Source organism: Chitinophaga pinensis DSM 2588, assembly GCF_000024005.1.
Lineage (GTDB): Bacteria > Bacteroidota > Bacteroidia > Chitinophagales > Chitinophagaceae > Chitinophaga > Chitinophaga pinensis.
Genome location: NC_013132.1, coordinates 6,573,462 through 6,688,804, shown reverse-complemented (window position 1 = coordinate 6,688,804; position 115,343 = coordinate 6,573,462). Strand labels below are relative to the sequence as shown.

General features: G+C 47.2%; 77 protein-coding genes (2 of these 77 cut by a window edge). 56 read left to right on the top strand and 21 right to left on the bottom strand.

All coding sequences use genetic code 11. The features are described 5' to 3' along the window. The 7 genes from CPIN_RS26140 to CPIN_RS26110 form a co-directional block, all read left to right on the top strand. A protein-coding gene (locus CPIN_RS26140; RefSeq protein WP_012792875.1) for a DUF5689 domain-containing protein crosses the window boundary here: on the top strand, positions 1 to 366 show its 3' end. 1,149 nt of this gene lie to the left of the window's left edge; the window shows 366 of its 1,515 coding nt (coding positions 1,150-1,515); its start codon lies off the left edge, out of view; its stop codon occupies positions 364 to 366. 15 nt (positions 367 to 381) lie between these two features. Then, the gene (locus CPIN_RS26135; protein WP_012792874.1) at positions 382 to 1,872 is read left to right on the top strand and encodes a calcineurin-like phosphoesterase C-terminal domain-containing protein; all 1,491 of its coding nucleotides are present in this window, start codon (positions 382 to 384) and stop codon (positions 1,870 to 1,872) included. A 250-nt stretch (positions 1,873 to 2,122) separates the two neighbouring features. Next, complete coding sequence (locus CPIN_RS37065) at positions 2,123 to 9,256, top strand: Ig-like domain-containing protein (protein WP_012792873.1); 7,134 nt, start codon at positions 2,123 to 2,125, stop codon at positions 9,254 to 9,256. Positions 9,257 to 9,280: 24 nt separating this feature from the next. Continuing rightward, positions 9,281 to 10,249 (top strand): PorP/SprF family type IX secretion system membrane protein, encoded by a 969-nt coding sequence (locus CPIN_RS26125; RefSeq protein WP_012792872.1) that lies wholly within the window; start codon positions 9,281 to 9,283, stop codon positions 10,247 to 10,249. 19 nt (positions 10,250 to 10,268) lie between these two features. Then, positions 10,269 to 12,110, top strand: coding sequence for an OmpA family protein (locus tag CPIN_RS26120; RefSeq protein ID WP_012792871.1), 1,842 nt, complete (start codon positions 10,269 to 10,271; stop codon positions 12,108 to 12,110). A 169-nt stretch (positions 12,111 to 12,279) separates the two neighbouring features. Further along, the gene (locus CPIN_RS26115) at positions 12,280 to 13,134 is read left to right on the top strand and encodes a helix-turn-helix domain-containing protein (RefSeq protein WP_012792870.1); all 855 of its coding nucleotides are present in this window, start codon (positions 12,280 to 12,282) and stop codon (positions 13,132 to 13,134) included. Positions 13,135 to 13,274: 140 nt separating this feature from the next. Continuing rightward, on the top strand, positions 13,275 to 13,847 hold the full coding sequence (locus CPIN_RS26110; RefSeq protein ID WP_012792869.1) for a DUF417 family protein: 573 nt from the start codon (positions 13,275 to 13,277) through the stop codon (positions 13,845 to 13,847). 68 nt (positions 13,848 to 13,915) lie between these two features. Here CPIN_RS26110 and CPIN_RS26105 read toward each other — a convergent pair whose 3' ends face one another. Both CPIN_RS26105 and CPIN_RS26100 read right to left on the bottom strand, forming a co-directional pair. Continuing rightward, positions 13,916 to 15,391, bottom strand: coding sequence for a DUF6770 family protein (locus CPIN_RS26105; RefSeq protein WP_012792868.1), 1,476 nt, complete (start codon positions 15,389 to 15,391; stop codon positions 13,916 to 13,918). A gap of 17 nt (positions 15,392 to 15,408) precedes the next feature. After that, the gene (locus CPIN_RS26100) at positions 15,409 to 16,881 is read right to left on the bottom strand and encodes a M48 family metalloprotease (RefSeq protein WP_012792867.1); all 1,473 of its coding nucleotides are present in this window, start codon (positions 16,879 to 16,881) and stop codon (positions 15,409 to 15,411) included. A 168-nt stretch (positions 16,882 to 17,049) separates the two neighbouring features. Here CPIN_RS26100 and CPIN_RS26095 point away from each other — a divergent pair, with 168 nt between their 5' ends. From CPIN_RS26095 to CPIN_RS26085, 3 genes are all read left to right on the top strand, one after another. Then, positions 17,050 to 18,753: a trypsin-like peptidase domain-containing protein gene (locus CPIN_RS26095; protein ID WP_012792866.1), complete on the top strand. Its 1,704-nt coding sequence runs from the start codon at positions 17,050 to 17,052 to the stop codon at positions 18,751 to 18,753. 522 nt (positions 18,754 to 19,275) lie between these two features. Next, the gene (locus tag CPIN_RS26090) at positions 19,276 to 19,548 is read left to right on the top strand and encodes a UBP-type zinc finger domain-containing protein (RefSeq protein ID WP_012792865.1); all 273 of its coding nucleotides are present in this window, start codon (positions 19,276 to 19,278) and stop codon (positions 19,546 to 19,548) included. A 161-nt stretch (positions 19,549 to 19,709) separates the two neighbouring features. After that, positions 19,710 to 20,252, top strand: coding sequence for a hypothetical protein (locus CPIN_RS26085; RefSeq protein WP_012792864.1), 543 nt, complete (start codon positions 19,710 to 19,712; stop codon positions 20,250 to 20,252). Positions 20,253 to 20,305: 53 nt separating this feature from the next. On the opposite strand, the gene CPIN_RS26080 is transcribed toward CPIN_RS26085, so the two are convergent. Then, positions 20,306 to 20,698 carry a winged helix-turn-helix transcriptional regulator gene (locus CPIN_RS26080; RefSeq protein ID WP_012792863.1) on the bottom strand — a complete coding sequence of 131 codons (393 nt, stop codon included), beginning with the start codon at positions 20,696 to 20,698 and terminating at the stop codon, positions 20,306 to 20,308. 119 nt (positions 20,699 to 20,817) lie between these two features. Between CPIN_RS26080 and CPIN_RS26075 the strand changes: the two genes are divergently transcribed. Next, complete coding sequence (locus CPIN_RS26075; RefSeq protein WP_012792862.1) at positions 20,818 to 21,798, top strand: MBL fold metallo-hydrolase; 981 nt, start codon at positions 20,818 to 20,820, stop codon at positions 21,796 to 21,798. 50 nt (positions 21,799 to 21,848) lie between these two features. Here CPIN_RS26075 and CPIN_RS26070 read toward each other — a convergent pair whose 3' ends face one another. Further along, on the bottom strand, positions 21,849 to 26,150 hold the full coding sequence (locus tag CPIN_RS26070; RefSeq protein ID WP_044219743.1) for an nSTAND1 domain-containing NTPase: 4,302 nt from the start codon (positions 26,148 to 26,150) through the stop codon (positions 21,849 to 21,851). After that, positions 26,147 to 28,219 carry a CHAT domain-containing protein gene (locus CPIN_RS26065; protein ID WP_012792860.1) on the bottom strand — a complete coding sequence of 691 codons (2,073 nt, stop codon included), beginning with the start codon at positions 28,217 to 28,219 and terminating at the stop codon, positions 26,147 to 26,149. Before CPIN_RS26065 ends, CPIN_RS26070 begins: the two co-directional genes overlap by 4 nt. Before the next feature lie 321 nt (positions 28,220 to 28,540). Between CPIN_RS26065 and CPIN_RS26060 the strand changes: the two genes are divergently transcribed. The 25 genes from CPIN_RS26060 to CPIN_RS25940 all read left to right on the top strand — a co-directional run bounded on the left by CPIN_RS26060 (position 28,541) and on the right by CPIN_RS25940 (position 69,575). Further along, the gene (locus tag CPIN_RS26060; RefSeq protein ID WP_012792859.1) at positions 28,541 to 30,370 is read left to right on the top strand and encodes a beta-N-acetylhexosaminidase; all 1,830 of its coding nucleotides are present in this window, start codon (positions 28,541 to 28,543) and stop codon (positions 30,368 to 30,370) included. Positions 30,371 to 31,246: 876 nt separating this feature from the next. Next, positions 31,247 to 31,861 (top strand): contractile injection system cap protein, encoded by a 615-nt coding sequence (locus CPIN_RS26050; RefSeq protein WP_012792858.1) that lies wholly within the window; start codon positions 31,247 to 31,249, stop codon positions 31,859 to 31,861. Positions 31,862 to 31,864: 3 nt separating this feature from the next. Next, the gene (locus tag CPIN_RS26045) at positions 31,865 to 33,088 is read left to right on the top strand and encodes a hypothetical protein (protein ID WP_012792857.1); all 1,224 of its coding nucleotides are present in this window, start codon (positions 31,865 to 31,867) and stop codon (positions 33,086 to 33,088) included. An 11-nt stretch (positions 33,089 to 33,099) separates the two neighbouring features. Continuing rightward, a complete protein-coding gene (locus CPIN_RS26040) occupies positions 33,100 to 34,497 on the top strand; it encodes a phage tail sheath family protein (RefSeq protein WP_012792856.1) in 1,398 nt (465 codons plus the stop codon). A 129-nt stretch (positions 34,498 to 34,626) separates the two neighbouring features. Beyond that, positions 34,627 to 35,565, top strand: coding sequence for a hypothetical protein (locus CPIN_RS26035; protein ID WP_012792855.1), 939 nt, complete (start codon positions 34,627 to 34,629; stop codon positions 35,563 to 35,565). Positions 35,566 to 35,607: 42 nt separating this feature from the next. Beyond that, positions 35,608 to 36,453 (top strand): hypothetical protein, encoded by an 846-nt coding sequence (locus CPIN_RS26030; RefSeq protein ID WP_012792854.1) that lies wholly within the window; start codon positions 35,608 to 35,610, stop codon positions 36,451 to 36,453. A gap of 43 nt (positions 36,454 to 36,496) precedes the next feature. After that, entirely contained in the window at positions 36,497 to 36,940 is a 444-nt protein-coding gene (locus tag CPIN_RS26025) for a phage tail protein (protein ID WP_012792853.1), read from the top strand. A 2-nt stretch (positions 36,941 to 36,942) separates the two neighbouring features. Further along, positions 36,943 to 37,407 (top strand): phage tail protein, encoded by a 465-nt coding sequence (locus CPIN_RS26020; RefSeq protein WP_012792852.1) that lies wholly within the window; start codon positions 36,943 to 36,945, stop codon positions 37,405 to 37,407. 21 nt (positions 37,408 to 37,428) lie between these two features. Continuing rightward, on the top strand, positions 37,429 to 37,599 hold the full coding sequence (locus CPIN_RS39065) for a DUF5908 family protein (RefSeq protein ID WP_012792851.1): 171 nt from the start codon (positions 37,429 to 37,431) through the stop codon (positions 37,597 to 37,599). Next, positions 37,599 to 38,306, top strand: a complete 708-nt coding sequence (locus CPIN_RS26015) for a CIS tube protein (protein ID WP_012792850.1) — start codon at positions 37,599 to 37,601, stop codon at positions 38,304 to 38,306. The genes CPIN_RS39065 and CPIN_RS26015 overlap by 1 nt, the downstream gene beginning before the upstream one ends. Before the next feature lie 2 nt (positions 38,307 to 38,308). Continuing rightward, positions 38,309 to 40,099: a type VI secretion system tip protein VgrG gene (gene vgrG, locus CPIN_RS26010; RefSeq protein WP_012792849.1), complete on the top strand. Its 1,791-nt coding sequence runs from the start codon at positions 38,309 to 38,311 to the stop codon at positions 40,097 to 40,099. A gap of 10 nt (positions 40,100 to 40,109) precedes the next feature. Beyond that, positions 40,110 to 40,400, top strand: a complete 291-nt coding sequence (locus CPIN_RS26005) for a PAAR domain-containing contractile injection system baseplate protein (RefSeq protein ID WP_012792848.1) — start codon at positions 40,110 to 40,112, stop codon at positions 40,398 to 40,400. Between the two features lie 25 nt (positions 40,401 to 40,425). Continuing rightward, positions 40,426 to 40,884, top strand: coding sequence for a gp25 family contractile injection system sheath assembly initiator (locus CPIN_RS26000; protein WP_012792847.1), 459 nt, complete (start codon positions 40,426 to 40,428; stop codon positions 40,882 to 40,884). Continuing rightward, positions 40,884 to 44,882 (top strand): baseplate J/gp47 family protein, encoded by a 3,999-nt coding sequence (locus CPIN_RS25995; protein WP_012792846.1) that lies wholly within the window; start codon positions 40,884 to 40,886, stop codon positions 44,880 to 44,882. Before CPIN_RS26000 ends, CPIN_RS25995 begins: the two co-directional genes overlap by 1 nt. A gap of 30 nt (positions 44,883 to 44,912) precedes the next feature. Further along, complete coding sequence (locus CPIN_RS37060; RefSeq protein ID WP_012792845.1) at positions 44,913 to 46,601, top strand: tail fiber domain-containing protein; 1,689 nt, start codon at positions 44,913 to 44,915, stop codon at positions 46,599 to 46,601. 43 nt (positions 46,602 to 46,644) lie between these two features. Further along, on the top strand, positions 46,645 to 53,259 hold the full coding sequence (locus tag CPIN_RS25985) for a baseplate wedge protein (RefSeq protein WP_012792844.1): 6,615 nt from the start codon (positions 46,645 to 46,647) through the stop codon (positions 53,257 to 53,259). Continuing rightward, positions 53,171 to 53,830, top strand: a complete 660-nt coding sequence (locus CPIN_RS25980) for a hypothetical protein (protein ID WP_148230643.1) — start codon at positions 53,171 to 53,173, stop codon at positions 53,828 to 53,830. Before CPIN_RS25985 ends, CPIN_RS25980 begins: the two co-directional genes overlap by 89 nt. Before the next feature lie 27 nt (positions 53,831 to 53,857). Then, entirely contained in the window at positions 53,858 to 57,103 is a 3,246-nt protein-coding gene (locus CPIN_RS25975; RefSeq protein ID WP_012792842.1) for a hypothetical protein, read from the top strand. After that, complete coding sequence (locus tag CPIN_RS37055; protein ID WP_012792841.1) at positions 57,103 to 58,893, top strand: contractile injection system tape measure protein; 1,791 nt, start codon at positions 57,103 to 57,105, stop codon at positions 58,891 to 58,893. Before CPIN_RS25975 ends, CPIN_RS37055 begins: the two co-directional genes overlap by 1 nt. A gap of 68 nt (positions 58,894 to 58,961) precedes the next feature. Next, positions 58,962 to 62,921, top strand: coding sequence for an eCIS core domain-containing protein (locus tag CPIN_RS37050; protein ID WP_012792840.1), 3,960 nt, complete (start codon positions 58,962 to 58,964; stop codon positions 62,919 to 62,921). Between the two features lie 9 nt (positions 62,922 to 62,930). Beyond that, a complete protein-coding gene (locus tag CPIN_RS25960) occupies positions 62,931 to 64,046 on the top strand; it encodes an SMI1/KNR4 family protein (protein ID WP_012792839.1) in 1,116 nt (371 codons plus the stop codon). A gap of 29 nt (positions 64,047 to 64,075) precedes the next feature. Next, a complete protein-coding gene (locus tag CPIN_RS25955; protein WP_012792838.1) occupies positions 64,076 to 64,855 on the top strand; it encodes a ParA family protein in 780 nt (259 codons plus the stop codon). A 27-nt stretch (positions 64,856 to 64,882) separates the two neighbouring features. Then, positions 64,883 to 66,394 carry an eCIS core domain-containing protein gene (locus tag CPIN_RS38295; protein WP_012792837.1) on the top strand — a complete coding sequence of 504 codons (1,512 nt, stop codon included), beginning with the start codon at positions 64,883 to 64,885 and terminating at the stop codon, positions 66,392 to 66,394. Between the two features lie 45 nt (positions 66,395 to 66,439). Then, the gene (locus CPIN_RS25945; protein WP_012792836.1) at positions 66,440 to 67,819 is read left to right on the top strand and encodes an ATP-binding protein; all 1,380 of its coding nucleotides are present in this window, start codon (positions 66,440 to 66,442) and stop codon (positions 67,817 to 67,819) included. Positions 67,820 to 68,015: 196 nt separating this feature from the next. Next, positions 68,016 to 69,575 carry a M81 family metallopeptidase gene (locus CPIN_RS25940; protein WP_012792835.1) on the top strand — a complete coding sequence of 520 codons (1,560 nt, stop codon included), beginning with the start codon at positions 68,016 to 68,018 and terminating at the stop codon, positions 69,573 to 69,575. 38 nt (positions 69,576 to 69,613) lie between these two features. On the opposite strand, the gene CPIN_RS25935 is transcribed toward CPIN_RS25940, so the two are convergent. Next, positions 69,614 to 70,030, bottom strand: coding sequence for a hypothetical protein (locus CPIN_RS25935; protein WP_012792834.1), 417 nt, complete (start codon positions 70,028 to 70,030; stop codon positions 69,614 to 69,616). An 81-nt stretch (positions 70,031 to 70,111) separates the two neighbouring features. On the opposite strand from CPIN_RS25935, the gene CPIN_RS25930 reads away from it, so the two are divergent. After that, entirely contained in the window at positions 70,112 to 72,769 is a 2,658-nt protein-coding gene (locus tag CPIN_RS25930) for a T9SS type B sorting domain-containing protein (RefSeq protein WP_012792833.1), read from the top strand. 27 nt (positions 72,770 to 72,796) lie between these two features. Here CPIN_RS25930 and CPIN_RS25925 read toward each other — a convergent pair whose 3' ends face one another. Both CPIN_RS25925 and CPIN_RS25920 read right to left on the bottom strand, forming a co-directional pair. Continuing rightward, positions 72,797 to 76,285 carry an ABC transporter permease/M1 family aminopeptidase gene (locus tag CPIN_RS25925; protein WP_012792832.1) on the bottom strand — a complete coding sequence of 1,163 codons (3,489 nt, stop codon included), beginning with the start codon at positions 76,283 to 76,285 and terminating at the stop codon, positions 72,797 to 72,799. Continuing rightward, complete coding sequence (locus CPIN_RS25920; protein WP_012792831.1) at positions 76,279 to 77,181, bottom strand: ABC transporter ATP-binding protein; 903 nt, start codon at positions 77,179 to 77,181, stop codon at positions 76,279 to 76,281. The genes CPIN_RS25925 and CPIN_RS25920 overlap by 7 nt, the downstream gene beginning before the upstream one ends. Before the next feature lie 205 nt (positions 77,182 to 77,386). Between CPIN_RS25920 and CPIN_RS37040 the strand changes: the two genes are divergently transcribed. The 4 genes from CPIN_RS37040 (at position 77,387) to CPIN_RS25900 (ending at position 81,263) form a co-directional block, all read left to right on the top strand. Beyond that, positions 77,387 to 78,871, top strand: a complete 1,485-nt coding sequence (locus tag CPIN_RS37040) for a sensor histidine kinase (RefSeq protein ID WP_052306875.1) — start codon at positions 77,387 to 77,389, stop codon at positions 78,869 to 78,871. Continuing rightward, positions 78,868 to 79,602, top strand: coding sequence for a LytR/AlgR family response regulator transcription factor (locus CPIN_RS25910; protein WP_012792829.1), 735 nt, complete (start codon positions 78,868 to 78,870; stop codon positions 79,600 to 79,602). Before CPIN_RS37040 ends, CPIN_RS25910 begins: the two co-directional genes overlap by 4 nt. Positions 79,603 to 79,625: 23 nt before the next feature. Further along, a complete protein-coding gene (locus tag CPIN_RS25905; protein ID WP_012792828.1) occupies positions 79,626 to 80,033 on the top strand; it encodes an NUDIX hydrolase in 408 nt (135 codons plus the stop codon). A 120-nt stretch (positions 80,034 to 80,153) separates the two neighbouring features. Beyond that, positions 80,154 to 81,263, top strand: coding sequence for a metallophosphoesterase family protein (locus CPIN_RS25900; RefSeq protein WP_012792827.1), 1,110 nt, complete (start codon positions 80,154 to 80,156; stop codon positions 81,261 to 81,263). A gap of 16 nt (positions 81,264 to 81,279) precedes the next feature. On the opposite strand, the gene CPIN_RS25895 is transcribed toward CPIN_RS25900, so the two are convergent. Next, on the bottom strand, positions 81,280 to 81,981 hold the full coding sequence (locus tag CPIN_RS25895) for an alpha/beta fold hydrolase (RefSeq protein WP_012792826.1): 702 nt from the start codon (positions 81,979 to 81,981) through the stop codon (positions 81,280 to 81,282). A 149-nt stretch (positions 81,982 to 82,130) separates the two neighbouring features. Here CPIN_RS25895 and CPIN_RS25890 point away from each other — a divergent pair, with 149 nt between their 5' ends. Both CPIN_RS25890 and CPIN_RS37035 read left to right on the top strand, forming a co-directional pair. Further along, the gene (locus tag CPIN_RS25890; protein ID WP_012792825.1) at positions 82,131 to 83,096 is read left to right on the top strand and encodes a YjgN family protein; all 966 of its coding nucleotides are present in this window, start codon (positions 82,131 to 82,133) and stop codon (positions 83,094 to 83,096) included. Positions 83,097 to 83,104: 8 nt separating this feature from the next. Beyond that, complete coding sequence (locus CPIN_RS37035; protein WP_012792824.1) at positions 83,105 to 84,181, top strand: M48 family metallopeptidase; 1,077 nt, start codon at positions 83,105 to 83,107, stop codon at positions 84,179 to 84,181. A gap of 270 nt (positions 84,182 to 84,451) precedes the next feature. On the opposite strand, the gene CPIN_RS39060 is transcribed toward CPIN_RS37035, so the two are convergent. The 7 genes from CPIN_RS39060 to CPIN_RS25855 all read right to left on the bottom strand — a co-directional run bounded on the left by CPIN_RS39060 (position 84,452) and on the right by CPIN_RS25855 (position 94,183). Then, complete coding sequence (locus CPIN_RS39060) at positions 84,452 to 84,592, bottom strand: hypothetical protein (protein ID WP_187294692.1); 141 nt, start codon at positions 84,590 to 84,592, stop codon at positions 84,452 to 84,454. Between the two features lie 361 nt (positions 84,593 to 84,953). After that, a complete protein-coding gene (locus CPIN_RS25880; protein ID WP_012792823.1) occupies positions 84,954 to 86,036 on the bottom strand; it encodes a PorP/SprF family type IX secretion system membrane protein in 1,083 nt (360 codons plus the stop codon). 11 nt (positions 86,037 to 86,047) lie between these two features. Further along, positions 86,048 to 89,731, bottom strand: a complete 3,684-nt coding sequence (locus CPIN_RS25875) for an Ig-like domain-containing protein (protein WP_245552146.1) — start codon at positions 89,729 to 89,731, stop codon at positions 86,048 to 86,050. A 47-nt stretch (positions 89,732 to 89,778) separates the two neighbouring features. Beyond that, positions 89,779 to 90,939, bottom strand: coding sequence for a PKD domain-containing protein (locus tag CPIN_RS25870; protein WP_012792821.1), 1,161 nt, complete (start codon positions 90,937 to 90,939; stop codon positions 89,779 to 89,781). A gap of 124 nt (positions 90,940 to 91,063) precedes the next feature. Further along, positions 91,064 to 92,248, bottom strand: a complete 1,185-nt coding sequence (locus tag CPIN_RS25865; RefSeq protein WP_012792820.1) for an acyltransferase family protein — start codon at positions 92,246 to 92,248, stop codon at positions 91,064 to 91,066. A gap of 39 nt (positions 92,249 to 92,287) precedes the next feature. Next, positions 92,288 to 92,920, bottom strand: coding sequence for a hypothetical protein (locus CPIN_RS25860; protein ID WP_012792819.1), 633 nt, complete (start codon positions 92,918 to 92,920; stop codon positions 92,288 to 92,290). A 120-nt stretch (positions 92,921 to 93,040) separates the two neighbouring features. Further along, entirely contained in the window at positions 93,041 to 94,183 is a 1,143-nt protein-coding gene (locus tag CPIN_RS25855) for an alkene reductase (protein ID WP_012792818.1), read from the bottom strand. A gap of 240 nt (positions 94,184 to 94,423) precedes the next feature. On the opposite strand from CPIN_RS25855, the gene CPIN_RS25850 reads away from it, so the two are divergent. Next, on the top strand, positions 94,424 to 95,368 hold the full coding sequence (locus tag CPIN_RS25850) for an alpha/beta fold hydrolase (protein WP_012792817.1): 945 nt from the start codon (positions 94,424 to 94,426) through the stop codon (positions 95,366 to 95,368). 206 nt (positions 95,369 to 95,574) lie between these two features. Here CPIN_RS25850 and CPIN_RS25845 read toward each other — a convergent pair whose 3' ends face one another. The 3 genes from CPIN_RS25845 to CPIN_RS25835 all read right to left on the bottom strand — a co-directional run bounded on the left by CPIN_RS25845 (position 95,575) and on the right by CPIN_RS25835 (position 99,362). Beyond that, the gene (locus CPIN_RS25845; protein WP_012792816.1) at positions 95,575 to 97,179 is read right to left on the bottom strand and encodes an alpha-N-arabinofuranosidase; all 1,605 of its coding nucleotides are present in this window, start codon (positions 97,177 to 97,179) and stop codon (positions 95,575 to 95,577) included. Between the two features lie 29 nt (positions 97,180 to 97,208). Next, on the bottom strand, positions 97,209 to 98,324 hold the full coding sequence (locus tag CPIN_RS25840) for an acyltransferase family protein (RefSeq protein WP_044222497.1): 1,116 nt from the start codon (positions 98,322 to 98,324) through the stop codon (positions 97,209 to 97,211). Positions 98,325 to 98,450: 126 nt separating this feature from the next. Further along, positions 98,451 to 99,362, bottom strand: a complete 912-nt coding sequence (locus CPIN_RS25835) for a ClpXP adapter SpxH family protein (protein WP_044219719.1) — start codon at positions 99,360 to 99,362, stop codon at positions 98,451 to 98,453. Positions 99,363 to 99,524: 162 nt separating this feature from the next. Between CPIN_RS25835 and CPIN_RS25830 the strand changes: the two genes are divergently transcribed. From CPIN_RS25830 to CPIN_RS25805, 6 genes are all read left to right on the top strand, one after another. Then, the gene (locus CPIN_RS25830; protein ID WP_012792813.1) at positions 99,525 to 99,863 is read left to right on the top strand and encodes a winged helix-turn-helix transcriptional regulator; all 339 of its coding nucleotides are present in this window, start codon (positions 99,525 to 99,527) and stop codon (positions 99,861 to 99,863) included. 118 nt (positions 99,864 to 99,981) lie between these two features. Then, complete coding sequence (locus CPIN_RS25825) at positions 99,982 to 101,046, top strand: zinc-dependent alcohol dehydrogenase (protein ID WP_012792812.1); 1,065 nt, start codon at positions 99,982 to 99,984, stop codon at positions 101,044 to 101,046. Between the two features lie 152 nt (positions 101,047 to 101,198). Beyond that, the gene (locus tag CPIN_RS25820) at positions 101,199 to 103,382 is read left to right on the top strand and encodes a hypothetical protein (protein WP_012792811.1); all 2,184 of its coding nucleotides are present in this window, start codon (positions 101,199 to 101,201) and stop codon (positions 103,380 to 103,382) included. A 14-nt stretch (positions 103,383 to 103,396) separates the two neighbouring features. Further along, positions 103,397 to 104,167 (top strand): SDR family oxidoreductase, encoded by a 771-nt coding sequence (locus CPIN_RS25815; protein ID WP_012792810.1) that lies wholly within the window; start codon positions 103,397 to 103,399, stop codon positions 104,165 to 104,167. 114 nt (positions 104,168 to 104,281) lie between these two features. Continuing rightward, positions 104,282 to 104,821, top strand: coding sequence for a DUF4142 domain-containing protein (locus CPIN_RS25810; protein ID WP_012792809.1), 540 nt, complete (start codon positions 104,282 to 104,284; stop codon positions 104,819 to 104,821). A 158-nt stretch (positions 104,822 to 104,979) separates the two neighbouring features. Next, on the top strand, positions 104,980 to 105,615 hold the full coding sequence (locus CPIN_RS25805; protein WP_012792808.1) for an alpha-ketoglutarate-dependent dioxygenase AlkB family protein: 636 nt from the start codon (positions 104,980 to 104,982) through the stop codon (positions 105,613 to 105,615). Between the two features lie 13 nt (positions 105,616 to 105,628). Here the strand turns inward: CPIN_RS25805 and CPIN_RS25800 are convergent, their stop codons facing one another. Further along, on the bottom strand, positions 105,629 to 106,603 hold the full coding sequence (locus tag CPIN_RS25800) for a GlxA family transcriptional regulator (RefSeq protein WP_012792807.1): 975 nt from the start codon (positions 106,601 to 106,603) through the stop codon (positions 105,629 to 105,631). A gap of 153 nt (positions 106,604 to 106,756) precedes the next feature. Here CPIN_RS25800 and CPIN_RS37030 point away from each other — a divergent pair, with 153 nt between their 5' ends. The 6 genes from CPIN_RS37030 (at position 106,757) to CPIN_RS25770 (ending at position 114,384) form a co-directional block, all read left to right on the top strand. After that, the gene (locus tag CPIN_RS37030) at positions 106,757 to 107,278 is read left to right on the top strand and encodes an SRPBCC family protein (protein ID WP_012792806.1); all 522 of its coding nucleotides are present in this window, start codon (positions 106,757 to 106,759) and stop codon (positions 107,276 to 107,278) included. Between the two features lie 94 nt (positions 107,279 to 107,372). Next, positions 107,373 to 107,855: an LIC11966 family surface protein gene (locus CPIN_RS25790; RefSeq protein ID WP_012792805.1), complete on the top strand. Its 483-nt coding sequence runs from the start codon at positions 107,373 to 107,375 to the stop codon at positions 107,853 to 107,855. 144 nt (positions 107,856 to 107,999) lie between these two features. Then, positions 108,000 to 108,407 (top strand): hypothetical protein, encoded by a 408-nt coding sequence (locus tag CPIN_RS25785; RefSeq protein ID WP_012792804.1) that lies wholly within the window; start codon positions 108,000 to 108,002, stop codon positions 108,405 to 108,407. Positions 108,408 to 108,745: 338 nt separating this feature from the next. Further along, positions 108,746 to 111,760 (top strand): SusC/RagA family TonB-linked outer membrane protein, encoded by a 3,015-nt coding sequence (locus tag CPIN_RS25780; protein WP_012792802.1) that lies wholly within the window; start codon positions 108,746 to 108,748, stop codon positions 111,758 to 111,760. A gap of 11 nt (positions 111,761 to 111,771) precedes the next feature. Continuing rightward, positions 111,772 to 113,535, top strand: a complete 1,764-nt coding sequence (locus CPIN_RS25775; protein WP_012792801.1) for a RagB/SusD family nutrient uptake outer membrane protein — start codon at positions 111,772 to 111,774, stop codon at positions 113,533 to 113,535. Between the two features lie 123 nt (positions 113,536 to 113,658). After that, on the top strand, positions 113,659 to 114,384 hold the full coding sequence (locus CPIN_RS25770; protein WP_012792800.1) for a DUF7003 family protein: 726 nt from the start codon (positions 113,659 to 113,661) through the stop codon (positions 114,382 to 114,384). A 74-nt stretch (positions 114,385 to 114,458) separates the two neighbouring features. Here the strand turns inward: CPIN_RS25770 and CPIN_RS25765 are convergent, their stop codons facing one another. Further along, on the bottom strand, positions 114,459 to 115,343 hold the 3' portion of the coding sequence (locus tag CPIN_RS25765) for a TonB-dependent receptor (RefSeq protein WP_012792799.1). Its footprint extends 1,572 nt past the window's final position; only the last 885 of its 2,457 coding nucleotides appear in the window; its start codon lies beyond the right edge, outside the window; its stop codon occupies positions 114,459 to 114,461.

The following is a 115,343-nucleotide window of genomic DNA, read 5'->3' as shown; positions in this document are numbered from 1 at the left end:
GCATCCGGTGTGGCGGTCTTCAAAGATTCTGCGGTTACTGCCAGCTCTACGCCGGTGGATGTGATCTTTATTGCTACCGGTGGTAGTCTCTACTCCGGCAACAAAGGATACCGTATTGCCAGTACAGATTTTTATGATATCGTGAACCCGATTACGATGGCACAGCAGCCATTCTACAGACAAGGGTCCAATACCCTGAGTCTGGTGTACAACACGGCTGACCTGGGTTATTTCAATATGCTGGGAGGTGTGTACAATCCGGCGCTGGGTAAATGGGTAAGAGCAAGGGCGCAGAACAACAGACTGCTGACCAAGAGCTCTCCATTATCAGATATCGAAGGAGAAGGAGCTACAGTTCTCAAATAAACAGACTAAACAGTTATGACGCTTAACAGAAGAAAATTCTTAAAGAATCTTGGTATTACCGGTTCACTGCTGACGGTGCCTTCGGTAATGCTGAACGCAAAGCCATTATTCGGAAGAGGAAACATCGATCTTTCCAACGTTACATTAAAGGGAAGGGTACAGAGCAACGGCAAGGGGATCTCCGGTGTACCGGTAACTGACGGTATCAATATCGTGCTGACGGACAAAAACGGCGACTATGTGCTGCAGAGCAACGGCACAGCTGAATTCGTATATATCAGCGTACCATCAGGATATGCATTCCCGGAAGAAAAGGGAATTGCCAACTTCTTCAGGCCACTGAGCAAGGGTAATCCTGTTATCAAAAACGACTTCAGCCTGGAGAAACTGAAGGTGGATGACCGTAAACATGCTTTTGTTGTGTGGGCCGATCCGCAGATGAAATCGAAGAAAGATGTGGAGTTGTTAATGAGTCAGTCAGTGCCTGACCTGCAGGCGCTGGTGAAATCTTATCCGAAGGACCTGCTGATCCATGGTATCGGCTGTGGGGACCTGGTATGGGATGAATTTGAACTGTTTGCAGATTATAAAGAAGCGGTGGGTAAAACCGGTATTCCTTTCTTTAATGTGATCGGTAATCATGATATGGACAATGAAGCCCGTACAGATGATGGTTCCTCCAACACGTTCAAGAAACAGTTCGGACCAACCTATTATTCTTACAACAGGGGAGACATCCATTACATCGTTCTGGATGACGTATTCTTCCTGGGCGCTGCGAAAAACTATATCGGCTATATTACTGAAAATCAGTTACAATGGCTGGATCAGGATTTGGCGCATGTAAAACCAGGCAGCACCATCGTATTGAGTACACATATTCCGACCTTTACCGGACAGCAGAGAAGAAATGGTAAACCGGAAGAAGTAGGCGGCGGTACAGTAGCGAACAGAAAGCAGCTGTATAAGATGCTGGCTCCTTATAAGGTGCATATCATGAGCGGACATACGCACTTCAATGATAACTGGGAAGAAGGAGACATTATGGAGCACAACCATGGTACCGTATGTGGCGCCTGGTGGACGGGTCCTATCTGTGGCGATGGTACGCCAAGCGGTTACGGCGTGTATGAGGTAGACGGTACTGATATCAAATGGTATTATAAATCAACCGGTTTGCCAAAAGAAACACAGCTCCGTATCTATCCGAAAGGAAAAGTAAAAGAATCGCCCGATGAAATCTCTGCTAACGTATGGAACTGGGATAGCAAGTGGAAAGTAGAATGGTATGAGGACGGCCTATTAAAAGGCCCTATGGAGCACCGCGTAGCCTACGACCCGTGGGCTGTGGAACTCTATCTCGGACCACAGTTGCCTAAGAAGCACAAGTTCGTGGAGCCTACTCTCAATGATCACATGTTCTTCGCAAAACCTTCTCCTGATGCTAAAAAGATCACGGTGAAGGCGACCGACAGGTTCGGTAATATTTACGAAGAAAGCATCTGATAACAACGTCTCAATTTTTCAGAAAAGGCAGGTCATGAAAATGACTTGCCTTTTTCTGTTATAAGATATTAAGTTAATAATCTATATTTGTGTCCGTTATGAAAAATGTCGGAGTGGGAAGCCACTTTCGACATTTTTTATGAACATTGTTCGGGAATGATGACAATATTCTGTCCCTTATTTAAGTAAGGTGTGCTTCCTTAAACCAGTGAAATATACAGCCGGAAATGGTTGTTAATTGAAAATACCTATGAAGACAAAATTCTTCGGAGTTCTATCGGGCATTTGCCTGATGCTCTTACCCATCCTTGTTTACGGACAGTTGCCTTTCAGCCCCTGTAGTCCCACGGGAGGAAAGAAAGCCGATATTCTCGGTGTTGAAACCAAGTACAGGGCCCCGGGAGGAGCGCCGCCGACCTTCACCATTCCGGCAGGTACAAAGTCCATCGTCTTGTATGCTGCATCTGAAACCGGTATTAATAATCCGGTAGGAGATACAGAAATAATAAAAGGAGATGAGGACTTTATAACGATCAATGCGATCATTGACATGCCCTCGCAAACTTCTTCCGGGTTTTTGAACTACGCGAAGAATACCAATACCCTTGGGACCGGGACGAATGTATATGGATGGAAAAAAGTAAGTCTCGGCGCTGTTATCCCTTTTGCAAGTAAAATAGGTGATAGAACCCCAGACCTCAACAACGTCAGCTTCTCAATTACCGGCTCTACACTGACGATCGCAGAAAACGCTACCAGTATCCATTCTTCCTATCATGTTGAATATCTGTCTCCTGCGACAAACTCATTAAATCCGATGCCTACTGTCATTCGCAGTATGCTACATGGCTCGGCTGCTGCGAGTACTGATCTGGTCATACCGATTCCTGCGGGAGCAAGCGTTATCAGTATCGTTGGTAAAGGTAGTAATACCAGTATAGCAGACCTGGACAGCGGGAATGGAACAGAGGAAGGTTATTCCAATCTGCATTTTCTGCTGGATCTGGATAAGGCATTAATGAATGGTTTTGTTACGCTGGCAAACGGCGGCTCCGACGATAGAAGATCTACCTATGTAATTAGTAATAAGGATGTTTCCACTGCAGGTTCTCTCCTGACTTCCGGCAATATTACCGGAGACTATGCGTCAAAGAATGTCAACAATGGGGCAGTAGGTATATATGATGCAGAAGTGTATGTGAGCGGTGGTAACCTGATTATCAAACGTGAAGCCAATTATGCCCGTGACTTTGACGATTCTTATGTCATCGAGTTTTATAACAGGGTTGGGCAGGGTATGAGTGCGGAATTTATTGATTCTGATATCAGGACTATTTCCAGTGCTACCTATCCGGCAGCAGGTGTGACCAGGTCTTTCAGAATTCCTTCCGGTACGAACTTTATTTATTTCAACGAGACGGCCAACGCGATCAACTTCAACAATGAAAGTAATGAGAATCCGCTGGCTTCCTATGCATATATAGACCTTGAAAAAGAAACGGCCACCGGTTACTATTATCAGCAGGTAGGTTCTTCTACCGGTACCGGCAGACGCGAAGATAACTTTGCTTTCCGTGATGTGCCGCTGGATAGTACCAGTACCAAGACGCACGCCAATACAGTTGGTTTTAAGGCGGGTTTCCCTTATGATCTCTCCTTTAAACTGACAGCAGATAAGAGTCAGCTGATCGTTACCAATAAAACGGGCCTCGCGAATCAGTCTTACCAGTTCCTGTTATCGGCAGATTTCTTTGGTGCACGTCCGGACGTGGCCTTCAATCCAACTAATATCACCTTTACTAAAGGCGCTAACTGTAACATTGTCAAAGCACATGTACAGATCTGTAACCCGGGTTCCGGTAATAACAACGGCGGAATGCCCATTGCTTTCTACGAAGGGGATCCTACTACGAATGCGAATGCACGACTTATATATGTAGGACTGATACCGGAGCAGATCAAAATGGGAGATTGTAAGGACTTTACCTTTGACCTGGACCTGACCGGAAGAAGCAATCTGAATATTAATATCTCCATGATCCTGAACGATAACGGATCTTTTGTAACGGGTGGTGTCGGCGCAACTGTCGGTACTCCTTTTACACTGGCATCTTTAAGTACGCAGGATCCTTTCTATACCGAGTGTTACTATGATAATAATATATATAGTACCACGGTGAATGTAAATAACTGTCCGGTGTTAAACCCGGATCCAGATCACAGCTCAGGTGCGAGTGGTAATTATAGTTACCTGAACTATTACCATGCAGCGAGTGCGGTGGGCGCCAGGATCACCGATACAGACCTGACCATTACTGATCCTGATGGCGGTACTGTTGCTTCAGCGACGATTACCCTGTCCAACCGTCCGAATGGCAATAATGAAGGATTGCACCTGAATGGTACATTACCGGCGGGTATTACCGCCACAGGCGATAGTACCGGTACGATTGTACTCACTGGTGTTGCTTCTCCGGCAGATTATATTGCTGCCATTCAGCTGATCGAGTACTATAATAAAGTATTAACGCCCGATCAGACCGACCGTATTATTCTGACTACCTTAAATGATGGTACAGAGAATGGTCCGGTGGCCACAACGACCATTAAGATACTGGTAGACCCACGAATCAGCGTATCCGGTAATGCTACCGTGATTGCTGATAATACGACTACGGTGAATACAACTGACGGTACAGACTTTGGTCTGGTACTGGCAGGTGCATCGCCAGTAGCACATCAATTCGTTGTTCAGAATATCGGTACAGGTACCTTGCACCTGACAGGTACCCCGGTAGTGAGTATCACCGGTGATGCAGGATTTACGATTGCTGCACAACCAGGCGCTGCAAACCTGGAAGGTGGCATCAGCACTAATTTCAGTGTAAGTTTTGATCCGGCAGGACATGCGGGGAGTACTTATACAGCTACTATACAGATCAACAGTGACGATGCGGACGCCGACAGAGCGGTTTATACATATGTTGTAAGCATATTGGTGAATAATCTGCCTGCTGTCAGCAATAGCAGTCTGAACGTAGATGAAGATAACACCCTGTCTTTTGCAGCAACTGACTTTACTAACAACTATAGCGATATTGATGGCGCGGCACTTACCAAAATAAAGGTAAATACGCTGCCTGCCAATGGTACCCTGGAATTGAACGGTGTACCGGTTGTAGCGGGCGATGAGATTGCGGCAGCAGATCTTGCCGATATCACCTTTGTACCCAACCTCAACTGGAACGGTACAACCAGTTTCAACTGGGTAGCTGCGGATCAATATGGTTATGCGACTACTCCTGCTGTCATGACCATCCATGTGGCGCCGGTGAATGATGCCCCTGTGGCGACTGTTCCTACCAATATCAATGTAACAGAAGGAACGCCTGCAAGAATAGACGGTATTTCATTTGCGGATGTAGATGCGGGCAGTAATACGGTAACGGTAACTATATCTGTTCCGGAAGGTACTTTCGCGGCTTCTTTAGGTGGAGGTGTAACAGTGGGTGTATCTGCAGGAGCACTGTCACTGACAGGTACTATTGCGAATATCAACGCGTTTATCGCTGCTGGCAGCGTTAAATACATGACGATCCTGAATCCTTCTCCTACGGTGCTGGTGACGGTGAACATTTCCGATAGAGGCAACACGGGTAGCGGTGGCATTTTGCAGGATACGAAAACATTCCCGCTGACGATCACAAGAGTGAATACACCGCCAACGGGTACAGGAGATACAAAGACAACTATCAGAGACATCCCTGTTAATGGTGCAGTGACTGGTTCCGACGTAGATGGAGATCCGCTGACATATACAAAGGCGACAGATCCTGCACATGGTACCGTCATCGTTAATGCAGGAGGTACTTATATTTATACACCGGTAGCAGGTTATGTTGGTGGCGACAGCTTTACGATCACCATAGAGGATGGCCAGGGTGGTAGTACCACTGTAACGGTGAATATTACCGTTACGCCTCCGCCAAACAATCCGCCAACAGGTACCGGCGATACAAAGACGACTATCAGAAATACGCCGGTAGATGGCGCTGTGACCGGTTCCGATGCAGACGGCGATGCACTGACTTTTACAAAAGCAACTGATCCTGCACATGGTACCGTAGTGGTACGTGCAGATGGCTCTTATACTTATACGCCAGCAGCTGGTTATGTTGGTGGCGATAGCTTTACCGTGACGATTGATGATGGTCATGGTGGCACGACGACCGTAACAGCAAATATTACGGTGACTCCTCTGCCGAACAATCCACCGACAGGTACGGGAGATACAAAAACAACTATCAGAGATACGCCTGTAGATGGCGCTGTGACAGGTGCTGATGTGGATGGCGATGCGCTGACCTTTACGAAGGCAAGCGACCCTGCACATGGTACCGTGGTAGTGCGTACAGATGGTACTTACACTTATACACCGGCAGCAGGTTATGTAGGTGGCGACAGCTTTACTATTAAAATCGATGATGGTAAGGGAGCTAGCACTACTGTAACTGTAAATATCACGGTGAATACACCTCCAAATAATCCGCCGACAGGCACAGGCGATACAAAAACAACAACGAGAAATGTACCTGTAGATGGTGCGGTAACTGGTTCCGATGTGGATGGCGATGCGCTGACCTTTACGAAAGCGACAGATCCTGCACACGGTACGGTGGTGGTACGTGCGGATGGTACTTATACCTATACGCCGGCAGCAGGTTATGTCGGAGGCGATAGCTTTACTGTTAAAATAGATGATGGTAAGGGTGGTAGTACCACTGTAACCGCGAATATAACCGTGAATACACCGGCAAACAACCCGCCAACAGGTACAGGTGATAATAAAACAACTGACCAGGATGTACCGGTAGATGGTGCAGTGACTGGCTCCGATGTGGATGGCGATGCACTGACCTTCACAAAAGCAACCGATCCTGCACATGGTACGGTGGTCGTACGTGCCGACGGTACTTACACTTATACACCAACCACCGGTTACAGCGGTAATGACAGTTTCACGGTGAAGATTGACGATGGTAAAGGTGGCAGCATAACGGTGACAGTCAATATTACTGTAACACCAGTAATCGTGCCTCCGGTGAATACGCCGCCAACAGGTACGGGTGATAATAAAACAACCGATCAGGATGTACAGGTAGATGGCGCCGTAACTGGTGCCGATGCAGATGGCGATGCACTGACCTTCACAAAAGCAACCGACCCTGCACATGGTACCGTGGTAGTACGTGCGGATGGTACTTATACTTATATGCCGGCCACCGGTTATAGCGGCAATGACAGCTTTACGGTGAAGATCGCTGATGGTAAAGGTGGTAGTACGACAGTAACAGTGAACATTACAGTTACGCCGGTAGTCGTACCTCCGGTAAATACACCGCCGACAGGTACAGGTGATAATAAAACAACTGACCAGGATGTACCTGTAGATGGTGCGGTAACTGGCTCCGATGTGGATGGCGATGCACTGACCTTCACAAAAGCAACCGATCCTGCACATGGTACGGTGGTCGTACGTGCCGACGGTACTTACACTTATACACCAACCACCGGTTACAGTGGTAACGACAGTTTCACGGTGAAGATAGATGATGGTAAAGGTGGCAGCACAACAGTGACAGTCAATATTACAGTAATACCAGTAGTCGTGCCTCCGGTGAATACACCACCAACAGGTACGGGTGATAATAAAACAACAGATCAGGATGTACCGGTAGATGGCGCCGTAACTGGTTCCGATGCAGATGGCGATGCACTGACCTTCACAAAAGCAAGCGACCCAGCACATGGTACGGTGGTCGTACGTGCGGATGGTACTTATACTTATACACCGGCCACCGGTTATAGCGGTAACGACAGCTTTACGGTGAAGATTGACGATGGTAAAGGTGGTAGTACAACAGTGACAGTAAATATTACGGTAACACCAGTAGTGGTACCTCCGGTAAATACACCACCAACAGGTACAGGTGATAATAAAACAACAGATCAGGATGTGCCGGTAGATGGCGCTGTAAGAGGCTCCGATGCAGATGGTGATGTACTGACCTTTACAAAAGCAACAAATCCAGCACATGGTACCGTGGTAGTACGTGCGGATGGTACTTATACTTATACGCCGGCAGCTGGTTATAGCGGTAACGACAGCTTTACGGTGAAGATCGACGATGGTAAGGGTGGTAGCATTGTAGTAGCGGTGAACATTACCGTTACGCCGGTAGTCTTACCTCCGGTAAACACACCGCCGACTGGTACAGGTGATAACAAGACCACTAACGAGGATGTACCTGTAGATGGCGCCGTAACTGGTTCCGATGCAGATGGCGATGCGCTGACCTTTACAAAAGCCACAGATCCTGCGCATGGTAGCGTCGTAGTACGTGCGGATGGCACCTATACTTATACGCCGGCAGCGGGCTACAGTGGTAATGACAACTTTACTGTTACAATCGACGATGGCAATGGTGGCAGCATCACCGTGACGGTGAATATTACTGTCAGACCGGTTATTACTACACCGGTGAACAATCCGCCGACTGGTTTTGGTGATTCTAAAACGACGCCGGAAAGCACGCCTGTAAGTGGTACTGTAACCGGTACTGATTCTGATGGTGATGCACTGACCTTTGCGAAAGCTACAGATCCTGCACACGGTACTGTTGTAGTGCGTGCGGATGGTACTTATACTTATACACCGGCAGCAGGTTACAGCGGATTGGATAACTTCAATATCACCATCAGCGATGGTAAAGGTGGCACCGCAACTGTGACGGTGAACATCAATGTAACGCCGGTAGTAGTGATTGAAGATCCGGTGGCACTGAATGACAGGGGTGAAACAAAAGCCAATACACCTGTAACGGTTGATATACTGGCAAACGATGATGCCCGTAATTCTACACTGGATAAAACATCTGTTGAGATTGTCGCATCACCTGCACACGGCACGGTGAAAGTAAACGAAGATGGTACTGTGGTGTACACGCCTGATCCGGGGTATACCGGTGATGATAGCTTCACTTACCAGGTGAAGAACGCAAATGGTCAGCTGAGTAATGCAGCCACCGTTGCGGTAACAATCACAGCAGCCGGTATCAATGTACCGAATCTCTTTACACCAAATGGCGATGGTAAGAATGACTTCTTTGAAATACGCGGTCTGAACCAGTATGCAGAGAATGAGCTGATTATTGTCAACCGCTGGGGTAATGAAGTGTACAGACAAAAAGGATATCAGAATAACTGGAAAGGTGACGGACTGAATGAAGGAACCTATTACTATCTGTTGCGCATAAGACGAAACGGTAGTGCAGAATGGGAAGTGATGAAAGGATACGTTACACTGATCAGGGCTTTCAAATAATCATGTGAACCACAGACCTAAACTATGAAAAAAATATTTTTGATAGCTGGACTGCTGACATCATTGGGATTGACTGTGCACGCACAGCAGGATGCACAGTATAGCCAGTACATGTTCAATGGCATTTATATTAATCCTGCCTATGCAGGATATAAGGAGCAGTTGAACCTGCATGCTTTTTACCGTAACCAGTGGACTGGGCTGAAAGGCGCGCCGGAGAGTTTCTCTCTGGCCGTGGATGCGGTCGCCAACGACGGTAACGTCGGACTGGCATTGCAGGTCTCCGGTGATAAACTGGGTGCGCAGGATAACCTTTCTGCTTATGTCAGCTATGCTTACCGCATCCGCCTGAACAGGGAAGGTTCTTCCCGGCTGGCACTGGGGCTGAGCGTGGGTATGCTGCAAACGGGTATTGACGGTTCCGTATTGAATCCGAATGATCCGGAGACAGATATGCCGGCGGGTCTTCACCGCCTGACGCCGGACGCCAGAGCGGGGATCTTTTATTCGGATGACCGTTATTATGCCGGTTTCTCGGTAGATAATATCGTTGTACAGGCATTTGATAATAAAGGCAGGTTCCTGTATCTGCCACAGACTAAGCTGCATTACTATCTGACCGCTGGTACGCTGATTCCTTTGAATGAGGATATTCAGCTAAAGCCTTCCTTTCTCCTGAAAGATGACAGAGGCGGTCCTACCAGTCTGGACCTGAACGCCTTCCTGCTCCTGAAAGAGGTGGTATGGATCGGTGGTTCCTATCGGACGGGCCTGAAGGTGTATGATAAAAGCTATCTGCAGAAAAACCTGATGTATCGTAACGCGGCAGTGGCAGCAGTAGAGGTATTCCCTGTACCGAATCTGCGTATCGGATATGCCTACGACTTTTCTGTAGGTCCTTTACAGAACTACAGCGGCGGCACTCATGAGATCTCTGTAGGGTTCACCTTTAACAAACAAAATATCAGGATGGCTACGCCAAGGGTATTCTGATAGCTTAATCATGCTGACGATGAAGACAATACATTACGCGATCGGTCTATGTTTTTTGCTTACTGCTGTTTCTGCAAAGGCGCAGTATATCATTAAGGCGGCTGATAAAGCATACGATAACTATAAGTACGCAGAAGCAACTGACCTTTACGAGAAGGCGTATAATAAAAAGGCGAGTCTGCACGCTGCAGAACGCCTTGCAGACTGTTACCGTTTTAATAATAACTATCCGGAAGCAGAACGCTGGTATGCAGTGGCGACCGGTATGAGTGGCAGTAAGGCGGAGAATACCTACTATTATGCCCGTGCTTTACAGAATAATTCAAAGTATCCTGAAGCGCGTGTACAATACGAGAAGTATGCAGCCGCAGCAGGAACTACGGTTACACCTGAATTACAGCGTACCTGGATCGCTTCCTGCGATTCTGCGATCAGCTGGATGCAGACACCGGATCGTTTGAAGATAGATAACTATAAGGTCCTGAATTCCGGCAAATCGGACTGGAATGCGGTGCCATATATGGGAGGTGTGGTGTTTACGTCCGACCGTTCTGCGGCTGGCGCACATCAGCCTAAAAAGCACCATTTTTTCCTGCGTTTTGATACCAGGGTAAAACCGGATCCTCTGACGAGCAGCTGGACGGGTAATGACTACCTGCATCTTTTCCAGAAACCGGCAATTGGAGATAGTATATCGCTGTTTCCATTACATACCGGTACCGGCTATCATGTTGGTTCCGCCAGTTTTACGAGAGACGGGAAAGAGATGTTCTTTACCCTGACGCGTATTCCCGGCAGGGGAGACCGCGCAAAGGGTAAAGCGACTACTGTCAATGTAGAGATCTACAGCAGCAGGCAGGATGCTTCCGGCAAATGGTCGGCACCTGTGGCTTTTTCCCATAATAACGTAAATACTTATTCTGTAGGTGATCCGTTTATCACACCGGATGGTATGGCGTTATACTTTGCTTCCAATATGCCGGGCGGCGCTGGTGGCACTGACCTGTACATGTGTTACCGCACTGCTACAGGCGAATGGGGCCCTGCACTGAACCTGAAAGCCATCAATACGGCAGGCAATGAACGTAGTCCGGCGATCGTAAGAGGAGATATCCTGTATTTCTCCAGTGATGGCCGTATTGGTATGGGTGGTCTTGATGTTTATCGTGTAAAACTGGATAAGTATGAGGATGGTCAGTTGACCGGTAAGGTCAGGAATATGCGTTATCCGTTGAATTCGCCACAGGATGATTTTGCCTTTGGTTTAACTGATGATGGTCTTGCATATCTGTCTTCCAACAGGAATGGCGGTAGTGGCAGTGATGATATTTATGCGGTAGTGTCCATGCCGGAAGAGGAGATACCTGCGCATATTCCCGACAGACCAATCAAGGATGACACGCTTCGTAAGGTTTCAGGTGATGTAATTGATACGGTAGCAGCCCCTGTCGTAGCTATTCAGACACCAGATCCGGCGCCGGTAGCAACGCCGTCGGCTGATCCTGACAAGTCAGGATTACTGGATATCTATTTTGATTTCAATAAGGCAGCGATCAATCCGGCAGCAGCACAGGTACTGGATGGGCTGGTAAAGACGATACAGGAAAATCCTGATAAATCAGTAGAGCTGAGTGCGCATACAGATTCCCGTGGTAATGACGCCTTTAACCTGGCACTGTCTCAGAAACGTGCAACATCGGTGATGAATTACCTGATATCCAAAGGTGTGGCGAAGAGCAGGATTTCTGCCAAAGGATACGGCGAAACGAAGCTGCTGAACAGGTGTGGCAATGGTGTAAACTGTAGTGAAGATGAGCATAAGCTGAACAGAAGAACGGAGTTTAAACTGGTGAAGAAATAGTCAGTAACGACATCCCATGATGGGGCAAAGCGGAAGGGGTAACCTTTCCGCTTTGTTATTTCCGGCTGTTCCTATTTGCCATAAAAAGCACTTTCATCACCGTAAGACGGACAATCTGTTTTATATTTATTGTCCTATTTTTGTATTCATCAGATAATCAGCTGTGTGCATGAAAAGAATCTGTTCATCTTCCAATGAAACGTTGCTCGGACTCGATACCGGAGAAGACTGCCTGGCGAAGCCGGTACAGTATGCTGAATACACGATCGTATTTGTGGAAGAAGGCGCTGGTATCTTTCATGCAGATTTTGGCGCATTCCCTTTTAAGGGGCCTGTATTGTTGTTCTCTACGCCTTTGCAGATGATCTATATTGAGCAGTCTGCGCCCAGTAAACTGGCCATGTTGCAATTTCATAGTGATTTCTATTGTATAGAATACCACAAGGCACAGGTGGCCTGCAATGGCCTGTTGTTTAATAATATTTATATAGAGCCTTCGGTAAAACTGAATGACCGGGAGGCGCGTATTTTCAAAAACCTGCTGGATGAACTGGCAGAAGAGTTTGACGTCAGCGGTTGTGATGAAATCGTGATGCGGGGCTACCTGCAGCTGTTTCTTGCCAAGTCCAGTAGTATAAAGACGCGGTCTGCCGCCAATTTGCCGGACCCTGAGGAGCGCGATGAACAAATGGAGGCATTCAGGCGCTTACTGGACCAGCACTACCTGACCTTACACAAGCCGGCTGACTATGCGGAACTGCTGGCCATGTCGCCCAACAACTTTACCAAACGTTGTACGAAATACTTTAAAAAGTCGCCTTCTGCTATGATACAGGAACGCCTGATACTGGAGGCAAAGCGGCAACTGCACCTGACCCGGCGCAGTATCAAGGAGATCGCTTATTCGCTGCAATTCAGTGATGAATTCTATTTCAGCCGCTTTTTTAAGAAGTTTACCAAGGTTTCTCCGCAATCCTTCCGGCAGCAAACCGGCATTTCCATCGTAGCTGATCTTCCCCGGTAATACTGTTTTCTTATTGTACCCTTACGCTGACGCCTGGCATATTTGTCCAAGTGACAGACTGTATCGTCCATGTTCTGCCATGGCAGGTCTGTCTACCTTTACATTGTCAATACGCACACTAACAACTAACTTATATAGAAATGAAAAATTCAATCGTCAATTTCGTAGCTAACCTCGATCAGTTTGGTAAAAAGGCCGTCCGTTTTGGTATTGTTGTGGTATTTCTCTGGATCGGAGGTTTGAAATTCTTTACATATGAGGCAGATGGTATCGTTCCCTTTGTAGCCAACAGCCCTTTTATGTCTTTCTTTTATAATCACCCGGATGAATATAAAACACACCAGAATAAAGAAGGAGAACTGATCGCTGCTAACCATGAATGGCACACTGCTAATAATACCTATGGTTTTTCCGCGGGCTTAGGTGTGCTGCTGGTGAGTATGGCAATATTGGTAGCCTTGTATAAGGTAGCCCCGTTTGCCAGTATGATCGGTAGTATCCTGATCTTTATTATGACGCTGGGTACACTTTCTTTCCTGGTGACCACGCCTGAAAGCTGGGTGCCACATCTGACGGATAAGGACTGGGGTTTTCCTTTCCTTTCAGGAAAAGGCCGGCTGGTGATTAAAGACATCGTGATACTGGGTGGTGCGATTATTACTATGAGTGAGTCAGCGAAGCTTTATCTGCAAAGACAAAGAAAACATGCATAAAGGAGCAATCATATAAAAAGCCTTACACTTGTTCAGTGTAAGGCTTTTTATATTGTTTACATATCGTTTTAGATCGCTTCGATAGAGAGTTTTGTGTATTTCTCTTTTCTGTTGTATTCCGCAACGATGACGTGTCCTTCTTTGGCCGGGTAGATGTTCGTACGTATGTTACCATCCTTATGCGGAATGACGCGGACCACCTTCTTTTTCTCCAGGCTGTAAATGCTCGAATTTACCTGGGCATTGACGATCAGGTAAGTGGACCTGGTGTCAGATGAAGATACCGAATATAATGGCGGCATACCGGTAAGCTCATATTGCTTTCTTGTATCACTGAGATCTATATCCGCATCAGCGAAGGGGGTCAGGACCGACAGTTTGCCACTTGGATCCTGTTTGAGCATTACGACACTACCATACTCGGATCTGTGGTAATTATTGGTCCCTGTGATATACGTGTTACCCTGGAAATCCCTGAAGGCAATGACGTTTTTCATAAACGCATTATTATTGGACAGAAAATCATTCTCTACCAGTTCGTCATCGACCTTGTCGGTCCAGTAGCTGAACTGTCGTTTCACGGCCGTTTTTTCATGTCCGTCCACGTTGATAACAAAAATACCTGAGAACAGGTGTTGCACAACGTTCTTGGTGTACAGATAAGCACCGGCTGCCATCGGATCATGAATATAGCCGGCCAGATAGGGCTTACCGGTAGCAGGGTCATTATTGAATGCCATCACCAGCAACGGATTGCGGAACTGGTCCAGCAAAGGGAGCTTCAGGATACCCGCTTTTTTATCTGTATCATAAGAGATAACGGTATGACTACTTACTGCCATGTTGCGTTCTGCCGTAATAAGAAACAGTACATCCCTTCCGGAGGTCAGCATTTTATAATGATCACCGTCTTCAAGAATGTATTTTTCCCAGAGTAATTCTCCCTGTGTCGTTATGACAAGCAGATAGTTATATGCATCATCGCCAAAGAAAAAGGTAAATCCTTTCTGATCCTGATTTTTGAGTTGGACACTATGTTTAAGTCCGCCGTTACCGATCCTGCCGTCACGGATATTTGTCCATGACAGGCGGATATCAGTTTTCAGCTTTTTCTCGAAAGTGTGGGCTATTTTGCCATCCAGACTGATAAACTGTGCGAACAGGGACAGATAGCCTTTTGACAGGGAGTCATTTCTTTCGTTTCTGCTGCCCCAGTCATAACCCAGTACATTGCTTTTCAGGTAAGCCATGCAGAGGGTATCATTTACAAAAGATACCTGTTGCAGGTCCAGTTTTTTCTCCCTGAAATTTACTATTCCCAGATCGTTCAGGTTTTCATCCATGATATTGATCCTGTAACTGAAAGAGTCTTTATTGGCCCGTTCCAGTTCTGAGAAAGCAAGGTAGCCGATAAGGTTCCCATTCTGAAAAATGGGCTTGAATTCCGTAGAGATTCCTTCATTTACTTCCTTGAAGACTTTTGTCTGCGCCTTCAGTAGCAAGGGAGAAAGAGTGAGTATAAAGAGGAAGAATTTTTTCATCATAATAAGATTCAGACCAATTACTTCCTTGTATCTTTCTTCAGGTCGTCTGCATATTCACCATACGGACTGCTGGTATATTTTTCCGTAAAGGATTTAGCGGCTTTTGTTTTGTTGGCGTCATCGCTCTCTTTGTTGAGTGCAATGCTCTGCATCAATGTTTTGAAGCCTTGCTCCTGGGCCTGCATTTTGCTCCAGAAACCGGCGCTTTGCAGTTGCTGGCAGCTTTTACCCAGTTCTTCACGCGGGATCTGTTCCAGCATTGTCTGCAGTTCGTAGAAGTCTTTAGAGATATATTCCTTCTGCGTTACCCCGATAGCGGCAAAGCGATGGAGTTCATTGTCGGCATGGAACAATTCCAGCATGATATTATGGATCATGAAATCGTACCATGGATCGGTATTACCGTTGTCTTTGGCCATCAGTACGCGATAGAGGCAGGGTGCCAGGTTCATGTTACAATACATGTTCCATATCAGCATTTTATTGGCTTTCTCCTTCACGATCGCGGGGATCGGCGTTTGTGGCACCGGCATGGTGGCAGCCACTTTCGTCTTATTATACCTGTCCACACAGTCAGGGTGCGTTTTCAGGGAATCCTGCAAGGTTACGTTTTCCTGGAAGTTATAAGTCCTGGTGGAAAGACCTTTAGAGCGTTTCTTCAGCCATGCGTCCTCTATGTTTACACCATAAGCGGCAAAATAGTTTTTTACCGGTTGTTTCAGCGGCTGGTGATACAACATGTCTGAGGTATCCAGACGGAGGAACACGTTCGGGTCAAAGGCTATATTGGCGTTTTTGAGCAGGACAACGGCGAGGGAGTCTGCGTCTCCTTCATGATAACGTTGGTGACGGCTTCTGTCAAAGGAGTAGTTTTCGAATACCTTTTTCAGGCGTGTCAGTCTGCCATATTTGGAGTCGAGCACTTCATCCATCGACTGTTTATATTCGCTGGAAGTCAGCCATTCCGCACGTTTCTTCATACTGTTTTCTGCGTGCAGGAGGATGTTGTGCGACAGTTCGTGTGCGAGTGTCAGGGCAATTTCCTCCTTTGTTCTGGCAAACTGGATCAGGCCGAGGTTGACAGCGATCACATTATTACCTACTGCATAGGCGTTGATAGACGGACTTCTGTCCAGCACCAGGAAAGGCTGTGCAGGCAGATAGCTTTTATTGCCTTTGCAGATTTCTGTGATAATACTGTATACGTAGGTGTATACGTCTTTGTCATAGATATAGTTATCGGATTTGATAGCGCCGGTGAAAAACTCGGTGCGTCCGTCCCAGATCTCCCTGTATTTCTTCTGTGTTTCCTTGTCTTTGTAATTGGCAGGGCAGGTCCATGCTTTCTGCAGAGAGTCCTTCTGCTTCTGGTAAAAGAGGTGGGAGAGGTCCTGGTAACTATAAAGCTCATTTTGCTGACTTTGGGCTGCCTGACTGGTTACAACGAGCAGTAACAGCAGCAGGGATACATACTTTGGTATAGGTCTCATGCTTGTTTTGTCCTTCTTATTCCGGATAATGATTGCAAGATAATTATTTTAAATATATATCTAAGCTTTTCATTGTAAGGTGACTGTGCTTTTCCCTGCGGGAGATATAAAAACCTGCGATTGGTAGATTATCTTTAGTTTTCCGGCTTCCAAGATCCGGGTTAGAAAATGAGAAAAAACCAACTATTAATCCTTTTCCTGCTCCTGATAGCAGGGAATACCTATTGCCAGCGCCCTGCAGCGTTTCAACCATCTGCATTACAGACTATCAGTACACAACTTCCGCCTGCTTATGTACGTATGTGGACCTATGACACCACTACCCACCAGCAGATGAGCGCTACGTTCAGCGGTGTTGTGGTTACAAAAGAGGGGCATATACTGACGGTCGCCCATACGACGGTACCCGGTAATACTTATATGGTAACTTTTACAGACGGAAGGGCCGCCATCGCAATGGCCCTGGGTAAAATCAATTTTCCGGAAACACCGGAGCTGCCGGATGTGGCGATGATGAAGATCCTTACACCGGGCGACTGGCCTGTTGCGCCGATGGGTTGGTCTTATGATCTGAAGGAAAATGAGCCCTGTTTCAGTATCGCTTATCCGGAGAGTCTGAATCAGCCCCTGCCTATGATGACGGCCGGACATATTACCCGCGTAAAGAATGAGAAAGGCTTTATTGAGTCGACCTGTATGATGGAACCTGGAGATTCCGGGGGACCGCTGTTTGACTACCTTGGACGGGTTATTGGTTTGAGAAGCGCGATAGAACCGGATGAAAAGAAGAACTATGATGTACCAGTTGATCTGTATCGTAAATACTGGGCCGCATTGTTGCAGCCGGTACATTATTTAAAATACCCGGAGATAAGGGATAGTATCAATACAGATCCGTCGGAAGGACTGATCAGCAGTCATGATCAGCTGGAAAGCCTGAGACTGACCATGAAGACGAATAAGCTGAATAAAATGGCCAGTGTACAGGTGGAAAGCGTGGCCGGGAACCAGCAGCGTAGCATCAATGGTCTGCTGATCGATGTAAAGGGACAATCTTTTGTTGTGAGTAAGAACAGCGAGGTGGCACAGGAGCCGCTTGTTTTATATAATGGTAAAAGTATAAAGACCCGGATCATTGCCCGTGACAAGGAAAATGACCTGGTTTTGTTAGGGCTGGATGCACATGTAAAAGGAGGTATTGCATTTCCGGTAAACGGTCCGGTTGCTATTGGCCGCGGTGTATTCCTGTTATCTCCGCAACCGGATACCCTGGCGATTGCCAGTGTATTTGGAAAGGATACATTCAGTCTGCCGAAAATGAGCAGCCTTGGTTTTCTGGGTGCGGCAATCGCTCCTGACAAGCAACCTTTAGTACTGACCTATGTGATGCCGGGATCTCCGGCGGATGCAAAAGGGGCTACTCCCGGCGATGAAATCATCAGTATTAATGGTGTTGCTGTGAATGAGCCGATGGATTATGGCCGGGAATTGTCTGCTTACTGGCCGGGTGATACGGTTATCATAAAGAGACGGCTACATGCGGTAGCAGAGGGGACAGATGGCGTAGCGGGTAAAGTTCACCAGGTGGCTGAAGTGAATGACACGATTGTACTGGCAAAACGTCCGCAGTTGCCGGCAACACATGCTACAGATCTGTTCCGCGGTGGTAAAAGCGAGCGTAGAGATGGTTTTCAATCAGTAATTGCACATGATGCCATACTCCGGCCGGAGCAATGCGGAGGGCCGGTGTTTACGACAGCAGGTGTATTGGCGGGTATCAATATCGCCCGACACTCCAGAACGGTTACATTGGCAGTGCCGGCAGCATTGGTACAGGCGTTTGTGCTGCAAAACATAGGTGTTAAGCATTAAACACCAGGAATCAGGTAGTAAGTGTCGCTTGATAGTACATCTGCGCCGTTACACCTGCGTTAAAAAGGGAAGTGTAAGGTAGAGTAAGTATAGTGAAAGTATAGTCAGACTATTGGTTGCATATGTGGGTATATTTCTTCGATGTATACCCTTATTACGCCGTTATTATGCCGTTACTGCTTCGTTCCGGAACGGACAGGTATTGGGATAATAACGGCTTATCTACGTTCTACATCGAATGAACAATGCCTATCTGGCTAATTATCAGTGATTTAAGGCTGTTTTGAACGAAGAGTGTCTGTAACGTTCTAGGATTCAATCGTTTATAAGGGGAGAGGATGCTCGCGGAGGGGAAATAAGTGTTATGAAACAGGATACCTGGCAGAGGATTTTGTGTGTAGGGCAGATAGGAATCGTATATGAATAACCGGTTCAATGACAATAAATTCTGTTACAAAAGCAGCCGGAATATATTATCTTGTCGCCTGTTAACGCAATTATAGCACATCAAATCCTGTCATTATGCAAGAACAGCAAACCTGTCAACACATCAGAGATATCAAAGAAGTGCAAATAGGCCAGGATGGCGTATGTGAGGAATGTATCAAAAACGGGGGCGACTGGGTGCATCTGCGTACCTGTCAGACCTGTGGTGAGACCCTTTGCTGTGACCAGTCACCTAATAAACATATGACACGTCATCATCATGCTACAGGGCATCCGGTGGTGGCTTCGGCGGAACCTGGTGACCGATGGTTGTGGTGTTATCCTGATAAACTGTTTGTAGAATATTAGCGGGAATGTATACGTAGTTCTACGCATTTTTGGCTGTAACCCTTATCCTGCTACGTAAAATGCCGGATTTGATAGCAGATAATATAAAAAGTGCTTACATTCGTATATATTATATTTTTCTATTGACCATCCATCTTTAATTCTAAACCAATAATTATACGATGAAAAGGATCATTCTTGTGTCTTCTGTTGCCCTCATGGTAGCTCTGGCTGCATGTAAAGGAAAGAACAAAACAGAGAATGCTGATCAACAGGCCCCCAGCTCCGAACAGCAGTCTGAAAGCACTCCAGCTGCCAGCACCCCAGCAAACGAGCCTAAGACGTTCGCAATTACTTTCGCTCCGGATTCCGTATTCCTGGGCAAGAAAAAAGAAGTCTTTGTTCGTTTGAAAAATGCAAAAGGTATCGAGTTAGCTGACCCGGATGGAAAAGTAACTGGTACTGAAATTACCTACGAAATTGAAGTGACCAACAAAAATGCAGTAGGTGGCAATGGTATTTTCTTTAATCCAAATGACTTCCGTCTGCAACTGGATAATGGAAATAACCTGACGCACGACAATTACAACACTGTAAATGTTGACGCGGAGTCTACAAAAACTTCAGAAGAAAACAAATTCAAACTGCCAGCGGGTGCAAAACCCAAAAACCTGAACCTGTTTTATGATGAAACAAGGGTTTCAGTTGGCGTTGAAATGAAATAACCGGATATAATCCGTTTTTTACAGTAAAGAGCTCCGGTAATTGCCGGGGCTTTTTATTTTTCGGCCTGTTCTTCCTCCGTGATTATACAAGATAAACTACTCTTGATGACGGGGATATTTTCTTTTGCCATCTGTTTATCTCCCCATTGCCGTAAATGATCGATAAAAGGTATCAGTTGTTTACTGGAATCTGTCAGTGAATACTCTACACGGGGAGGCATTGACTGAAATACTTCCCGGTGTACCAGTCCGTCTTCTTCCAGTTCACGCAGGGTCTGTGTCAGCATTTTAGTGGTAATATCCTTTATACTGCGCCGCAATTCGCCGTAACGTAATACGCCATACTGATGCAGGTACCAGAGGATCCGCCCTTTGTACTTACCACCAATTCTCCTGAATGCGAAATCGACTGCACAGATAGTGCCCTCTATATTTTTCTTTGCCATGCGACCACTTTTTTGCTATTGATAATCAATGTTAGTAACTTTTAAGTATCCTGGATACTTAAAAGTACTTACTTGACTCAAAGATACAACCCCCATACTTTTGACCTAAATATTTGAAGATGGAAAGAAGAACCCTCATAAAGAGAATAGCTATTCTTGGCCTTGGCGCTACATTACCTGTACACAAGCTGCTGGCCCGTTCCCTCAAAACAGCAAGCGAGCGACCTTATCACCGTTTTCAGCTGGGCGATCTGGAAATGACAGTTGTTACTGACGGGCATATTGTCATGAGCCCTGTGCAGGACCATTTTGCACAGGACGTACCTGCGGCAGAAGTAACAAAACTGTTAGAAGGCAGCTTTCGTTCTACGAAGGCCGTCGATCTGGGTATGAATATGCTGCTGATCAAGAAAGACAAAGAAGTGATACTGATAGATACCGGTGCTGGCTTCGGATTCGGCCCTGATTGCGGTTGGCTGCCACAGTCATTAAAAGACGCGGGTATGGATGTGAATGCAGTAACACAGATTGTGATTACACATGCGCATCCGGATCATATCGGCGGACTGTTCAGCCAGGACGGGCAACTTGTCTTCCCGCAGGCACAGGTGTATATGTCAGAGACGGAGCATCGTTTCTGGATGTCAGATTATCCGGATTTCTCTAAAAGTAAATTTGGAAATAAAGCCTTGCTGGCAAAAATACTGGTCGCTACCAAGCAGACCTTAACTGCCCTGAAAGACCGCCTTCATTTCTTTGGTTACGAGGAAACTTTATTTGGTTGTGTGCGTTTGCAGGCAGCGCCGGGTCATACACCAGGACACACATTGGTACGGGTATTCTCCGGCAATGAGGAGATCGTACATATCGCTGATCTGATACATTCAGATGTATTGTTATTCCCCCATCCGGAGTGGGGCTTTGATGGCGATACTGATTTTACACTGGCAGCAGCTACGCGTAGAAAGGTGCTGGAATCCCTGACGAAAGACCGGACGAAGGTATTTTCTTATCACCTGCCATGGCCCGGTATCGGACATGTGAAAAAGAAAGACGAAGGCTTTACATGGATTGCCGAAACGTATGCATTCCCTGATTGATGTGGTGTTACACAAGCAGCACTTCGTGCGCTGCTTGTGTAGCTATATAATTATCGGATAGCAATATCTTCCAATGCTTTTTCCAGTTCGGCGGAGCTGAATGTTCTCAATTTTCTTTGTGCGGAGAGTGCATCCGGCGTACCTTTTAGCCATAGTTTGAGTTTGACGCCATTCATGCTCATGATCATATCTGTATTGACCGGGTTGAAGGCCCAGATGGTATAGTTTGCATAACCCCCGAAATTCTCTACACGGTACCCGTTGTTATCATATATGGACAGAGATCCGCTTTCACCTGTAATGATATAGTTCCCGTTTTCAGACAGTACGACACGTCTGGCATAAGGAATATTACCGGGTAATTTTCTGCTGCTCTTCGGCAGACTGAATGCATATAATATTGGCGGATTAGTCAGCTGTGGCCTGATAAAGTTTTTACTGATCTGTTGTTGCTGTACCTGTTGCTGTTGTTGCATCTGTTGCTGTTCGGCCGGTTCCGCCATAAAGAGCAGGGTACGCAGATTATCCGCGATGCTGACAATAGAGACCCTGGAATAGTCTTTTTCCAGTGGTACAAAGTATCTTTCCGTCAGGACTTTATTGCCTGCACTTCTCGCCAGCAGCAGTCTTTTTCCGGACACTGCGATGAAGCCGTTACCTCCTTTGGCCAGGAAACTGTTTGGTTCCTGGTAAGTGCGTATCAGTCTGCCGTTAGTCAGGTCATACGCTTCAATAACGTCATTCTTTCTGATGTATAATAAGGAATCATTGGAGCTGACTTCTGTATCATCGCCATTATTCCCCGAAGGGATCACTACTGCTGTTGTAGCGTTAACATTTTTCCGGATCTGTACTTCTGCCGGCGTGACGACAATGATCCTGCCTCTGGCGGTATACATGGCTTTTACTACATTTTCCATTCTTTCAGAAGTGGCTCTCAGTCCGCCGTTGGCGTTGTAACTAAAGATATTGTTGCGGGTAGCGATCAATGCACTATTGTCCACCGGACTGAATTGTGCAGAGAGAATCTTTCCATTGATGACGATGCTGGTATCTTTATGATTGGATAGATCCAGTAGCCTGAATTTATTATCTCCCTGTATCGCGAGCACTGTTTTTCCATTATCAGCAAAGAAGGCGGAAGAGACATTATCAACAATAAAAGATTCGTAGAAGGTATTGCGGTTGTTCAGGGTATCGTGAATATAGTTTTTGATCTTCTGGTTACCGCTGTCGTATTTCAAAGATTCAAGCGCCAGCTGATAAGCCATAGCAGGATCTGAATGCATGAGGGAGCGGGATTTCGTGAGATAGGCCGCTGTCAGTTTTGCATGTTCAACTTCCCTGGTTTTATTCTGGATGATGACGAGCTGTGTTTTCAGCGAGTCTGAATAAGTACGTAATGAGTCTGCCTTCGCCTGTAACGACAGGGAATATCTTTTTACTTCTTCCTGTGATGATATCAGTGCATTCTGTTTGATCAGCAGTTCCTTCTTTTGTTTTTCAACAATGGTACGCGCTTTCTTTTCTTTGCTGGCAGCGGAATCCGCTTTTTGTCTGGCGATATTGGCTTCTACTGCGCTTTGTCTGGCTTTTTCTGCGATGACGTTCAGCGACTGGTTGAGTTTTGTGAGATCATCGGCGGAGCTTTGCAAACGGTGGTTCAGTTCTTTTATCTGCAATACAGATTTCTCTGATTTATTCCACTGACTATAGACGTAACTGGCGGCTATCAGCAGGGAAATGAGTCCCAGTGCCAGCAGGATGGTTCTTTGTTTTTGCAGCCGGGTCTTTGCTTTTTCTCCTTTGAGTTTTTCCAGGAGAACGGCTTCTTTTTCACTGTTGAGTTTAGCGATGGCTTCCTGTTTGCTCAGCTTTTCTTCCAGCAGTTCTTTCTCTCTTTTTTCCTTTTCCGTACTCAGTTTGGCGACTGCTTCCTGGCGACTGATTTTTTCTTCCACCAGTTCCTGTTCGCGTCTTTTCTTTCTGTCTTCCAGTTCGTTTCTGCGCTGCAGACTTTTCTTCACGAAATTGGTTTCCTGTCTGTTTAACCAGTTGTCGGGCGACTTCATGATATTCAGCAGGGTATTCAATTTCGGGTCGTCATGCCATAGCTTTTTGGGGTTGAGTCTGAACTGTTTGACGGCATCAGAGAGGTCCTGTTGCAGGTAGAGCAGGTCTTTCCCATATTGTTTGATCCAGTCGCCGATCAGGTTCCAGGAGCGGATCAGGGAATCGTGGGCTGGTTCGTAGTAGATCTGGCCGTTTTCGTCCGGACCGGATACGATCAGGCGGCTGTTGACCAGTTCGTTGAGTACTTTCTGTACACGTTCGTTTTCTACCGGACTTTCATATACCAGGTCTTCCGCCAGTATTCTCTTGGAGGCTTTCTCATTGATACTGAGGGAGAGCATACGAAGCATGACGTTTTTGATCGTATGCTGGGTTTCCGGATCAGAATAGCTGTATAGTTTGGAGGCCCGGAGCCGTAATCCGTCTACAACACCGCCGATGGCATTGTAATGGTCTTCTGTGAGGAAGCCGTCATTGACGCCGCTTTTTTCATACTCGATATACATCTGTTCCAATGCATAGGAGAGCAGGGGAAGTGTGCCGTTGGACTGCATCACATCGCGTACGATATTGTCAACGAGATAGGTCGGTTTGTATTCCAGTCCGGCGAGATAAGCCGGTTCGGTAATGATCTCTCTGACGGCGCTTTCCATCAGGTCGGGAATTGTCTTTTTAGCCTCCCGCCAGCCGCCGAGGGCTCTTTCGAATTCATATTCATAATCAGCGCGGACGCTGAGGATGATTTTCAGTTGCCGGAGGGCGGGATCTGCGTTGTTCTGGACATCATTGAGCAGGCGGATGAACTCTTCGCTTTCCTGTGTACTGGCTTGTGTGCTGAGTTCTTCGAACTGGTCGATGTATATGAGCGATCTGCCCCCGTTGAGGTCTGTCAGCCGTCGTTGTATTTCCCGTCCAAAGACCATGGGATGAGTGCCGGGTTCACCATGGATGACGGTGTAACCTTCTGTTTTCAGAGCGGGAATAATACCGGCCTTGATGATGGAGGACTTACCTGAGCCGGAGGGGCCGACGATGACGAGCAGGCGTTTGTCTTCGAAGAAGGTGAGCAGTTCGCGGAGAATAAGACTGCGGCCGAAGAAGATCGTGGCGTCTTTTTCTTCGTAGGCGGGGAGTCCTTTGAAGGGATTCCCCTTTACGCTGGGGTGGATATTCCGGCCCCTGGAAGCGGCGGTTTTCTTCAGTATGATCAGGGGGACGAGGCTATCGTGTGTCAGGTTGTAGACTTCATTGTCAGTTTCCCGGCCACATTTCACCAGTTTGCTTTTACTCAGTTCGTTGAGCCACATGCGGGCGGTCTGCTGGTCGATATCCTGCAATTCTGCGAGGCGCAGGGGCTGTTTGGTCTGGGAGCGGGACACAAAGTGCTGTAGCAGGAACCACACACCACCTGTTTTTCCTTTGGATACCCGTTCAACGACGGCGTTCAGGTAGCGCGTGAGGACATTTCTGCCATCCCCGATTTCCCGGAGGATGTTATGAGTGAAGGCGATATCTGCGTCGGGCGGTGCTTTTTCGGCGGCTTTTTCCCATGCCCAGAAGAGGTAAACCTGGAGATTGGCCAGGTCTACACGACTGTCGATGGAGCAGTCGGTCGCTATTTTAGCCGCACAGGACCGGTGATCGGCATCGGGCGTCTGAATATTGTATTTATCCAGGAGTTTGGAGACGGCTTCTGTCGCCTCCGGAATACTCATGGGTTCTATTTTGACGGAGGCTTTAAAGACGGGCAGGCCGGCATCCTGTAATATTTTGAGATGGCCGTGGTATTCTTCCCGTACGACCAGGATGATCTTACACTGTATGTCACTGCTCAGAATCTCCTTTATAGTGCCTATGAATGCCTGAATTTCGCCGTTTGAGCCGAAGATGAACAATTCCTCCAATTGATCAAAAACGAGGAATATGGGCTTAAAATGCTTCAGATAGACCCGGCGGATGATTTCAGGTACCGGAGAGGGGGGCGCAGACGGGCTATCTCCGGCTTCCTGGGAGAGTGTTCCTGTCAGGCTTTTATTGAGGTCTTCTTTCCGGGTGATCCAGACGGCGTGCCAGTCGGTGCGTCTGAACTTATTGGCTAATCCGCATTGAATAAGGCTGGTTTTACCGACCCCTGACATGCCATATACCAATATGAGGTTGGCGGCAAAAGAGAGGTTGTACAGGTGTTCTATTTCTGCGGACCGGCCACCCCAGATATCCTTGTCTTCCTTTGTGTAGGATTCCAGCAGTTTGAAGGGATTTTCCATCAGTTTCATCATGGCTGGCTATTTATGGGCGTGGCATTTTGTATAGTGACCGGCGTGGCGGCAATCTTGGACCGGTAGTAGGCGAATTCGGCATGTAATTGCAACAGGCGGTTGGTGATCCTGTTCTTTTCCCGGTCTGTTTTAATGGCCATATCCTCGATAAAGCGCAGGGTGGTTTTGGTAATGGTGGCGGCGCCCAGTTCTATATCCTGTGTTTCCGGCTGGATGTGGATCAGTCTTTCGTTGTTGGTCAGGCTTTTATAGACGATGCCATTCCCTTCGGTGTAGTTGTAGAAATAGAGGTCTACCCCGTCAAACTCACACTGTACGTTTTTGTCGATCAGGAAAGGGGACAGGGAAAGGTATTCGAACATCCGGTAGATTTCTTTGACGAGGATCACGGAATAGGATTCCGCATATTCCGGGAGGGATTGCAGCTCCATTACTTCCATCCTGTCGGAGATGCGTTGTTCCAGCAGCATGTATTTATGGAAGTAGGTCTTTGCGAGTACATTCCTTTTGCGGATGGCTTCTACGTTTTTAATAACGACCATCTTGTATTGCAGGATAAAGAACAGTTCTTTCAGGAGATTGATCAATCCCAGTTCTATTTCCCTGCAGTGATGAATATAGGCGGCGGTTGTATTGAGCGTAGGGAGTTTGGCTTTGATGCCTTTGATCACCATGTGAGAATTAAAGAAGTTATTCTCATAGGTGTTAATGCTTTCAAAGTGCAGGTATTCTTTGACGAAGGGAGCGATATCCGGCTCATCTTTCAGGTTTTCTTTTAATACCTGGCTGATGACCTCAATAAAGGAGGTGTAGTCAAAGTCCTGTTCGTTGTCTTTGGTCTGGCGGAAGTAATTTAAGATGATCTCCTTCTGGATCGGATTAAATGCGAGTATTTTCCCGATCTTCTCTTTCATGCCGTATACTTCCAGCAGGTCGGAGAGGATGGTGGCGGCGGCAAGTTTTACCAATATCTCATAGAAGTTGATCTGCAGGTCAAGAAACTCGGCGTAATCTTCTTCTGTGAGGAGGTTTTCTTTACTGAAAGAGTACATCCGCTGCAGGAGTTTACCCAGTGGCAGCGGGAAGGTATTGATCAGTTTATCGGCGATGTCGCTCAGGCTTTGCGGATCCTGTATATAGGCGGCGTAGAGGTCATTGATCTCTTTTAGCTGACTATTGCGGCGATTGAATTTATCGTTGATGTTTTCGACTTCAATGAGCACTTCTTTTGCGGAGAGGTCTGACTTGTCGTAGAGGGTGGCAATGAGTGCGTCCCTTTCTTTAGCCAGATTGGCGTAGAGGCGGCTGGCATTGGCAGCGAGGGCGCGGATCAGTTCATCATTGGGTGCATATTTCTCCTTGTCGTCATATTTTTCGTTGAGGTACTGGGTGATGGACCAGTCATCCGTCAGCGATTCTTTGTAATAGATGCCCCAGGGGAATTCCTGAGGACTTGTTTCGTCATCAGGATCATCGTCCATGACGGCGGCGCGTTTAGTCCCGATATAACGATTCGGCCCTTTGGGGAACAGTGCAAAGTGTTCGCCGGAAAGGACGAAGGTCTTGGCAAAGTCGAAGGCTTTTCCGATAGGCCATGACTTTGTCAGGGCGGTGTAAAAGTAGATAGAGAAGTCGCTGGCTACTTTATCGTACACGGGACGTTGGGTACCGATGACGATGGGGACACCTTTCTGAGGATTAGCCGGATCGGGCGTATGCAGTACGTCTATGATCTCTCTGGAAGCACAGGCGTTGAGGAATACGAGTTTGAGATTAGGGGCGAAAGCCATGAGTGCTGCGAGACCTTCTTTTCTGAAGGCGCCGTCTTTTGTGAAGAAGAGGGCGAGGCTGTTGCCGTGTCCTGAAAAGTGCATTATCTCGATATCGGGGCCGTGGTCAGCGAAGTAACGGAAAAGGTCATCTTTAGTCGCACTTATGAGGATATCCGGATTTAAGTGCTTTTTGATGTTTCCGAAGTACGTGTTGATCTCTTTTATCTCCTGTTCGACATAATGTAGCGGTTCTTCTTTCATGTCGTTGGCATACGCCAATAGCGCTATTCTTGACATTTCTCAGTAATGTTTTAACCAGGTTGGAAGGATATATTGGGGTTGCCGGGGTACTTTGAAACTTTGCTATTATTTATAATATACCAGTATTAAGTTAAGGAATTTAATCGCAATTGAAAAATATAATGAGTTACAGCCAACTGTGCTTTGATTCCCATTAAATTATTTCTATATTGGCTGCTAACGAAGCCCGTTACGGAAAACCAGTATAAATAATATCATAATAGGAGAATATTATGGCAATAAGGGGGTCTATTCCACAGTTACAGGCGTTGCAATCTTACACCAGGCAAATAATTCGTAATCTATTAAAGTAACAAGATGTTAAAAAGAATTGCATCTATTTTAGTCTTTTCTCTGGGAGTGAGTGGCGCTCATGCACAAAGCAACTACTCCATCATCCCGAAACCTGTTTCTGTACAGGCTGCGACCGGACATTTTGCATTAGGTAAACAGACCGTACTGGTGGCAGCAAGCGATGCCGCAAGAAAGAATGCGGATCTGTTCAATGAATTTCTCTGGAACCGTTATGGTATCAAACTGACCATCGCCCGTGAGGCCAGCGGGAAGGCGATCGTACTGGACGACCAGGCAGATGCCGGCGCGCAGGAGGCTTATAGTCTGACTGTGACACCTGAGAAAATCACCATCAAGGGTGGCAGCGCAGGTTGTTTTTATGGGCTGCAATCGGTATTGCAGCTGATCGAAACACAAGACGGCGGACTCAGTGTACCGGCAGTTACTGTTAGTGACAAACCGGAATTTGGTTACCGTGGTGTGATGATCGACGTAGCAAGACATTTCTTCTCCCTGGATGAAATGAAGAAGATCGTGGATCTCCTGGCTTATTTTAAATTCAACAGACTGCATTGGCACCTGACCGATGACCAGGGCTGGAGACTGGAGATCAAAAAGTACCCGAAACTGACCCAGGTATCCGCCTGGCGTGATTCCAGTATTCTGAGACAGTATGGCGATTATAAACCATTCGTGTATGACGGCGTGAAACACGGCGGTTATTATTCACAGGAAGAGGCGCGTGAGCTGGTGAAATATGCTGCTGACCGTAAGATCACGATTCTGCCGGAGATCGAATTGCCAGGCCACAGTACTGCGGTATTGGCTGCTTATCCGCAGTTTGGTTGTAAAGATACCCTGTATCATGTGCCAGGTTACTGGGGCGTACATTATGCGATCTATTGTCCGAAGGAAGAGACTTTTAAATTCCTGGAGGATGTGCTGACTGAAGTCATGGCGATCTTCCCGGGTGAGTACATCCATGTAGGTGGCGACGAAGTACCGAAGGAGCACTGGCAGGAGTCTAAATTTGCACAGACCCTGATTGCGAAACAGAAGCTGAAAGACGAGCATGAGTTACAGAGCTATTTTATTTCCCGTATCGAGAAGTTCCTGAATAAGAATGGCAGACGCCTGGTAGGATGGGACGAGATCCTGGAAGGTGGATTAGCGCCTAATGCGACTGTCATGAGCTGGAGAGGGGAGAAAGGCGGTATCGCAGCTGCGAGAATGGGCCATGATGTGATTATGACGCCTAACAGCCACTTGTATATCGACCATTATCAGTCTAAAGATAAACAGAATGAGCCGACGGCTATTGGCGGTTTCCTGCCGTTAGAGAGAGTGTACAGCTACAATCCACGTCCTGATTCGCTGACGCCCGATCAGCAGCAGCATGTACTGGGTGTACAGGCAAACCTCTGGACAGAGTATATCGGTACCAATAATAAACTGGAATATATGCTGTTCCCGCGTATGCTGGCATTGTCAGAGGTGGCATGGTCAGCGAAGGGGCAGCGGAATTATGAGGACTTCTCTACTGCGCGTCTGCCTTTACGTTTGCAGGAGCTGGAGCAGATGAAGGTGTACTATCGTATTCCGGAGGCAAAGGTGACTTTTGGCGCAGATGCAGCTGGCAGGAGAACTGCGGAGATTATTCCTTTTGTAGCGAACAGCAACGTGTATTATACTGTTGACGGGCATAAGGCAGATCAGACTGCTAACCTGTACAACGGGGCGATATTGCTGCCGGTGAAAGGGAAAAGTGAGAAGCCGATGGTGTTGAATTATATTATTGTAACACCAGGAGGTAGAGTGAGTAATATGTTTACGGTGCCGCTGGAGGGGAATTAGCAGTTATAGTAAAGTTTGTATAGAGGGCCGGTCGCTTATAGCAGACCGGCCTTTTTGTTTAGTAGTATACAGGACGTTGTGTGGTCGGATACGAGCCGTATACAGGGCGTATCGGAGGAGGTGAGCTGGACTTGACGGGCAGGCGTTGATCCTGAGAGCAGAGGTATGTGCAGGTAATGGGAGGGTATGCAGCATGATATGATGCTGACAGGGAATGAGGCTGTATTTTCTGCAGGAAGGGGGAATCAATCACCGTTATACAATTGCCAGGCTATAGGCGCTTATTCTCTTTGAACAGTGTGCAGCCGGGTGTATGGTTGTGTGGGGTTGTTATTAAAAAGAGGTCTGAATAGTGATATGATATATCAATCCGGTACTAAAAGAAGGGAGCACTTTTATGAAAAAGGACAGCTTATAAAGAAGCGGTTTTATAACAAAAAAGACAACGTATCCGCCGCTAAAAAACCGCTGCGTACTTGTACGCAATTTCTACGCAGGGGTATTTAAAAGTTTTTTATTTCGGGAATAATACCTAGTTTTACATTCTCTATGGTAATCGTGTGTTATGCGTTTGAAGAACTCCAGAACATAAATAATTAGAAGACAATTTTTTTAATTACCCCGAAAAGAAAAATCATAACAAAAAAGAAGAACTTGTAACTCTTGATGCGCTGCAGTCACCGCAACATGTGCATTATGGTCATCATTACACCCCAAAAAGAAATCCGTAATTCAGAATGCTGCATGTGCTGTACAGGAAGACTGGTACACCATTTTCCTCATCAACCGTATCCATAAAGAATACATCATATCGAGTATGCAGCCGCTGGCAATAGCCACTGGCCTGATCTCCGTGTCTTGATTAAAATCATAACCATGATCTTCACTGCTTTTAAGTTATTAAAAGACCAGTTAGATAGTTATATCCAGTCCTTTAACCCTATGGGAAACGACCCCGAAAGCCATGTAGTGCTGGACAATGTAGCTACGCTGGAAACACCTGACAGACCCCCGGGCGCAGAAGAACGAATCATTCTGAGTATGGTGAATATAGAAGAGGAAGCCACCCTGAAAAACAGTTCGCATTTCTATAGAAATGCGCAGGGCATTGCTTATCATAATCCTCCCATTTATCTCAACCTGTACATGTTGGTGTCGGCACATTATAAAAACTATGAAGATGCGCTGTCACGACTTTCTCAGGCTATTCAGTTCTTCCAGGGTAAAAGTAGTTTTACACTGAAGAACTCTCCCAACGAAGTCCTGATCAATAGCGGTCAGGCGCTGGATGACCTGCAGTTACACCTTGAACTGTTTTCCCTCTCATTTGAACAATTGAATCATCTATGGGGTGCATTGGGTGGTAAACAAATGCCCAGTGTATTGTACAAAGTAAGACTTGTGAAGATCACAGAGAACAGGATAACAGGACTTGGAACTATTGTGGAGCAAATCCAGTCCAAAGACAGTATTGCTTTCCCCAAATCATAATGAATGGCTTTTCAGATTACATACAGGCGCCTGGCAGTCGTAAATATGTTGCACAGCTTCTACCTCGATAAAGAAGGCAGCAACTATTACAGTCTGTCACAGGAGGACCAGGAGTTCCGATTGGCCGATCTCCTTATGGACAACCGGTACAATCTGATGGATGATGTGAGCATCACCCCTACACCTGCAACGGAAAAAATATTAAAAGGACAACGTATCGTGTACCGTCGGACGTCTACAGGCATTGTACTGGGAGTCGCTTCAACACCCGCTCCTGACGGCGGATTGACAACCGCAGTACCCTTGGATGGGCAACTGCGTTTACAGTTCCTGATACGATTAAAGAACGCCTCCCTGGTGTCACGCAGCAACCTGCGTATCAATCCCGTATTTCCTTCGGTTTATTATTTCACCAATGATGATACGACCAGCGGTAAAGCTTTTCCCTCACTTTCTTCTGCAGTTCAGCCTATCACTGACGGACGGACCTATGAAATGGGAGAAACCGCGATTGTGAACGGAAACGTATCCCAGGCGATAGCACGCACCACCAGTGCGGCTACAGGCTGGATAAACACAGATGATTTTCATTATATCAACGAATACGACCGGATACTGCTGCCATTGAAATTTCCATACACTTTCGATCAGCAGGGAATTGAGCAGGCCACGTTTACATTGCTGCGTGGTGAGGATGAAATTAAAGCACTGCCGTTTCAACAAACGGGTGGTTTACAGGATGCATTGCTCGACTTCACCGGTACACCGGATGGTATCTATACATTGAAGATCGCCGGTAGTAATAACTATAGCCGCAGTTACACGGTATATCTGCACGCAAAGCTTTACCAGAGAGATGCATGGGGTGTGCTCGACCTGGTAATGCGACCTGCCGATACCGCGTTTCAGCTGATAGACGCAGATGGTTTGCTGATACTGCCTGCTGCGCCTGTGTTTGAGTTACGTTTTGCCAGCAGGGCTACCTACTGGAAATATTATCTGCAGAAAGGCGATACGCCCGGTGCAGATAGCAACTGGGATGAAATATCTCCCGCCCCGCCAGGTATCAGAAAGGTCATCATCAGTAAACAGCCTTACCCGCTGATGCAATCCTATCGTAAAGTAAGCTACGCCGCTGTCAGCCTTCCTAACCCGGATGGAGAACTTATCAGCAGACAAGGCGATCTTATATGTTCCGAAATTTTACTTCCTAAAATGAAATTATAAATCGATCAACTATGGCAAACACATATTATACACCAGGTGTGTATATTGAAGAAGTCTCCAAGTTCCCCCCGTCCATCACAGCAGTAGAAACAGCAATTCCTGCATTTATCGGCTTTACACAGACAGGGATCGTAGATGGTAAAGAAATCTATGGTACTCCTGTACGTATCAGCTCACTCCTGGAATATGAGAACATCTTTGGTGGTCCTCAACCGGAAGTAAACCTGATCGTTACCATCACTACCAGCGATACTTCAGGTACACGTTATGCTGTAAGTTATGATCCTGCTGACGGCAAGGGCCTGTCCAAACACATCATGTATTACGCGTTACAGCAGTTCTATGCCAACGGTGGCGGTCCATGCTGGATCATTTCTGTAGGTCCGTACCAGGATTTCGGTACGCCTATCATCGATCAGGAGCCATTTATGGATGCACTGACCGAACTAAGAAAGCAGGATGAGCCTACGCTGATCATTTTCCCAGAAGGCCAGAATATGCCGCAGGATACCTACAAAACATTGCTGGAAGCAGCGCTGACACAGTGTTATGATCTGAAAGACCGTTTCGTGATCATGGATATCTTTGACAATGGTCTTACGCTGAAAACAGAAGGTGAGATCCTGGCTGCTGCACAGGAATTCAGAGATGCGATCAATTCTCCTTATCCAAGCTACGGAGCTGCGTATTTCCCTAACATCCGCTCTACTTTCGATTATGCATATGATGAAGGTACTGTGGTGATCGTAGGTGGCAGCGCCGGTAATTTCGGAGGACTGAACAGTCTTGAAAAATCAAATGTTAAACTGGCCATCTCCAACTATTCCATCATTCTGCCTCCATCTGCTTCTGTAGCTGGTGTATACGCCCGTGTTGACAATTCCCGCGGCGTGTGGAAAGCACCGGCTAACGAAGGACTGCTGGCCGTATCCGGTGTAACCTGTGATATCAGCGATCAGATCCAGCGTAATCTCAACGTAGATGTAAACGCAGGTAAGTCGATCAATGCGATCCGTTTCTTCTCCGGCAGAGGTATTAAAATATGGGGCGCCCGTACCCTGGATGGTAACTCTAACGAATGGCGTTATGTATCCGTTCGCCGTTATTTCAATATGGTAGAAGAATCTACCAAGAAAGCATCTGAAGGTTTTGTATTTGAACCGAACGATGCGAATACCTGGGTGAAGGTAAAGGCAATGATTGAGAACTTCCTGATCAATCAGTGGCGTTCCGGTGCACTGGCAGGCGCTAAACCTGAACATGCATTCTACGTGAAGATCGGTATCAATGAAACGATGACTGCATTTGATATCCTTGAAGGAAAGATGATCGTTGAGATCGGTCTGGCAGTAGTACGTCCGGCGGAGTTCATCATCCTGAGATTCAGCCACAAAATGCAGGAATCCTGATTAATTAGGAATTAAAAATTAGGAATTAAGAATTGGTTTAAACAAGAGAGTTAATCTCAAATAATAAGGCTGATTGGATAAAATTCCTGGTTATCAACAATCTAATAAACCCCAGAAAATACACCACATATGAGTGACTTTAAACCTCCGGTAGAGACGCCGGCAGTACAGTGTGCCCCACCTTCTCCGTCTCAGTTCGATCTGCTGATGAAAGACTACGGCGTAGTACTGAAAACCGAACAACAGCAGAAATCAGCGGCGTTTGAAGCTGAGGTCATTAAGACCAACACCGCCAGCCAGGTGGTATGCGTTGAGCGGAAAGTCAATGAAAAGTATGCACGTGCGGTGAAGGAATATAACTTCCTCAGCAACTGCGTGACTGTATACACAGGTCAGGATCTCGAAGGACTGACCGCTACCGTATTACTTGCACAGGCGAAATATACAGGCATAAAGACGTCTTTTGATGCAGCCGTTACTGCGATCAAGACAGCGAAACAGAAAGCTGGTCTGGTCAATACACTGGCTGGTAAACTGAAAGACGCCGTGGCCGACTCCTGTAACTCAGAAGAGCTGAAGCTGATCCGTGAGAATCTGTCCAAGGGAGGTCCTGGTAAGAAGAATATCGAAGACAGCGTACAGGAATTCGTGGCTTATGCTGAAAAGATCAATAATCAGGCCGACGACGTTGTACAGGCTGCGGTAAAAGTAGCCGGTATCAACGCTTTTGTCAATGTAGATAACCTGTCTGTATTGATCGCAACAGCAAAGACAGACGGTACGGGCCTGATCACTGACGTGGAAAACAACGTGAAGGGTTCTCAGAAGAAGTATGATGATTCCCGCAAGCCGCTGGGCGATGCACTGAAAGATCTCAGCAAAGCCAGCACCCTGAAGAATGTAGCATGGGTGGTGAAAGATGCTGTGGCAGATGCGGCCAAGTTTGTAGAGGATAAAAACTGTAACGGCGGTGGCTGCAAAAAACTCGACGACATCTCAGAACAGGCAGAACATGCATTTGACTGCAACAACTGTGATGAACCGGCTGAGCAGCAGAACGAAAGTTAACGCATTCCACATTATTTAAAACCGTTTACAATTTACATCATCATGGCATCCAATAACGATACTGTTCAACAATATCTTGACCGCCTCAAAAAAGACTGTATTGAGGCTGATCAGGAACTTAATAATGCCAAGGCCCAGGAGGCATTCAAAAAAAGCGCACTGGATAAAAAGAAGCGCTGGTCGGAGGTACTGAAAGATATCCTGGCAACCATCACGGAAACCAACCGTCTGGGTATGATCTATCTCGGTACACTTGAGAGAACGCGTAAGTACAGTAAGAAAACAGGCAAGAATGCGCATCTCTGTATCGACGCTATCAAGATCCTTATCTGCGAAGCAAAACAGCTGCTGGATTGTTCGGAGGTACTGAAAGGACAGATTAAAGTGCTGACCGATCGTATCGACAACAAAATCCCTTCCAAGGGGCCGAACTCTATCATCGCCAATCTTACTGCCCTGAAAACAGCGGAGGATGATGCACTTAACGCGATCAAGGATGCGATCAACGCATTGCTGGTGACCTATCGCCAGGAAGAAGAACTCTGGGGCCTGCTGGCAGGAGAAAAAGGACTGGTGTACCAGGTAGAAGGTTCTTATAAACTGGTTACTGACGGTAAGAAACCGGACCTGGAAGATTGTGCTTCCTGTCACCCGCAGAAGACGCCGTTGTTCCCTATGGACGACGAAGCCTGTGATTTCTACACCAAAACGAAACATCAGTATGAATCCACCCTGGATGAACTGAAGGATCTGCAGAAAGATGTAGAAGTAGTTTCCTGCAAACGCGAATTTGCACAGGCACGTAAAGATGCACTGGACAAAGCATATGCGGCAGCATTGGCAGCAAAATCCTGCGAGACGACACCCGCACCGGCTGCTAAAAAATAATCAAGATTTCCATATTCAATTATAACAGTACAAAAGAAAAACAATGGCAAATTATCCATTACCCAAGTTTCACTTCCAGGTAGAATGGGGTGGTAAAAACATCGGTTTTACTGAAGTAACCGGTCTTACTGTTGAAACAGAGGCGATCGAATACCGCCATGGCGCCAGTCCGGAATATCATAAGACCAAACAACCAGGTCTGAAAAAATACAGCAATATCACGCTGAAACGCGGCACATTCCAGTCAGACAATGAATATTTTGACTGGTGGGAAGAAACTGTATTCTTCCAGGAACAGAACGGTAAATACCGCAGAAACATCACGATCAGTCTGCTGGATGAAATGCATAAACCTATCATCGTTTGGAAGGTGAAGAATGCATGGCCTATCAAGGTGCAGTCAGCCGATCTGAAAGCAGACGCCAATGAGATCGCCGTTGAAAGTGTTGAGCTGGTACACGAAGGCCTGGTGATTGAAAACAAATAAAGATGGCAGCCGCTAATTATCCTCCTGTAGGGTTCCATTTTAAAGTAGAGTTCCTATTCGACAAAAAGGGCACTGTCCAGCAAACGGACAATGACATCCTTTTTCAGTCTGTATCGGGACTCAACTTTCAGATGCAGACAGACACCCTGCGGGAGGGAGGAGAGAACCGCTTTGAGCATGTCCTGCCCCTGCGCAATAAGTGTACGGACCTGGTGCTGCGCCGTGGTATCTTCAAACCGGCGGATTCCATCGTCTCACAATGGTGTCTTGACGCTTTCAAAAACTTCAGCTTCGCGCCCATTGATCTCATTGTAACCCTGCTCAATGAACAGCACCAGCCGCTGATGACCTGGAAAGTGCACCGCGCCTGGCCAAAGAACTGGAAGGTGGCGGACTTCAATGCAGACAAAGGGGAAGTGGTGATTGAAACATTTGAACTGAATTATAACTATTTCAGTGTGGAATAGCAGAACATTAAAACAAGGCCCATGCCAGTAGAGATAAGAGAAATGGTCATCAAGGTAGCTGTCGATGAAGCTGCCGGTAGTAAAGGTAACACAGGTGGCAGTAACGAGCAGCAGGAGGGATCTCCTGAGGCGATCGTACGTACCTGCGTCGAAAAGGTGCTTGAAATCCTGAAAGATCAAAGAGAACGCTGATGGCAAACAAAGAAACAGCGAACGTTGAGAAGATCGTTATCCGGCCGTTTCTGGATCAGAAACAGAAACAGTCGGCCGGAAGCGACTTCACCATCCCGATCAACCCGGAGAGCTATGCGCAGTCCTACAAGGTAGAGGCCAAGCAAAAGACCACCGGCGGCAATCAGGGCAGCGCTCCTGAATATAAGTTCACCGCACCGGAACAGCTGAAACTCGATTTCACCCTGGACAATACCGGTACCATCGAGGGTAACGTCCTGAATGGTACGGAAGTAAAAGACCAGGTGGATCAGCTGTTAGCAGTCGTATACAAGATGCAGGGAGAAGCACATAAACCCGCCATTCTGAAAATTCAGTGGGGTTTGTTCACCTTCGATTGTGTCCTGACTACGCTGGACATCAACTATGTGCTTTTTAAGCCCAATGGCGCCCCTTTAAGGGCAAAAGTGAGTGCTACCTTCACCCAATACACGGAACCCAAAAAGCGGGTTGCAAAAGAAGATAAACACTCACCTGACCTTTTCAGGAGCGTCCGGGTAGCTGATGGAGACACGCTGCCGTTGCTCTGCTACAAAAATTATGGCGATCCTGCCCTGTATATGCAGGTCGCCTACTACAATGAACTGGTCAGCGTACGGAAGCTCCGTACGGATGATGAACTTGGCTTCCCGCCGGTGAAACAGTCAGAAACACAAAAAACTTCCTGAACATGGCCAATGAGGAAAATATAGCGACAGACGAACGGATCATCCCCACTCCCGGGGTCTATGATTATACCAGCTTTGAAGTGCTGATTAACGGCAACAGGGTGAATAATCCGGCTTATCATCTGCGCTCGGTTTCCATTGTCAGGGAAGTGAACCTAATCCCTTATGCACGTCTCCAGTACCTTGACGGTGACGTCGCCGACGAAAAGTTTGCGGTGAGTGAAGCAGCTGACTTCATTCCCGGTAATAAGATCGAACTGAAAGTAGGCCGCGATGGTAAACAGACGACCGTGTTCAAGGGTATCATTGTCAAACATGGTATCCGCGCAAGCGAGAGCGGTAATGGCCTTCTGCAGCTGGATTGCCGCGATGAAGCGGTATCGCTGACCCTCGGCAGGAAACACAGATACTTCAGGGAGACAAGCGACAGCGATGCACTGAAAAAGGTGCTGGGCAATAAGGCAGGTGCGCTGGATAGTACGCCCGTACAGCATAAGGAACTGGTACAGTTTAATTGTACCGACTGGGATTTTGCCCTCAGCCGCGCTGAAATGAACAGTTGCGTACTGATGGTGCAGGATGGAAAGGTCGATATGAAGAAACCTGAACTGGCCGGATCTCCCACGCTGACACTGGTATATGGCGCTACCATCGACGAGTTTGAAGCCGAGATCGACGCCCGCACACAGTGGCAGGAAGTGAATACCAGTGCCTGGAGCTACAAAGACCAGGCGGTACAACAGAATTCTACCACCAGTGTGTCTTTTAAAGAAGCCGGCAACCTGTCAGGAAAAGAACTGGCGAAAGCCGTATCTCCTGAGAAGCTGGAATTGCGGCACAGTGGTCTGATCAGCGAACCCGAACTGAAAGCCTGGGCGGAATCTGTCATGCTGAAAAGCAGGATGGCCAAGATACGCGGCCGGGTCAAGATCAAGGGATCTCCGGATACAAAACCCGGGGATACCGTTGAACTCAAAGGATTGGGTAACCGCTTTAACGGACTGGTATATGTGAGTGGTGTACGTCATGAATATGCGGAAGGTATCTGGACCACACAAATGCAATTTGGTATTTCTCCTGAATGGTTCCATCATAAGGAAGACCTGACAGAGACGCCTGCGGCCGGTTTATTGCCCGCCGTACATGGATTGCAGATAGGCGTGGTAGTACAACTGGAGAGCGATCCTGACGGAGAAGACCGCATACTGGTGAAGATGCCGCTGACCGATAACAACGACAAAGGCACCTGGGCCCGTATGGCTTCACTGGATGCCGGTAAAGAACGTGGTTATTTCTTCCGTCCTGAAATAGGGGATGAGGTAATCGTAGGTTTTGTTAATGATGATCCCCGCTTTGCCGTAGTACTGGGTATGCTGCACAGCAGTAAGAACCCCGCCCCTGTAAAGGCAGAGGATACCAATCATATCAAGGGCCTGGTGACCCGCAGTAAGATGAAGACCATGTATGATGATGAGAACAAAGTGATGAAAATGGAAACGCCTGCAGGCAATTTCATTGAGCTGAGTGAAAAAGACAAGGCGATCACGATCCAGGATCAGCATGGCAACGTCATCAAAATGGAGTCAGCCGGTATTACCATTAAAAGCGCAAAAGATATTAAGATGGAAGCGACCGGTGCCTTCTCATTGAAAGCCGGTACTGACATCAAGATTGAAGGCATGACCATCTCCGGAAAAGCAAACACCACACTGGAACTGAATGGTCAGGCGAAAGCAAAAGTAGCCTCCTCCGCCATGCTGGAATTGCAGGGCGGAATGGTAAAGATCAACTAAAAAACAGAAAATGCCCCCGGCAGCAAGATTAACAGATATGCATGTTTGCCCCATGTCGACAGGCCCGGTTCCCCACGTTGGTGGTCCTGTCAGTGGTCCCGGTGTACCTACCGTGTTGATCGGCGGTATGTCTGCGGCGACGGTAGGAGATATGCTGGTATGTACCGGTCCGCCTGACGTCATCGTAAAAGGTTCGGCCACAGTGATGATCGGCGGCAAACCGGCAGCCCGTATGGGCGATTCCACCGCACATGGCGGTTCTATCGTACTGGGATGTCCCACTGTGATGATCGGAGGATAATATAGATCGTATAAAAGTTTTGTATATGCCCGACGCGAAAGATTTTCTAGGCTGCGGCTGGTCTTTTCCCCCCACCTTCCGCAAAGACAATGACGACAAGGATTGTTACGCCGTGATGGCTGTAGGGAGGGAGGATATTGAACAAAGTCTGCACATTCTCCTGTCGACCAGTCTGGGTGAACGCGTGATGATACCCCAGTTTGGTTGCAACCTGGCAGACTACCAGTTTGAATCCATGAGCAATACCCTGATCGGTTTCATTACAGATATGGTCACTAATGCCATTCTCTATTATGAAGCAAGGATAAAGGCAGACAAGATCACTGTATCCCAGTCAGATTCATGGGATGCGATACAGGGGTACCTGCGTATCAGTGTAGATTATACCATCAGAGCCACCAATTCACGGTACAACTATGTATATGACTTCTATGTACAGGAAGGCCGTGCAGAAGGAATAAATGCAGCTATAGCCATAAGATAATGAATGCTTCAGATAACATATCGAATAACCTGGTACGCGATGGTGTAAGCCAGTTGCAGCGGAAAATGGATGCGCTGTCAACCGACAGGGTACAGATTGACGAACGCAGTACTGCACAGTTACTGGGTTTCCTGTACCGCTATGCCAGATATGTACTTTACTATAATGATACTGATCAGCCGTCCCGCCGGGCAGATACACCGCTTGTATCGCGCGGGGACTGGCAGGATTTCTTCCGGAACAATCCTCCTTTCCAATATGCCGCCATCCAGCAGTTTGATACGGCCGGTTTTGACGCCGCCTATCAGAAGGCCAGGACGGAGCTGTCGCAGCAATTGCCTGCCGATCAGTTCTGGTCCATGTTCTTCCGCATACTGGATATGGTGATGCAACTGGACAGCTGGAATACGGACCTGGATACCGGCACCGGATTGAGTGGCATGTTGAATGCGCTCGTTCAGTCTGACTTCAGTAAAGCATTATACCGGCTGATTGCTATTGCCAATACGATGGTAGATGCGGATCATCCTTTACCGGATGAAGCGGTGAACAATATCGCCATCCTCCGCAGCAATCCATCCTGGTCATTGACCATGGACAAGCTGATCGCGAAAGATGCTTACCTGGTAAGACTGGGTAATTATCCCCGCAGGAAAAGAGAGAAAATGCTGACACAGCTGGACGAGCTGTTTGTCATCTTCTATAAAGGTATTCAGCAGGTACAGGGTTTTGCCGTGCAGGATTTTGATGCCGTGATGAACGGTTCGCAAAAGCATCAGCCGCATGTTGGTTTGCTGTATGGCTTCCTGCAACTCTTTGCCCAGGTAAAGACACAGCTGAATACACTGGGGCGTCAGCACCTGAACTTCTTTTATGAAGAAGTGCTGCAACTGAAGAAGAAATCACTGACGCCGGATCATGTACACCTGGTAGCAGAATTGGCCAGGCAGCTGCCGGATTATCTGCTCGAAGATAACACGGGCGTAAAAGCCGGTAAAGATGCATTGGGTAATGATGTTACTTTTTATACGGAAGAAGATGTTGTATTAAACAAAGCTAAAGTTGCAGAGTTGCGTACGCTCTTCAAAGATGAAAATGCGAATATCTATACGGCTCCGGTAGCGGCAAGCGCTGACGGATTGGGAGATGGCTTCCGTAATCCGGCTTACAACAGCTGGCCTTTACTGGGTGCTGCCCAATATGTCAGCAAGAATAATCCGCAGGCAGGTGTATCTCACTTTCCATTTGGCACAACGGGGCTGTTACTGTCTTCTCCTGTATTACTGCTGAAAGAGGGTACGCGTAACGTAACAGTAACGATCGAACTCACACCGCCTGCGGCGAAAGCAGACCAACTGGCGGCCTTATTGGCCAAACCTTTTTACCTGCTTAACGAAGAAATACTGACGGCCTTTGAAAAGGCAGCGATCGATAAAGCCACTGTAGCTGCGATCCGTAGTAAACTGAAAACAGCCGGTCTGACAGAAAAGTGGCTGGATGATGAAGCAGGAGATAATGAATTCAGGATCTACACAGGCATCAGTGCGCAGCAGTTACAATTGGCAAAAGATATCGCACGGAAAAGATTGTTACAGGTAGACTGTACCACCGCAGACGGATGGTATCCTGCACCCGTAGCAGCGATATCACTGGCGGCAGGCGTCATGACCATCAACTTTGAACTGGCCGCAGATGCACCTGCATTAGTAGCGCCAATAGCTGATGTGTTACAGGCCAGTTATCCGGTGAAAGATCCTTTGCTAAGGATACTCTTTAATCATGGTTTACATTTTCACCTGGCAGAGCAGGATGAACCCTGGTATGATGTGCTGAGTAACCTGGTTGTGGTTAATACATCGATCAGTGTACATGTTACCAATATTAAAAATCTGCTGATCGGTAATGATGAAGGTCCGCTGGACCCGAACAACAAGTTCATTCCTTTCACCAGTGTGCCGAAAGCGGGCGGCAACTTTTACATCGGCAGCGATGAAGTATTCCGGAAGAAACTGACAGATGTAAAACTGAATATGGAGTGGGAAGGATTGCCTGACAATTTCGCTACCCATTATTATGCTTACAATATGGGTATCTCCAATACCTACTTCACTGCTTCGCTGCAAAGATTGAATAACGGACAGTGGGAGAATATCCCTGGTGGTAATGGAATACAGCTGTTTGATCAGGATGGCGGCAATCATCTGCAAGCGCTGAAACAGATTACGATACCGGCTGCAGGCAGTATTCCGGTCCTTAAACAATCCGCGCCTTTACTGCCGTATAACAATGCTGCCCTTTACGGTTTCCTGCGTTTCAGACTTGATAAGAGTTTCAAACAAGAAGAGTATCCAGGCATACTGGCTGATCAGCTGATCAAAATAGGCAATCTTAAACTGAGTGTGCTGCAGACGAATGCAAGTGGTTTACTGACACAATCACTCGATGCGTATACAAAAGCATGGAATGTAGCTGGTCTGGCGGCTAATCTGCACAGCGGTGACCCCGAACAGGAACACGCAGACCTGAAAGTGGCAGCAGACGGCGTTACCAGCAGTACAGCCAACACCTATAACAAAGCGGCATCACTCGATGGCTATGTGAACGGTACATCCGGTAATGTACTCGGTTTCCCGCCGCCACCTTATACGCCTGTTATCAAATCATTTACCCTGGAATATGCGGCTGCTGCGAGTGGCGCAGATATTACGCTGCTGCATCAGTACCCTTATGAGCCAGGTAACTATAAACTCCTGTCATCCGGTACGACCGCTCATTTTATGCCGGTGTATGATGATGAAGGTACTTTGTATGTCGGTCTGCAACAGGCCGTACCTGGTACAAATGTCACACTGTTGTTTCAGCTGGCAGAGTTTACCGCAGATCCGGATATCCGCAAGGCAGCTATCAAATGGCATTATATGTCAGGCAATGAGTGGAAGACACTGGAAGATCATTCGCAGATCATCAGTGATACCACCCAGGAGATGCTGGTATCGGGTATTGTAACGATCGCGTTGCCATGGGATGCGGATACGACACATACTGTATTGCCATCCGGTTATCACTGGCTGCGTATCAGTACACATCTCTATTCAGCTGCTGTATGTGAAGGGGTAGCGGTGGTAGCACAGGCGATAAAAGCTACATTCCGCAACCAGGAGAATGATCCTGCAAGAGTAGGGACGGCATTGGCAGCACAGACTATCAGCGGACTGGTTGTACCCGATGCGATGGTGACGAAGATCAGTCAGCCTTATTCCTCTTTTGGCGGCCGGAAAGAAGAGACTTCAGATGAATTCTATATACGCGTCAGCGAACGTCTGCGTCACAAAGGAAGAGCGATTAATGTTTTTGACTATGAGCGTATCATCCTGGATGCATTTCCTGAGATCTTCAAAATTAAATGTATTCCGCATTCGAAGATGTGCAGGGACGAGGCTGGCAGCATCAGGCAGTTACAATCACCCGGCTGGGTTACACTGGCTGTGATACCACGTATTGATGAGTATCCTGCCGATGAACGATTCAGTCCGAAGGTAAGCCGCATTATACTGGAGAGAGTGAGCGAATACCTGAGCAGCCGTACGTCGGCTTTTGCAAAGGTGCAGGTCATCAACCCGGTATACCAGCCGGTTAGCTTTAAAGGCAATATTCGCCTGAGAGCCGGCAGAGATGCGAATTTCTACCTTAAGAAACTGGTCAGCGAAGTACAGGCTTATCTGTCACCATGGATCAATACGGGCGCACAGGATATCGTGTTTGGCGGTACCATGATGATGTCTTCCGTATTACAGTTTATCGAACAGCGGGAATATGTCGACTACGTAACCGACTTTACCATGTTTGATAAAAAGGATGGTGTGGAAGGTCCGCCGGTAAAGGCGATCACTGCCGATACCCCGTGGTCGGTACTCATAGGAGGAGAACAATCATACACAAATATTATCACCGATTCCTGCACAGCAGCCAGTCAGCAAGCGGTATTCAGGATCAAATAAAACATTCATAAAAAACTAAAAGATACTCCCATGTCTATAACAACCAGAGCAGCGCTGAAAGCACAATTTAAGACCGGCGCTATACCCACCTCGCAGGATTTCTTCAACCTGATAGACTCAACGCTGGTGAGAAGGGATGATGCTTTTTTCGGCAAGTGGGCAGCTGGGACCTGCTACTACGAAGGCGATGTAGTGATCTACAATAATGCATTATACACCTGTGTACCAGCCGGCGATAAACCCTGCGGCTGTGAAGGAAAAGAAGGAGATACCAAGGCAGACAAGTCGAAAGGACATTGCTCCGTGGACAATCCTGAGATTGATTGTACAAACTGGAAAATGCTGGATATCGATGCTTCTGATGAAGATTGGGAGATCGTCCGCAATGAAGATAAAGTACCGGTTATCATGTACGCGAAAGTATTTGGTAAGATCGGTATGGGTACAGAAGATCCCAAAGCGCGTGTGCACATTCATGCAGACGAGGTGAAAGGAGATTTTCTGTTTAGTCCGGATAATGCACAGACCCCTGAGTTTGTGATCCAGCAGACAGGAGGCGAAGCGCCAACGCAATCCCTGTCTGAAAAGATAGCAGACAACAAAGCTGTTTTTACAACGAATACAGACGGTTTCCTGTTTACAACCACGGTGCCTCCGGTGCCAGTAGAAGGAGAGGAGAATGTACCGAAGGAAGCAGCCGCGGTGAAGCCGGTGTTTATCACCACACCAGATGCCGGTGCGGCAGTAGGTATCGGTACAACAGTGCCGGAAGGTGCTGTTGATATCCAGAACCAGCCGGCAGCCAGACTGATACTGAATCCGGTACAATCAGTCGTACCACAGGCGGTATGGTTGCACAAAGGTGAATATGGTCAGCAGAGTTATCTGAACACCGCGCTGGATGGTATCGCTGCTACTTTCACCACGAATGCGGCAGAAGGCTTTTATTTCCGTAAAGGACTGGAAGATGGTAAGAACTATCTGAAGAATATTGCCAAACCTGCGACGGAGACCTTAGTGTCTATCAAACAGGATGGCCGTGTAGGGATCGGTACTGAATCGCCGGTCACCAATGTAGAGATCACCAAAGAGAACAGTGCCGGCGCATTCCTGCTGTGTCTCGACAACACCAATCCTGGTTTCAGTATCATCAATAACCGTCCTAACAACGAGAAGAGAAATTATCTGTTGCTGGGCGCTGATAACGACTGGGGGGCTTTCCTGACGGATGCTTCCAAAGGTTTTGTATTCAAGAGAGGTGGTGAATATGGTAATGGCAACGAGCTTGAGATCAATCAGGGCGATGACCTGGTGACGATCTCCAACGAAGGTAAAACCATCATAGGTGGTTTGACTGCACAGGGTTTTGATCTGAATGTAAAAGGTAAAGCCAGAAGTTTTGGCTTGTACCTGGATACTGATGTCCGCAAGGTGACAAATCAGGCGAAACTGGGCAGTGTGATCGATAAGGTAAAGCGACTGAATCCTATCACTTTCAACTTCAACCAGAAGGCGAATTGTCCTTCCAATGAATCACAGATCGGTTTCCTGCCACACCAGGTTGAGGAGTTCTTCCCGGAACTGGTGAATACGGACGGCGATGGTACACAGACCCTGGCATATGCCAATATGGTTGCTGTGCTGACCAAAGCGATACAGGAACAGCAGGATACGATTGCTGCCCTGCAAAAGCGCCTGGATGCCCTGGAAGGCAAATAACAGGATGTGATCACTGATACAATTTACCAAGCACTCTCTTACAATGCCTGATCTAAAATATATAACTACGGATAAAAACAGCGGGTTCCCGGAGTACCTGGACTTTGCCACGCTGCGCAAGCTGGGTATACAGCATGTTGCGGAGCTTTCAGGCAAGATATGGACAGACCACAACCTGCATGATCCGGGCATCACTATCCTTGAGGCACTGTGTTATGTGCTGACAGACCTGGACTACCGTACCAAACTGGATTTTAAAGACCTCATCGCCGCTCCTGCCGGTGCTGAAGGAGCAGACGATAACTTCTATACAGCTGCAAAGATACTTGGGAATAATCCCCTGACGATCGCAGATATCCGCCGTATGCTGATTGATATCAAGGGGGTGCGTAATGCCTGGCTGATACCGATTAACGAAGCGGAGACTGAAGCGGAATATTCGCTTGTATATGATTGCGAAGCAGGAGTACTTGACAACACGCGTCTTACGAAAGAGCAGTCTGCTGTTCCGCTGAAGGGACTATACCGTGTGTATATCGAACCGGATGATGTATATGCGGCTGCTTACGAGAAAGACGCCTGCGGCAATGATGTATTCCCGATGGATACTGTGCTGACAACGATTGATCAGCGCTTACATGCACACCGTAATCTCTGTGAAGATTTTCCGGATGTGGTTGTGCTGGAAAAGGAACCCATCAGTTTGTGTCTGCACATTGAACTGGCGGCTAACTATGATCCGGATGATGTGCTGCTGAACATTTACAGCCGCATACAGGATTTCCTTTCCCCTGCGCCTGCCTTTTACAATCTGCAGCAATTGCTGGAGAAAGGCAGAACTATGGAAGAGATATTTGAAGGCCGTCCGTATGACTTCAACAAGGATGAACCATTACAACAGAACGGTTTCATCGATGTTGCGGAACTGGAAAGCCTGGAACGGATCACAGAATTACATGCTTCCGATCTTTACCGTATTATCATGCAGGTGCCAGGTGTGGCAGGTATTACCCGTCTGATGATGACCAGCTTTGATGAAGATGGTTATGCATTGACAGATGCAGCAGGTAATCCTGTTAAACAGGAAGGCGAGGAATGGTGCCTGCATCTGAAAAAAGATCATCGTCCTGTTTTATCTCCCGAAACCTCAAATGTTATTTTCTTCCGTAATAAGCTGCAATTTGGCGCGAACACGGAAGTGGTGAATCAGCGTTACAAGAAAGCGATTTCTGATTACAGTAAATTCCCCAAGGCGCCTGCCGCACTCGACACGATTGTGCCAAAAGGACGCCAGCTGGACCTTGCACAGTATACTTCTGTACAGTATGAGTTCCCAAAAGTATACATGATCGGTAAGAATGATGTGCCGGGGGATTCGACTGCTGCAAGGAAAGCACAGGCTTTGCAGTTACAGGCATACCTCTTGTTCTTCGACAGGATGCTGGCGGATTATTTCTCCCAGTTGTCTTCCGTACGGAAACTGTTTTCCCTGCAATCATCTGCGGATGCACGTACCTATTTCCCCGCTGATCTGAATGGTATTCCCCAGTTGCCTTCTTTGTTGCGCTATAAAAAGCAATTGCCCCGGACGACTGCGGGTAATACTTACAATGGTATGCAGCTGGCGTATGAGCCTAATGACAGCGACAGCGGCAGAAAGGAATACGATTCCATGTATCTGCGCGATGAGATGATACGCCGCATTATCAGTGAGTGTAGTAACAACAACGTAGCACGTAAAATATTACAGCGGGAAGATAACGCGTATTGGTTTTTCCAGCTGACTGACAAAGCAGGCAAAGTCTTACTCGAAAGCACGATCTTCTTTGATACAGCAATAGCGGCGGAACAGGCAGCGCTGGATGTCATATTCCTCGCAGCACTATCCGGCAGCTATGTAAAGAATAATAACCGGCAGGACGATATATACAGTTTCGACCTGGTATACAATGATGCGGGTGATACGGAGATGCTGACCGCATTGTATGAGACATCTGAGCAGTACCAGGAACGAAAAGAACGCTTTTTGAATCATCTGCTGGCAAGGTTCTCCGAGGACTTTACCGACTATGCGCTGATGATGTACAATATCAGCGGCAGGAAGAATGATCCTGCGCGCAATATTGCGGATAAGGCGGCTTTTTTATCTGCTTATCCTGAAACCAGCGCCAACCGCGCACTGGCATTTAATTATAAGGATCCGGGTACCGGATTTCCTGTCTGCGGACTGGAAAAGAGAGTGGCGGGTCTGATGGGTATCCGTCAGTCACCTTCTGCTTCACTGAACAATTTTGATCTTGTTCATGCAGAGAAACGGACAGGTTTTGTCTGTAAGCTCCCCGAACAGCTGACTCCTTTGTTCATCAGTGATAGTCTGCATGACAAAGCGCAGATCGCAGCAATCTTTAGTCAGTTCCGTGAACTGGGTAAAAATAAGGCTAACTATAAACCTTATGGCTGCATTGGTGAAGGCGTGTATGGTTTTTCTATTCAATCGCCTGTTACTGCCAAAGAATGGATCTCTGCGAAATGCAGTATTGAATATACTACTGGGGAAGAAAGAGATACATTGATTGACTGGTTCGTACATTTCTTTGAAGATGACGGCCAGTATAAAATTTATCCGCAGACACAGGAAGGATATTATTTCCTGCTGCCTGATGATTACGGTAAGACTTTATTAAAAAGCAAACAGGGTTTTGATACGGAGGAGCTGGCTTTGTCAAAAGGATATGATTGCCTGGCTTTATTGCAGGAAGATGTAGTATGGGACGTGGAACCTGATGTTGCCGCCGGTAATTTCCGGATCATCATCGTACAGCAGGATGTACAGATTGCTTATCATCCGCAGACCTATGGTACGGAGGAAGCGGCTTTACAGAAGATAAAGGAGTTACAGGAATATTTCCGTCAGCATTACCTGGTGTATCAACGTGAAGCGAGTGAATTGTATAACTGGAGAATGACCCATGAAGGGCAGGCCGCCTGGAAAGGTATTCTTCCTTATAAAGACATGGCGCAATTGCCGGTAGCTTTTGTACAATTCGTAGAACTGGCTTCCAAAGCTGAAAATTATCAGATCGTGCAAACAGGCGATGGCGTATTTCGATTGCAGGTCGTACGTACGGAACAAGGGGAAGAAGAGGGAATGTCGTTTAGTACGGTCATTTCAGAACATCTGTCTTCTTTTGTGAACGGGGAAGCTGCACAACAGGTACAACAGACCTACGTGACCTTATTCAGTGGCTTGTGGCTGACTGTCAGCGGGGCGGTAACAGGTGTATCTGCTGCGACCTATTATTTCAGGGATCTGGATGCGCCAAAGGATGCAGGTGTGGTCTTGCTGACCACTGTACGTCCTGTACCGGACGGCTCCACTGTTACACAGGTGACCCGTAGTATTATCCGTTATGCTGCTAATCCAAAGAATGTTACAATAAAGACATTGGATAACTGCCATTACATTGTGCAGGTGCAGGATGACAATGGTGTGGTATTAGCAGCAAGCAGTGAGGTAGTTGATCATGCAGCAGCAGCGAATCTGCTGGAACGTATTCTGCTGAAGGCCGCACAGGACACACTATGGGTAGAGAGAGGCGCAGCGATCGATGCCTATGGTCTCTACTGGGAAGATGCCAGCGCTGCAACACCTTTGCTGCAAAGCATTCATGTGTGGGAAACCCGGAAAAGCGCTGTTACGGCATTTATGGAGTGGTTGCTCAATGCAACTGCCGAAGATATCTGTCCTGAGCAACAGGCCGCCAATGGATATGGTTATACCGTTTTCAGTAAAGATAAATCACCTTTTGCCAGACAGGCACAGTGGTATGCTTCCGCAGAAGAAAGAGATACCACGATGCTGTTGCTGAAGCAACAGTTAGCCGCTTTGCAGAGCAGTACCGGCTGGTCGGCGCTTACGCTGTATCATTATTATTTCAAGATCAGTGATAAGGAAGGACTGTTGTTGCAGGAGCCTCATTACTATACCAGTTATGATGCGGTGCGGACCGCATTTTATGACACCGTGAAGTATGGCAGGCAGCGGCAATATTACCTGCTCACCGTACAGGATAACTGTACTTACGGCTTTAAGATTGTCGATGCTGATAAAAATGTATTGGCGATACATCCTTTCGAATATACGACCACTGTAGAAAGAGATGCTGCTGTGGAGCGCACATTGCGTTTCCTGCAGACGCAAGGGCAGACAGTCAGCCAGGTGAAACTGGCGGGCGCCTGGAAGTATAGCTGGCAATGGCTGTCCTGCTGTTGCTGGTATCCGGAGACGGCACTGGAAGGACTGGATGAGAAGCCGGAGAAAGAAGACGCACAAAAGACACTGGTATATATCATTGAGAAACTGGCGCCTGTAAAAGATAACTATGATGTCGTACAGGAAGAAAGCGGTTTCCGTGTGTTCCTGCGGGAAGGAAAAGAAAGAGTAGCCGTTCATCCGCATTGGTATGATTGTGCGAAAGAAGCGGAAGCAGCAAGAGATCGTCTTATTGCATGGTCTGGTTTCCACCTGAGTAAAATAGAAGAAGGTAGTTATTCAGTAGAAAGAGACATCCGTACAGATCTTTATAAAAATGGCGAAACAGAGCAGGCATTGGGCTATCGCCTTTGGGACCGCGATTTCAGGATCGCGCATTATCTGCCGAAGTTTGAATCTGCTACAGATCGGGAAGATGCTTTAGCGGCGTTGTTACAACGATATCAGCGTAGGTTGCCTGCATTTACTGCATTGGAGAAAGGTTCTTCCGTTGTGGTGTCTGAGCATGGCGCATTCTATTATCAGCTGCGTCGTAATGACCTGTTGCTGTGGCAGAGTGTCACCGGATATGGTTCTGCAGATGCAGCAGCTGCCGCCTTTGAAAAGGAATGCTGGGGACTGTTGCAACGCACACTTAAACAGGAGCATTACAGTAACTGGACCCCTGCCACGACACAGCTGTATCTCAATGATGATAAAGGGCAGGCGCTTGCTGCCGCACCAATCACACCAGGCAGCTATGAAGCTTATATCGCAGCTGTTCAGGTAAGACAACAGTTTGCCCGTAAACATGGTGTATTCCTGAATGAAGAAGGTACTTTCTCTTTTCATATCTACAATCCGAAAACGAATAGCTACGAATGGGAAAGCGTACATAGTTATGCGAATCCTGTTGATGCTGAGCAGGCATTACTGGAGTTCAGGCAGTTGTTACGCTTCCGTGGTAACTATTGTTCGGATGATGAAACCGTCGGCTGTTATTATTCCATCAACCTGGGTAAGGTATTGCTGGACATACAGCAGGTAACCCGGAAATGTGAGGGTGATAAAGAGACGATGACGGAAGCCGATGCCTGGGATCGTTTACAGGTATTCCTGGACAATATTGATCCTGATAACCGGAACTTATTCCCTTATACTGATTATGCGGTGGATTGCCGTTATGCATTCCGACTGGTAGATGACAACATTTATCGTGTGGCGCTGCACACAGGATGGTATCAGGGAATGGAGAGAAGGGAAGAGCACCGGATGGCGTTACTGGCAGATATTTATTGCAAGAAACATCTGTATGGCTGGTTTGTAAAACCAGAGAATCTGAATACAGATCCAAGGATACTGGATTGTTATTTCCAACATCCGGAGAAACTGAATTTCGCGGATCTGTGGATGAGTTATGGCCAGGTACCCGCGCTCAATCAGCTCTGGACTATTGCTGAAGAGACACTACCTGCTGTTAATGCGAAACTTTACTATTACCAGCTTTACGGTAAAGTAGATAAAGATACAAAAGTGATGTGGCGGGCAGTGACCCGTTATAATTCTGCAACCTTGGCACAAGCAGCGGAAGCTCATTTTTATGTATTCCTGCTGGAGATGGCCCGCTCGGCTGCTTCCTACTACTATGAACCAATGGCAGGTTGTGACAATGCCTATACACTGTATCTGAAAGATATGGATGGTAAGGTCATCGCTGTGGCACCGGATGTGATCTGTGGTGAGGATATAGAGAACGACCGTGCTACCCGGATGTTCAACGCGATGTTATTCCCTATCGTGGAAACAGGCAAAGGATATACGTTCGAGATCAATGATATCAACCAGGTACAAGGCGATACCATCAGCTATACATATGCTGCTGTATGGGAGTCTGTTCACACATATGATAACCCGGAAGATGCCTGGGATGCACTTACTACGGCCTGTGAACTGTTGACAGATCTGCGTAATTATCAGCGTGGTGATGAAGATGCCTGCGGACCATTCAGTGTTACGCTGGTGAATCCGGAAGGCGTACAGGCAGAACATCCGTTGACTTACACCAGTATTTCCGCCAGAGATGCGGCGATGGAGCATGTGTTGAATGCGATCAGTGCTGAAGGTCTGCATCTGCTGGAACATATACTGATGCGTCCGCGCACGCAACAGCAATCGTATGAGGCATGGCAGCTGGAACTCAACTGGTATACGCAGCGCGAATCTATGGTCATATTGCAGCTCATTAATGAAGCGGTCTTTGCAGATGCAGCAAGCTATGTGAAAGCCTTGCAGGACGCGGCCGCTGCAAATGAAGTGTATGTGGATCAACAGGCGTCTACATGGACGATTTCTTTCTATAAAAAAAGACGAAAAGCTGGCTGTCGCGAAGCTCGACGCTACAGATGAACTGACCGCTTTACTGAGTGACCTCTCCTTTGTAAGGACGGGTATGCAGTCCCTGCTGGCCAATGCATCAGCAGAACAGGTAAGCACGGTAGTGATTCCGATTGTTTGCAGCTCGGAGAATGCCATCCTGCCGATCTGTGATGACGTGTGTCTCTGTTGTGAGGAAGAAGTGGAGATTGACACCGAAAATGCGATCTATTGTGACCGTACTTTCCTGGCAGATCCTTATTCATTCTGGGCAACGGTGGTATTACCGGCATGGCCGCAGCGTTTCCGTCTGGCGCGTTTCAGACAGTTCTTTGAAGATACCTTACGCAGAGAAGCGCCGGCGCATATCCGGTTGAATATACTCTGGGTGAGCCCACAACAGATGCTGGAATTCGAAGGCGCCTGGAAGAACTGGCTGGCAGCATTGTCGAGAGGAGAAAGTTGTGATTATGATGATAGTCTGCAAGCGCTGAATCTTGTATTAAAAGAACTTAAAAATGTATATCCGGCCGCTTACATGTGGGATGACGAAGGAGGGGATGACAAGCCACTGATCTTATTGGATGAGGCTATGCTGGCATAGTTTAACTAAATTAAAATTCTTCAGAAAATGATAATTAATAATTCTACCCCTTACCCGGTTTTCAAAAAGGGGCAGCAGTTGAAGAGTAGCAGCCTGAAAGGGATCGTTGATTTCGCGGAAGGAGAGATCATGGATACCCGCATGTTCCTGGAAGGTTCAGGTATATTTTACGGACTGGATATTGAGATCAGTGAGCAGGCAGGTACGCTCCGTCTGTCGCCTGGGGCCGCGACCACCTCTGACGGGAAATTGTTTACTCTGGAACAGGAGGTGGTGTACAATGGATTCAGTGCAGAGACACCGATCACCCTGTTGAAGAAGACGCCTGTTGTTGCTGTACTGAGCACCAACAACGAGAATCATAATGAATTTGCTTATCGTATCACAGGTAAGGATCCCGGTAACCCGAACAGAACGCCAAATACCACACCATACATCGTCCTGCTGATCCTGACGGAGAAGACGACCAGTAATGATAGTTGTCTGTACGGACAGGATAACAGCGAGACATCTCAGACTAAAACAGTACAGGCGGTACTGATCGATAAGAACCTGGTTGACCAGTCAGATCTTGATAAATGGTTTATTACGGATAATACCACTGATGGAGCTGATGATGCTGTGATCAACCGTTTTGGATACAATACCGGAGATGGTAAGTCTTATATTTCATTTGAGAACTTTACCAGCTGGAAGAATGTCAGCGATGGCTTTGATAGCGTATGTACCGCCGCAGAACCATTAATCGGCACTGCTCTCAAACAATTGTATGACCTGGTGAAGGAGAAGCTGGGACTGAACCCAACAAACCCTTTCAACAACCTGGAAAGTAATCTTAAACAACTGCGTGAAGCGGTAAAGAACAAAGGTGGTGTATCATTTCCCTGGCTTTATGATTATTACAGGGACCTGATTGCCGGCTATCAGGAACTGGTATCGACGGATCTTTTCAGTTACCTGTCATTCTTTCCCAAGCGCGACCGTTTTGAAGAATATATTGCATTAGGCAGCATCCGTGCGAAGCATGGCGATAAGGATGCCAATTACCGTATGGGATTATACCGTCCGCCTTTTGCAGACCTCAGCATTAACGCATTGGAGAAGCCATTGCAGCTGATCAGAAGATTACAATACCTGGCAGATACTGGACATACGCGCTTCAATACGCAGGGTTTCCCACCGGCTGAAGTCGTATTTACACCTGATGCTGGTATCAATGAGGTCCTTTCCAGACGTGCGATCCCTTTTTACTATAATGATCCGCAGGAGTTGTCAAAGAGCTGGAATGCCGAACTTACACGTAACCGCCGGACCTTCACCATTCCGGGTATTACGGATGAGAAAGACCGTAACCTGTTGCTGGCGAATATGGACAGTTACGAGTTCTTCCGGATCAAAGGACATACCGGCGCATTAATAGAGCCTACGCTGGATGCGATTGCAGCACAACGCAGCGAGTTACATCTGCCATTTGATGTGAAGGTATTGTACCTGGGAGAGAAAGAAGATATGATCAAACTGGTAAAGGAGCGCTCTGCAGCTTTCAGTGATCTGACGGTGCTGCTGGAGAAGATTGTGTATGATATCCGTTGTGCGCGCACTTGTTCAGATAATTTTGAAGAAAGCATCTTTGGCCAGCCATTCGATAGGAATGATATCGGCAGCATGTTTGAGGCGTTGGTTACCTTATTCGGTCCGCTACCTGTAGATCTTGATAAGAAGCTGGAAGAACTTTGCAGTCGTGAGGGTACCTGTTATGATGAAGACAAGACTTGTTGCCGTTCGCATCTGACGGCGCTGTTCGCGGTGTATGAAGAATACGTACGTCGTAAGGATGAACTGGCAGGTAACCTGCTGTTCCATCTTTTCGCAGAGAAACATCCGGGTATAGAGCATAACGGCGGCGTACCTAAAGGCGGTACACTGATCCTGGTATGTGGTAAGACTGATCCGGCGTTTCTGTCTGAAGAAAAGAAATCAAATCTGCTGAAACTGGCGCTGAGTAATGCCGCCGGTGTCAACATTGCGGATGAACTGGAGAACTACACGGTGATGGCTGATTTTTGTCTGCCGTATATCTGTTGTTCCAATAAACCGTCTATTAACCTGATCTTCCAGGAGGCGCCACCTGTGGCACTGTTCTCTATTGCAGAGCAGGAGCAGCTGCCGGAAGGACAAGGTACTGCTGTTGTACTGAAGAACGAATCACTGCGCGCTGATACTTATCATTGGGAGTTGCAGGATTACCAGGGCAATATGCTGAAAGAAGAATATACTACGGATATCAATGAAACGTCGAAGTTTGAATTACTGATAGAAAACGGGGTGGTATTTACGCTTTTGCTGACCGCTTCGCGCGAGGGTATGAACAGTAAGTATGCGCTTGAGATAACGATCTGTCCACAGGGTAATGTAAAAGTGACCAGTAAAGGTCAGTCATCTATCGACTGGGATATCACCAAGTCGCCTGAACTGGAGATAGAAGCCTTTCCTTACGGGGGTAGTTTCGGACTGGTATTAGAGCAGAAGGAGAAAGGGAACGAAGTGGAACTGGATCCGTCGGAATATGATATTACCTGGAAACAGGATAAGGAACACCTGACATTGACGATACAACAACCTCAGGCGGGCATTTACCGTTTGCGTTATACGTTTGAAGATATCGAGAATTGTGAGAAAGGATTTGCGGTGCTTCAGATCAATACGTTTGTGCCTTCTAATCCACAGCCCAAAGTAGCAGGTACAGAAACTGGTCCGGTGGCCGCACCTGTGACAGCGTCTGCCAGTGCACCGGTGGCGGTCAGCCGTGGTTTGTCAGCCGGAGGAAATGAAGCGGTGTTCAATAAGCGCATACTGAGTTATCGTAGTGGTATCAACGCTATGTCTAAGGAAGATGATACACTGCTGGAAGACAGTCGCTGGTCAGATACTAAAACCTTCTTATTGGCCAGTGGTGCACCAGAAGAACTACATGCAGCGTATGAGCGTTTGCAGGGTGTGTTACAGGGTGGATTCGGTAAACTGAAGGTGGCACAGAAAGCACAGATGATCAGATTGCTGACTTATGCGACTGCTTATTATATGGACAGACTGATTGCTGCTTCTCCGGATAAAGTACCGGCGATAGCGAGAAAGCTGATTAAAGTAGCGGGAGAAAGCATTGCCATGCAAAAGGATGGTGTACAGCAATGGTCACAGATATGGAGCAGCGAAGGTATTGTGACACCTGAGAATGAAAAGACAGTCTCCGCTTATAAAGCTATGATCGCGTAATGGAACAACAACACGCCATAGGAAAACTGGTGGTGGAGGTACAGTTACCTTCCAGGGATGATGCTTTTTCAATACAGCAGGCACTGAGTATGCGTTGTAATGTGGAACTGACACCAATGTTAAGTCAATTACTGGATAGCTGGGCGGATCCTGATACGTTGTTACAGATTGACAAGTTGGAGGTGGATCTGGGTAATTGCAATATGAAGGCTTTACAGGAAGAGTTACCTGGAATGGTGATCGCTTATCTGCAGAAGCATTTTCAGGATGCGACAGCAGTGCCATCACCGGAGTTAAATATACAGCAGATGCAGCGTCGTCCGCTGACACAGGGATATTTTGAGAGCTGGCTGTATTTCATGCAACATGGCGTATTGCCATCTACAGCTGTCAGATGGGAACAGGAGGAATGGGAAGCGGGTATTCTGACGGCGCTGGCTACAGAAACGAGTGCTTTGAAACAATGCCAGGACCTGCTGTCGGCGCATCCTTATACGGTACGCCGCCTGGTGATGCAGTTCTCCCGGAGTTTTGTATACAACTGGGTGCTCGCTTTCAGTGCGGGCGCTTACAGACAACAGCTGGTACTGATAGATGAATGGGACGCGTTTGTGTTTAGTCCGCGGTTTGTTACCGTGATGAAAGCACAGATTGCGCAGCAATCGCTTCCTTCCCTTCCATTACCAGCGCATAGTCATTATGCAACGCAGGTGATGGAGTGGCTGATAGGAGATATCGTGATTGCGGGAAAAGCGATCAGTCACCCGGCATTACTGGAGCAATTAGTACGATTGCTAGGTAGTGTATCACAATTGCCGGCGCGTTTATTTACACTGGAAAGAGTGACTGCTGCGGGTGTCAGTATGCCTGTAGCCGTACATGAAGCCATAGGTGCTGTGGCTGGCAGATATTCAGCGGAGATGACGGAACTCAGAACGACGTTCAGTACAACGCCAGCTATTAAAAGTATTGCGCCTGATGGTCGTACAAAAGATCAACAGGAGGCTACAGAACGTCTTCGGCGGGAGCAACAGCTTGCGGCTGCATTACGCAGGAAGCAGGAGCAGGATACGGCGGCAAAACAATCTTCTTCATCAGGTGCGCCGTCCTCAGAGGCAGCTGATCATAATAAGCGCAAAGATCAAAAGGATCAAAGCACATCCGGAGAAAGTCCGACGGCGGAAGAGCGCAGTATGGCTGATAAAGGAACTGTAAGTAATGAACAAAAGCATTCATCTGATACCGAAACGGGAGAGGAGCCTGCTCCGGCAGGTCTGCCTGAAGAAGGAACGGTGTATTACATCAATAATGCCGGACTGATATTGCTGCATCCCTATCTTTCTTATTGTTTCGATGCATTGGAACTGAGAGAGGGACAGCAGTTTAAAGATGAAACGGCAAAACATAAAGCCGTACAGCTCATTGGCTATATGGCCTATGGTGAAGAGGAGATTCCGGAGTGGGATCTGGTGTTGCCAAAGATCTTGTGTGGTATATCACCTACGGAACCTGTGAGACGTTTCATGCCATTATCCGAAGCAGAAAAAGATGAAGCCAATCAGTTACTGGGCGCTGTGATCACACACTGGAATGCTTTGGGTAATACCTCACCTGACGGCTTACGCGGCAATTTCTTATTGCGGGAAGGTAAGCTGGAATGGAAAGAAGAGGAGTGGCAGTTGTTTGTCACGCAGCAGGCATATGATATGCTGTTGAACCGTTTGCCCTGGGGTTTCAGTGTGGTAGGATTGTCGTGGATGCCTTGGCTGATTAAGACCGTCTGGGTCTAGCAGTAACTATGTTTTTAACCCCTTAATGCCATATGGGTATGGCTTGTTAATTCCCTTACTAAGGACAAATGATCAAAGCAACCGATAATAAAAGCAAAACTGCAAAAACGAGGCAACAGCCTGCAGGCGGCTCCTTCTTCAACAAAGATAAGGGAGCTGACAGCGCGTTTTTGGGGGAGACTGCCGCATCGGAAGAACCCTTTTTCGTTCAACGGAAACTTACCATCGGAAAACCAGATGACCATTATGAGAAGCAGGCTGACCAGGTAGCTGACAAGGTAGTACAGCGCATGAGTCAACCAGCGCCCGTACAAGCCAAGGCGGCTACACCTTCTCCTGTCAGTACTGTTCCTTCCGGCAGTGTGCCGGCATCCGCTGCACAGCCTGCGGTGATGCAAAAGAAAGAGCAGGAGAAGAAAGAAGAAGATATACAGCCGGATGAAAAGAAGCTGCAACGCAAGCCTATATTCGATAGTATGGGCGATCCGCCGGATGATATCCAGAAGAAAGAAACTGCGCAGGCGCCTGCACCTGCAGCAGATACGAAGGCGAGTGGCGGCAATCATCTTGAACAGCGTTTACAAAGTACTAAAGGTGCGGGTTCGCCCTTGGCATCAGAGACACGCTCTGCAATGGAATCTGCCATTGGCGCTGACTTTAGTGGTGTGCGCGTACACACCGGTAAAGAAGCAGCAGAACTGAGTAATGATCTGCAGGCGCAGGCCTTCACACATGGCAATGATATTTATTTCAATGAGAATAAGTTTGATGAAAGCAGCAGTACGGGCCGGCATTTGCTGGCGCATGAACTGACGCATACCGTACAACAAGGTGCTGCTGTACAGCGAAAGGCTACACCTGAAAGCGGAGCGTTGAAAGAAGACGCACCTGTAGCGGCAACTGGTAAACAGGGCGCATCTGCAGTACAAACGAAAGCGGATACTACTTTGAGTGCGGATGGTATGACCATACAGCGTGCACCTGCCAAAGCTGGTGGAGCGCCCTCAGCGGCGGTATCAGGAGAGGTGGTGAATATTGCAGCGGGTAAATTTAATCCGTCTGCCGCATTGCAGGAGGCTATCCGTGCATCGGAAAGAAAAGGACTGGATGTGAATGTCAGCGCTGGTAAGATAGCGGGCGCCGGCGTTATGAAAGTGCGGGAGAAAGATGGTGTGATGGAGAGTCTGAAGAATGCTTACCTGCCATTGAACATGCCGATGTTCAGCGCTGCGAATCCTATGTTGGCCGTAAGACTGGCCAGCGGAGAGATCAGTGGTTTTGCTACGATCGGACAAAGCAATATGCCGGAGGCTATTCCGCAATGGCTGCGTAAGAATGGTAAAGCAATTGGCTGGCTGACGGGTATCGATGTAGAAAATGTATTATCCAAAGCAACGAATACGTTTGAGAACGGCAACTTCACCTTTACCCTGAATGGTATCAAGGTGAAGGTAGGCGGTTTTGCATCCGCGACGATGGATCTTGGCTTTACGAATATGCAGCCTTCTGCACATGTGGTGGCAGAAATGGATATTCATGGTATGGCGAAGGGCAACCTTGATATCACACTGGCAGAAGATAAGATGTCAGGTGAGGGAGCATTTGGCGTGAGCTTCAAAGGATTCTCCGGAGAAGTGGCGGCGAAGTTCCAGGAGGGTGTGCTGGATGTCAAAGGCATGGTACAGTATGACGGTGATAAGCTGAGCGGTTCGCTGATGCTTGTCATGACGGATAAGAAAACAGCTGACAACTTTGCGGTGACACAACTGGGTGGTGCACCGGCGGCAGAAGCCGCGCCACCGGCAGAAGTGCCTGCTGCGGCACCTGGAAAAGGACCACGTGGTATGGCGGGTGTCGGTACACTGACCTTCAACCTGACAGAGTGGTTTGCCGGTAGTGTGAATGTGATTGTAGATGGTAAGGGATGTGTGACGGTCGTCGGCAAGATTGCACCGCCAAAAGAAATTATTCTGTTCCAGCAGAAGGATTACAGCAAGGAACTGTTTAAGATGGAGGCCCGCGCGGCTTACGGTCTGCCGGTAATAGGCAACGTATTTGTCTTCGCCAACATGGCATTGATTGCGATGGCGAAAGTGGGTCCTGCGAAAATATACAATATCGAAGTAGAAGGTACGTACTCTAATAACCCTGACATTGCGAAGAGCATTACCTTATCAGGTTCACTGAATATGTCTGCTTATGCCGGTCTGCGTCTGCGCGCAGAAGGTGGCGCAGGGCTGGAGCTCTTAGGACATGATCTGAAAGTAGGTGTCGGCGTGAATGCGGACGCTGGTGTGAAAGGATATGTGGATGCGCGTCCGACAATCGGTTATCGTGATCCGGGAGAGTTCTTCTTCAAAGGACATATGGAGATTGCGGCACAGCCGTTCCTCGGACTGAGTGGCGATCTGTTTGTGGAAGTGGATAGTCCGTGGTGGTCGCCATTACCAGATAAGAAATGGACATGGCCGATTGGTGCGCTTGAATATCCGTTACCAGGAGAATTTGGTATCGGCGCTGATATGGAATACGTATTAGGTTCTGGTAAGGTGCCTGAGGTGACATTCAGCGAAGCGAAATTTGATGGCGGCAAATTCATGACAGACCTGGTAGATGATCATGTGCCGGGCAAGAGTGGTGCAGGCGATAAAGAGAAACAAGGCAAATTTACAGATGGTGGTGGTGCAGGCGCAGCTCCGGCAGCAGGTGCACCTCCACCGGCAGCAGCTGGTGGTAAACCAGGCGCTCCGGGAGGTAAACCGGGAGCACCGGCAGCACCAGGTAAAGGCGGTGCCGGCGGACCAGGTGGCGGTAAAGGAGCTGGTAAAGATAAAGGCGCGGATAAAGCCGATCCGGAACAGATGAAGAACTTTGCTGCAGCGATGCAGAAGGTAAAAGCACTGGAAGGGCATAAACCAATGACCCGTGAGGAACTGACAGGCGCTATTGAAGGTATCAAAAAACAGCACAATACACCGGGTATCACTTTCGTGCCGCAGGGTAATGATCTGTGGATTGTTACGGGTGTCATAAAGGGACAGCCTAACAAACAGTCGGTGAAGGTGAAAGCGAATATGAAACCTGGGGACGAGAAGGATAAGAAAGGAGATGACAAGGATAAAGAAAAACAGGTAAGTCTGGGTCTGCAGGCGATTGATACGGAGGAAAAGCAATACATGGCCAAAGGTGGTCTGACCAGGGAAGAGGCAGATAAAGTGGCTACCACTGTAAAAGGTCATCATCCGATATTTAAAGCGATTACAGTTATCGATGGTGGTAAACGCTGGGATTACAGTTATGTACAGGCTGCGAAGATCAAACCGGGAGAGCCGAAAGCGCCTCCTACGAAGGCGCAGTTCCTGGCCTGGCTGAAGGCTAAATTCGGGGTGAAAATATTCCGTGGAGACGACTATCGTGCCTATGTGCGGGAAAAAGGTATCGATGATGATACCGGTGCTGCATGGCGTAAGGAATGGGTAGATAATGCCGTTCTGTACAGACAGGTATCTTCCAAGGGTGCGAATGACCCTTATCCAAACCTTTGTTTTGCAGACGTATTCAAAGAAGAGCCGCGTGAAACAGATATTGACAGAAGATATGATTACGGTTATGGTAACCCAAGCAAAGACAGTAAAACAGGCCTGGCAATCATCAAGAAAAGCCTTATCAGAGCGAAAAAATATGGCTGGAAAGAAGGTTTGGAAGATGATCCTACTTATCTGAAATCAAAGTTCGCGCGATATGAGTGCAAAAGAACAAAGGATATCGTAACTTACGAAAATATTGTACTTGGACATGATGATAAGGAAGGTGCTTCTGAGAACTGGAACAGGATCGGGCATACCAAACATCGTACGGTGAATGTTGCGTGGAATAACAATCCTGATAATTATTGGGGTGTTGAAAGTCCGGCGGCTTCTCAGGTAAGCTCCAGTAAAGCGCCACGTTACAAAGAACCCGGGCCAGGCAGTCATCCGATGTGGTGGAAAAAGGATCATGCTGAGTATTACTTCAAGAACAAAAAATAAAGCCATATTATGAGTAAGCTGATTAACCTGTATGAGAAAAGCTTTGGTAAACCTGGTAACCTGACCCAACTGAAAGGAGGCAAAGGGGCTGATTTTAAGATAGCTGTTAGTTTTCCTGACCCCAAAAAGGAAATCACAGAAACAAGAATTACATCACTTGGATTATCTGAATTAAGTAAGGATGATGAACTGGATATAGAATTGGTACTCATTACCGAAGGCAAAGCGACTCCTGAGGAAGCGGAGGAGACAGGTGCATTTTTCTATGCGCTTTATAAGATGATCAAAAAGGCGGAAAAGGTTCGTTCCGGAGATATTTACAGAACGGATGCCGTACCTGGCTTTGGGAAAATGGATGCGGTGATACTACTCAACTCAGGTTATAAGTCGCCGGCATGGCTGGATGAAGATGAGTACAAGGGACAGCTGATCAAAGTAGTACCGCTGTTCAGTGATGAGGCCGATGGCCTGGAAAAACTGGCTGTTGAAAGCCGCGAACTGTTTATCTATAAATCACAGGTTCCTTTCAGGGAACCAGGCCGCAAGCAAACAAATATTGTTTATGATGCTGTTTTCAATATCTGGAGCGCCATCTCTGAATGGTATACAGAACATAAAGTAGACGATGCTAAGAAGCTGGCAGATATGCTGGCTGCTGCGCCTAAGAAAGGGGCAGGCGATGCATTGGAGAAAAAAATAGGTATTGATATACCGGAAGATTTCAAAGAGTCTTTCAACATTGTACACGACACTTTACGTGTCGGAAGCTATGACCTGTATAGCCAGGCCAACCTGGTGGCTGCATTTAAGCGCATGTATGATCTTAATGAAGAAGGGGAGTTTGTCGAAGCGCTTGAAAAGCTGGTAGAGTCACCAGAGTTCCAGCCGGTATGGTGGCATGAAAACTGGATACCGGTTGCTGCAGATAGTGGTGGTGATCTGCTCGTACTGGACATGGCGCCGACCATCAGTGGTACAAAAGGGCAGGTACTGACACATTCTGCTGTAGAGGGACCTGCGATCACTGATAATCACTGTTTCCTTGACTGGCTGAATGATTACTACGTGGCACTGCAGACCGGTAAATATGATGTTGATAAAGATGGTATTCTGACACGTAATTAACGCTGAGCGTTTCTTTATAACCCCAAAAGATGATCACTATTTCCATTGCCATACAGAAAGGCGGATCGGGAAAGACCACTACTGCGCTTAACCTGGCAGCTGCGTTGCAGCGAATGGGTAAGAACGTATTATTGATCGATCTTGATCCGCAGGCAAACCTTACCCAATCCCTGGGTATTGCCGACGATTCCCCCATGAGTATTTACGAGTTGCTGAAACAGGCTGCTTCCGGCGAACTCACAGAAGTACAGCAGGCAATCGTAGAAACAGCCGTATTACCACTGATCCCCGCCAATCTTGAACTGGCCAGTGCTGAACTGGAACTGGTAAGTATGTATGGCAGAGAGCAGCTGTTGAATCAGATCCTGACACAGGTAGAGGATATATACGACATCGTGGTGATTGATTGTCCGCCGGCAGTCGGTATGCTGACTGTCAACGCACTTACCGCCAGCGACTACGTATTGATGCCTTTACAGGCAGAATTCCTGCCCTTTAAAGGTGTACAACGCTTTGTAAAGAATGTGCAGCTGATCAAAAAGCAGTTGAATAAAAAACTGGAGATACTTGGCATCGTACTCACAAAATTTGACGAACATAAAAGTATGCATCGTCAGATCAGGACACAGTTACAGGAACTCTATCCTGGTTGGGTACTGGAAGCCGGCATCCGCAGTAATATTTCCCTGGCAAAAGCACAGGAACAATCCCAGGACATTTTCACATTTGATCATAATGCCAATGGCGCAAAGGATTATCATGCGCTGGCAAACGAAATAAAAGAACGCCTTTTAACAGTAGCTGAATAACAGCACTGTTGATTTAAAACGATAGATATGAAAACGAACAGTCGTCGCTATCGGAGACACCGTAACCCCGAAATCACAGATACGAAGGAGTCCCCTTTCTTCAGTCCTACACAAAAAGTATTACAAAGCAAGGAAGATGCTTTCTTTCAGCCAAAGTTGTCCGTAGGACAGCCAGGCGATAAATATGAAAGAGAGGCGGACGCCGTTGCAGATAAAGTAGTCAATCAGCAACCTGCTAAAGGGAATGCTGTGCAGCGTAAAGAGATATCTGCCGTACAGGCAATGCCTGAAGGTAAAGACGAAGAGAAGAAAGAGGATGCGAAAAAAGTGCAGAAAAAAGGACAGGCCGATAAAGAAGAAAAGAAGCCTGAAGTAGCCACTGGTAAGAAGGAAGAAGAGAAGCGTGTGCAGAAGAAAGGAAATGGGAAAGAAGAAGAGAAGAAAGCGCCTGCAGCCGATAGAAAAGAAGAAGAAAAGCCAGTACAGAAGAAAGAAGAACAGGAGAAGAAACCTGCTGCAGATGAAGTGTTGAAAGAAGAGAAAGAGGAAGATAAGAAAGGCGCAAAGCCTGGTGTGATGGCAAAGGAAAGTAATTCCCGTGGCATGGAAGACGGAGGCGAACAACTGGGCCAGCGTTTAAGCGAACAGCGTGGTCATGGTGTACCGCTTTCTCCGGATGTTAAAAAAGAAATGGGTCAGGCTATTGGTGCTGACTTTGGCAATGTGCGTGTACATACAGGTGATAAAGCTGCCGAATTAAGTTCCGACCTCGGTGCACAGGCATTTACACATGGTAACGACGTGTACTTCAATAGTGGTAAATACGATCCTTCTTCTGCCGGTGGTAAACACCTGCTTGCACATGAACTGACGCATGTCGTACAACAAGGCGCAGCGCCTGTTGCAGAAGGCAAACAAGGTACTCCTGCCGCCGGACATAGTACACCGGGTGTACAACGTGAGACTTCTACTCCATTGCCGGATGGGGTGAAAGCGGATGAACAATCAGAAATTGCTAAATTCCCCATAGGTGATTTCAATGTAGAAATCAAACCGGACAGGAAGGCGACGAAAGAAGAAAATGTTGCAGCTGATCATGCGGAAACAAAAGGCAATATTGCTGCTTATGTTTCTTATGAGATGGATAGCAAGAAGAGGGTCACTAAAGTGAGCATTTCCAAGACACTGATCATTGAAACCATCTATGGAGCAGATGCTACTTCAAAGAGTGATTCAGGTTATGGTCGTGGTCATATCAAATCTGATAAGGATAAGGGAAATAAATCTCTGGGCTTCCATGAGGGCAATCACGGTGTTGATTTTATGGAGTATGTAAAAACTCATCCATTCCCAGAAATCGTGATCAAGAAACCGGTGAGCAAGGCGAAGTTCGAAAAGCTACAAGCTGAATGGAAAGCACAACATGAGGCCTATGTAAAGGATATGGAAGCGATCAGTAAAACAAAGACGGATGATGTAACAGATCCGCCCGCACCTGCTCCGGCGCCTGCACCTGCACCGGAAGCTCCCAAACAATAATCCGCAGTCCTGCTGCCGGAAATGAATAAGCAGTTTTAATATACTATGATCGATAACCAAAAGAATGCAGACGTCCTGCAGGAGTATTTATCCTGGTTGCAGGAGGAAATGAAGAAAAGGCTGGGCCAGTATTTTGGTCCGGAGAACAATGTCGTCCCTGTTATACCCTCTCCTGATGCAGCACCTGGCGCTTCCTGGCCGGATGCGCCTATCGTCCGGTTTATCAATGACAACCAGCTGGATAAGGAGTCTCAGTTATTACTGATCATGGCGCTGGCGCCGCATGTCAATGCCGTATTCTTTGAGCATGTCATTAATGAATACCTGATAGATAAAGGGGATTTCCCGTTGATTGGCTGTGTGAAAGGCACACAGTTCCGCGGACTGTTACCAACAGGCGATACTTTTTTGTTCCTGCTGGCAGGCGGTAATCTGTCCGCACGTATTGATAAAATGCGCTACTTCAGTGAATCGCATGTGTTTGCACAACGTCATGTGCTGTGGCTGGAGAAGCCGGAAGAAGGAGAGCCGGCAATGAGTGGCAGGATTGTATTGTCGCAGGAATTCATTGACCTGTTCCTGACAGGGTCTTATGCAAAACCGCGCTTTGGCAATGATTTTCCGGCAGAAAGTATCACCACCCCGCTGGACTGGTCGGACCTGGTGTTGAATGCACAGACCATGGATCAGTTGCAGGAATTGAAGAAATGGTTACGACTGAAAGATAAATTACGTGCTACTAATAAACGGCTTAAACCGGGTTACAGGGCACTGTTCTATGGCCCTCCGGGGACCGGTAAAACTTTGTCTGCCTGTTTGCTTGGCAAGCGTGATCCTGCAGAAGATCCGGGTGGTTTACCGGATGATCTGGATGTATTCCGTATTGACTTGTCCCTGGTGGTGTCCAAATTCATCGGAGAGACAGAGAAAAACCTCTCTGGTCTGTTTGACAGGGCGGAGCATAAGAACTGGATCCTATTCTTTGATGAAGCAGATGCTTTATTCGGGAAGCGTACCAACATCCGGGATGCGCACGATAAATATGCTAACCAGGAGATCGCCTATCTGTTACAGCGTATAGAAAACTATAACGGACTGGTGATCCTGGCGTCCAACTTTAAGAATAATATCGATCCTGCTTTCTCCCGTCGTTTTCAGTCTATTATACAATTCCCGATGCCGAATCAGGCGGAACGGCTGCAACTCTGGAAGATGATTCTGCCGGACCATATGATGCAGAAAGAGGGTATACTGGAAAAACTGGCGGCTACGCATGAGATTTCCGGCGCTTCGATCATTAATGTGGCACAGTATTGTTTTCTGAAGAATATGCAGCCAGGCGGAGAGATATTGCCGATATCGGCTGTGGATGTGGAAGAAGGACTGGTGAGGGAGTTTAACAAGGAAGGCAAGATCTATAAATAATTAGGAATTAAGAATTAGGAATTAAGAATTTAAATGCAGCGGGGAGTTGCGGGGATGGTGGTGGGTGATGTTAGGAGTTGGGTGAAGGTAGTTTAGATATTATCAGTGCCGGTGAAATCATTATTACAAACTGCAATAGTTTTTGGCTAATTTGACTGCGTTAAAGGTGGTCATGTTTATCAGCTAAAATCTATATATGAAGCGTGTATTTCTGCTTATGTCCTGCTACTGTGCACTGGTATCTGTTGCCGTGTACGGACAGCAAAAGAAACTGCCCCGTATCGCTGTTGCGGGCCTGGGTATAGAATCCAGTACTTTTTCTCCTGCTTTAACAAACGAAGAGGCTTTTCACGCCCGGTATGCCTCGGAAGTGTTCAACGCCTATCCTTTTTTTGGCGTGGATGCTCCGTTGAGAAGCCGTGCGGTATGGGTACCGGCTATTGTGGGGAAGTCCCTGCCGGGAGGAGCGGTGACGAGAGAGGCGTATGAGTCCCTGGTGAATAAAACGCTGGACTCTCTTAAAAAACATGCGCCTTACGACGGATTATTCTTCGATATTCATGGGGCGATGAGCGTAGTAGGGCTGGAGGATCCGGAGGGCGACTTTATTACCAGGATCCGGAAGGCGATAGGTACGAAAACGATTATTTCGACTTCGATGGACCTGCATGGCAATGTGTCCTGGCGACTGGCAGCAAATACGGACCTGATTACCTGTTACCGGATGGCCCCACACGAGGATGCCATGGAAACAAAAGAAAGAGCCGTACGTAACCTGCTCGAACGCATAGAGAGCGGTAAGGGGAAACCGGCTTTTAAAGCCTGGATTCCGATCCCGGTGCTCTTGCCAGGGGAAAAGACCAGTACACGTATAGAACCCGCTAAAACGGTCTATAAAGCGGTAGCGCCTGCTGCTTCACAGCCAGGTATCGTAGATGCAGCTATCTGGGTAGGATATGCCTGGGCGGATGAACCGCGTAATCATGCGGTCGTGATGGTGACCGGTGATGATAAACAAAAGGTATCGGCTACGGCAGAGCAGTTGGCCAAAAGTTTCTGGGACGCGCGTAATGCCTATGCTTTCGTAGCGCCGACAGATAATCTGAAAGGGAGTCTCGATAAGGCCATCGCCAGCAGTAAACATCCTTTCTTTATCAGCGATTCCGGTGATAACCCTACTGCCGGCGGCGCAGGTGATGTAACCTGGACACTGACCGAGATCCTTGCACGAAAAGAGTTTCAGTCAGCAAATGGCCCTTCCCTGATCTATGCTTCCATTCCCGGTCCGGAACTGGTGGAAAAAGCGATCGCAGTTGGTGTCGGCGGACGGGTAGATGGTTATGCCGGTGCAGCAGTAGATGCGCGTTATGCGCCTCCCGTACGACTGAACGGTACTGTGGAAGCTATTGAAAAAGGAGATAAGGACGCGGTGGTAGAGGTTGTCGTGAAAGTAGGCAGTGTGCACGTGATTGTTACGCAGAAGCGTAAGCCTTATCATAAGGAGAAAGATTTTACCAGACTGGGGCTCAATCCCCGGCAATCAGATATCGTAGTTGTAAAGATCGGTTACCTGGAACCGGAGTTGTATGCCATGAGAGCAGACTGGATACTGGCGCTTACGCCCGGAGGAGTGGATCAGGACCTGGAACGCTTACCGTATAAACGGATAGACCGTCCGATGTTCCCGCTGGACAAAGACATGAAAGATCCTGATCTTTCGGCCAGACTGGTGCCGTTGTCAGGCAAACAAAAGTAATTGTGAAAGGCTTCCGTTGCTGACGGAAGCCTTTCTGTCTATTTAAGACTCTTCAACAGGAAAGATAGTCTTTCCCGTTGCGGCGCTCTTTTTAAAGAGATCACTTTCAACTCCGTTTCCCGTTTTGAAATATAAGAGACCAGGAAATCCAGTTTGTTAATCAGGCGTGTCGCTATTTCATATTCCCCGTTGTCCAGTCTGATATCCGCTTCTTCAAACAGGAGATCCGTCAGCGTATCCAGGGTCTGCAAATTCATGTTTTTCTCTGTAATAAAGGCTTCCAGTTCGCCGGCAGTCAGCCGGTCGAAGTTTTCCTTTGACTCAAATTTAGTCGCCTTAAAGACCGTCTGTATGCTTGCCAGCGCCTTTAAGGGCTCACTTCTTTTCATACCGATCACCGCTCTTAATACACGTCCCAACTCTTCAATCATTTCCAGTATATAGTCCTTTTGCATATATGTCGTCGCTTTAAAAGGCTAATTTAGTTAACTTAGCGCTGACGCGCTCAAATAGTACTAAGACCCATAAAATCTACCATGAGATCCCGTTTGCTGCCTATGTTGGTACTGCTTCACCTTATCTATTGTCGTATAACCGCACAGGTGGCGGGTTTTACGGTGCCTGATACCGTTTGCGTCAACCAGACATTTAATATACAGAATAATTCTACCGGGGGTACAACCTATTTCTGGAACTTTTGCTCGGGCAGCCTGTTTAGTACACCGGTGGTAACGCATCTTACAAATATTAATGGTGCTTTACGTACGCCTACTTTTTTAGCAATTGCTGAGGATGCCGGTAATTATTATGCATTTATTACTAATAATATCGGAGAACTGGTACGTTACAGTTTCGGTAACAGTTACCTGAATACGCCTACTGCGGATAATTTCGGCAGCCTGGGCGGAGTGATCCCTAACCATACACAAGGGGTACAGGTGATCCAGGATGGAAACAATTGGTATGTGATCATTGTGGGTGGTACCAGCGAGATAGCCCCTCGTATCGTGCGTATCAGTTTTGGGAATGCGCTTTCCAATGCACCAGTATCGAGTGTGAACTGGGGCAATCTCGGGAATATGGATTACCCGCATGACTTGTATATTACCCGGCAAGGGAGTAATTATTATGGCTTTACCGTCAATTTTCTGAGTAATAGTGTAACCCGTTTTGACTTCGGTAACTCGGTTGCCAATACACCTACAGCCATCAATCTCGGTAATGTGGGCAGTCTCAACCATCCTACCGGTATCTTCGCTACACAGGACAATGGCAACTGGTATGTATTCGTGACAAACGAAGGAACCAATAGCATTTCCCGGATGGATTTCGGTAATTCGCTGGCCAATACCCCCACGGGTGTGAACCTTGGAGACGGTGGCGGTATCATAGACGGACCACGCGATATCTCCGTGATCCGTGACTGTGGTAAGATCTTCGGACTGGTCGTGAGTGCAGGTGCGTCCGATTTGACCAGGATCGATTTTACAGGTGGTATCACCAGCGGGTTTACGGCAACGTCTCTTAATTCAGGTGGTGGGTTTAGTTTCCCGCATTCCATCTCCACTATCTTCCGGGAAGGCAATGACCTTTACGCATTCGTGACCAATGCTACCGGACAGAAGATATCGAGATTTGTTTTTAACAGTTGTAATACTTCGAGTATCAGTAACTCTACTTTACAAAATCCTCCGCCTGTTTCTTATACGCAGGCAGGCACCTATACTATTAACCTGCTGATGAACGAATCATCGCCTACACAAAGCACATTTTGCAGAACAGTTGTCGTACTCAATCCGCCTACAGTGAATCTCGGTCCGGATCAGGCAATCTGTGAAGGTGCCACCAGCGTACTGGATGCCGGCGCCGGATTTAGCAGCTACCTGTGGAGTACCGGAGAAACATCTCAGACAATTACAGTCAGCGACCCTGGTACCTATAGCGTTGTCGTCAGCAATGGTGGTTGTACGGCGACGGATGCAGTGGTGGTAACCAGAAGCCAGGTTTTGAATATGACCGCCACCGTGACAGACGTTACCTGCAACACTCCGCAAGGTAGTATCGCCATCAATATGACGGGCGGCACTGCTCCTTATACATACGCAACCGGTGGGGTGAGCAATGGCAACAGTAACGTATTCAACAACCTGCAGCCGGGCATGTACACGGTAAGGGTGGTGGATAACGGCGGGTGTACAATATCAAGGATCGTCGAGGTAAAAAAAGACGAAACAAAAGTACTGGATGCGGAAGCAACGGTTACGCCGCCAGATTGTAGTGGCAGAGGCAGTATCAGCGTACAGATAAAAGAAGGCCCCCCGCCTTACGAATATGCGCTGGATGCCGGTGTTTATCAGCCTTCCCCGACATTCAACGGTGTCGCTCCGGGTGACTATATCGTACATGTAAGAAATGCATCCTGTGTCGTAGATATTCCTGTTACGGTCGCCCAGGGATCTGTTATGCAGCTCTCCGTGAATAGTGTCGACGAATCCTGTAGTCAGGCTGATGGTCAGATTGCCGCTACTGTTAGCGGTGGTACACCGCCTTATACTTATACCTGGAATAATACAGCTGGTACCGGGACATTGCGTAATCTGTCAGCGGGTAATTATGCCCTGGTGGTAACGGACCAGCATAATTGCCAGGTGGATACGAGCATCACATTGCAGAATATTTCCGAGCCACCAGTGGTGATCACCAATAATGATACGACAATCAATATCGGTCAGTCGGTACAATTGCATGCGATCAATGCGGTGGATTATGCCTGGACGCCTGTCAGCGGACTTAGTTGCGCGGACTGCGCGAACCCTGTCGCCACGCCCAGGGAAACGACTACATATACTGTTACTACCGTAACGGGCAGGAACTGTGTAAAAACAGACCTGGTAACCATCAATATCATTTTTAATAATTCACTCTATATTCCTACTGCATTTACACCTAATGGTGATGGTGTCAATGACCGCTTTGTCATCAAGTCGCACGGTATTGCGCATTACAATATCCGTATTTTCAATCGCTGGGGGCAACAGCTGTTTGCTTCCAATAATTTGTCAACTCACTGGGATGGCCGTTTTGGAGAAGTGTTGCAGCCGGCAGGTTCTTATGTGTATATTGTGAATTATAGTTATTTCGGACATGAGAATGAGGATATTACGGAGAAGGGTACTTTGACGCTGATCAGATAAAGGCATTAACAAACAATGGATGCGTTGTTATAATTCCTTTGTATTATTCTCCTGTACCGGGTCCGGCAGGTAACAATAAGGATCTATAACGACCGTTTTTGGCGCCTGATCTGTCAGGATTGTCAGTACGCTATTTGTTTTTGAGAAATGATGTTTTTTCAGATAGACAGGATTGGTATTCCTATGCCAATCCTGTTGCTTTTTGTCAAATACAGCAATGTCGATATCATCATCAGGCACTATTTCCTTGTCTGTTTGAAGGTCCTGTTTGATGACCTTCACCGCTACGGTCAGTTTGTATTGTCCGTTGGACTGTTGCTGACAGGAAAGGACATTGATCTCCTGGGCGTAGATATAGGTCTTTGTCAGCCAGTCATTGATTGTTTTGATTTCCTGCGGAGAAGCGTTTGTACGGAGTATTGTCAGCAGATCCTGTGCAATGGCTTTTTGACCCGGCCAGGCGTGTTGCCGTAATAGCTGTTGTAAGGCATGGTTGACGCATTCTTCTCCCAATGTTTCTTTTAATGCATACATCGCGAGTGTACCTTTCTGGTAGCAGACGGCGGATTGATCGATGGCGGCTGCTAAAGGCTGTTCCACTTCATTCGGACCACGCATGGCAAAATACAGGTGATTATCATTTCGCAGGTATTTCCGCATGAGTGGCCGGCCGCCATGTTGTTCCAAAACCATCGCTTCTGTGTATTGAGCTAATGTTTCTGTGAGAAAGGCTCTTCCTGGCTGGTCCGCAGGTGTCAGGAGATTGGCCCACCATTGATGCGCTACTTCATGCACAGTGGTGCCATATGCATAGTTGATTGTATTACTATCGCTGAAATTGCTTTTGAAGTTAAGGTTCTCTGCACTGAAGATTACACCCGGATAGGCGGTTGCAGCGCCTTTGTATTGAGGGATCTCTGCCAATGTCAATGTCTGATGCGGATACGCACTGAAATGTGTCGTACCATAATCGATCGCATCTTTCATTGCCTGTAACATGGCGTTGATATTCGCCGTGTGTGCTGGATGGTAATAGACCGCATAGTTGATACCCTTGTATTGTTCTCTCTTAACAGCATATTCACCGGCACTGAGTGCGAACATAAAGTTCACCGGCGTTACCGTTTTGTAATGGAAGTAACTGCGTCCTTTTTCCTGCCAGTTGTTTTGCAACTGACCAATCGTCACTACCTGCTGACCGGCGGGAACGGATATGGTTGCTTCGTAGTTAATACGGTGGTAGTTACTGTCTGTAGACAGGAGCGCGACATAAGACGGCATACCATGCTTCCTTCTTGTGATGGAATCGGAAACTTCGAAACGGTCGTTGTATCCCAGGAAAGGAACATACTTTTCGAGTTCGATATAACTGCCATTACTGACCACGGTGTTTTCTTTGTCCAGTGGTGTAAAGCCGGAACGGATCACTGTCATGTCAAACTGTAATTGTATTGCCTGTCCGGGTAAAAGCGGACGTTTCAGTTCATAGCGCGATTGTTTGAAGACAGGATCAAAACTCTTTTGCGTTGCATCCGGCAGGAAGAACCGGCATGTATTTACCTGCGGATCCACACCCAGCCATACTGTAGCAATGTCGCTTTCTGTTTCATTGTGGAGCGTATAAGTTCCTTTTACATGATAGCTGTTGGATCCGGGATAGATATCTACTGTAGTACGTACGCTTGTAATAACGGGTTGCGGCAGATTTGCGATTGCGCGGTATTGCCGTTCGTAGTTGAGTCGCCAGTCCAGTGTTGCTGTTGCATTGCGATAGCTTGATTCGATATTAGTCTTGTAGTAAATATAACTACCGCATACGAGAAACAGCGATATGGGCAGCAGCCATATCCGCCGCAGGCGAAAACCAATCCTGATATGCGCGCTGCGTTGCCAGCGATTAATACTCAACATGGCCAGCAGCAGCGCAAAACTTAACCAGTACAACATATACCAGTTGAAGGCAGGCGCATAGTTTCCGAAGCCGTTCATATCTGAATAGTCCATGTCCGGAGTGGTCGCATATCGGAAAAGGTAATGTTCCAGTCCTATGCGACGCCCAAAGATGATCAGCACTGCTACAAACATGTTGAGGACCATACCCAGGTATTTGTTGCCGGCGAGGGTTTGTATGAACAGCGCCAGTACGGCAAATAGCAATAGGGGTAGTCCGCTGTAATAGAACAATGTGCTGTAGCGGGATAGTTCAAAATGGTAATAGCCTTTGCTGAGCTGCAGCCCGATTCCGATGCCAATATTCGCAGCGATCAGTGTCGCGATCAATATAACAAGGCTTGCGCATTTGGCTGCCCACATAATACTGTTGCGGACAGGCGTGCTGTATAACAAACCCTGTATATTCACGCTGCGTTCCCTGGATACAATTTCTGCCGTGTAAAAGATAATCAGCAGCATGGCGGGTTTTACGGATCGTAGCGTCTCTATGATAATACTGGTGAAAGGGTAGAACTGTACGCCATAGGCGCCGTTGATCAATGTATCTTTCAGCTCGATGGCATAGACAAATATCCAGAGGGCGAGCATGACGAGGAAAGGAATGTGTTTGAATACCTGTGCTGTTTCCAGTTTCCATTGTGCCAGGAAACATTGCCAGTAATAAGCGGCTCCGCCGACCATCGTGTTGCGGGCGCTATAAGGAATAGCCGTGATGCCGGTCGGCTGTTTATCAGCCACTTTCCTGACTTTCGCGAAGCGTAAACGGAATGCATACGCGCTGTATGTAACAAACAACAGGAGGAGCGAGAAAGAACCCCATATCAGGCGGTTCTGCAGTAATAATCCGCGAAGCGGATAAAGTTGCTCATTGCGTTGCAGATCGGACCATTGACGCGTATCTCCCAGGAAGATGGCTAATCCAAAGGGATCTGTCAGCAAGGGTAATATGTCAGGTGTGCCGGTTTTCAGGGATGAACTGGCAAACAAGGGTGAATTACCCAATATGGCTGCTATAGAATAAAGGACATAAAGCAGTACACCTGCGGTATAGATCGCTTTAGCGCTCCGGCTTAGCACGGCAGTACAGAAAATGACGGTGCTTACAAAGAGGACATTGGGTAAACCAAATATCAGCAGGGGCTGCAGGAAGAATATGGGGTGAAATGGTCCCAGGCGATCGCTGTCAGCGAAACAGGCGCCTAATCCGATACCAAGCGTACAAAGACTGATGGTGAGGAAGACGGTCAGCAGTAAACCCGTGAATCTTACAATGAAATAAGCGGGTTTCTGGATAGCGGTCGTAAACAGTAACTGTTCCATTTTATAGGTCTGATCCCGTAATATCACATTGGCGCAGAAGAGCGAACTGACAAAAATAGTGAACAGGGAAAGGAAGCCTGTCAGGTAAGTGACCACATACGGGGCATTTGCATGTATGGCATTACCGCCGAAATGACCATGTACACAGAGCATTCCTAACAACAGGAAGAGTAAGGCGGTCACTTTAAAAGTGATCTGCCGGAAGTGATAGTATAATTCAAATCGGAGTAAAGCGCTTAGCATAATACGCCCTCCTTTTTAGAACCTTGTGTTCCGAATAGTGCGGAGAAGTAAACATCTTCCAGATCGGGGGTAAATGGTTCAAACCCTGCTTCCGGGCAGGTAGCTGCCAGTACATGCAGGTGAATACGTCCTGCGATCCGACGGGTGGAAATGACATCCAGCGAAGACAGGTAGCCCGGTAATGCCTCTTTAGAGACCGTTTTACGCCATACCTGTCCTTTCAGGGTTGAGGTCAGTCCGGCCGGTTTTCCTCGTAAAATGACCTTCCCATGGGCCAATACAGCCATTTCCGGACAAAGATCATGTACGTCTTCTACAATATGTGTCGAGAGCAGGATAACGACCTGTTCGCCGATCTCGCTCAGGAGGTCGTGAAAACGGTTCCGTTCCTGCGGGTCAAGTCCTGCCGTTGGCTCGTCTACAATAATCAGCTGCGGATTGCCCAGTAAAGCCTGTGCAATACCAAAGCGTTGCCGCATACCGCCGGAAAAGGTACTTACCGCCTGTTTCCTGACATTATAAAGATTGGTTTGTTGTAACAGGGCAAGGACTTGTTCCCTGCGTTCGCCTTTGTGCAGGATACCTTTAAGTATGGCAAAATGATCCAGGAGGGCATAGGCGGAGATCTTCGGATAAACGCCGAAGTCCTGTGGCAGGTAGCCGAGTTGTTTTCTCAGTGCATGTGCATGTTGATGGATGTCTTTGCCATCAAATAAGACCTCTCCGCTGTCGGGCAATTGTAAAGTGGCCAGTGTGCGCATCAGGGACGACTTACCGGCGCCGTTAGGCCCCAGTAGTCCGAACATGCCATTAGGGATGTCAAGGGATACGTTATCAAGCGCTTTTATCTGACCGCCATAGCTTTTATGTAGTCCTTTGATCTGTAGTCTGTACATCGGGTTGTTTTTAGGTGAATCCGGCTGCAAACTATATCGCTGTTACAGGGTGTTCAACTATACATGAGGAAGGGGGGGGATATGCTGACAAACGCCCCATAAACGCTTAGATCCGTCGTTTACTGCTTACGTCATGAAAATGGGTCCCTTTGTCATTAATATTTGTGCCGGTGACGGAATTGCCTTTCTTTTACCAGTCAGATATATGGATGTAACAAAGGAAAAAGAAGGATTTATCGTATCTAAGCTCGATGTATGGCTGTTTACAGGTATGCTGATCTGGGTCAGTCTACTTGCCGCAACGCCTGTGAGCTGGCTGGTGTTTGTCCGGCAGCTGCTCGCGCTGGCTTTACCACAATTACCGGTTTTTGTGTTTGCCTGGTACCGGACTTACCTGCGCGAAAGATGGTCCCTGCAGCAATACCTGTTCTCCTGGGCAGGTGTTTTTGTGGTTGGTCTGCCACTGCTGACTGCCAGCTGTATGTACATGCAGGTATTGGGTGTATCAGATCAGCTGTTCGCCATCGGCGCGCTCTATTGTATTTCACTGGAATTGGTACTGGTTGTCAATGCCTGGTATCGCCGGCAGGTAAGGCAGGTACCCTGGATCGGGCGTATCAGCCTGGATAAGGCGGTGTTGATCAGTCTTCTGATGATTGCCGTTATTCTTTCCGCGATGGCCGTATCCAGTCTTAATAACCCGCAGTATCACACCAAAGACCAATTGCTGATCGGTTATGAATTTATACCGGCTAAGATCATTGCGCATTTTGGTCTTTTCCTGTTTTTTATCGCACAGTTTCTTTTCATGTATATGTGCGGGTATGCGCTGTATTACCTGAATAGCAGATGGCTGGTCGCCCGTGTGTTGAAGCAGCGGGGAATCATGGCTTATGTCATGAGTGCTTTTGCGCTTATTGCGATCTTATACCCTTTGATGGGGCAGCTCTTGGCCTGGATGCCGATCAATCGTTTATTAGGGAGTATCTTTTCGGAGAATCCCTTTGTATTGGAAAATGCATTTGCTGCGCTGATGATCGTCTTTGCGACACTACCGGTGGTACTCGCTATTCAGTGGACCAGGCAAAACAACCGGATCGTGTCATTGGAGCAGGAGAAGACCAGGACTGAACTGGATCTTTTAAAGCAGCAGCTGAACCCTCATTTCTTTTTCAATACCTTGAATAACCTGTATGCGTTGAGTCTGCAACAGTCGAAACAAACGCCGGACAGTATTCTGCAATTGTCGGAACTCATGCGTTATGTCATTTACAAGGGACAGGAAACAAGGGTGAGTATCCGGGAAGAAGTAAAATACCTGGAAGACTACATGGATCTTCAACAGATCCGTTTAAGGAAATCACTGGACCTGCAATTTCAGCCTGATATAGAAGACCCTGCACAACAGATCGCGCCGATGCTGCTGATCGTATTTATAGAGAATGCTTTCAAACATGGGATAGAACCCGCAGAAGATGCTGCCTTCCTGCATCTTACATTGCATTGTAAACAACAACGTTTGTATTTCAGTTGTGAGAATTCCTTTGAGGGAGATGTAGCTACTGCCGGCGGTATCGGATTGAGCAATCTGCAAAAGCGGCTGGAATTGTTATACCCGGGGCGTTATCAGTTACAAACCGGCGTAAAAAATCATACATTTAAAGCAGAAATGCAACTGGATCTTTCATGAGTTTACGATGTCTGATAGTAGATGATGAACCACTCGCACATGAGGTGATCCTGCGGTATATGGAAGACGTACCCTTCCTGCAGACCGCCGGACAATGCTACCGGGCGATGGAAGCGCTGGAATTCCTGAGCCGGCAGCCTGTTGACCTGATCTTCCTGGATATCCGGATGCCTAAATTGAATGGGCTTGATTTTCTGCGGACTTTACAACAGCAACCCATCGTGATCATTACCTCCGCTTATGAGGAACACGCCCTGGAAAGTTTTGAGCTGGAGGTCTGTGATTACCTGCTGAAGCCATTCCGTTTCGACCGTTTCCTAAAAGCCGCCAACAGGGCTTTATCAATTTATAATCTTAAACAACAGGCGGGTAATAATACGCCTGTAGCGGTTTCTGCTACCCCTACAGAACCCGCAGCGCTTTATATCAAATCGGATAAGAAACTGATACAACTGAACCCGGAAGAACTGTACTATTTTGAAAGTTTAGGTAATTATGTCAAAGTATGGGATGCCAGTCGTTTTGTGCTGACGCCGCGTACGCTTTCCAGTTTTGAGAGCCAGTTGCCCGCCGATACGTTTATCCGTATCCATAAATCTTATATCCTCAATAAAAAATTTGTGCGTTATCTTGAGGGCAATACCATTACCCTGAAAAATGGTAAACAGCTGCCGCTCGGTAAAAACTACAAACATCAGGTGAAGCTGTTGCTGGGTGGACAGGGTATCTGAACAAGCATAAATTATTCAAACAGATGGTGGCATTAAAGACCGTAGGGCTCCTGGTAGTCCGGGACAGGAAATTATTACTGGCATTCAGCAGAAATAAACAATGTTTTTATTTACCCGGCGGCAAAGTAGATGAAGGGGAGACGGAGAAGGGCGCGCTTTGCCGGGAGATCGAAGAAGAGCTGCATGTGCAGCTGACAGAAGAAGACCTTGAATACTATACACATATCACAGCGCCTGCTTTTGGCGAAAAGAGAGGCGTGATTATGGAACAGGACTGTTACCTGGTACACCGGGACATTGAGCCGAAACCGGCTGCTGAAATAGGAGAGATCCGTTTCTTTTCTTCGGATGAATATGCAGAACAGTCTGCACAAGCCCCGGGGGCAATCGCTATTCTGAAAATATTACAGGAAGCGGGATTAGTTGATTAAGCCCTGTAAATAAAGACTTACAGCCGTTTTTGGATGTATTTATTCATCTGTTGATCACATTGGGGACTACCTACTAGTCAATTTTGGTTTTATCTTTATCCCGGAACAGCGAAAATTGTCATGAGATATAATACACCTGTGCTTAAGAAAGACCAGCCCGATGATTCTTACAAATACCGGCCTTTACCAGCTCCCAGCGGCCCTTATCCCTATCATTTAGCGTTAAAGGATGTGCTGCCGTCAATCAGTGAAGACAGCATGGTCTTCCATATGGTAGGCGATACCGGCAGTATGCGTAGTCCGGATTTCCAGCGGGAAGTAGTAAAAGAGATGCTGGAGCAATTTGAAACGGCAGCTCCTGGAGAGCGTCCGCAATTTCTTTATCATCTGGGAGATGTGGTGTATAATCATGGAGAGGTGTCGCAGTACCAGCGGCAGTTTTTTGATCCTTATAAGCTGTATCCTGCGCCGATCTTTGCGATTGCCGGTAATCATGACAGTGATGTAAATGAGGATGCTCCTGTAGCGTATAACAGTCTGGAGCCTTTTATGACCGTCTTCTGTGATACGGCGCCGCATACAATACCCTTCAGTGGGGGATCTGCCAGGAAAAGTATGGTACAGCCCAATGTATACTGGACGATGAAAGCCCCGCTGGCTAACATTATCGGTATGCACAGTAATGTACCTAAGTTTGGGATTGTGACAGACGAGCAAAGAGAATGGCTGAAAGCTGAATTGATAGCAGCCGATAGCGAACGTCCTGCTAAAGCATTGATCATCTGTATTCATCACGCGCCTTATTCGGCGGATATCAACCATGGGTCGAGCCTGCCGATGATCACACTGCTGGAGTCTGTCTTTGAAGAGACGGGCGTGCGACCAGATATCGTGTTCAGCGGACACGTACACAACTACCAGCGTATGAAACGGCAGTATCCCGATGGTAAATCTGTGTGTTTTATCGTAGCCGGTGGTGGCGGATATGACGAATTACATGCCATCGCTGCACTGGACGATACCCGTTTCACAAATGACTATCCCACTTTCCAGCAGGTAAGACTGGAGAGTTATTGCGATAATAAACACGGTTTTCTGAAGGTCTCCCTGGAGCGGAGCGCCACGGGTTTGACCCTTACGGGCCGGTATTATTCCGTACCGCACCGTGCACAGCCAGATGCACCGGTCAATGCGACCCTGGAAGATACGTTTGTATTACCGATAAGCTGATCCTGATCCGTCAGGATCAGGCGGGCGTATAAGTGGTCACAGGTTGCAGGAAATAGGTGAGCAGGGAGATATTTACCTGTTCTATCGGATGCGGCGTACCCGGCAATACGGCCATCTGTGCGCCGTTGATCCCTTTATAGGCATTGACGGTTTCTTCTATGGAGACCATCTTGTCACGGTCGCCAAGCATAATAAGCGTTGGCGTTGTAATGTCTTTATAATCATCTGCTTTCAGCGGGTTGTCCCTACCCATGGAAAGCATCATCTCACTCGTCTGCAATAATACCTGTTTCCAGTCCCGTGGCGCATGTAAGCGGGCCAGGTTATCAGCAAAGGCCGGTACTTTTTGCAGGATGACCTCCGGGTTCAGCATTTTTGTCTCTTTTACCGCAGTAGGTTCATCCCAGTGAAATTTCGTACCCAGGGTAATGATCCTCCCGATCAGGCCAGGATGCTGTTTTGCCAGATAAAGGGCGACATATCCCCCCATACTGTAACCAAATATAGTGAGGTCTTCCAGCCGGTGCTGGCGGATATACTGTAACGTGGCGTCGGCAAAGAGCGCGATGGAAAAAGGCTGATCTGGCAAGGGAGTCCCGCCATGGCCGGGAAAATCAAGCATATGTATGTCGTAATGAGCCTTCAGGCTCTCCGCAAGCGGTTGCAGCTGAAAAGAAGCGCCAATAGCGCCATGGAGCAATAACAAGGAAGGTTTCATGAACTGAAGTTAGGCGTTTTAGTACTTAAGTAACTGATAATACGTAGAAATACGCATTTTGTTTATCTGGTGGTGTGGGGTAGGTAATCTTATGAGAAAAAATAATATATTTGTTTTTATTCTTAAACCTATACACTAATCCCTTTCTTATGGAACAACAGTATGGCCCTACGGGCACTGTAAACCGCCCCGCCCTTACATATAATGGAGACGGTGGTACTTATTTCGGCATTCTTATCTTAAATGCATTACTTACAGCTGTAACATTCGGATTTTATTACCCATGGGCGAAAGCCAAAAAACTGCAATATGTCTATTCTTCTACAGAACTGGATGGCAGCCGTTTTGCATGGCATGGTACCGGTAAAGAGATGTTCAAAGGTTTTCTGAAAGCAGTAGGTGTGATCGCAGCACTGTACGTCAGCTTTTTTCTGCTGATGAAGGCTGGTCTGCTGGTAGCAGCTTTTGTGCTGTATTTTGTGGGTATCATCGCAGCTATTCCTTTTGCGATCCATGGTTCTAACCGTTACCACTGGTCAAGAACGACCTGGAGAGGTATCCGCTTTGGTTATCGCGGTCAGCGCAATGAATTCATTCTGCTGTTCGTTAAGGAAATGTTCCTGACACTGATCACCTTTGGTATCTATGGTTCCTGGGCGACTGTGAACCTGCGTACTTACCTTGTCAACAACATCCGTTTTGGTAGTGGTGAATTCAAATATGAAGCAAATGGCAGCGACTATTTCTTCATGAACCTGAAAGGTTATTTCCTGTCTATTCTCACTTTAGGTATCTATTCCTTCTGGTGGCAGGCAGATATGTACCGTTTCATGGTTGATCATACTTATCTGCAACACGAAGATAAGAGATTCAGTCTGCGTTCTACGGCTAGCGGTGGTGAATTCGCTGGTCTGCTGATCGTAAATGCACTGTTGACTATCTTTACATTCGGTATTGGTTATGCATGGGTACAGACACGTACACTCAGTTTCCTGATGTCTCACGTAGAGATCGAAGGTGACGTAGAGCTGGCTCAGCTGTCACAGACGGAAGAAGAGTACAGAGACGCTATGGGAGAAGATATGGCGGATCTGCTGGACCTCAGCATTATTTAATTTTATTTATGTTTAAAGGAACCTTTTACGATCACAAGGTGGCTGTTGCCATTCCTGCTACGATCCGGATATTCGATGAAAGTTTGCAGTTTGAAACACCGGTGGAGGGTATGCCTCCGCGCAGGCATCACTGGTTATTTTCAGAGATAAACGTCGATATGGCTGACAAGCGTTTTATCCGTCTTGTCAACCAGGCCGATGATGCCGGTACACTGGAAGTAAATGACGCCGCTTTCGTAGATATGTTCCTGGAAAAATACAAACGCGTACGCAGTATCGGTCTGGATAGACTGGTACTGCGTAATGGCGTTAAAGTGGGGCTGGCTGCCCTGCTGATCATTCTCGGTCTGGCGGCACTGGCGCATTTTGTAATTCTTCCCTGGTGTGCCGACAGGATCGTCGATCGCTTGCCCCGTTCCTTTGATAAAGAATTAGGAGAAACGGCCATGCAGAGCATGGATGAAAGCCGCGACGTAAATGCCAGTGCCTTACTCACCAGGTTTGGCGCGCAGATGCACTGGGATTCCCCCGACTCCCTGAAATTTTTTATAGTACCCAGTAAGATCGAAAATGCGTATGCGCTTCCCGGCGGCTACGTATTTGTTTATACGGGTCTGCTGAAGAAACTGAATAAAAAAGAAGAACTGGCCGCATTATTGTCACATGAAGTGGCACACGTCAGCTGCCGTCACTCCGTACGTAAGTTGTGCCGGGATATGAGTTCTTCTGTACTGTTAACCCTCGTGCTGACAAACAGCAGTCAGGCTGCCAGCGTTTTTTATTCCAACGCCAACGCGCTTTATAACCTCACTTATTCCCGCCAGTATGAACAGCAGGCGGATATTGTCGGCATGGAAACCCTCCGTAAGAATCATATCGATCAGCATGGCATGGTAGAACTGATGCAGGTGCTGCAACAATTGAGTGAAAAGGTGGATGTGCCTGAGTTTATCAGCACACACCCGCTGACCAAAAACAGGATCAGTTACGCGAAGGAAAACATCAGAAAGCATCCCGGAACGGTAGATCCGCATGAACAGATGGACGTGATTTTTGGTCAGTTAAAAGCATTGTACAAAAAGTAATTTTTTCTCCTCTTTTTTCTCTTTTCAACCGCTTTCCTGAGGCAGGAAAGCCCCTTTTGACAGCACACGCTGATGACTGCAGGCAATAAGCCGGCCGACATAAGTATATTTGCTATAAAATGGGGGCAATCCTGGTGTGGTGTATAGTCAATTAAGAATTAAGAATTAAGAATTTTCTTCAATGTTCTGATGCTTAATTTCTAAGTACTATTGATAAATTGTTATCCGTAATATGGTCTTAATAATAAGACAGATGGACACTGCTTATCCTTATCTGCGGTAATAGCCACCATGATGATGGTGATGCGGCGGACGTGAGTGGTAATATCCAGGTCTGTCACGAACGACCAGGCAGCTGCTCAATCCCGAAACCAGTAAAACAGCGACGGCTAAATATTTAAAAGCTTTCATGTGGTGAAGTTTAATTAAGCGTGATGAAATTTTTGAAAGTTCAACGTCTGCAGGCGGTTTAAACTTCTTTCGTCTACTGTAATGACAAAACTGTGCCAGATGCTGTTTCGGACTGTTATTTATTGTTAACGGAAGGATGAAGGGGGACGTGGTCGTTTTGTTATCGGTCAGATGCCGTTTTAATATTTGTTATCCTACGTTCATCCTACGTTCATGAACGTAGGATGAACGTAGGATAACAAATACATAGTAAAGGACAAAAGGAGGAACAGCTGACTTCAGAACAGACTGAAAAACGTATTGAAAACAGGTCATCCCCTGCATGAAATACAGGATGTCTTTAAACGCTGTTTTTAGCCCCTTAACGGCCGAATTTCGGGCAGGATGATTGTCTCCTCTCTTCTTTGCTTCTTGCGTCTCTGCTGCTGCTTAAAAAGTCCCTGTAAGATAAGGTTAATTCGAATCCGCCTCGTCGCTGCGAAGCAACTGCCAGTTTATCTATATTCACATCATAGCTCATACCGACCATAAACTGCGACCATTGTAGTTGTACTACAGGAATGACTGCATCCCGCATGCGGTATAACATACCTAGTGTCAGCGTCTGCTGATCAAACTCATGACTGTACATGGCACCTGCCTGAATCGTGCTGATACCTATAGGCTTTAATCCACGGGTGAATTGTTTGAAATAGTCGGCATACAGTATAAAACGGTCTGTTTCGCTGGTGGGAGCAGAAAGTCCTGCATTTGCAGTGAATTTCCTGTTTAGGGTAATGATATTTCCCCGGAAGAAACTCACTTCGGGCATCGTAATATGATAAAGCCCGGCACCGATAAAATAATCGATATCATAGAGGTCGTCGCGGCGGTTTTTAAACACGCCATTATAACTCAGACCAATAGAGGCATCAAAATAACTAACGCTGGTGTTATTAATGACCTGCCGGGAAGCAGGCGCTATACTATAACTACCGTTGCTGCCGGCAATAAACTGATCATTGAACACCAGTTTGCTCTGATCAAAGCGTTGCTGCATAGAACCACCCATAAAGCCAAAGCTGAGATAGGAGTTCCGGTATTCACTCAGGGATACGCCGTACGTCAGCGAAGGCATAATCTGGGTAGTATTAAATTCAGAGGTCCCTGCCACATCTCTGAGTAGTTGTAGTCCGAAAGTGGCGTAACCATCCCGTACGAAGTTGACCGGTGTTTTGAATTCGCCACTGAGGCTGAAAGTACGGTAAGGAATCGTCACACTTTCCCATTGATTCCTGTAAGAAGCGGATACACGGATATTACCGGTGAATACCCCTGCAAGTCCGGGGTTACGTAATAATGGCTGGTCGTAGAACTGGGAAAATGCCACGTCCTGGCAAAAGCCTGTGGCAAAGGAAAGACAGCTTATCAGCAGCAGTGCACACGTTTTTAAATATCGTCTCATAGATAAGTTGTTTAGAATAATGTAACATTACCTTTAAAGGTGTACGGTACGCCGTTTTCGCAGACTACCTCTACGGTGTAGACATATACGCCTGTATCGGCCCTTTTACCGTTGATCAGTCCATCCCATCCGAAAGCAGGATCATTCGGGGCGAAATTGTTCCGCTCATACATGATCCTTCCCCAGCGGTTGAAAACCCTGAATGATTTGACCGCATTGATACCGGTAGCCCGTACAACCAGCCTTCTGTTCTCCGGTATATCTCCGCCAGGTGCAAATGCATTTGGAATGAATACCTGTGATTCCTGGCAGAATACTTTTATACAGATCTCATCTTTCGCTGCGCAACCATAAGCATTGGTTACTTCTACCTGGTAACAGATATCGTTTTTGATGGTGGCTACGGGTGCGCTGCAAAGCACATCCGTACATCTCAGGTTTTGTGCAGGCGTCCATTTGTATTGTGTGATCGGTAATACACCAGGATCGTCTGCATTGGTGATGGTGGTGGTAAGCGGCAGCAGGTGGCCTGTCGGCAGACTGACCGTATCCAGTGGCAGTATAACGACCGGATATGCACCTACCTGTATCAGGGTGTCGGCGGAAGCGCTGCAACCTGTTTCGGTAGAAGTAACGGTGATGGTATAGATCCCCGAGTTACTGATCTGTACATTGTTGATGGTTACATTAGCGTTGTTCAACGGCAAGCCGGTCCCGGGACCTTTCCATAGAAATGTCAGTGCACTGTTTCCCGGAATAGAACTATACGCCTGTAACACCAGGTCATCACCAACACATAAAGGCGAGCGTGTTGAAATCAAAGGTTGTGTTGGCCCCTGTGTCACCTTTACTTCGAATTCTGCCGGCAGGGAAATACAGTTATTCTGCATGGCATACACCGCGTAGGTACCGGCATCGCTGGTGCTGACGGACGGGAATGTCACTACCGTGTTGCTGCTGGTGTCAGAGAAAGGACCGAATGCTGGTCCGGCCCATACATATTCCACAGGCCCGTTTGCTTCGCTGGTAGCTGATAAAGCCGTCAGCGTCAGCGTGGCGCCTGCACATAACGGCGGATTGTATCCGGCTACCGGTTGGGCAGGAGGAGAGGGATCCCGCAGGATGAATACGTCCGGTATTTTCTGTGCAAGACAATTACCGGCTGTTTCGACATAGATCTGCGAATAGGTACCAGCCGTTAAAGGAACGCTGATGTTGCCATTGGCGTCTGTACGGGTGCTGAAACTATAAGGGATCTGGAACTTGTAATAGTGTACGATGACGTCCATATCCGGAACGGCTCCGTTGTTCAGGTCCAGTACATGCAGGGTGATCGTACCGGAAGGGATACCACACCTGATAGGATTGGTGGCCGTTGCACTGGTGATCTTCAGCGTAGGATGTACGACAGCAACAACAGGTGCTTTCGGACTTTCACAGCCTTCCCTGTTTGTCTGGCTCACAAAGAAGCGGTAAGTAGCGGCAGTTGCCGTTGTAATGAGCGGTGCGCTATTCAGCGGATTCAGATTGGTGTCATACCAGTTGATCGTATTACCCGGAGACGGCGTTACCTGTAAAGCAGTGGAAGGCGTACCCATACAGAAATGCGCAGTATCCGTAACGGGTGCTGCGGTGATTGGTTTGACTGTCAGCTGCAGATCATAGACCGCACCGGTACACGGTGATGGTGTCGGATTGACCGGTGTAACGCGTATGGTGAGCGTCTGACTGACATTACCTGTATTGGTATATGATAAATTGATAGCGGCATTCGCTCCATTGACTGAACCCGCACTGATACCTGCTACACCTGCCGGTAAAGCTCCCACAACGGACCAGTTATACGTCGTATTCGGTACCGTTGATCCTGGTCTGAAGGTGGCTGAACCACCAGCACAAATCGCCTGTGTGGTGACAGGGAAAGAGATCACTGGTTGCTCCGTAATACTGACACTGGCGGTGGTACTATATCCTGGACATGGCGGCGCTGCGGCGATCGCATATTGAACGGTGTAAGTCCCGGGTGTGCTCTGGGAAGGATCTATTGTCCCTGTGGCAGGATTGATGCTTAATCCTGTACCTGCACTGAACGTACCTCCCGATGTTCCAGAGAAGGTAACGGTCTGTGGCGTATTGGTGCTTCCGCAATAAGGCGAGCCGGCGTAACGGATAGTAGCGGTAGGCGTACTGTTGACAGTTACCGTAGCGGAGGTACTGAAAAGCGCACAACCACCTGTTCCTGTAATCGCATAGCTGATGGTATAGACACCAGGGGTAGCCCCCGCAGGGGTAATTGTACCGGTAGCCGGATTGATATTTAAACCGTTGGCTGGTGTGATAGTGAATGTACCGCCGGTATTACCGGTGACCAATGGTGTAACTGGTGGATTAGGCGTACCACCTGTTACATTACAGAGTACCGCCGGCTGATAGCTGATCGTGGCAACAGGTGCTCTCGTGATCGTTACCTGTGTGTTGGTACTGAAACCTGCACAAGGTGGAGACGGAGGTATGGTGTAGGTGACAGTATAGGTACCAGGTGTGCTGGTTCCCGGTGTAATGGCCCCTGTAGAGGTATTCAGACTTAACCCTGTAGTGGAAGAGAAACTACCCCCATTGGCGCCGGTTATTTGTACACTGGTCACGCCGTCAGATGAACAGATCGCCGGATAGGCGATCGTGGCAGCAGGCGTACTATTGACAGTGACGGTTGTGGTAGTTACATAGTCAGGACAGGGAGCCGTACCGGTAATAGTGTATCTTATCGTGTAAGTACCCGGATTTGCTCCTGCAGGTGTAATATCGCCATTGGCTGCATCTATCGTCAGGCCCACGCCAGGTACTGCAGAAAAGCGACCACCACCAGCGCCTGTGTGTGTTACGTGTACAACGGGATTCGGCGTAGCAGGTGTATTGGGTGCATTACAGAGTATCGCCGGACTATACGCAATACTGGCCGAAGGACTGGCTGTAACATTTACCACAATAGCGGCCCGCGGACTCTCCCCACAACCTGTCATCTGGCTCACATAATAAGTGGTGCTGCCTGGTGTGGCGGTAGAAGGAACCGGCGCTGTAGGTGAACCCGTACCTCCTGTAGCGGCAGTATACCATCGCAGATTGCTACCTCCGGCGCTAAGCGGCGTTGCAGACTGGCTCCGGCAATAATTGACCGGAGAGCTGACCGTTGGAGCGCCTGCCAGTTCGCTGACAATCACTTCAATCGCAGCCCTGGGACCTTCACAGCCATTGGTGGTCTGACTGACATACCAGGTTGTCGTACCGGCTGTCGTGGTTACAGGAGTAGGCGCTGTAGCTGTTCCCGTACCACCGGTCGCACTGGTGTACCATAAGAGACCACTACCGGAAGCTGTTAATGGTGTGGCCGCCTGATTACGGCACAACCCAAGGGGAGAATTGACAGCAGGTGCTGGCGGTCTTGCATTGACGATGACGGTGATTACTGCCCTCGGACTTTCGCAACGATTGGGCAGTGTCTGTGTAACGTAGTAGGTAAAGGTACCGGGTCTGTTGGTGGACGGTGTAGGTGCGGTCGTAGAACCGGTACCACCTGTCGCCAAATTATACCAGAGAAGATTGGTTCCTGTTGCTGTCAATTGTGTAGCAGGATCGTTCTGACAATAAGTAGCAGGACCGGCGGCTACTGTAGGTGGCGGAGAAAGATCCAGTACCACCAACTGTTTTATTTTAATATCATCGCCACAGGCACTGTTAGTCGCACTCAGTTCACGTTGTAGGTACCCGGACGTGCGTAAGTATGACAGGGCGGCGTTCTGTCGGTCGACGTTGTTCCGTCACCAAAATCCCATAAAAAGTTTGTATTCCTGTTACAGCTCGTTCCACCATAACCATCTTCCGTGAGGTTAGTAAAACAGACCGGCGTATTAATACAGAGTACCTGATCTGTACGGAAGTCGGCTACCGGCTTTTTCCGGATAATGATCTGGTCAAGGGTATAGGTAGTGGTAAAACAGCCATTGCTCACTTTTAAGGTGGCGGTAAAGTCCACCGCCGGACAGGAAGAAGTGGTATAGGTATGAGAGACAAGATGTGTAGTCAGTGTCGTATTGAGAGGGTGTTGTAAGATCAGGTGCGGACTGTTATCCCCGAAATCAAGTTCGTAGGTAGTTCCAGGTGTATTACCTGTCCAGTTACCGATCTGGAACTCGATAGGGGCGGGCACACAGAGGCCGGTTGTAGAAGTAGAGGTACTTAAACTGGCGAGTGGGTTCTTACCATTGTAGAACTGGTATTGTTTGGTTTGGGTACAGCCATTGGGAGGTGTGATACTGATACTGATCAGGAAATAACCCTGTGAGCCGTAATTATGACTGATCTCTGCCCCACTGGGCCAGTCGCGCTGCGTAAAGGCAGGAGAACCATCGCCCCAGTTGATCGTGTAATCACTGTTTGCCTGTGGTGTGGCAGACAGATTCTTTACCCGCAGCAGGTAGGTCTGACTGCCATCACAGTTGGAGAATTCAATATCTTTTGTACTGATATCCTGTAAGGCCGGACGCGGAGCAGGGCGGATGGTCAGGGTAGTATTAGCGTTAACAGTTCCTCCGGGCGTTGTCACTGATACCCCACCTGTCTGCGCACTATAGGAGACAACCGCCGTGATAGCAGTTCCTGTGCTATTAACAGTAAAACTGACGGCATTATCATTACCGAGTCTTACACCCGTTGCATTTTGAAAGTTGGCGCCGTTAATGGTGACGGTCTGTCCCTGGCAAATGTCAGCCGGCGTAAAATTACTGATAGTTGGCGCTGGTTGTGTCTGTGCAAAGGCATACTGTGAAACGAATAAAAAGACATTAAATAAAATAAATAAGTTTACGTTGTTGTGGGACAAACGAAAAACGGGGGCAAATAATCGCATATTAAGTTGTTACAGTTAGGGACCAACGAATAACAAACTAATATGCGATTATGTTCAGCTTTTAAGAGAAATACTTTATCAGGAAAAATGGATATGGTAAAGATTAACGTCTGTGTTTATTATGTTATATGTATTGCCGTATGATCTTTATTTTACGCAGAAGGATACTTAGTCCCCAGCTCAATATCAGCGTACCGGAGAAGGACAGCAGGAATTTCACTCCTGCGGGTGCGTCTAATGGCAGCAAAAGAAACTGTGTCCAGAGCACGAAAATATAGTGTACGAGATAGATCATATAAGCATTGGCTGTCAGGGAATCCATCCATGGACGTGTGTGATTGATCTTTGCCCTGAAGGTGGTCAGGAAAGCAATACAGCTCAGTGTGCAGGAAGATACATATACGGTAAAGTAGATCATCCAGGCAGCCAGTGGCGCTAACATTCCTTTTATCACCATATTGCGCAATGGCTCATAAATGCCATTGAGTGTGATCAGGGTATAGGCGATCAGTGCCAGTACACACCATACTTTCCAGTAACGGGTCAGTACTGCATCACGGGAGAAGAGCGACTGTTGGAAGTCCCCACTACCAGTGATTACACCGAGGATGAAGTAGGCAAAGTAGAGCAGGATGCGGTTTAATTGGAAATCGAATGGCCCTATGCCGGTCCAGGTACCTGCACCGATAGCGGCGGTTAATGGTACGTAGGTAATCCAGGTGATGCCGATGAATAATCCGAAAAACAGGAAAGGGCGATTGGCCAGTCGTTGAATGGCTTTGCCCCCGCGGATGTATGCGTTTTTAAACAACCACCAGCTGACGCCGAAGATAGTATTGAAGGCAAACAGGACCCAGATAAACCAGGGTGGACCTACCGGCCATTGTTCAGTGGTAAAGAAGTCTTTTATGTAGGCCGGAATGTTCAGCTCATGATGTGCCAGATAGTAGGCCGGGAAATAAGCCAATAACATGAGTACGCTTACGCCAAACAGAAAGGGCAGGAACAGGCGGAAGAAACGGTCTTTGAGGAAGGCAGCGGTGCCTTTCTTCGTAATACTTTTGGTGAGGAATAATCCGCCGATGAAAAACATCAGCGACATAAAAAAGATATCGTTGAAGTTTTCAAAGATATCCAGTCCTATCCATCTTTGGGCGTCTACAACCGGGTGAGTGGAATTGATGTAGGCATTCGCATCGAAAGAAGCGAAGGTGGTATAGGCGAGTGAGCAGTGATGGGCGACTACCAGCACCGTAATGGAGCTGCGGAGATAGTCGATCCAGTTGTCGCGATGGGTATTGTTGAGCATAAGGATGTTTCCGGGAGAGTAAAATACTGATTTTCCTGTTTACCAGGAGATAAAAAAGATGCTGTCGCCTTCGATGAAGTTGTCAATGAAGTTGTGCTGAAAATTGTCTACAAGTTCTTTGTAGTAGGAGGGATCATCATCATAGATGTAGCGCAGCGCGCTGATGACATCCTCTTTCCTGAAATATAGCGTATCATTCGTAAAGTGTTTAAAGAATTGAGAATTCATTCCGCTTCTTTGATAACCAGCATCTGTATGGTACAGCACTTTTCTCCTGATGTAGTTCATCGAATAACATCTCCGGGTGTAGGTAATGTTCGTTTTTATGAAGAAGCTGGTGTGCGTGTATGAATGCTGTACGGAATAAAAGTCTGAAGGGATCAGGTTGTATTGGTGCACTGATTTTTTCAGCTCCTGTTCTAAATGATCGGCCCCGCCAACAATAAACGCACTATCTGATGGAACAGGATGCTTTTGAGCATATGCATGTAGTTCCTTTTGATTTTTAAATATCAGCACGTCAAAGTATCCCTCCGGTTCTTTTACTTCTGCAATGAGGTGTTCATGCCTGCTGATCATTTCAGGACATGCGGCAAGCTGGTCCAGGAAAAAGTATTCCAGATCGGTATCGTATTTTTCAGTGATTTTGAAGTGGTGTATATCCAGGCCCATTTAAGCAACTGATCGTTATATTACATCAGCCGCCCAATATAGTCGTTTTTACCGGCGCGTAAAAACAAACCGGCGTAGGAAAGTCTCTTACGCCGGTTTAGATTTATTATATGGTATATATCATACAGTTGCAGGTTGCAGGATATTTGCGTCACTTTTATGTGCAGGATAATCGGTATAACCCATTGCGTTACCACCGAAGAATGTTGGTCTGTCGGGTGTATTGAGCGGCAGGTTATGTGCCAGTTTGTAAGGCAGATCCGGATTGGCGATGAAGGGACGGCCAAAGGCAATCAGGTCAGCCCATCCTTTCTCCAGTGCTTCTTCTGCACGTTCTTTTGTGTATTTACCGGCGTAGATCAGGGTACCACTGAATGCTTTTCTGTAGGCTTCCTTAAAGGCCACCGGCATCACAGGTGCATCGTCCCAGTCTGCTTCCGCGATATGGATATATGCAATACCAATCTCATTCAGGATCTTAGCGGCCTCGATATAGGTCACTTCCGGATTGTCATCCTGCGCCCCCATTAAAGTGGTCAGAGGCGCCTGACGAACACCTACGCGTTCTTTACCAATAGCGTCAGCAACAGCAGTGACTACTTCCGTCAGGAAGCGCAGACGGTTACCCAGACTACCGCCGTATTCATCCGTACGATGGTTCGTCTGCGAGTCTATGAACTGTTCTATAAGATAGCCGTTTGCACCATGCAGCTCTACACCGTCAAAACCAGCTGCGATGGCATTTTTAGCTGCCTGCGCGTAGTCTTTGACAATCTGTTTGATTTCAGGAATGGTCAGTGCTCTCGGCATAGAATGCTGTACCATCTCTGTATGCGATCCCTTGCCGGCATCTGCGCCATTACCAGTTGTATCGATGAATACTTTCACTCCTTCGGCCTGTATAGCAGAGGGAGATACCGGGGCGGCGCCGTTCTCCTGTAAAGAAGTATGTGAAACCCTGCCTACATGCCATAACTGGGCGAATATGCGTCCGCCGGCAGTATGTACGGCATCCGTCACTTTCTTCCAGCCTGCTATCTGTGCAGGGGAGTATATACCGGGCGTCCAGGCATAGCCCTGTCCCTGTTTGCTGATCTGTGTTCCTTCTGATATGATTAAGCCTGCAGCGGCCCGTTGACTGTAATATTGCGCCATAAGATCTGTAGCAACTTCACCTGCCGCTGCACGGGAACGTGTCATAGGCGGCATGACGATACGGTTTTTCAAACCGAGTTGCTGTAGCTGATATGAATCGAATAGCATAGCGTTATTAATTTAATAACGCAAATTTCCTACGATAGCAACTATAATCAAAATAAGTTAACTAGTAGCAGCTATTATTAGAATGATAGTTTATCCCGGTCTGATACGGAAAAGCGAACTCCCGATTTGAAATGACCACTTCACGGTGTAATTAGTCCACCTGCCGTACTCCGTCATTGCCAACGGGAACGGATGCATCTACTTTTGAACCATCAACGAAACAACAACAAACACAACACAATGGCAATTACAACACGGTTTACTACTATGGGCATGCTGGCTTTATCCGCATTACTGACATTTGGTTTTGCATCCTGCGATAAGGATGAAGATACAACGACGCCAACAGCTTCTTATGATCACCAACATGCGCCAACGCAGTTTGTGGCTGCAGGTGATACCAAATTTGCTTACCGTATACTGGGTAATAACGAAGGCGTACCGCTGGTGGTACTTGCTCCACTGGGTAGTACTATGGACGACTGGGATCCGGCTGTTACAGATGGCTTTGCGAAGAAATACAAAGTGATCTTATTTGATAATGCAGGTGTGGGCTCCTCAACAGGTAAGACGCCTTCCACGATAGCAGATATGGCGAAAGGCGCAGTCACCTTCATCAAAGCAATGGGTTATAGCAGGGTGAATCTGCTGGCCTTTTCAATGGGTTCGTTTGTGGCACAGCAGATCGCACTGACAGAACCGGCATTGATCAACAAGATGGTACTGACAGGTGTGGGGCCGAAAGGTAGCGAAGGCTTGTCTAAACTGCCTGAAATCATTGGCGGCGGCCAGGGACTGAGTGCAGAAGAGTCCTTTTTATACTTCGGTTTCACTAAATCTGAAGCCAGCCGTGCCGCGGGAAAACTGTCGTATGCAAGGATACAGCTCCGCCAGGTAGATCGTGACAAACCGCTCAGCGATGAAAGCAGTCTCGCCGAACTGACAGCTGTACTGGGTTGGGCACAACCTGCACCGGATGCACTCAAGGAACTGGAATCCGTGAAGATACCAGTACTGCTGATACAGGGTAAAGAAGACCTTCCAGTACCTGTCATCAATCCGACCAATATGGCACAACATCTGCCGAATGCACGCCTGATCGTATATGAAGACGCGGCACATGCTTCCTTATTCCAGCTGGCGGATAAGTTTGTAAAAGACGGAAGTGATTTCCTGGGAGAATAATAAAGAAGCTAGGGGTGACGTCCGAAAAGAGGGCGTAAGAAAGAGGTCGCTGCGTATGCAGGGACCTCTTTTAATTAGGAATTAGGAATTAGGAATTAAGAATTAAGAATTAAGATATAGAGGGTGGTATTGATCCTGATAGCCTTCGGTGCTTTAATATATCAATGGGGCTGATTGCTCATAATTCCTAATTCCTAATTCTTAATTTATTGTTTGTTGCGTTTATACCTGATCGCCGTAATGGAATGCGCCGGGAAGGTATAGCCGGAAAGGTTCCCCGAGAGCTTTTTCTCTGTGGATGTGACCACATTGTTCGCAGGATTTTCCAATGTATTCATCGCGTCGATCGCAGTTGCATTCAGTTCGTATATGGCAGCAGGCGTATACTTTTTACTGTCGATACTGCGGAGGTCTGCTTTAACTTCCTGTTCCGGATGACGGTTTACCGCAAAGATCACCAGACTGCCATCGCTGTCGTGCAGGGTGACGGCGACGTCTAAGGCTTTGGCATCTTTGGAGCCGGGCATTTTCAGGTCAGGTGTCACTACCTGTGTTTTCAGACTGACATTACCCGCGTGCTGGCGGTAGAACTGCATCGGGTAGTAGATGGTCTGGCAAACGGCCGCAGTTTTACTGGTCATAATCGGAGCCAGTACATTGACCGTTTGCGCCCAGGTGGCCATACCTACTACGGAAGCCTGTCTGAGCATGATGTTATAGAAGGTGGCGGTACCTAATGCATGGTCCCAGGTATAATATTCCTCCAGCTGGTACGCGCCGGCACCACCAGGTTCCCAGATACCCAGTTCGTCGATAGCGATCTTCACCGGATTCGCCCTGTGCGGGAAGCGGTACCATTTGCTGAAGTCGGTTACTTTCTCCGGCGTCAGCGTCCGGATCTGTCCTTTTAAAGTGAGGATCAGTTTTTCCATATGATCCACCTGGGGAAACAGCGACGCCGGTTTACTTTTATCAGAGCTGACATAGTGGTGCATAGAGATGTAATCGCATACTGCGCCCATTTCTTTCAGCACATATTCATTCCAGGTATCATCTGCGCCACACAGTATGAGTTTTGCGTCTTTATCCTGTAACTTGATGGCTTTGGTATACAACCATGCTTCCTTTACAAATTCTTTTACATCCTGTAAACGGCCAATATCAGGGCCGGCAGCTTCTTCATTACCTATTCCCCAATACTTTACCTTAAAAGGATCGGCATGACCGTTTTTACGGCGCAGATTCGCGTAATAGGTGTCCTGTGTGCCATTGCAATATTCCACCCAGTTGCCTGCCTCTTCCGCCGTGCCGGTACCCATATTGACTGCAAAATAGGCATCTGCCTGTAAGGTTCTGGCATAGGCAATGGCTTCATCTGTCCCGAAGCGATTATCTTCTACACCACCCCATATCAGGTTAGGACGACTGCGTCTTTCTGCCAGCGGACCCACACCATCCATCCAGTGATAGATCTTGGTAAAGGTACCTCCGGGATATCGCAGAATGCTGGGTTGAAGTCCACGGATCTTTTCCAGTACATCTTTGCGGATACCTTTGGCGTCAGAGAGTGGGGAGCCTTCCTCGAAGATCCCTCCGTTGATGGCTCTGCCAAGGTGTTCTATGAACTGGCCATAAATGCCATTGTCTATTGTACCTTCCGGATGTGTGAAGTCGATCTCAATACTGGCCTCTAAAGGAGCACCGCTAAGGACGGCACGGGTAGCCGCAAAAGCACTGCCTTTTAAAGCGAGACCTAATCCGCTCATGCCGATAAGGCCGATAAAATTTCTTCTTGTTACCTGCGCGTTCATGTAAATAATAGCTTTTGATGTTCTGTCCTCTAGGCTTTTACCTTTCTTTTCAACCAGGCTCTTACCGGTTCGTCGTAGTACTTCAGACTGAGATAGCCTACCAGTACAGATACAACGAAGGTCAGAATGCCATACAGTACTGCCAGTGGCATATCCGTTCCTTTATGTGCACTTACCCATCCGGTATAAACGTAAATAAACGGATAGTGGGTGATGTACAAAGGATAGGAAAGATCCGCCAGGAACTTACATATTTTAGATTCCCTGTTACTGTGAATCTGGCCGCTTGCGCCCAGATATACGATCAGCGGGAATACGAGAATGATGATAAAGGATTCATAGATACCATTCATCCACAGATGATCAGCGCCACCGATTCTTGGTATCGCTAAGGTAATCGTCAGTAACAGACCACACCACAGGAATGCATTGCTAATACGCGTAGGTGTGGTGGCTCTTGACAACAACAGCCCCGCAAAGAAAGGGAACATCAGGCGGGTAAAGCCAATGCCTAATTGTTCCGGTGTGACAGACCATCCACCGATAACATCGCCCGTAGGACCGAATACGGTGAGATAGATAAGCGCAATTGCGGAAAGGCCGACAAGTATAGAGAGTGCTGTTTTTGAGAATTTTCTGATACCGAGTGCATAGAGAATATTACCGACATATTCGAAGAACAGCGACCAGCCTGGTCCATCCAGCGGATGCATCTCCTGCCACCCCCTGATATCCCAGGAAACGGGGATCGGTATGAGGGTAAAACCAATGAGCATGATGACCAATAGTTTCCATACGGGTACGGTATGAATGGTGGGAAACAGTGGTGAATCCGACGCATAGAAGAAGATGGCGCCGATGATCATACCGACGATCACCATCGGCTGAAGGCGCTCCAGGCGGCGTCTGAAAAAGGTACCGATAGACATTTTCTGCCAGCGGTCATCATAAGCGTAACCAATGACATAACCGGAAAGCAGGAAGAAGAAATCAACGGCCAGGTAACCGTGATTGATCATCAGATCGAGGTGACTCGTGGAATGTGCTTCTAATACGTGGAAAATGACAACGATCAAGGCGGCTACTCCACGTAGCCCGTCCAGTACAAGATAATGTGGTTTGGTAGGGAGAGGATGTGTACTCATATAGCGCATAAGATAGAGAGAAAAATCCTGAAAAGGTAGTACCCTGTATTTCTGACACGAAAAATCCCGCTGCAGGGCAAAGATGCGCCGGCAGCAGGATTATATAGATTTATCTTGTAGGACCTTTTAGTACTTGCTGATCCACAGCGCACCATTCTTCGTGGGTAGCTTTTCCAGCTGCTGTTTGCGGTGTAAGTCTTCCAGCAGCATTTCGCTTTCTGGTATGCCCTGTCCGCTTAGTTCGGCAAACTCTCTGCTTGTGAGCGTACGGAAGGTACTGAATAGCGTTTCCCAGTCTGGTGAAACCGCCTTTTTCTCTGCGGTGGGTAACAGTTTGCGGATGCAGTCTTCAAACACCGCGTAAGATTTGGAGCCGTAGATCTTCTCCTGGTGGCCTTTGTTGTCAGTGACGAAGATGGTCGGGAATCCTCTTACACCATATTGGCGACTGATAGCCAGGTCTTCCTGGAAGCGTTGTACCCCAACGGCTTCAATGTCAGTTTTCAGGCGGGTGGTATCCAATCCGGTAGCTGATGCTGCCTGACTGAGGTGCTCCCATTTCGTGATATTCTTTTTCTCCAGGAAGACCATTTCCTTTATTCTCCGGAGGAAAAGCTGCGCTTTCTGTTCGTCCTGTAACTGGGCTGCTTTGAAGGCGATAGAAGGCGGATAGGAGGAGGACAAAGGATCTTCCAGCCATACGTCCCCGTCTATGGGCATCTGGTAGTAACGGCTGACTTCATCCCAATGATGTGCTACGTCGGAAGGTTTGCTGATACCGCCGCTGTTGTAGCTCCAGTCGGGGAGTAGGCCGCCCATACGGTATTCGATATCGATGTATTGTCCGTATTCCATTTTCAGCTTTCGCAGCTGGGGCTCAATTCCCCAACAGCTGGAACAGATAGGATCGGTAAAGTATATAAGTTTTACAGGTTTATCTTTGATTGCACTGGTAGTGAATGTGGCTTCGATATTGGTACCTGGCATTTCACAGATACCGTTCTCCGGATCGCATAAGAGCGGGTTGTTTGTTTTCATTTGCTGATTTTGAGCCTGACATGTCGAAAGGAAAAAAATGAAGCAGGTAGCCCACCATAACGTTTTCATTTTGTATGTTCGCATACTGCTGCTGATCATTTTTGTCATATTTTATTGCAAATTTGCCGGTAGAAAATTGCTTAAACAATAAGTCAGAAAAACATGACTACTAACAAGGAGATAAAATGCCAGCCGGAATGTGATGCGGAGAAGTTGCTGAAACTGTTGTCTGGTAAGTGGAAGCCGCAGATCTTCAGATTAGCGGTAGAGGGGCCTTTGCGTTTCAGTAATTTATTACGGCAGATCCCGGGTTCGAATAAGCAATCCTTGTCGGTCGCCCTGAATGAGCTGGTGGAAGAGCTGATGCTGGAGAAGCAGATCATTAAACAGAAACCCTTGCATATTGAATATTTGCTGACGGAGAAAGGGCGCTCGTTGCTGGGGGTATTCAGGGAGCTGGAAGTATTGTCAGATCCCGATAATAAAAAGGCTTCGTCCTGAGGGGCTCAGCATAATCATTTTAAATAATTGAAGAGTCTGTGTATTTGCACAGGCTCTTTTTGTTTGGTGCCGCTTATGGATTCTTATTTGCAGCAGTTATCCTAAATATTGCTTTATTATGGGACATTGTATGCATGCAGCGGTTAAGACTGCTGACGGAAAGTTTGACCTTCAGGAGGTGGACACACCGCACATTGCGCGACCTGATTGGGTAGTGGCCCGTGTGCGTGTGTCTGGTATCTGTGGTACTGATCTGCGACACTGGAAGAAAGCGGAAGCGCCACTCACCGGGAAAATTATGGGGCATGAACTGGCAGGAGAAATCGTAGAAATCGGCAGTAACGTAACCAACGTAAAGGTAGGCGACAGGGTAGTGATAGAGACACTGTTAGGTGATGAGACCTGTGACTGGTGCCGGGTGCAACAATATAATCTATGTCCTCACCTGTATGAGGTGCGCATGAAAACCTTATCACAGGCATTTGCACAGTATGTAGCGGGACCTTCTGCAAAGTTCTACCGCCTGCCCGATCATGTCAGTTTTGAAGAGGCTACTTTACTGGATACCTTCTCTGTCGGACTCCATGCGATGAATCTCAGTGGTATAAAGTTGAATGATAAGGTTGCTGTCATCGGTGCGGGACCTATAGGTTTGGGACAGCTGCAACTGGCTAAGCTGGCTGGTGCGGACGTTATCATAACTGATGTAGTTGATTCAGCGCTTGAGATGGCCGGAGAACTGGGCGCTGATGCAGTGGTAAATACGGATAAGGAAGATGGATATCAAAAAGTGATGGAATTTACGAAGGGCAGAGGAGTCGATATTGCTTTCGAATGTGCCGGCGGTCCTTCAATGCCGGTGACCTTACCACAGGCTGTATCTTTCAGCAGGATCGGCGGTAAGGTTGTCATAGTAGGCGGCTTTGATGCCGGCGTAACAAATATCGGCCTCGAGTGGCAACGGATACAGATGTCGGAGATACAGCTGATATCCAGTGCGAGCTATGCTTACCGGGATATTTATCCGGAGATGCAGATCTGCCTTGATTTGCTGGCGAAGGGACAAATGAATGCAAGGAAAATGATTACGCATAGTTTTCCACTATCTGAGATTAACAAGGCGTTTGAAGTAGCGGCAGACAAAACGAAAACACATGCAATATTTGTTGCGCTTACTATATAAGTTGTGCCAGATTATAAGCCGGCAATAGTGGGTACTAGCGCCGACAATACTGTACATGTTTGTCAGCAGTTCGTTTGCAGATAAAACATGTTTATGTTGTTTTAAAGTGGGAACGTATTTTGTCGTCTTGCCTTTATAATCTTATCTGTTGTATGTCAGGAGTTAAGTCAATATACTCGGTAAATGCTGTAGCGCAGTTCGCTGAAATTACAGAAGCCCCACTATATTATGCTGTCATTCATGAATTTGAATTTGCCGTACATATGCTTCGCAACGCGGTCTGGATTGTGGTGACCGGGCGTGATAAGGGTAAGATAATTTTCCGTACGGCATATGCACCAGATGGGTTGCAGCTCACACATAGTGAAAAAAAGGATGGAGGTATACGTTTGACGCTTACTGCTGATATCGGGGTATTTACTATTGCTGTGCTATTTCCGGAAGAAGGCAAACCCCTGCTGCATTATGTTGTGACGTTCAAAGCAGCACAGGACTGCCAGGTTCCATACTGGCCTAAAGATATTGTCATTCTTCCTGCAGAAGGCATGAAAGAACCGGAAGGTGAAGTGTATGCGAGTCAGATCGGAACGAGAACCGGACTTGTATATGCAGGTGTAAAAGCGCCCGCGGCCGGGTCATTTTTATACTTGCAGGACCTTAGTTCATTATCAGATTATTGTGAGCTCACGAAAACTTCAGCAGGAGGTACTGTCAGTGGTGAATGGCCGGAATTTGGTTTCGCATTGCCGCAAACGATGGCAGAAAAACCCTTGCCGGGAGGAAGAGCGCTTGTAATATCCGATGCCTGGGTGTCTTTCAGTAAATACTTGCCGGCAGATCAGTTTGATATTGCGAAACAATTCCTGTCTCATATAGGGTTAATTTATCTGTATCTGCCAAAGCCTGCACCAGAGTATCAGAATTACCCTGATATCTTGTCCCACACATTGCATGATATAGAAACCTGTGGCAAGTGCTGGACTGTGCACGATGGGTATTCTTATCTGAATGCCTATGTGGGGGATTTTGAAACACCACCGGAAATCATGGTTCAACTGGCCGTATTATTACCGGTGCTCGACTATGTACGGTGGAGTGGAGAGAAGGTCAAATTTGCGGAATTACTCCGTAATAATCTTGTCACTTTCTGGAATCCGGAATTGAAAACGATCGTGCGGTGGCTGCCTGCGTTGCAGAATAAACTGGACGGTTCGGAAGACCAGAAGAATCCGCGGGTCATGGACTCCTGGTATCTGTATCATCCCTTGCTAAATCTGTCACGTATGGCGTTGGATGGGGATCAGGAGGCAGCCACACTTTTTGTCGAGTCACTGGAATATGCAATGAAAGTTGCCCGTCATTTCAACTATCGATGGCCGGTGTTCTATAATATGCAAACACTGGAAGTGATCAGAGGAGAAACAGCGCCTGGTCAGGGAGGTGAAAAAGATGTTGCGGGTATTTATGCGCATGTCATGCTGCAGGCCTGGGAGCTGACGAAAGAACAGCAATATCTGGATGAAGCCAGGACGGCTGCGGCAACGCTCAGAGATATGGGATTTGACATGTTTTATCAGGCGAATAATACCGCATTTTCAGCGGGAGCGATGTTGCGCTTGTTCAAAGAGACCCGTGATGATCTGTATCTGAACCTGGCATACCTCTGTATCGCTAATCTTTTCAAAAATGTGGCACTCTGGGAATGTAAATATGGTTTTGGCAGGCACTTCCCTTCTTTTTTTGCATTATTCCCATTGAATGATGGTCCTTATACAGCTGTTTATGAAGAACATGAAGGGTTTGCAGCCATACATGATTTTCTGAAACATGCTGAGGGACTGGAGTTACTGCCTTGTATTCCTTTACTACTGGCAGAGTTTATCAAGTATGCTGTATCCCGGTCTGTCTATTATTATCCACCTATGTTGCCAGCTGAAATGATCAGTACAGAGACAAAAACCGGGCATGTGGACAGGAAATTATGGATTGCACTGGAAGATATCCATGACGGGTGGGAAGAGTCCGGAGAGGTTGGGCAGGAGGTCTATGGAGCAGGTCTGGCATTTGGTGTTCTTCCCAGGCATTGCATCCGGCTGAAGGGGCAGACATTCATGATCTTCATCGACTACCCGGTATCCGGACAGCGGCAGGAGGGCAATTCGCTCAGCTTCCGTGTGCTTGGGCACCAGCTGCTGACGTGTAACATGCATGTCATCAATACAGGAAATGATTCACCACCAGCGCTAAAAGTCAGCGCCGGGGATAAAAACATAGCGGCAGATAATGACGGAAAGTACGTTTTAAATGGTGATCAGCAGGTAATGATTACCTGGTAATAAAACCAATAACAATGACACACACAATGAATGAGAACAACAATCGTCCGGCGTCTGATATTCAGGGTAAATCTGTTATCATTACCGGTGGAACAACCGGTATCGGGAGAGCCACTGCTATTCTGATGGCATCCCGGGGCGCCAATGTACTCGTAGTCGGAGAAGATCCTGTTCACCTGAAAGACACGATTAGCAGTGTTAATCATGAAGAACTGGAAGGTAGTCTTACCGGACTGACGGCCGATCTGGCGACAGAATCGGGTATAGACAGCCTCTTTAGTACAGCCGACAAACAGTTTGATAAACTGGACATACTTATTAACAACGCAGCATTGGCCTGGCAAGGGGTGCAAAGCGGTCGGTATCAGGATTGGCAAAAGGTCATTAATACTAATCTTCTCGGGTACATCGCATGTACGCAGCAGGCATTGGAGCGTATGAAAAAGCACAAGGACGGGCATATTGTTAACGTCGGCTCCATGAGTGCAGATGTACGGGAAAAGGACAGTTCGGTGTATGTTGCTACCAAAGCCGGCGTACAGGGATTTTCGGAAAGTCTGCGTAAGGAGGTAAATGAACTCGGTATAAAGGTATCGCTTATCGAACCCGGCGCCGTTGGTACAGATATGCAGCCAGTGAGTGTACCTGATCAGCAGCAAAAAGAAGAAAAGCTCGAAATGCTGACTGCTGAAGATATCGCCGCTGCCGTTTTATATGTTGTTTCACAGCCTAAAAGATGCGATGTCGTTGACGTGAAGATCCGTCCACATCTGCAACTGATCTGATCAGCAACTATTGTTGCCTGATATTCCACTAGTATTTTTCTTGTTGACATTCTTACATGCATCCGGTTCCGGATGCGGGAGGTCATGTATTTTTTATTCGTTTAAAATAGTTGTATGAAAAAAATCAAGTTCTTTTTTTGGCTAGGATTAGTCGTTTCCGGCGGGTTCTTTAGTGCCTGTTCTGACGATGAAGATGAAATCGATAACCCGATAGTATCTGATCGGGATGAGAATTTTATGATGCAGGCTTCTTACGGTAACTGGGGAGAAGTCAGCATGGGCAAACTGGCAGACTCTCTATCTGCAGATGCCGGTGTGAAAATGTTTGGTCAGCACATGCAGGAAGATCATTCGAAGGCACAGGAAGATTTGCAGGCCGTTGCAAATGATTGGGGCGTTAACCTGCCGGACGGGCCAGACAGTGCGCATTTCCACCTCCGGCTCAATATGCAGACGATGTCTCCGCAGATGTTTGACACGGCTTACATCAAAGGGCAGATAAAAGATCACGAGAAAACGATTGCACTTTTTGAGGATGCAGCAGCTAACAGCAATCTTCAGAAGCTGAAGGATTATGCGAATGCACATCTGCCAACTATTAAAATGCACAAGGCCATGGCAGATACGATGGCACTCCGGCTAATCGCCCGTTAAAAAAGCCAGGCTTAGTCTGGGCGGCGAAAGCTGTCGGAAATGATACCAGTGAAGAGACTGGTTATCTAATATATTCAAAGAATGGAAGAAACAAATAAAAAGCGGTTGAAATACTAAGATTATTAGTATTTTAGCCGTTTTTGCTATCTTTGTAGCCTATGACACTTTTTGAGGATATCGACCTGTTTGACGAGGGGCAAAAGCGTTTTACTGATTTCCAGTTACCTGATACGGAATTAAAATTATGGGAGCGTTTTTTTGAGAAGAAGGCTTCTGATGAATATTTCAGTGTATTAAGAGAAACTACGCCCTGGCAGCAGCGTACCCGTAAGATGTATGATAAAACGCTGCCGGATCCCCGTCTGACTGCCTTTTACGGCGGGCAGAATGGTTATACCTGGACACCTGTATTGCTGGATATCAAGGCTGCAGTAGAGACTGCCTGCGGCATTACCTTTAATCGTGTATTATTGAACTATTACCGGGACGGGCAGGATTCTGTATCCTGGCACAGCGATCATCCTTCTTCCAGCGGGAAGCATTATGCGATAGCCTCTGTAACCTTCGGAGAGACGCGTTTGTTTAAGGTGCGGCATAAGGAACGAAAGGACATAGCGCCACTGGACATCCCTTTGACACATGGGAGTTTTCTGTTGATGGGTCCAACCATGCAGGAGCATTATGAGCATCATGTACCGAAGACCTCCAGGAATATCGGGGCGCGGATCAACCTTACATTCCGCGTATCGGATACGGAAGTGAATACCAGTTATGGGTTATTCAGGGAGGATTGAGTGCTCATTTTATTTAACTTTTGCCGTACTTCTCCTGGTAGGCACGGGGAGTCATTGCCACATACCTTTTGAATATTTTTCTGAAGTAGTCAGTATCCTCGTACCCACATTTTGAGGCAATCTGTTCGATACCTTCATTTTTTCCTTCCAGCATTTTCTTGGCAGCTTCCACCCGTACACGCTGTATGTATTCAAGCGGTGTATTGGTTGTCGCCTGTTCGAATCTCCGGATGAAATTACGTTCGCTCATATTACAGTGCCGGGCCAGTTGATCGATTGTTATCGGCCGACCAAAATTCTTTTCGATATGCTGCTGTGCCTTAGAGATAGTTTCATCTGCGTGGGTGTGCTGGAACTGAAAGATGGAAAAGGCGCTTTGTGGCTGCTCATGCACGTTGATCATGAGTATTTTTGATGCGATGACAGCTTCTTCATGTCCGCAGAATTTTTCAATCAGATAAATCATAAAGCTGGTAAAGCTGAAGGCGCCTCCGCAGGAGTAGAGGCGGCCCTGGTCAACAATGACCTTATCATCCTGGACTTCTATTTCAGGATGATGGCTCCTGAATTTATCTGCAAAGAGCCAGTTGGTAGTCGCTTTTTTACCACTGAGCAAACCGGTAGCGGCAAGCAGGAATGCGCCTACACATATACTGGCCAGTTCAGCGCCCTGCAGGTATTGCCGTTGCAGCCATTTAATCAGCAATTGTTCTCTGGCGACGACCAGTTCGATCTTTTCAAAACGCATGGCCGGGATGATGATCAGGTCATATACTTCTTTCGCGGCGAGTGTTTTTGATTGCAACGCTGCCGGTGCACCTGCATATAATTTTCCATCAACAGGTGTGATAAAATCAATCTGAATAGCTGTTTTTAGCGGTATACCGGTAAGAACAGGATACATACGGGCCATGCCACTCCATATATCTGCCGGACCTGTTACACAGGTGGGAACGGCGTCAGGGTAGTTTAAAACAGCGATGCGCATACCTTCTTATTTCGTAAGTACAAGTTACGTCCAATCAGGTGAATAAGTATATGGGACTGGCAGGATTGTCCTGCTTAATTGGCATTTTTGCCACGCGTATGCAGCACTTATTCTGGCTAGTTTTGATAAAGTTTAATCCTTAAATCAAAGCAAATGAAAACACCCGATTATCAGCACTCCGTGAAGATAGCTGCTGCTCCGCAGGATGTATTTACGGCCATTACACAACGGATCCCTGAGTGGTGGTCTGAGGCTTTTGAAGGCGCTGCAAAGGAGCTGAATGATGTATTTATTGTAAGGTTTGGTCCTTCCTTCTTTCAGATGAAGATTGCAGCCCTTGTGAAAGATCAGCAGGTAGAATGGTATTGTATGGACACACATCAGCAGGCGCCTCCGGGTACCAGACCTGTAGATAATCCTAAAGAATGGGTAGGTACAAAGGTTATCTGGAACATTACCGGCGGGGGAACGGAGACGACATTAACCCTGATACATGAGGGATTGACGCCGGCATTTGAATGCTGGGCAATCTGTGAACAGGGGTGGAATCAGACGGTTAATAGTCTGCAGCAATTACTGGACAAGGGTAAAGGCTTGCCATTTGCCTGTCTGAGCGGGGAGTTTCTTGAACAGGCCAGGGTGCAACAAGCCATGGAGCAACAGGAGAATGCCTGATACTTTATTATGAAAAATAGTTGAATTCCGGGATATGAACAGCCTGCTGTGCAGTTTAGTTTTGTTGTATTGGAAAACACATAAAACTGTACATATGTTTGTAAAAATGACAACTTCCTTATTCGCGCTGGCAGCTGCTTGTACAATGGCAGCCTGCAATTCGTCCATGGATGTAGCCTCCTACAATAATGAGCTGATCACTGTGATCAATGACAATGAAAAGCAGATGGCCGGCATGAACGAGGCAATGAATTCAAAGGATTATACCCGTGCAGAGCAGGCAAGAAGCACCTGGTCGGCAACACTGGATAAGCAGATAAAGAAAGTGGAAGACCTGGGCAGCTATAAAGGCGATGATGTATTGCAGAAAGGTGTACTGAATGGTCTCCGGACTTACAAAAAGGTCGTGACGGATGATTACAGGGAATTGATCACCATCCGTAAGGCAGGTATAGCTGACGAGGCAACGGCGGCCAAAGAAGAAAAAGCACTGAATCATATCAATAGTGCGTTCGAACAAGCTGCAGAAGAGGTCAACAAGGCTTCTGATGCTTTTGAGAAGAAATACGCGAAATAAGGGGCATAAGACCGGTTAACCCAGATCGCCGGAAGTGAAGCATTGGACTTTAATGCCTTCATTTCCGGCTTTTTACATGCCTCAAATACCCCCTGTTTGATCCAATGTATTGAAAATTAATATATTTGCTCCTCAAATATATCTATGAGGACTATCCTGATTATTTTGTTTTTATTAAATACCGTATGGGGTTCACTGCGTGCACAAACGGCGGAACTGGCCGAGATTGGGGTGGAAGGGGCCACTCTCTTCAGCAGTGAATTGGCTTCCTGGTACGGAACAGACCTGGCACTTGAAAAATATCCGAAGCTACGTGACGAGCTGGGAGGCTATGTTACAACCATGCATACGCATCTTCCGGAAACAGGGTTTTTTATCACGGCAACAGATATATGTACCTTCCGCTTGTGTGAAAAATTTGCAGGATGGAAAGAACACGTGGTTGTTTCACAGACGGACGTTTCCATATGGAATTGTGCGCATGATATACTGGTCGGTAGACCAAGAAATGAGTGGGAAAAAGAAGGGCAGCATAATGAGGAGTCCCATTGATTTATAGGGTATTTGCAGATTGTGTAGCCGGAATTAAAATAAACATAACCTTGCGTTAATATTAAAATTCCGGAAACCGTCCTAATATTACACCCGATTTTCAAACTACGCTGACTTATGGGGGATTTTTACAAGCAAGACAACAAATTTACCTATCTTAATGTTATGTCCGGAGACTTTGCCTTAGAGTCTGTGTATTACATTGGTAGCATTCCGGACGATCCTCAGCCAAACATAGTCGTTTAACGATAGAAGATAAATCGACACAACACGAAGATGCAATGACCGTCAGGTCGAAATTAACACGTCTATTTACATAAAGCATAATAGTAGATTGCATGAACAAGCAGTTTCTTTTAATGGTAGCGGTATGGCTTTCGGCCGTTAGCCCTTCCATGGCCAACGCGGCAGGTCATTTTGTATATGATCAGGTAGCCCGTCAGGAACCTATCAAGGGAGTGGTAGTCGGTTCCGATGGTGCGCCGATACCAGGCGCTTCGATCAAATCGCTGGCCTCCAACAAGGGTACAACGACTAACGAGCGCGGAGAATTTACCTTGCAGGGAGCTGCAGGCGACAAACTGGTGATCACCTTCATTGGTTACACCCAACAGGAAGTGGTAGCCACCAGTACGCCAATGCGTATTACCTTGTCAGGCAGCAACAGCCAGCTGGGCGAGGTAGTAGTAGTAGGTTATGGTAGCCAGACCAAGGCTGACGTAACCGGTGCACTGACCCAGCTGAAAGCAGACAATATCAAACAGGGTGTAAACGTCTCTGTTGACAACATGCTCCAGGGTAAAGTATCTGGTGTGCGTATCGCACAGTCCAGCGGTGAACCTGGTGCAGGTGTGGATGTATTCATCCGTGGTGTGGGTTCTATCCGTAGTGGTAGTACTCCGCTTTTCGTAGTGGATGGTATTCCATTGAGTAATGATAACGTGAGTGCAGGAGGTACAGACTTCGGTCTGGGTTCTTCTGAACCTAAAAACCCGCTGAACTTCCTGAACACCAGCGATATTGAAACCATCACCGTTCTGAAAGACGCTTCTGCAGCGGCTATCTACGGTGCAAGGGGTTCTAACGGTGTGGTACTGATTACTACCAAACGTGGTAGCAGAGGAACTTCTACACTGACTTACGATGCGTACCTCGGTACTTCTAAAGTGATCAAAAAACTGGACGTACTGAATGCTGACGAATATCGTAAAGCGATCAAAGATCCGGCTTATGACCACAAAGGCAATACTGACTGGCAGGATGTGATCTATCGCAATGCATTTGTACAGAACCATAACCTGTCTTTCGCTAAAACTACCAACACCGGTAGCTATATGGCGTCTTTCTCCCGTATGGACCAGGATGGTATCGTTGAAACCAGCTCATTCAAAAGAACAACTGCAAGACTGAATGCGGAAGAATCTTTCTTCGACGACAGGCGCCTGGTTGTTAAGCTGAACCTGACTGCAAGTGATATCGACGAAACCGGTATCCCTAACGGTAATACCGCAGGTTCTGATGGTCAGCTGATCATTCATGCACTGATGGCTAACCCTACCCGTTCAGTATATGATTCTCTGGGTGGTTATACCAACTTTAACATGAACGCTCACTATAACCCTGCTTATCTGTTGAGCATCTATAAAGATAAAACTAACACCTTCCGTGTACTGGGTAACGTAGAAGCGTCCCTGAGACTGTTCAAAGGTCTGAACTATCGTATTAACTACGGCATCGATAAGTCAACTTCTGAGCGTAACTCTACCATCTATCCGAACATTACGGACAGAACGCCACTGGGAGCTTATGCACAGAACAACCTGCAGTCACATACAACCCTGCTGGATCAGTACCTGACTTATAACCGTTCTATCGATAAACATTCATTCGAAGTATTGGGTGGTTTCTCTTATCAGCAGTTTAAATTCGCTGGTACTGCTTTCGGTATGATCAATATCGCAAAACAGGGACAGGGTGTAGATCCTGAATACAACCCGGGTTATTCCGGTACGCCAACCATTCCAAGTGGTTACGCACAGGAGAATGAATTACAGTCTTACTTCGGACGTGTAAACTATAATTACGATAACCGTTACCTGGTAACAGCCTCCCTCCGTGCAGATGGTTCTACCCGTTTCGGTGAAAGTAAAAAATATGGTTACTTCCCATCCTTCGCACTGGGCTGGACCCTGTCTCAGGAAGGTTTCATGAAAGACATCAGCGCTATTCAGAACTTAAAGCTGAGAGCTAGCTGGGGTCAGACTGGTAACCAGGAAGTACCAAACAAAATCACACAGGCAAGCTACTCTCTGGCTACTTCAGCAGGTTACTACCTGTATGACGACCTGAAAGTGGTAAATGGTGTACTGGTAAACCGTACTGCTAACCCGAACCTGAAATGGGAAATGGTACAACAGTATAACATCGGTGCTGACTTCGACCTGTTCAAGGGTAAATTATACGGTTCCGTGGAGTACTATAACAAGACTACCAAAGATCCTATCCTGAACATCCCTTCTGGTCCGCTGAGCCCAACCACTACCGTATGGAAAAACGTAGACGCCAGCATCGTGAACAAAGGATTCGAGTTCACCCTGGGAACTACCCTGATCCGTACAAAAGATTTCAGCTGGTCACTGGATGTGAACGGTGCTACTATCTCTAACGTGATCAAAGATCTGCCGGTTTCTGAACTTTACTCGGGTAGCATTTCCGGTCCTGGTCTGTCTGGTGTAAACGCTAACATCTACAAGAATGGCTACGAAGCGGGTTCATTCTTCATGCTGAAACACCTGGGTTATGACAAGGATGGTAAAGATATCTTTGAAGACAAAAACGACGACGGCGTAATCAACGCTGCTGACAGACAGATCTTCGAAGGTGCTATTCCTAATTTCAACTTTGGTCTGAATAGCCAGATGCGTTACAAAAAGTTCGACCTGTCATTTGCGGTGATCGGACAGACAGGCGGTTACCTGGTTAACAACACTGCACTGGATCTGAACATCAACAGCCTTGCTTCTGACCGTAATGTACTGAGAAAGTTCTATGAAGCAAACGCAAACCCTGCAAATGCGGTACAGCTGTCTACTTTATATCTGGAGAAATCTGACTTCGTTCGTTTAAGCAACCTGCGTCTCGGATACACTTTACCGCTTGAGCGCGTACAGTGGCTGAAATCCGTTAACGTATATGTAAGTGCTTCTAACCTGCTGACCATCACTGGTTACTCTGGTTACGATCCGCTGGTAAACACTACCAAAACAGTTGGTGGTAACCAGTCTCTGGGTATAGATTACACTACTTATCCGGCTGCAAAAACATTCCTCTTCGGCGCAACAGTTAAATTTTAAGAGATTAGATCATGAGAAAGAAATCATTTAAACTTCATATGCTGGCCTGCGTTGCACTGACTGTTGCAATGACGGGTTGTACAGACCTCAAAGAACAAGTGATCGATGAGGTACTGGGTTCAAACAATTCAAATCCTGAGAATGCACTGGCAGCCGCTTATGGTCAGCTGGGCGATGGTACTTTCGTGGACCATGGTAACGTATTTGCTTTGCAGGAATATTCTACGGATGAGGCTATGCTGCCTACCCGTGGTAGTGACTGGGGTGACGGTGGTGTATGGCGGGCTGTACACGAGTTCACCTGGGCGCCTGACAATTCTGTTGTAACCAACACCTGGAACAACCTGAACGCAGGAATAACCAAGTCCCTGACAGCGATTAGCGCTATTAATGGTAAAGCTGATTTTGCCAACAAAAAGCTGTTCCTGGCAGAAGCGAAAGGTCTGCTGGACTTCTACACTTTCCATACCCTCGACATGTACGGACAGGCTCCTTACCGTGATCCGGCTGATGTAAATGCACCGGCAACTGTAAGAAAAGCTGCTGACGCGATCGATGAACTGATCAAAGACGTAGAAGCGATCCTGCCTGATCTGGCTAACCTGAAAGAGCAGAATACACACAATGGTCGTTTCACCAAACAGGCTGCTTATGCACTGCTGGCTGATATGTACCTGAACCGTGCTGTATTCAAAGACCGTTATGCTGCCAGCTTCAAATTTGATGAAGCAGCCGTAGGCGGTACAGGTACAGACATGGATAAAGTAATTGAGTATACTTCAAAACTCATTAACGATCCTGCATTCCACCTGGAAAGCAATTACTTCAAAAACTTCGATATCAGCAACACCGGCGCTCCTGAGCTGATCTTCGTTGTTGTTCAGCAGATCAATACCCTGCGTAACAGCGACAACGATTTCGCTTATATGTCAATGGAAAGAAACCAGAAGCCTTCTCCTGCTAACAGGGGAACAAACGCTTCCTGTATCACTCCTGAGTTCTACGCCACCTGGGATAACAACCACGATGACCCTCGTTTCTCCCGCCACTATCAGTACGCTGACGGTACCTGGTTCATGAACGATGGTACTGACGTAAGTGTACCTGCAACCAGCATCGTTCCTAACAGTGCTTCTCTGCCTTGGTTCCACTTCAACCGTGGTCTGCTGGCTGGTCAGCAATATGGTCCGAAACTGCTGTCGAACGGTACTTTCGAAATGACAGCTGACGGCCGTATTAAAGTAAGCAAACTGACCTGCGAAAAAAATACGTCTCTGCCAATGGACTTCACTCCTGAGCTGAATTTTGATAATCCGGTTCAGGCAGTGTTTACACAGGCACAGATCAACCGTGGTGTACGCGTGTTCAAATGGGAATTCGATCCGGAGAGAGATAACAGCTCCAGCAACGTGGATATTCCATTGTATCGCCTGGGTGGTATGTATTGTATGAGAGCAGAAGCTTACTTCCGTAAGAATCAGGCTAACCTGGCATTGGCTGATCTGAACAAATTACGTACTACCAGAACCCGTGAAGCACTGTACAACAATGCGCCTGGTAAAGAGTTGACCACACTGACAGAGCAGGCACTGTATAACGAAACCGGTTACGAAATGTATTGGGAAATGTACAGAAGAAAGGCCGCTATCCGTTTCGGTAAATTCGATCTGGCAGGTACCGCAAAACCAGCATCTCAGCCATTCAGAAGGATCTATCCGATCCCTCAGTCTACTATGGATGCTACCAAAATTTACACCCAGAACGATAAATACTAATCAAGGTATTTCTTTAACACACACTGAGTATAAAAGGCCTGCCGTTTGGCGGGCCTTTTTATTTATAGGGATGTTGTCTGTGAATTTTTATACATTGTCGTGTTATTCTAAAAGAAGCATTGAATGGATACAACATTTCAGGCAACATTTACTGCCGCCGATATATTGGCACAACTCGATGACTATGCAGAGAAATTTCAATTTCCCATGCTGGACAACGGGTATGTTTACCTTGCGGATTCCCGTTTGTCAGCTTATGGTGATCGGGAAAGATGGATCCTGCTCATTGAAGTAATAGGGTATAATTACCGTGCCGGTGGTCATAGCGGAATTGAAAATTGCCTTTATTTTTTTGGTAATTGTCTGCCGTTTGAGCCTGGTGTACAGAACTTTAATTTTCTGTCCGTAACAGACGATTGTGAAGATGGCGATACTTTTGATCCGGAGAAAAGAGATACGCTGCATCCGAAAGCAGTCTCTATGTTGCTGAACGGGGAAACGATCCCTGTTTCGCATGATCCGGCCTATTACAGCGCCCGTGGCGTAGAACTGGAGAAGGCCCCGGCTATCCGTATATGGGAGTTCTTACGGGCTGTGATCGTTGACCACAGAGAAGGATTTCTGGCACTGGAAGAAGAGATAAGGGACAGGATTCCAAAGGACCTGCCACTGGTATTAAGACTGGATGAATGGCATCATAATGACCTGGCAGGAGAGGAGAAACCTTCTTCAACAGAGACTTTTCAGTTGATCGCGCAGATGCTGGAGACGGGCGATCCGGCATATTATCAGCCAACAAAAGCGGCGAATAATCATTGGAAGAACTGGCCTGACGGAGGTACACTGTAAAGCGCACACCCAATACAACATACAGCCCGCCTTAACTAAAGGCGGGCTGTATGTTGTATACAGATCTCTTGATCTCAGTTAGAATCTTTGACGCGGTTTTGTTCGTTCTGTGCGCTTCCTGTTTTCCGTTGGCGCTGGTTGAAATTTTTTCCAAAATTGTAGACAAAACCGATGGTCGCTACCTGTGTATCGAGATAGTTTCTGAAAGAAGCAGTGGTCATAGCTATATTGGTGATATTACCATCTGAGCGGATGCTATGGAAAATGTCCCGGATACTCAGTTTTAGTGTTCCTTTATCTTTCAGTACTGACTTTTGCAAGCCTGTATTCAGCTGCCACATAGAATTTTTATCGAATTGAGCTGTAACGCTTTTTGTAATATAGAATCCACTCAATTCTGCACTCCAGCCATTCCCAAACCTGAATTGATTGTTTACGTTGGAATACCAATATGTACCGCCGGTACTTAATGGTTGTCCGTAAAGCATCCCATTAAAGTGGTTATTGATGACCTCTGTATAGATATTTGCGCTCCACCATTTGGTGAACTGTTGATAGACATTCACAGAGATTCCTTTATAATTTCTTGTTCCGATATTTCCCGGCCTACTGATAAATGTTGTATTTGTCTGCTCTATTGTTTCAGATCGCAGGTCTGTAGCATAATTATACATGAGAGTAGTCAGAATTTTGCTTTTAAAGAACCAGGAGAATTCGAAGTTGTGAGAGAACTCCGGTTTGAGAAAAGGATTTCCTGCAAAATAGCTGAATTTATCCAGGGGAGATATGAAGGGATTCAGGTCCTGATAATATGGGCGGCTTATCCGGCGGCCATATGAGAAGATAAGCTGATTTCTGGCAGCGCTATCAAGTTTATACGACATATAGAAAGTCGGGAAAAGGTTAGTATAATCGCGTTTGAAAGAAGAGTCAGCCTTCATCGCATTACCCAGCTGATG

What these genes read in the sequence shown, in the direction of transcription:
- CPIN_RS26045 (WP_012792857.1), top strand. Translation starts at nt 31,865, where the DNA reads ATGGCTTTTCAGATTACATACAGGCGCCTGGCAGTCGTAAATATGTTG.
- CPIN_RS26080 (WP_012792863.1), bottom strand. Translation starts at nt 20,698, where the DNA reads ATGGCAAAGAAAAATATAGAGGGCACTATCTGTGCAGTCGATTTCGCA.
- CPIN_RS26030 (WP_012792854.1), top strand. Translation starts at nt 35,608, where the DNA reads ATGGCATCCAATAACGATACTGTTCAACAATATCTTGACCGCCTCAAA.
- CPIN_RS26105 (WP_012792868.1), bottom strand. Translation starts at nt 15,391, where the DNA reads ATGATGAAAAAATTCTTCCTCTTTATACTCACTCTTTCTCCCTTGCTA.
- CPIN_RS25890 (WP_012792825.1), top strand. Translation starts at nt 82,131, where the DNA reads ATGGAACAACAGTATGGCCCTACGGGCACTGTAAACCGCCCCGCCCTT.
- CPIN_RS25775 (WP_012792801.1), top strand. Translation starts at nt 111,772, where the DNA reads ATGAGAAAGAAATCATTTAAACTTCATATGCTGGCCTGCGTTGCACTG.
- CPIN_RS25780 (WP_012792802.1), top strand. Translation starts at nt 108,746, where the DNA reads ATGAACAAGCAGTTTCTTTTAATGGTAGCGGTATGGCTTTCGGCCGTT.
- CPIN_RS25840 (WP_044222497.1), bottom strand. Translation starts at nt 98,324, where the DNA reads ATGAGTACACATCCTCTCCCTACCAAACCACATTATCTTGTACTGGAC.
- CPIN_RS25810 (WP_012792809.1), top strand. Translation starts at nt 104,282, where the DNA reads ATGAAAAAAATCAAGTTCTTTTTTTGGCTAGGATTAGTCGTTTCCGGC.
- CPIN_RS25910 (WP_012792829.1), top strand. Translation starts at nt 78,868, where the DNA reads ATGAGTTTACGATGTCTGATAGTAGATGATGAACCACTCGCACATGAG.
- CPIN_RS26000 (WP_012792847.1), top strand. Translation starts at nt 40,426, where the DNA reads ATGCCCGACGCGAAAGATTTTCTAGGCTGCGGCTGGTCTTTTCCCCCC.
- CPIN_RS26095 (WP_012792866.1), top strand. Translation starts at nt 17,050, where the DNA reads ATGAGAAAAAACCAACTATTAATCCTTTTCCTGCTCCTGATAGCAGGG.
- CPIN_RS26065 (WP_012792860.1), bottom strand. Translation starts at nt 28,219, where the DNA reads ATGTCAAGAATAGCGCTATTGGCGTATGCCAACGACATGAAAGAAGAA.
- CPIN_RS25835 (WP_044219719.1), bottom strand. Translation starts at nt 99,362, where the DNA reads ATGAAAACAAACAACCCGCTCTTATGCGATCCGGAGAACGGTATCTGT.
- CPIN_RS25985 (WP_012792844.1), top strand. Translation starts at nt 46,645, where the DNA reads ATGCCTGATCTAAAATATATAACTACGGATAAAAACAGCGGGTTCCCG.
- CPIN_RS26035 (WP_012792855.1), top strand. Translation starts at nt 34,627, where the DNA reads ATGAGTGACTTTAAACCTCCGGTAGAGACGCCGGCAGTACAGTGTGCC.
- CPIN_RS26020 (WP_012792852.1), top strand. Translation starts at nt 36,943, where the DNA reads ATGGCAGCCGCTAATTATCCTCCTGTAGGGTTCCATTTTAAAGTAGAG.
- CPIN_RS25920 (WP_012792831.1), bottom strand. Translation starts at nt 77,181, where the DNA reads ATGTACAGACTACAGATCAAAGGACTACATAAAAGCTATGGCGGTCAG.
- CPIN_RS37030 (WP_012792806.1), top strand. Translation starts at nt 106,757, where the DNA reads ATGAAAACACCCGATTATCAGCACTCCGTGAAGATAGCTGCTGCTCCG.
- CPIN_RS26075 (WP_012792862.1), top strand. Translation starts at nt 20,818, where the DNA reads ATGGAAAGAAGAACCCTCATAAAGAGAATAGCTATTCTTGGCCTTGGC.
- CPIN_RS37040 (WP_052306875.1), top strand. Translation starts at nt 77,387, where the DNA reads ATGGATGTAACAAAGGAAAAAGAAGGATTTATCGTATCTAAGCTCGAT.
- CPIN_RS37050 (WP_012792840.1), top strand. Translation starts at nt 58,962, where the DNA reads ATGATCAAAGCAACCGATAATAAAAGCAAAACTGCAAAAACGAGGCAA.
- CPIN_RS25995 (WP_012792846.1), top strand. Translation starts at nt 40,884, where the DNA reads ATGAATGCTTCAGATAACATATCGAATAACCTGGTACGCGATGGTGTA.
- CPIN_RS39065 (WP_012792851.1), top strand. Translation starts at nt 37,429, where the DNA reads ATGCCAGTAGAGATAAGAGAAATGGTCATCAAGGTAGCTGTCGATGAA.
- CPIN_RS26110 (WP_012792869.1), top strand. Translation starts at nt 13,275, where the DNA reads ATGAAAAATTCAATCGTCAATTTCGTAGCTAACCTCGATCAGTTTGGT.
- CPIN_RS25905 (WP_012792828.1), top strand. Translation starts at nt 79,626, where the DNA reads ATGGTGGCATTAAAGACCGTAGGGCTCCTGGTAGTCCGGGACAGGAAA.
- CPIN_RS26005 (WP_012792848.1), top strand. Translation starts at nt 40,110, where the DNA reads ATGCCCCCGGCAGCAAGATTAACAGATATGCATGTTTGCCCCATGTCG.
- CPIN_RS26115 (WP_012792870.1), top strand. Translation starts at nt 12,280, where the DNA reads ATGAAAAGAATCTGTTCATCTTCCAATGAAACGTTGCTCGGACTCGAT.
- CPIN_RS26050 (WP_012792858.1), top strand. Translation starts at nt 31,247, where the DNA reads ATGATCTTCACTGCTTTTAAGTTATTAAAAGACCAGTTAGATAGTTAT.
- CPIN_RS26090 (WP_012792865.1), top strand. Translation starts at nt 19,276, where the DNA reads ATGCAAGAACAGCAAACCTGTCAACACATCAGAGATATCAAAGAAGTG.
- CPIN_RS25770 (WP_012792800.1), top strand. Translation starts at nt 113,659, where the DNA reads ATGGATACAACATTTCAGGCAACATTTACTGCCGCCGATATATTGGCA.
- CPIN_RS25955 (WP_012792838.1), top strand. Translation starts at nt 64,076, where the DNA reads ATGATCACTATTTCCATTGCCATACAGAAAGGCGGATCGGGAAAGACC.
- CPIN_RS25860 (WP_012792819.1), bottom strand. Translation starts at nt 92,920, where the DNA reads ATGGGCCTGGATATACACCACTTCAAAATCACTGAAAAATACGATACC.
- CPIN_RS25855 (WP_012792818.1), bottom strand. Translation starts at nt 94,183, where the DNA reads ATGCTATTCGATTCATATCAGCTACAGCAACTCGGTTTGAAAAACCGT.
- CPIN_RS25820 (WP_012792811.1), top strand. Translation starts at nt 101,199, where the DNA reads ATGTCAGGAGTTAAGTCAATATACTCGGTAAATGCTGTAGCGCAGTTC.
- CPIN_RS25980 (WP_148230643.1), top strand. Translation starts at nt 53,171, where the DNA reads ATGTGGATCAACAGGCGTCTACATGGACGATTTCTTTCTATAAAAAAA.
- CPIN_RS26015 (WP_012792850.1), top strand. Translation starts at nt 37,599, where the DNA reads ATGGCAAACAAAGAAACAGCGAACGTTGAGAAGATCGTTATCCGGCCG.
- CPIN_RS25865 (WP_012792820.1), bottom strand. Translation starts at nt 92,248, where the DNA reads ATGCTCAACAATACCCATCGCGACAACTGGATCGACTATCTCCGCAGC.
- CPIN_RS25850 (WP_012792817.1), top strand. Translation starts at nt 94,424, where the DNA reads ATGGCAATTACAACACGGTTTACTACTATGGGCATGCTGGCTTTATCC.
- CPIN_RS39060 (WP_187294692.1), bottom strand. Translation starts at nt 84,592, where the DNA reads ATGAAAGCTTTTAAATATTTAGCCGTCGCTGTTTTACTGGTTTCGGGA.
- CPIN_RS26070 (WP_044219743.1), bottom strand. Translation starts at nt 26,150, where the DNA reads ATGATGAAACTGATGGAAAATCCCTTCAAACTGCTGGAATCCTACACA.
- vgrG (WP_012792849.1), top strand. Translation starts at nt 38,309, where the DNA reads ATGGCCAATGAGGAAAATATAGCGACAGACGAACGGATCATCCCCACT.
- CPIN_RS25815 (WP_012792810.1), top strand. Translation starts at nt 103,397, where the DNA reads ATGACACACACAATGAATGAGAACAACAATCGTCCGGCGTCTGATATT.
- CPIN_RS26085 (WP_012792864.1), top strand. Translation starts at nt 19,710, where the DNA reads ATGAAAAGGATCATTCTTGTGTCTTCTGTTGCCCTCATGGTAGCTCTG.
- CPIN_RS25800 (WP_012792807.1), bottom strand. Translation starts at nt 106,603, where the DNA reads ATGCGCATCGCTGTTTTAAACTACCCTGACGCCGTTCCCACCTGTGTA.
- CPIN_RS25830 (WP_012792813.1), top strand. Translation starts at nt 99,525, where the DNA reads ATGACTACTAACAAGGAGATAAAATGCCAGCCGGAATGTGATGCGGAG.
- CPIN_RS25930 (WP_012792833.1), top strand. Translation starts at nt 70,112, where the DNA reads ATGAGATCCCGTTTGCTGCCTATGTTGGTACTGCTTCACCTTATCTAT.
- CPIN_RS26135 (WP_012792874.1), top strand. Translation starts at nt 382, where the DNA reads ATGACGCTTAACAGAAGAAAATTCTTAAAGAATCTTGGTATTACCGGT.
- CPIN_RS25925 (WP_012792832.1), bottom strand. Translation starts at nt 76,285, where the DNA reads ATGCTAAGCGCTTTACTCCGATTTGAATTATACTATCACTTCCGGCAG.
- CPIN_RS38295 (WP_012792837.1), top strand. Translation starts at nt 64,883, where the DNA reads ATGAAAACGAACAGTCGTCGCTATCGGAGACACCGTAACCCCGAAATC.
- CPIN_RS26100 (WP_012792867.1), bottom strand. Translation starts at nt 16,881, where the DNA reads ATGAGACCTATACCAAAGTATGTATCCCTGCTGCTGTTACTGCTCGTT.
- CPIN_RS25845 (WP_012792816.1), bottom strand. Translation starts at nt 97,179, where the DNA reads ATGAACGCGCAGGTAACAAGAAGAAATTTTATCGGCCTTATCGGCATG.
- CPIN_RS25960 (WP_012792839.1), top strand. Translation starts at nt 62,931, where the DNA reads ATGAGTAAGCTGATTAACCTGTATGAGAAAAGCTTTGGTAAACCTGGT.
- CPIN_RS37035 (WP_012792824.1), top strand. Translation starts at nt 83,105, where the DNA reads ATGTTTAAAGGAACCTTTTACGATCACAAGGTGGCTGTTGCCATTCCT.
- CPIN_RS26060 (WP_012792859.1), top strand. Translation starts at nt 28,541, where the DNA reads ATGTTAAAAAGAATTGCATCTATTTTAGTCTTTTCTCTGGGAGTGAGT.
- CPIN_RS25785 (WP_012792804.1), top strand. Translation starts at nt 108,000, where the DNA reads ATGAGGACTATCCTGATTATTTTGTTTTTATTAAATACCGTATGGGGT.
- CPIN_RS37055 (WP_012792841.1), top strand. Translation starts at nt 57,103, where the DNA reads ATGGAACAACAACACGCCATAGGAAAACTGGTGGTGGAGGTACAGTTA.
- CPIN_RS25790 (WP_012792805.1), top strand. Translation starts at nt 107,373, where the DNA reads ATGTTTGTAAAAATGACAACTTCCTTATTCGCGCTGGCAGCTGCTTGT.
- CPIN_RS26025 (WP_012792853.1), top strand. Translation starts at nt 36,497, where the DNA reads ATGGCAAATTATCCATTACCCAAGTTTCACTTCCAGGTAGAATGGGGT.
- CPIN_RS25895 (WP_012792826.1), bottom strand. Translation starts at nt 81,981, where the DNA reads ATGAAACCTTCCTTGTTATTGCTCCATGGCGCTATTGGCGCTTCTTTT.
- CPIN_RS25975 (WP_012792842.1), top strand. Translation starts at nt 53,858, where the DNA reads ATGATAATTAATAATTCTACCCCTTACCCGGTTTTCAAAAAGGGGCAG.
- CPIN_RS25805 (WP_012792808.1), top strand. Translation starts at nt 104,980, where the DNA reads ATGACACTTTTTGAGGATATCGACCTGTTTGACGAGGGGCAAAAGCGT.
- CPIN_RS25870 (WP_012792821.1), bottom strand. Translation starts at nt 90,939, where the DNA reads ATGCGATTATTTGCCCCCGTTTTTCGTTTGTCCCACAACAACGTAAAC.
- CPIN_RS37060 (WP_012792845.1), top strand. Translation starts at nt 44,913, where the DNA reads ATGTCTATAACAACCAGAGCAGCGCTGAAAGCACAATTTAAGACCGGC.
- CPIN_RS25945 (WP_012792836.1), top strand. Translation starts at nt 66,440, where the DNA reads ATGATCGATAACCAAAAGAATGCAGACGTCCTGCAGGAGTATTTATCC.
- CPIN_RS25880 (WP_012792823.1), bottom strand. Translation starts at nt 86,036, where the DNA reads ATGAGACGATATTTAAAAACGTGTGCACTGCTGCTGATAAGCTGTCTT.
- CPIN_RS37065 (WP_012792873.1), top strand. Translation starts at nt 2,123, where the DNA reads ATGAAGACAAAATTCTTCGGAGTTCTATCGGGCATTTGCCTGATGCTC.
- CPIN_RS25900 (WP_012792827.1), top strand. Translation starts at nt 80,154, where the DNA reads ATGAGATATAATACACCTGTGCTTAAGAAAGACCAGCCCGATGATTCT.
- CPIN_RS25825 (WP_012792812.1), top strand. Translation starts at nt 99,982, where the DNA reads ATGGGACATTGTATGCATGCAGCGGTTAAGACTGCTGACGGAAAGTTT.
- CPIN_RS25940 (WP_012792835.1), top strand. Translation starts at nt 68,016, where the DNA reads ATGAAGCGTGTATTTCTGCTTATGTCCTGCTACTGTGCACTGGTATCT.
- CPIN_RS26040 (WP_012792856.1), top strand. Translation starts at nt 33,100, where the DNA reads ATGGCAAACACATATTATACACCAGGTGTGTATATTGAAGAAGTCTCC.
- CPIN_RS25935 (WP_012792834.1), bottom strand. Translation starts at nt 70,030, where the DNA reads ATGCAAAAGGACTATATACTGGAAATGATTGAAGAGTTGGGACGTGTA.
- CPIN_RS26120 (WP_012792871.1), top strand. Translation starts at nt 10,269, where the DNA reads ATGAAGACAATACATTACGCGATCGGTCTATGTTTTTTGCTTACTGCT.
- CPIN_RS26125 (WP_012792872.1), top strand. Translation starts at nt 9,281, where the DNA reads ATGAAAAAAATATTTTTGATAGCTGGACTGCTGACATCATTGGGATTG.